Origin of the sequence: Streptomyces sp. R-07 (assembly GCF_049913175.1) — a bacterium.
Classification (GTDB): domain Bacteria; phylum Actinomycetota; class Actinomycetes; order Streptomycetales; family Streptomycetaceae; genus Streptomyces.
In genome coordinates this window covers 4,972,840-5,082,321 of sequence record NZ_CP183978.1, presented here as the reverse complement: position 1 = coordinate 5,082,321, position 109,482 = coordinate 4,972,840, and the positions used below count along the sequence as shown (strand labels likewise).

General features: G+C 73.0%; 107 protein-coding genes (2 of these 107 cut by a window edge). 62 read left to right on the top strand and 45 right to left on the bottom strand.

From position 1 onward, the window contains the following. The 3 genes in view from ACN9M0_RS23410 to ACN9M0_RS23400 are tightly spaced (at most 17 nt apart) and all read left to right on the top strand, a layout consistent with a single transcriptional unit that may run on beyond the window. On the top strand, positions 1-183 hold the final stretch of the coding sequence (locus ACN9M0_RS23410) for a substrate-binding and vWA domain-containing protein (RefSeq protein ID WP_366036220.1). 1,422 nt of this gene lie to the left of the window's left edge; 183 of the gene's 1,605 nt are visible here — the last part of the coding sequence; its start codon lies beyond the left edge, outside the window; it ends in the stop codon at positions 181-183. Next, positions 170-760, top strand: coding sequence for a hypothetical protein (locus ACN9M0_RS23405; protein WP_366036219.1), 591 nt, complete (start codon positions 170-172; stop codon positions 758-760). Before ACN9M0_RS23410 ends, ACN9M0_RS23405 begins: the two co-directional genes overlap by 14 nt. A gap of 17 nt (positions 761-777) precedes the next feature. Continuing rightward, positions 778-1,716 (top strand): poly-gamma-glutamate hydrolase family protein, encoded by a 939-nt coding sequence (locus tag ACN9M0_RS23400; protein ID WP_366036218.1) that lies wholly within the window; start codon positions 778-780, stop codon positions 1,714-1,716. A gap of 123 nt (positions 1,717-1,839) precedes the next feature. Here the strand turns inward: ACN9M0_RS23400 and ACN9M0_RS23395 are convergent, their stop codons facing one another. Beyond that, positions 1,840-3,681 carry a phosphoenolpyruvate carboxykinase (GTP) gene (locus ACN9M0_RS23395; protein ID WP_426404135.1) on the bottom strand — a complete coding sequence of 614 codons (1,842 nt, stop codon included), beginning with the start codon at positions 3,679-3,681 and terminating at the stop codon, positions 1,840-1,842. 197 nt (positions 3,682-3,878) lie between these two features. On the opposite strand from ACN9M0_RS23395, the gene trhA reads away from it, so the two are divergent. Beyond that, positions 3,879-4,565: a PAQR family membrane homeostasis protein TrhA gene (gene trhA / locus ACN9M0_RS23390; protein WP_366036216.1), complete on the top strand. Its 687-nt coding sequence runs from the start codon at positions 3,879-3,881 to the stop codon at positions 4,563-4,565. Between the two features lie 50 nt (positions 4,566-4,615). On the opposite strand, the gene ACN9M0_RS23385 is transcribed toward trhA, so the two are convergent. The 3 genes from ACN9M0_RS23385 to ACN9M0_RS23375 are packed head-to-tail and all read right to left on the bottom strand — an operon-like array spanning position 4,616 to position 6,808. Beyond that, on the bottom strand, positions 4,616-5,638 hold the full coding sequence (locus ACN9M0_RS23385; RefSeq protein ID WP_366036215.1) for a glycoside hydrolase family 26 protein: 1,023 nt from the start codon (positions 5,636-5,638) through the stop codon (positions 4,616-4,618). A 1-nt stretch (position 5,639) separates the two neighbouring features. Continuing rightward, on the bottom strand, positions 5,640-6,287 hold the full coding sequence (locus ACN9M0_RS23380; protein ID WP_426404134.1) for a vitamin K epoxide reductase family protein: 648 nt from the start codon (positions 6,285-6,287) through the stop codon (positions 5,640-5,642). A gap of 17 nt (positions 6,288-6,304) precedes the next feature. Then, positions 6,305-6,808 (bottom strand): DUF5949 family protein, encoded by a 504-nt coding sequence (locus ACN9M0_RS23375; RefSeq protein ID WP_366036213.1) that lies wholly within the window; start codon positions 6,806-6,808, stop codon positions 6,305-6,307. Positions 6,809-6,958: 150 nt separating this feature from the next. On the opposite strand from ACN9M0_RS23375, the gene ACN9M0_RS23370 reads away from it, so the two are divergent. Both ACN9M0_RS23370 and ACN9M0_RS23365 read left to right on the top strand, forming a co-directional pair. Continuing rightward, entirely contained in the window at positions 6,959-7,360 is a 402-nt protein-coding gene (locus ACN9M0_RS23370) for a tyrosinase family oxidase copper chaperone (protein WP_366036212.1), read from the top strand. Continuing rightward, positions 7,344-8,210, top strand: coding sequence for a tyrosinase family protein (locus ACN9M0_RS23365; protein ID WP_399695944.1), 867 nt, complete (start codon positions 7,344-7,346; stop codon positions 8,208-8,210). Before ACN9M0_RS23370 ends, ACN9M0_RS23365 begins: the two co-directional genes overlap by 17 nt. A gap of 66 nt (positions 8,211-8,276) precedes the next feature. Here the strand turns inward: ACN9M0_RS23365 and ACN9M0_RS23360 are convergent, their stop codons facing one another. From ACN9M0_RS23360 to ACN9M0_RS23335, 6 genes are all read right to left on the bottom strand, one after another. Further along, positions 8,277-8,558, bottom strand: a complete 282-nt coding sequence (locus tag ACN9M0_RS23360) for a chaplin (protein ID WP_366036210.1) — start codon at positions 8,556-8,558, stop codon at positions 8,277-8,279. Positions 8,559-8,871: 313 nt separating this feature from the next. Then, positions 8,872-9,384: a hypothetical protein gene (locus ACN9M0_RS23355; protein ID WP_366036209.1), complete on the bottom strand. Its 513-nt coding sequence runs from the start codon at positions 9,382-9,384 to the stop codon at positions 8,872-8,874. Between the two features lie 117 nt (positions 9,385-9,501). Further along, a complete protein-coding gene (locus tag ACN9M0_RS23350) occupies positions 9,502-10,470 on the bottom strand; it encodes a hypothetical protein (protein ID WP_426404133.1) in 969 nt (322 codons plus the stop codon). A gap of 234 nt (positions 10,471-10,704) precedes the next feature. After that, on the bottom strand, positions 10,705-10,986 hold the full coding sequence (locus ACN9M0_RS23345; protein WP_366036207.1) for a hypothetical protein: 282 nt from the start codon (positions 10,984-10,986) through the stop codon (positions 10,705-10,707). A gap of 224 nt (positions 10,987-11,210) precedes the next feature. Beyond that, complete coding sequence (locus ACN9M0_RS23340; protein WP_366036206.1) at positions 11,211-12,110, bottom strand: hypothetical protein; 900 nt, start codon at positions 12,108-12,110, stop codon at positions 11,211-11,213. Between the two features lie 275 nt (positions 12,111-12,385). After that, positions 12,386-12,625 (bottom strand): chaplin, encoded by a 240-nt coding sequence (locus ACN9M0_RS23335; RefSeq protein ID WP_366036205.1) that lies wholly within the window; start codon positions 12,623-12,625, stop codon positions 12,386-12,388. A gap of 382 nt (positions 12,626-13,007) precedes the next feature. On the opposite strand from ACN9M0_RS23335, the gene ACN9M0_RS23330 reads away from it, so the two are divergent. The 9 genes from ACN9M0_RS23330 to ACN9M0_RS23290 are packed head-to-tail and all read left to right on the top strand — an operon-like array spanning position 13,008 to position 23,807. Then, positions 13,008-14,066, top strand: a complete 1,059-nt coding sequence (locus ACN9M0_RS23330) for a DUF3344 domain-containing protein (RefSeq protein ID WP_426404132.1) — start codon at positions 13,008-13,010, stop codon at positions 14,064-14,066. Position 14,067: 1 nt separating this feature from the next. Further along, positions 14,068-15,204, top strand: coding sequence for a glycosyltransferase family 4 protein (locus ACN9M0_RS23325; protein WP_399695942.1), 1,137 nt, complete (start codon positions 14,068-14,070; stop codon positions 15,202-15,204). Next, the gene (locus ACN9M0_RS23320; protein ID WP_366036202.1) at positions 15,201-16,652 is read left to right on the top strand and encodes an exopolysaccharide biosynthesis polyprenyl glycosylphosphotransferase; all 1,452 of its coding nucleotides are present in this window, start codon (positions 15,201-15,203) and stop codon (positions 16,650-16,652) included. The genes ACN9M0_RS23325 and ACN9M0_RS23320 overlap by 4 nt, the downstream gene beginning before the upstream one ends. Before the next feature lie 2 nt (positions 16,653-16,654). Beyond that, positions 16,655-17,974: an O-antigen ligase family protein gene (locus ACN9M0_RS23315; protein WP_366036201.1), complete on the top strand. Its 1,320-nt coding sequence runs from the start codon at positions 16,655-16,657 to the stop codon at positions 17,972-17,974. Then, positions 17,967-20,150: a murein biosynthesis integral membrane protein MurJ gene (gene murJ, locus ACN9M0_RS23310; protein ID WP_426404131.1), complete on the top strand. Its 2,184-nt coding sequence runs from the start codon at positions 17,967-17,969 to the stop codon at positions 20,148-20,150. The genes ACN9M0_RS23315 and murJ overlap by 8 nt, the downstream gene beginning before the upstream one ends. Beyond that, positions 20,050-20,850 carry a polysaccharide deacetylase family protein gene (locus tag ACN9M0_RS23305; RefSeq protein ID WP_366036199.1) on the top strand — a complete coding sequence of 267 codons (801 nt, stop codon included), beginning with the start codon at positions 20,050-20,052 and terminating at the stop codon, positions 20,848-20,850. Before murJ ends, ACN9M0_RS23305 begins: the two co-directional genes overlap by 101 nt. Further along, complete coding sequence (locus ACN9M0_RS23300; protein ID WP_399695939.1) at positions 20,847-21,980, top strand: glycosyltransferase; 1,134 nt, start codon at positions 20,847-20,849, stop codon at positions 21,978-21,980. Before ACN9M0_RS23305 ends, ACN9M0_RS23300 begins: the two co-directional genes overlap by 4 nt. 13 nt (positions 21,981-21,993) lie before the next feature. After that, positions 21,994-22,671, top strand: coding sequence for a lipopolysaccharide biosynthesis protein (locus ACN9M0_RS23295; RefSeq protein ID WP_366036197.1), 678 nt, complete (start codon positions 21,994-21,996; stop codon positions 22,669-22,671). Then, positions 22,668-23,807 (top strand): GNAT family N-acetyltransferase, encoded by a 1,140-nt coding sequence (locus ACN9M0_RS23290; RefSeq protein ID WP_399695938.1) that lies wholly within the window; start codon positions 22,668-22,670, stop codon positions 23,805-23,807. The genes ACN9M0_RS23295 and ACN9M0_RS23290 overlap by 4 nt, the downstream gene beginning before the upstream one ends. Positions 23,808-23,834: 27 nt before the next feature. Here ACN9M0_RS23290 and ACN9M0_RS23285 read toward each other — a convergent pair whose 3' ends face one another. Then, positions 23,835-25,430, bottom strand: a complete 1,596-nt coding sequence (locus tag ACN9M0_RS23285; protein ID WP_426404130.1) for a glycosyl hydrolase — start codon at positions 25,428-25,430, stop codon at positions 23,835-23,837. 157 nt (positions 25,431-25,587) lie between these two features. Here ACN9M0_RS23285 and ACN9M0_RS23280 point away from each other — a divergent pair, with 157 nt between their 5' ends. Together ACN9M0_RS23280 and ACN9M0_RS23275 are read left to right on the top strand one after the other, a co-directional pair. Then, positions 25,588-26,898: an ATP-grasp domain-containing protein gene (locus ACN9M0_RS23280; RefSeq protein WP_426404129.1), complete on the top strand. Its 1,311-nt coding sequence runs from the start codon at positions 25,588-25,590 to the stop codon at positions 26,896-26,898. Positions 26,899-26,924: 26 nt separating this feature from the next. Continuing rightward, the gene (locus tag ACN9M0_RS23275) at positions 26,925-28,172 is read left to right on the top strand and encodes an FAD-dependent oxidoreductase (protein ID WP_366036374.1); all 1,248 of its coding nucleotides are present in this window, start codon (positions 26,925-26,927) and stop codon (positions 28,170-28,172) included. A 67-nt stretch (positions 28,173-28,239) separates the two neighbouring features. Here ACN9M0_RS23275 and ACN9M0_RS23270 read toward each other — a convergent pair whose 3' ends face one another. Next, positions 28,240-28,473 carry a chaplin gene (locus ACN9M0_RS23270; RefSeq protein ID WP_366036194.1) on the bottom strand — a complete coding sequence of 78 codons (234 nt, stop codon included), beginning with the start codon at positions 28,471-28,473 and terminating at the stop codon, positions 28,240-28,242. A gap of 173 nt (positions 28,474-28,646) precedes the next feature. Continuing rightward, entirely contained in the window at positions 28,647-29,057 is a 411-nt protein-coding gene (locus ACN9M0_RS23265; protein WP_366036193.1) for a rodlin, read from the bottom strand. 219 nt (positions 29,058-29,276) lie between these two features. Here ACN9M0_RS23265 and ACN9M0_RS23260 point away from each other — a divergent pair, with 219 nt between their 5' ends. Then, positions 29,277-29,687 carry a rodlin gene (locus ACN9M0_RS23260; RefSeq protein WP_366036192.1) on the top strand — a complete coding sequence of 137 codons (411 nt, stop codon included), beginning with the start codon at positions 29,277-29,279 and terminating at the stop codon, positions 29,685-29,687. Positions 29,688-29,768: 81 nt separating this feature from the next. Here the strand turns inward: ACN9M0_RS23260 and ACN9M0_RS23255 are convergent, their stop codons facing one another. Continuing rightward, positions 29,769-29,978 carry a hypothetical protein gene (locus tag ACN9M0_RS23255; RefSeq protein WP_366036191.1) on the bottom strand — a complete coding sequence of 70 codons (210 nt, stop codon included), beginning with the start codon at positions 29,976-29,978 and terminating at the stop codon, positions 29,769-29,771. 117 nt (positions 29,979-30,095) lie between these two features. Here ACN9M0_RS23255 and ACN9M0_RS23250 point away from each other — a divergent pair, with 117 nt between their 5' ends. Both ACN9M0_RS23250 and ACN9M0_RS23245 read left to right on the top strand, forming a co-directional pair. Continuing rightward, entirely contained in the window at positions 30,096-31,136 is a 1,041-nt protein-coding gene (locus ACN9M0_RS23250) for an LCP family protein (protein WP_366036190.1), read from the top strand. A gap of 94 nt (positions 31,137-31,230) precedes the next feature. Next, positions 31,231-31,638: a rodlin gene (locus ACN9M0_RS23245; RefSeq protein ID WP_366036189.1), complete on the top strand. Its 408-nt coding sequence runs from the start codon at positions 31,231-31,233 to the stop codon at positions 31,636-31,638. Positions 31,639-31,717: 79 nt separating this feature from the next. Here ACN9M0_RS23245 and ACN9M0_RS23240 read toward each other — a convergent pair whose 3' ends face one another. Next, positions 31,718-33,739, bottom strand: coding sequence for a thioredoxin domain-containing protein (locus ACN9M0_RS23240; protein ID WP_399695936.1), 2,022 nt, complete (start codon positions 33,737-33,739; stop codon positions 31,718-31,720). Positions 33,740-33,850: 111 nt separating this feature from the next. Here ACN9M0_RS23240 and ACN9M0_RS23235 point away from each other — a divergent pair, with 111 nt between their 5' ends. Beyond that, positions 33,851-37,357, top strand: a complete 3,507-nt coding sequence (locus tag ACN9M0_RS23235) for a tetratricopeptide repeat protein (RefSeq protein ID WP_426404128.1) — start codon at positions 33,851-33,853, stop codon at positions 37,355-37,357. A gap of 462 nt (positions 37,358-37,819) precedes the next feature. Here the strand turns inward: ACN9M0_RS23235 and ACN9M0_RS23230 are convergent, their stop codons facing one another. Together ACN9M0_RS23230 and mca are read right to left on the bottom strand one after the other, a co-directional pair. Then, the gene (locus ACN9M0_RS23230; RefSeq protein WP_366036186.1) at positions 37,820-38,056 is read right to left on the bottom strand and encodes a hypothetical protein; all 237 of its coding nucleotides are present in this window, start codon (positions 38,054-38,056) and stop codon (positions 37,820-37,822) included. Further along, the gene (gene mca, locus ACN9M0_RS23225; RefSeq protein WP_366036185.1) at positions 38,049-38,930 is read right to left on the bottom strand and encodes a mycothiol conjugate amidase Mca; all 882 of its coding nucleotides are present in this window, start codon (positions 38,928-38,930) and stop codon (positions 38,049-38,051) included. Before mca ends, ACN9M0_RS23230 begins: the two co-directional genes overlap by 8 nt. A gap of 98 nt (positions 38,931-39,028) precedes the next feature. On the opposite strand from mca, the gene ACN9M0_RS23220 reads away from it, so the two are divergent. The 4 genes from ACN9M0_RS23220 to ACN9M0_RS23205 all read left to right on the top strand — a co-directional run bounded on the left by ACN9M0_RS23220 (position 39,029) and on the right by ACN9M0_RS23205 (position 45,196). Next, positions 39,029-39,430 carry a DUF4307 domain-containing protein gene (locus ACN9M0_RS23220; RefSeq protein ID WP_366036184.1) on the top strand — a complete coding sequence of 134 codons (402 nt, stop codon included), beginning with the start codon at positions 39,029-39,031 and terminating at the stop codon, positions 39,428-39,430. A gap of 190 nt (positions 39,431-39,620) precedes the next feature. After that, positions 39,621-40,118 (top strand): transcription elongation factor GreA, encoded by a 498-nt coding sequence (gene greA / locus ACN9M0_RS23215; RefSeq protein WP_366036183.1) that lies wholly within the window; start codon positions 39,621-39,623, stop codon positions 40,116-40,118. Between the two features lie 271 nt (positions 40,119-40,389). Continuing rightward, complete coding sequence (locus ACN9M0_RS23210) at positions 40,390-42,906, top strand: protein kinase domain-containing protein (RefSeq protein ID WP_426404127.1); 2,517 nt, start codon at positions 40,390-40,392, stop codon at positions 42,904-42,906. A gap of 4 nt (positions 42,907-42,910) precedes the next feature. Then, positions 42,911-45,196: a protein kinase domain-containing protein gene (locus tag ACN9M0_RS23205; RefSeq protein ID WP_426404126.1), complete on the top strand. Its 2,286-nt coding sequence runs from the start codon at positions 42,911-42,913 to the stop codon at positions 45,194-45,196. A 13-nt stretch (positions 45,197-45,209) separates the two neighbouring features. On the opposite strand, the gene ACN9M0_RS23200 is transcribed toward ACN9M0_RS23205, so the two are convergent. Together ACN9M0_RS23200 and ACN9M0_RS23195 are read right to left on the bottom strand one after the other, a co-directional pair. Continuing rightward, positions 45,210-46,064: an ABC transporter permease gene (locus tag ACN9M0_RS23200; RefSeq protein WP_366036180.1), complete on the bottom strand. Its 855-nt coding sequence runs from the start codon at positions 46,062-46,064 to the stop codon at positions 45,210-45,212. Continuing rightward, positions 46,061-47,080, bottom strand: a complete 1,020-nt coding sequence (locus tag ACN9M0_RS23195) for an ATP-binding cassette domain-containing protein (protein WP_366036179.1) — start codon at positions 47,078-47,080, stop codon at positions 46,061-46,063. Before ACN9M0_RS23195 ends, ACN9M0_RS23200 begins: the two co-directional genes overlap by 4 nt. A 453-nt stretch (positions 47,081-47,533) precedes the next feature. Between ACN9M0_RS23195 and ACN9M0_RS23190 the strand changes: the two genes are divergently transcribed. Beyond that, on the top strand, positions 47,534-47,944 hold the full coding sequence (locus tag ACN9M0_RS23190; RefSeq protein ID WP_399695930.1) for a helix-turn-helix domain-containing protein: 411 nt from the start codon (positions 47,534-47,536) through the stop codon (positions 47,942-47,944). Positions 47,945-48,201: 257 nt separating this feature from the next. Here the strand turns inward: ACN9M0_RS23190 and ilvA are convergent, their stop codons facing one another. Continuing rightward, entirely contained in the window at positions 48,202-49,431 is a 1,230-nt protein-coding gene (ilvA, locus tag ACN9M0_RS23185) for a threonine ammonia-lyase (protein ID WP_366036177.1), read from the bottom strand. A 149-nt stretch (positions 49,432-49,580) separates the two neighbouring features. On the opposite strand from ilvA, the gene ACN9M0_RS23180 reads away from it, so the two are divergent. The 3 genes from ACN9M0_RS23180 to ACN9M0_RS23170 are packed head-to-tail and all read left to right on the top strand — an operon-like array spanning position 49,581 to position 50,849. After that, positions 49,581-50,099 carry a MarR family winged helix-turn-helix transcriptional regulator gene (locus ACN9M0_RS23180; RefSeq protein WP_366036176.1) on the top strand — a complete coding sequence of 173 codons (519 nt, stop codon included), beginning with the start codon at positions 49,581-49,583 and terminating at the stop codon, positions 50,097-50,099. Between the two features lie 31 nt (positions 50,100-50,130). Then, the gene (locus ACN9M0_RS23175; protein ID WP_426404125.1) at positions 50,131-50,601 is read left to right on the top strand and encodes a sigma factor-like helix-turn-helix DNA-binding protein; all 471 of its coding nucleotides are present in this window, start codon (positions 50,131-50,133) and stop codon (positions 50,599-50,601) included. Continuing rightward, positions 50,598-50,849, top strand: a complete 252-nt coding sequence (locus tag ACN9M0_RS23170) for a hypothetical protein (protein WP_366036174.1) — start codon at positions 50,598-50,600, stop codon at positions 50,847-50,849. The genes ACN9M0_RS23175 and ACN9M0_RS23170 overlap by 4 nt, the downstream gene beginning before the upstream one ends. Positions 50,850-51,132: 283 nt before the next feature. Here ACN9M0_RS23170 and ACN9M0_RS23165 read toward each other — a convergent pair whose 3' ends face one another. Continuing rightward, positions 51,133-52,287 carry a cystathionine gamma-synthase gene (locus ACN9M0_RS23165; RefSeq protein ID WP_366036173.1) on the bottom strand — a complete coding sequence of 385 codons (1,155 nt, stop codon included), beginning with the start codon at positions 52,285-52,287 and terminating at the stop codon, positions 51,133-51,135. 72 nt (positions 52,288-52,359) lie between these two features. On the opposite strand from ACN9M0_RS23165, the gene ACN9M0_RS23160 reads away from it, so the two are divergent. From ACN9M0_RS23160 to msrA, 4 genes are all read left to right on the top strand, one after another. Next, the gene (locus tag ACN9M0_RS23160) at positions 52,360-53,469 is read left to right on the top strand and encodes a hypothetical protein (RefSeq protein WP_366036172.1); all 1,110 of its coding nucleotides are present in this window, start codon (positions 52,360-52,362) and stop codon (positions 53,467-53,469) included. 176 nt (positions 53,470-53,645) lie between these two features. After that, positions 53,646-55,244 carry a M48 family metallopeptidase gene (locus tag ACN9M0_RS23155; protein WP_426404124.1) on the top strand — a complete coding sequence of 533 codons (1,599 nt, stop codon included), beginning with the start codon at positions 53,646-53,648 and terminating at the stop codon, positions 55,242-55,244. Positions 55,245-55,296: 52 nt separating this feature from the next. Then, positions 55,297-56,505, top strand: coding sequence for a hypothetical protein (locus ACN9M0_RS23150; protein ID WP_426404123.1), 1,209 nt, complete (start codon positions 55,297-55,299; stop codon positions 56,503-56,505). Positions 56,506-56,601: 96 nt separating this feature from the next. Beyond that, positions 56,602-57,264: a peptide-methionine (S)-S-oxide reductase MsrA gene (gene msrA / locus ACN9M0_RS23145; protein WP_426404122.1), complete on the top strand. Its 663-nt coding sequence runs from the start codon at positions 56,602-56,604 to the stop codon at positions 57,262-57,264. A 16-nt stretch (positions 57,265-57,280) separates the two neighbouring features. Here msrA and ACN9M0_RS23140 read toward each other — a convergent pair whose 3' ends face one another. After that, complete coding sequence (locus tag ACN9M0_RS23140; protein ID WP_426404121.1) at positions 57,281-58,615, bottom strand: BTAD domain-containing putative transcriptional regulator; 1,335 nt, start codon at positions 58,613-58,615, stop codon at positions 57,281-57,283. A gap of 108 nt (positions 58,616-58,723) precedes the next feature. On the opposite strand from ACN9M0_RS23140, the gene ACN9M0_RS23135 reads away from it, so the two are divergent. After that, complete coding sequence (locus ACN9M0_RS23135) at positions 58,724-59,368, top strand: hypothetical protein (protein WP_426404120.1); 645 nt, start codon at positions 58,724-58,726, stop codon at positions 59,366-59,368. Here the strand turns inward: ACN9M0_RS23135 and ACN9M0_RS23130 are convergent. Both ACN9M0_RS23130 and ACN9M0_RS23125 read right to left on the bottom strand, forming a co-directional pair. Next, complete coding sequence (locus tag ACN9M0_RS23130) at positions 59,361-59,708, bottom strand: DUF1330 domain-containing protein (RefSeq protein WP_366036166.1); 348 nt, start codon at positions 59,706-59,708, stop codon at positions 59,361-59,363. The two genes, ACN9M0_RS23135 and ACN9M0_RS23130, sit on opposite strands and share 8 nt — an antisense overlap. A 133-nt stretch (positions 59,709-59,841) precedes the next feature. Continuing rightward, complete coding sequence (locus tag ACN9M0_RS23125; RefSeq protein WP_366036165.1) at positions 59,842-60,894, bottom strand: NAD(P)-dependent alcohol dehydrogenase; 1,053 nt, start codon at positions 60,892-60,894, stop codon at positions 59,842-59,844. 127 nt (positions 60,895-61,021) lie between these two features. Between ACN9M0_RS23125 and ACN9M0_RS23120 the strand changes: the two genes are divergently transcribed. Further along, positions 61,022-61,888 carry a helix-turn-helix domain-containing protein gene (locus ACN9M0_RS23120; protein WP_366036164.1) on the top strand — a complete coding sequence of 289 codons (867 nt, stop codon included), beginning with the start codon at positions 61,022-61,024 and terminating at the stop codon, positions 61,886-61,888. 96 nt (positions 61,889-61,984) lie between these two features. On the opposite strand, the gene ACN9M0_RS23115 is transcribed toward ACN9M0_RS23120, so the two are convergent. Both ACN9M0_RS23115 and ACN9M0_RS23110 read right to left on the bottom strand, forming a co-directional pair. Beyond that, positions 61,985-63,253: a L,D-transpeptidase gene (locus ACN9M0_RS23115; RefSeq protein WP_366036163.1), complete on the bottom strand. Its 1,269-nt coding sequence runs from the start codon at positions 63,251-63,253 to the stop codon at positions 61,985-61,987. Positions 63,254-63,434: 181 nt separating this feature from the next. Beyond that, positions 63,435-63,773 (bottom strand): hypothetical protein, encoded by a 339-nt coding sequence (locus ACN9M0_RS23110; protein ID WP_366036162.1) that lies wholly within the window; start codon positions 63,771-63,773, stop codon positions 63,435-63,437. Positions 63,774-63,884: 111 nt separating this feature from the next. Between ACN9M0_RS23110 and ACN9M0_RS23105 the strand changes: the two genes are divergently transcribed. Continuing rightward, positions 63,885-64,154 carry a hypothetical protein gene (locus ACN9M0_RS23105; protein ID WP_366036161.1) on the top strand — a complete coding sequence of 90 codons (270 nt, stop codon included), beginning with the start codon at positions 63,885-63,887 and terminating at the stop codon, positions 64,152-64,154. Positions 64,155-64,221: 67 nt separating this feature from the next. Here the strand turns inward: ACN9M0_RS23105 and hutH are convergent, their stop codons facing one another. Then, positions 64,222-65,763, bottom strand: a complete 1,542-nt coding sequence (hutH, locus tag ACN9M0_RS23100) for a histidine ammonia-lyase (RefSeq protein ID WP_366036373.1) — start codon at positions 65,761-65,763, stop codon at positions 64,222-64,224. 336 nt (positions 65,764-66,099) lie between these two features. Then, entirely contained in the window at positions 66,100-66,543 is a 444-nt protein-coding gene (locus ACN9M0_RS23095) for a PaaI family thioesterase (RefSeq protein WP_399695923.1), read from the bottom strand. A 145-nt stretch (positions 66,544-66,688) separates the two neighbouring features. On the opposite strand from ACN9M0_RS23095, the gene ACN9M0_RS23090 reads away from it, so the two are divergent. Next, positions 66,689-67,600: an ADP-ribosylglycohydrolase family protein gene (locus tag ACN9M0_RS23090; RefSeq protein WP_366036159.1), complete on the top strand. Its 912-nt coding sequence runs from the start codon at positions 66,689-66,691 to the stop codon at positions 67,598-67,600. Positions 67,601-67,640: 40 nt separating this feature from the next. On the opposite strand, the gene ACN9M0_RS23085 is transcribed toward ACN9M0_RS23090, so the two are convergent. From ACN9M0_RS23085 to ACN9M0_RS23070, 4 genes are all read right to left on the bottom strand, one after another. Next, positions 67,641-68,807, bottom strand: a complete 1,167-nt coding sequence (locus tag ACN9M0_RS23085; RefSeq protein ID WP_366036158.1) for a GGDEF domain-containing protein — start codon at positions 68,805-68,807, stop codon at positions 67,641-67,643. Positions 68,808-68,903: 96 nt separating this feature from the next. After that, positions 68,904-69,692 (bottom strand): enoyl-CoA hydratase/isomerase family protein, encoded by a 789-nt coding sequence (locus ACN9M0_RS23080; protein ID WP_426404119.1) that lies wholly within the window; start codon positions 69,690-69,692, stop codon positions 68,904-68,906. A gap of 60 nt (positions 69,693-69,752) precedes the next feature. Next, on the bottom strand, positions 69,753-70,901 hold the full coding sequence (locus ACN9M0_RS23075; RefSeq protein WP_366036156.1) for an adenylate/guanylate cyclase domain-containing protein: 1,149 nt from the start codon (positions 70,899-70,901) through the stop codon (positions 69,753-69,755). A gap of 289 nt (positions 70,902-71,190) precedes the next feature. After that, positions 71,191-72,036, bottom strand: a complete 846-nt coding sequence (locus ACN9M0_RS23070) for a biotin--[acetyl-CoA-carboxylase] ligase (protein WP_366036155.1) — start codon at positions 72,034-72,036, stop codon at positions 71,191-71,193. 134 nt (positions 72,037-72,170) lie between these two features. On the opposite strand from ACN9M0_RS23070, the gene ACN9M0_RS23065 reads away from it, so the two are divergent. After that, a complete protein-coding gene (locus ACN9M0_RS23065) occupies positions 72,171-73,763 on the top strand; it encodes an acyl-CoA carboxylase subunit beta (protein WP_366036154.1) in 1,593 nt (530 codons plus the stop codon). Positions 73,764-73,789: 26 nt separating this feature from the next. Beyond that, the gene (locus ACN9M0_RS23060) at positions 73,790-74,002 is read left to right on the top strand and encodes an acyl-CoA carboxylase epsilon subunit (protein ID WP_030687388.1); all 213 of its coding nucleotides are present in this window, start codon (positions 73,790-73,792) and stop codon (positions 74,000-74,002) included. A gap of 69 nt (positions 74,003-74,071) precedes the next feature. On the opposite strand, the gene ACN9M0_RS23055 is transcribed toward ACN9M0_RS23060, so the two are convergent. Then, on the bottom strand, positions 74,072-75,466 hold the full coding sequence (locus ACN9M0_RS23055; RefSeq protein WP_426404118.1) for an MFS transporter: 1,395 nt from the start codon (positions 75,464-75,466) through the stop codon (positions 74,072-74,074). Between the two features lie 37 nt (positions 75,467-75,503). Between ACN9M0_RS23055 and ACN9M0_RS23050 the strand changes: the two genes are divergently transcribed. The 3 genes from ACN9M0_RS23050 to ACN9M0_RS23040 all read left to right on the top strand — a co-directional run bounded on the left by ACN9M0_RS23050 (position 75,504) and on the right by ACN9M0_RS23040 (position 77,090). Then, positions 75,504-76,172 carry a TetR/AcrR family transcriptional regulator gene (locus ACN9M0_RS23050; protein ID WP_399695921.1) on the top strand — a complete coding sequence of 223 codons (669 nt, stop codon included), beginning with the start codon at positions 75,504-75,506 and terminating at the stop codon, positions 76,170-76,172. A 70-nt stretch (positions 76,173-76,242) separates the two neighbouring features. Further along, on the top strand, positions 76,243-76,371 hold the full coding sequence (mmpB, locus tag ACN9M0_RS23045) for a morphogenic membrane protein MmpB (protein WP_366036152.1): 129 nt from the start codon (positions 76,243-76,245) through the stop codon (positions 76,369-76,371). Between the two features lie 113 nt (positions 76,372-76,484). Next, positions 76,485-77,090 carry a nucleoside triphosphate pyrophosphatase gene (locus ACN9M0_RS23040; protein ID WP_366036151.1) on the top strand — a complete coding sequence of 202 codons (606 nt, stop codon included), beginning with the start codon at positions 76,485-76,487 and terminating at the stop codon, positions 77,088-77,090. Between the two features lie 56 nt (positions 77,091-77,146). Here ACN9M0_RS23040 and ACN9M0_RS23035 read toward each other — a convergent pair whose 3' ends face one another. Continuing rightward, complete coding sequence (locus ACN9M0_RS23035) at positions 77,147-77,584, bottom strand: hypothetical protein (RefSeq protein ID WP_366036150.1); 438 nt, start codon at positions 77,582-77,584, stop codon at positions 77,147-77,149. Positions 77,585-77,958: 374 nt separating this feature from the next. Between ACN9M0_RS23035 and ACN9M0_RS23030 the strand changes: the two genes are divergently transcribed. Beyond that, positions 77,959-79,713: an acetyl/propionyl/methylcrotonyl-CoA carboxylase subunit alpha gene (locus tag ACN9M0_RS23030; RefSeq protein WP_366036149.1), complete on the top strand. Its 1,755-nt coding sequence runs from the start codon at positions 77,959-77,961 to the stop codon at positions 79,711-79,713. 76 nt (positions 79,714-79,789) lie between these two features. Further along, entirely contained in the window at positions 79,790-80,335 is a 546-nt protein-coding gene (locus tag ACN9M0_RS23025; protein ID WP_399695920.1) for a TetR/AcrR family transcriptional regulator, read from the top strand. Positions 80,336-80,386: 51 nt separating this feature from the next. Here the strand turns inward: ACN9M0_RS23025 and ACN9M0_RS23020 are convergent, their stop codons facing one another. After that, entirely contained in the window at positions 80,387-81,313 is a 927-nt protein-coding gene (locus ACN9M0_RS23020) for a DeoR/GlpR family DNA-binding transcription regulator (protein WP_399695919.1), read from the bottom strand. Positions 81,314-81,550: 237 nt separating this feature from the next. After that, complete coding sequence (locus ACN9M0_RS23015; protein ID WP_366036146.1) at positions 81,551-82,990, bottom strand: NAD(P)H-quinone dehydrogenase; 1,440 nt, start codon at positions 82,988-82,990, stop codon at positions 81,551-81,553. Positions 82,991-83,250: 260 nt separating this feature from the next. On the opposite strand from ACN9M0_RS23015, the gene ACN9M0_RS23010 reads away from it, so the two are divergent. The 4 genes from ACN9M0_RS23010 (at position 83,251) to ACN9M0_RS22995 (ending at position 87,918) form a co-directional block, all read left to right on the top strand. Further along, positions 83,251-83,688 carry a gamma-glutamylcyclotransferase gene (locus tag ACN9M0_RS23010; protein WP_366036145.1) on the top strand — a complete coding sequence of 146 codons (438 nt, stop codon included), beginning with the start codon at positions 83,251-83,253 and terminating at the stop codon, positions 83,686-83,688. A 168-nt stretch (positions 83,689-83,856) separates the two neighbouring features. Beyond that, complete coding sequence (locus tag ACN9M0_RS23005; RefSeq protein ID WP_366036144.1) at positions 83,857-84,660, top strand: purine-nucleoside phosphorylase; 804 nt, start codon at positions 83,857-83,859, stop codon at positions 84,658-84,660. 304 nt (positions 84,661-84,964) lie between these two features. After that, positions 84,965-86,617, top strand: a complete 1,653-nt coding sequence (locus ACN9M0_RS23000; protein ID WP_366036143.1) for a phospho-sugar mutase — start codon at positions 84,965-84,967, stop codon at positions 86,615-86,617. A 140-nt stretch (positions 86,618-86,757) separates the two neighbouring features. After that, a complete protein-coding gene (locus tag ACN9M0_RS22995) occupies positions 86,758-87,918 on the top strand; it encodes a mannosyltransferase family protein (protein ID WP_426404117.1) in 1,161 nt (386 codons plus the stop codon). 29 nt (positions 87,919-87,947) lie between these two features. On the opposite strand, the gene ACN9M0_RS22990 is transcribed toward ACN9M0_RS22995, so the two are convergent. The 3 genes from ACN9M0_RS22990 to ACN9M0_RS22980 all read right to left on the bottom strand — a co-directional run bounded on the left by ACN9M0_RS22990 (position 87,948) and on the right by ACN9M0_RS22980 (position 90,833). Continuing rightward, positions 87,948-88,724, bottom strand: a complete 777-nt coding sequence (locus tag ACN9M0_RS22990) for a PH domain-containing protein (RefSeq protein ID WP_426404116.1) — start codon at positions 88,722-88,724, stop codon at positions 87,948-87,950. Positions 88,725-88,759: 35 nt separating this feature from the next. Continuing rightward, positions 88,760-89,410 carry a class F sortase gene (locus ACN9M0_RS22985; protein ID WP_366036141.1) on the bottom strand — a complete coding sequence of 217 codons (651 nt, stop codon included), beginning with the start codon at positions 89,408-89,410 and terminating at the stop codon, positions 88,760-88,762. A 193-nt stretch (positions 89,411-89,603) separates the two neighbouring features. Continuing rightward, positions 89,604-90,833: a hypothetical protein gene (locus ACN9M0_RS22980; RefSeq protein WP_426404115.1), complete on the bottom strand. Its 1,230-nt coding sequence runs from the start codon at positions 90,831-90,833 to the stop codon at positions 89,604-89,606. A 251-nt stretch (positions 90,834-91,084) separates the two neighbouring features. Between ACN9M0_RS22980 and deoC the strand changes: the two genes are divergently transcribed. The 3 genes from deoC to ACN9M0_RS22965 are packed head-to-tail and all read left to right on the top strand — an operon-like array spanning position 91,085 to position 94,372. Beyond that, positions 91,085-92,044, top strand: a complete 960-nt coding sequence (gene deoC, locus ACN9M0_RS22975) for a deoxyribose-phosphate aldolase (protein ID WP_366040904.1) — start codon at positions 91,085-91,087, stop codon at positions 92,042-92,044. A 5-nt stretch (positions 92,045-92,049) separates the two neighbouring features. Continuing rightward, complete coding sequence (locus ACN9M0_RS22970; protein WP_366040902.1) at positions 92,050-93,486, top strand: aldehyde dehydrogenase family protein; 1,437 nt, start codon at positions 92,050-92,052, stop codon at positions 93,484-93,486. Beyond that, the gene (locus ACN9M0_RS22965) at positions 93,479-94,372 is read left to right on the top strand and encodes an aldehyde dehydrogenase family protein (RefSeq protein ID WP_366040901.1); all 894 of its coding nucleotides are present in this window, start codon (positions 93,479-93,481) and stop codon (positions 94,370-94,372) included. Before ACN9M0_RS22970 ends, ACN9M0_RS22965 begins: the two co-directional genes overlap by 8 nt. Before the next feature lie 100 nt (positions 94,373-94,472). Here ACN9M0_RS22965 and ACN9M0_RS22960 read toward each other — a convergent pair whose 3' ends face one another. Beyond that, entirely contained in the window at positions 94,473-95,210 is a 738-nt protein-coding gene (locus ACN9M0_RS22960) for a TetR/AcrR family transcriptional regulator (RefSeq protein ID WP_366040900.1), read from the bottom strand. A gap of 120 nt (positions 95,211-95,330) precedes the next feature. Here ACN9M0_RS22960 and ACN9M0_RS22955 point away from each other — a divergent pair, with 120 nt between their 5' ends. After that, entirely contained in the window at positions 95,331-95,921 is a 591-nt protein-coding gene (locus ACN9M0_RS22955) for an NADPH-dependent FMN reductase (RefSeq protein WP_366040899.1), read from the top strand. A gap of 13 nt (positions 95,922-95,934) precedes the next feature. Continuing rightward, entirely contained in the window at positions 95,935-97,458 is a 1,524-nt protein-coding gene (locus ACN9M0_RS22950; RefSeq protein ID WP_426404114.1) for an MDR family MFS transporter, read from the top strand. On the opposite strand, the gene ACN9M0_RS22945 is transcribed toward ACN9M0_RS22950, so the two are convergent. Continuing rightward, positions 97,391-97,789 (bottom strand): hypothetical protein, encoded by a 399-nt coding sequence (locus tag ACN9M0_RS22945; protein WP_366040897.1) that lies wholly within the window; start codon positions 97,787-97,789, stop codon positions 97,391-97,393. The two genes, ACN9M0_RS22950 and ACN9M0_RS22945, sit on opposite strands and share 68 nt — an antisense overlap. 52 nt (positions 97,790-97,841) lie before the next feature. Between ACN9M0_RS22945 and ACN9M0_RS22940 the strand changes: the two genes are divergently transcribed. After that, positions 97,842-98,537, top strand: a complete 696-nt coding sequence (locus ACN9M0_RS22940) for a uridine kinase family protein (protein WP_366040896.1) — start codon at positions 97,842-97,844, stop codon at positions 98,535-98,537. Between the two features lie 436 nt (positions 98,538-98,973). Here ACN9M0_RS22940 and ACN9M0_RS22935 read toward each other — a convergent pair whose 3' ends face one another. Then, complete coding sequence (locus ACN9M0_RS22935) at positions 98,974-99,696, bottom strand: SigE family RNA polymerase sigma factor (RefSeq protein WP_189800237.1); 723 nt, start codon at positions 99,694-99,696, stop codon at positions 98,974-98,976. A 169-nt stretch (positions 99,697-99,865) separates the two neighbouring features. Between ACN9M0_RS22935 and afsQ1 the strand changes: the two genes are divergently transcribed. From afsQ1 to ACN9M0_RS22910, 5 genes are all read left to right on the top strand, one after another. Beyond that, positions 99,866-100,543 (top strand): two-component system response regulator AfsQ1, encoded by a 678-nt coding sequence (gene afsQ1, locus ACN9M0_RS22930; protein WP_017239746.1) that lies wholly within the window; start codon positions 99,866-99,868, stop codon positions 100,541-100,543. After that, complete coding sequence (locus ACN9M0_RS22925) at positions 100,540-102,069, top strand: HAMP domain-containing sensor histidine kinase (protein WP_366040895.1); 1,530 nt, start codon at positions 100,540-100,542, stop codon at positions 102,067-102,069. The genes afsQ1 and ACN9M0_RS22925 overlap by 4 nt, the downstream gene beginning before the upstream one ends. Positions 102,070-102,086: 17 nt before the next feature. Continuing rightward, the gene (locus ACN9M0_RS22920; RefSeq protein ID WP_399695961.1) at positions 102,087-102,671 is read left to right on the top strand and encodes a hypothetical protein; all 585 of its coding nucleotides are present in this window, start codon (positions 102,087-102,089) and stop codon (positions 102,669-102,671) included. Between the two features lie 337 nt (positions 102,672-103,008). After that, positions 103,009-103,590, top strand: a complete 582-nt coding sequence (locus ACN9M0_RS22915) for a VanZ family protein (protein WP_366040893.1) — start codon at positions 103,009-103,011, stop codon at positions 103,588-103,590. Positions 103,591-103,681: 91 nt separating this feature from the next. After that, positions 103,682-103,882, top strand: a complete 201-nt coding sequence (locus tag ACN9M0_RS22910) for a PspC domain-containing protein (RefSeq protein WP_093874403.1) — start codon at positions 103,682-103,684, stop codon at positions 103,880-103,882. Positions 103,883-103,965: 83 nt separating this feature from the next. Here the strand turns inward: ACN9M0_RS22910 and ACN9M0_RS22905 are convergent, their stop codons facing one another. Further along, the gene (locus ACN9M0_RS22905; protein WP_366040892.1) at positions 103,966-104,343 is read right to left on the bottom strand and encodes a hypothetical protein; all 378 of its coding nucleotides are present in this window, start codon (positions 104,341-104,343) and stop codon (positions 103,966-103,968) included. A gap of 173 nt (positions 104,344-104,516) precedes the next feature. After that, the gene (locus ACN9M0_RS22900; protein ID WP_366040891.1) at positions 104,517-105,671 is read right to left on the bottom strand and encodes an adenosine deaminase; all 1,155 of its coding nucleotides are present in this window, start codon (positions 105,669-105,671) and stop codon (positions 104,517-104,519) included. 92 nt (positions 105,672-105,763) lie between these two features. On the opposite strand from ACN9M0_RS22900, the gene ACN9M0_RS22895 reads away from it, so the two are divergent. Both ACN9M0_RS22895 and ACN9M0_RS22890 read left to right on the top strand, forming a co-directional pair. After that, positions 105,764-106,540 carry a GNAT family N-acetyltransferase gene (locus ACN9M0_RS22895; RefSeq protein WP_366040890.1) on the top strand — a complete coding sequence of 259 codons (777 nt, stop codon included), beginning with the start codon at positions 105,764-105,766 and terminating at the stop codon, positions 106,538-106,540. Between the two features lie 89 nt (positions 106,541-106,629). Next, positions 106,630-107,415, top strand: a complete 786-nt coding sequence (locus ACN9M0_RS22890; RefSeq protein WP_366040889.1) for an alpha/beta hydrolase — start codon at positions 106,630-106,632, stop codon at positions 107,413-107,415. 33 nt (positions 107,416-107,448) lie between these two features. Here ACN9M0_RS22890 and ACN9M0_RS22885 read toward each other — a convergent pair whose 3' ends face one another. After that, positions 107,449-108,420: a LysR family transcriptional regulator gene (locus ACN9M0_RS22885; protein ID WP_366040888.1), complete on the bottom strand. Its 972-nt coding sequence runs from the start codon at positions 108,418-108,420 to the stop codon at positions 107,449-107,451. Between the two features lie 62 nt (positions 108,421-108,482). Here ACN9M0_RS22885 and ACN9M0_RS22880 point away from each other — a divergent pair, with 62 nt between their 5' ends. Continuing rightward, positions 108,483-109,482 carry the 5' portion of an MFS transporter gene (locus tag ACN9M0_RS22880; protein ID WP_426404113.1) on the top strand. 257 nt of this gene lie beyond the right edge of the window, so only the first 1,000 of its 1,257 coding nucleotides appear in the window; its start codon is at positions 108,483-108,485; its stop codon lies off the right edge, out of view.

Genomic DNA, 109,482 nt, shown 5'->3' with positions numbered 1-109,482 from the left:
TTCGACACCTTCTACCGCTCCCTCCCGGCCGAGCAGCAGCGCACACCGGTCTTCCCGATCCTCTTCGGGGACTCCGACCGGGGCGAGCTCGACCACATCGCGAGCCTGACCGGCGGAAAGCTCTTCGACGCCAACCAGGGTTCGCTCGACGGAGCCTTCGAGGAGATCCGTGGGTACCAGTAGCCGCCTGCTCGGGTACGCCGAGTCCCGCAAGAACATCACCGGCAGCGTCTGCGGCCTGGCCGGCGTCGGGATCACCCTCACCGGCGCGGCGGGCGGGCTCTGGCCGCTGGTGATCGCGGGGCTGTACGCGGCGGGGGCGCTGATCGCCCCGCCCGAGCGGCCCGACACCCCGCACTTCCCGGACGCGGACGAGCAACTCGACGCCCTGCGGGCCGACTTCGCGACCCTGCGCACCTACCTGTCCGAGGTGGAGCTGCCGGCCTCCGCGCGGGACCGGATCGCCGAACTGGACACCCTGGTCGGGGCCTTGCTCGAACCGGGCTGGGTGAGCGACCCGGAGCACCTGCACGTCCTCGCCCGCGCGGTGCGGCAGGACGTCCCGGAGGCCGTCGACACCTTCGTACGGACGCGGTGGTGGTCGCGGGTCGCCCCGGGCGCGGAACCACCGGAGCGCCATCTCGAACGCCAACTGTCGGTGCTGCGCGAGGAGATGGCCGCCATCGCCACCGCCCTCCAGCAGGCGGAGGCGATCCGTCAGGAGATCCATACGCGTTATCTGGAGGAGCGCGGCCACTGATCAGTTATGTTCCGCGCATGACATACGCCGACTCCACCGCGTCCCGCCGTACGGTCCTGACGGCCCTGGCCGCCGCCGCGGCGGGCGCCCCGCTCCTCTCGACGCTCGCCACCGCCGCGCCCGCGTACGCCACCGGCGAGAACGACACCTACAAGTCCAACACGGACCTCTACAAGGGCATCCCGTACCCCACCAAGGAGGGCGAGGACTACGGCCGCCGCTACCGGCGCCACGAGCAGTTCGACGGCTACCTCTCCAAGGTGGCCGTCTACGAGAAGAAGACGGCGATCCTGGCCATCCACGGCGGCCAGATCGAGCGGGGCACCTCCGAGCTCTGTCTGGCGATCGCGGGATACGACCCGACGGACGCGACGGATCCGACCAGGGCGCCGCTGCTTCCCACGACCCACGACTACTGGATGTTCGAGGGGACGCGCTCGTCGAACAACAGCCAGCTGCACGTCACCTCGGTGAACTGCGACGACCACGTCGCGAGCGTGCTCGCCGCGAGCCACCTGAACGTGCTGAGCCTGCACGGCTGCCAGTACAGCCAGCTCGGCATCCCCGAGACCATGATCTGGCCGTCCCAGTCGGACCCGAAGCTGGTCGTCGTGGGCGGCTTGAACAAGGCCCTTCGGGAAGCACTGGTGCACGAACTGGAGACGGCCGGATTCCCGGCGCTCGACGCCCTCTCCGACGAGTGGCGGGACCGCTACAACCTGGCGGACTTCGCCGGCGCGGACCCGAGGAACATCTGCAACCGGACGATGACCGGTGCCGGCGCCCAGCTGGAGATCACCGAGGACATGCGCCGGTCCCTCTTCGGGGACCTGGCGACGAACTTCGACTCCAGGACCGGCCGCATCAACGCCTGGAACAACCCCCGCTTCCTCGCCTTCCGCGACGCCTGCCGCCGGGCCGTCGCGACCGTCGAGGCCGGCCAGACCATCCTCTAGCGGACATGCGCCGGCCCCCGGAGCCTGAGGGGGCTCCGGGGGCCGGTTGCGTCGTGATGGGCCGTCGTGACCCCACTGGTCAGGGCGGTGTTTCGGGGCAACCCACCACGAGTTCAGGGGGGACTAGCCGAGGCGCTCCACGAGCGCGTGGTACTGGTCCCACAGCTCCTTCGGCGTGTGGTCGCCGAAGGTGTTCAGGTGGTCGGGGACGAGGGCGGCCTCTTCGCGCCACACGTCACGGTCGACCTTGAGGAGGAACTCCAGGTCCTCGGCCGGCAGGTCCAGGCCCTCGGTGTCGAGGGACTCCGCGGTCGGCAGGATGCCGATCGGGGTCTCGACGCCCTCGGCCTTGCCGTCGAGGCGCTCGACGATCCACTTCAGGACGCGGCTGTTCTCGCCGAAGCCGGGCCAGACGAACTTGCCGGCGTCGTTCTTGCGGAACCAGTTCACGTAGTAGATCTTCGGCAGCTTCGCGGCGTCCGCGTTCGCACCCACCTTGACCCAGTGGGCCATGTAGTCGCCCATGTTGTAGCCGCAGAACGGCAGCATGGCGAAGGGGTCGCGGCGCAGCTCGCCGACCTTGCCCTCGGCGGCGGCGGTCTTCTCGGAGGCGACGTTCGCGCCGAGGAAGACGCCGTGGTTCCAGTCGAAGGACTCGGTGACCAGCGGGACGGCGGAGGCGCGGCGGCCGCCGAAGAGGATCGCCGAGATCGGCACGCCCTTCGGGTCCTCCCACTCCGGCGCGATGATCGGGCACTGCCCGGCCGGCACGGTGAAGCGGGCGTTGGGGTGGGCGGCCGGGCTGTATCCATTTTCTGTCTGGGCGGACTCCGGCGTCCAGTCGTTGCCCTTCCAGTCGATGAGGTGCTTGGGCGCCTCCTCGGTCATGCCCTCCCACCACACGTCGCCGTCGTCGGTGAGCGCGACGTTCGTGAAGACGGAGTTGCCCCACATGGTCTTCATGGCGTTGGCGTTGGTGTGCTCGCCGGTGCCGGGCGCGACGCCGAAGAAGCCGGCCTCGGGGTTGATCGCGTAGAGGCGACCGTCCTCGCCGAAGCGCATCCAGGCGATGTCGTCGCCGATGGTCTCGACGGTCCAGCCGGAGATCGTGGGCTCCAGCATGGCCAGGTTGGTCTTGCCGCAGGCGGACGGGAACGCGGCGGCGACGTACTTCGCCTCGCCCTGCGGCGGGGTCAGCTTCAGGATGAGCATGTGCTCGGCGAGCCAGCCCTCGTCACGCGCCATGACGGAGGCGATACGGAGCGCGTAGCACTTCTTGCCGAGCAGGGCGTTGCCGCCGTAGCCCGAGCCGTAGGACCAGATCTCGCGGGTCTCGGGGAAGTGCGAGATGTACTTGGTGGTGTTGCAGGGCCACGGCACGTCCTCCTGGCCCTCCTCCAGGGGGGCGCCGAGGGTGTGGACGGCCTTGACGAAGAAGCCGTCGGTGCCGAGCTCGTCGAGGACGGCCTGTCCCATGCGGGTCATGGTGCGCATGGAGACGGCGACGTACGCGGAGTCGGTGATCTCGACGCCGATGGCGGAGAGCGGGGAGCCGACCGGGCCCATGCAGAAGGGCACGACGTACATGGTGCGGCCGCGCATGGAGCCGCGGAAGATGCCCTCGGAGCCCGCGAAGAGCTCCTTCATCTCGGCCGGGGCCTTCCAGTGGTTGGTCGGGCCCGCGTCCTCCTCCTTCTCGGAGCAGATGAAGGTCCGGTCCTCGACGCGCGCGACGTCGGACGGGTCGGAGGCGGCGTAGTACGAGTTCGGGCGCTTGACCGGGTCGAGCTTCTTGAAGGTCCCCTTGGAGACGAGCTCCTCGCACAGGCGCTCGTACTCGGCCTCAGATCCGTCGCACCAGACGATGTTGTCGGGCTGGGTGATCTCGGCGATCTCGTTCACCCAGGAGACGAGCTCCTGGTGCTGGGTGGGGACGTCGGTGGGAGCCGCGTTGTCGCGCGCCACGATTGCTCCTTGTTGAGGGGTTTTTTAGATGTCTGCCCCGTGGGGGCCGCGACCCGGATGCTTCGTAGCTGCTCATCCGGTGCCGACCGCACTCATTTGATCATCCGATGGATCCGCCCATATGTCCAGGGGGGTGCACACGTGAGCATCGCCACTCATATCCGGTACCTACGGAGCCGTAGCTAGGATTCCGTCTCATGACTGCAGCCACGCCGGAAGTGACCCCGACCGAGCGCACCCTGCCGCTCCCGACGAAGCCCCGGCTCAGAGGATGGCTGCACGCGGGCATGTTCCCCGCCGTGGTCGTCGCGGGCATCGTCCTCGTCGCCCTCGCCGACTCGCCCCGCGCCCGCATCGCCTGCGGGATCTACGTCCTCACCGCCTGCCTGCTCTTCGGCATCAGCGCGCTCTACCACCGCGGCAACTGGGGCCCGCGCGGCGAGGCCGTGCTCCGGCGCCTCGACCACGCCAACATCTTCCTGATCATCGCGGGCACCTACACCCCGCTCACCCTGCTGCTGCTCCCCGACTCCACCGGCCGGCCGCTCATGTGGGCGGTCTGGGCCGCGGCCGCCGCCGGCATCGCCTTCCGCGTCTTCTGGGTCGGCGCCCCTCGCTGGCTGTACACGCCCTGCTACATCGCGATGGGCTGGGCCGCCGTCTTCTTCCTGCCCGACTTCATGCGCGCGGGCGGCATCGCCGTCCTCGTCCTGGTCATCGTCGGCGGACTGCTCTACAGCGCGGGCGGCGTCATCTACGGCATCAAGCGCCCGAACCCCTCCCCGCGCTGGTTCGGCTTCCACGAGGTCTTCCACTCGCTGACCCTCGCGGCCTTCATCGTCCACTACGTCGGCATCTCGCTGGTGGCCTACCAGCACTCCTGACCAGGAGGTACGGATCCCCACGGCGACGGCCCCGGGACCCGTCCGGCGACTCAGGGCCGGGCCGGCCCCAGCGCACCCCTGACGATCCGCGCCGACTCCGGATTGTCGGCGCACTCCCACACGCCGTGCGGGCAGTAGTCGGTGACGGTCTGGTAGACGGGCCGGTGCGCCGCGAACCAGTCCAGCATCCCCCGCACGTACTCCGTGTTGTCGCCGTTCCTGAAGAGCCCCCACTCCGGGTACGAGACGGGCTTGCCGTGAGCCGCCGCGAACCGCACGTGGTGCGCGAGCCCGTACTCCTCGTCCACCTGCTCCTCGAAGGAGAGCCCGGCCGGCTGGTCGTAGGCGTCCATCCCGATGATGTCGACGACGTCGTCGCCGGGGTAGCAGTGCGGCCAGGGGATCGCGTCGAGCCCCCGGCTCGGGGTGAAGTCGAAGCGGAACCGCTGCCCCGGCACCGCCCGCAGCACCCCCACGACCCGTCGCCAGTACGCCTTCCAGGCCGTCGGGTCCGGGCCGCAGCGATGGCTGTACGTGGTGCCGTTCATCTCCCAGCCGAGCACCAGGACCGCCTCGCCGAGCCCGTGCGCCACGAGCCGCTCCCCCAGGGTCCGGAAGTGCCCGTCGTAGGCGCCGTCCGCGCCCTGCCGCAGCCCCGCCCGGACCTCCGTGTCCGGCAGCCCCGCCTCGTTGCGGTCGAGCAGCGGCACGTTCAGCACGAAGAGGCGCCCCGGCCGCTCGGCCTTCCAGCGCGCCCAGGGGCCGAAGAGCGCCGGATGCCCCTCGATGTTGGACCAGCGGTCGCCCGGCAGATACGTGTGCCCGACGGTCAGGGAGTCCCCGCCGAGCCAGGCCTGCACCTGCGCGATCCGGCGCACCCCGGCCTCGTCGGAGCCGGTGAAGAACCCCGAGGGGACGTCCGGCAGCGACTGTCGCTCGGGCGCGGTCCCCGTCCCGGTGTGCCGGCCGCCCGGCACGAACCGGTCGGGCAGCAGGAGGAGTACGACAACGGCCGCGAGCAGCACGGTCAGTGCGGCCCGCGGCCAGGTGAACCAGGCGGGGAGTCGGCTCACGTCAGCTCGTCCAGAAGTCCCACCAGCGGGTCAGGACCAGCATCCCGATGATCCCGGTGTGCAGGACGGGCAGGGCGAAGGTGAACTCGCCGAGGAAGGTCCGCAGCCCCGCCGGGGCGGGCAGGACGCGCTCCCGGACGTTGTGCGCGGTGACGTACCAGAACATGACGATGGTCGCGACCCAGGCCAGGCAGCACCACAGACACAGCGAGTTGATCTCGTACAGCGACTGGTACATCAGCCAGGTGCAGAAGCCGACCCCGAAGAGCATCCCGGCGTTGAGCCCGAGCCAGAACCAGCCGCGGTAGAGGGCCCCGGCGAGCAGCCCGGCACCGACGGCGGCGACGACGGCGTACGTGACGAGCCCGAGCATCGGGTTCGGGAAGCCGAACACCGCCGCCTGTTCGCTCTTCATGATGTTGCCGCAGGACACGACCGGGTTCAGGCTGCACCCGGGCTGGAAGCCGGGGTCCTCCAGGAGGAGGAACTTGTCGATCGTGATCACCCAGCCGGCGAGCACGCCCGCCGCCCCGGTGACGAGCAGCAGCCAGGCGAGGGCCCGGCTCGCGCCGATCGCCCCGCCGTTCTCCCGCGCGGTCTCCTCCTGCCGCTGCCCCGGCACCCCGCCCCGTACGTTCGCCGTCGCCATGACGCGGCCCCTTCCGCTCAGCCCTGGATGCGGCGGACCGGCAACAGGACGTGGGCGCTGTCGGCGAGCATCTCCTCGTCCGAGACGAAGGCCCGCAGCAGCGCCTCGTCGACGGGCTGTCCGGGCACGCCCTCGGACCAGGGCCGCACCGAGCAGATGAAGTAGACCTTGCCCTGTTCGCGGGCGGCCGCCTGCCACTCGTCCGGCACCGGGCACTGCACCTTCAGGAAGGGCAGCGTGAGCACGGCGGAGCCGCCCTCGACGAGCAGCGAGGCGTTGATCCCCGCGTCCTTGTCCAGATCGAAGAGCCGGTCGCCGACCGAGAGGCCCATCGACTCCAGGGCCGCGCGCATCGCCTGCTCACCGGCCTCCGGGCCGTCCCGGCCGTCACCGAGCGAATACGCCATCAGGAACGGCGTGCCCGCCGAGTCGGCGGAGGGCTCGCTGGACCACGGAATCACCGTGAGAGTTCCCAGCGGAGAGGCGCTTCGCGCCGAGGAAACGACGTTGGAAGTGGTCATGAATCCGGATGCTAGTCCTCCAACCACCCTTTCCCCGCGCCGTTTTCACCCGAACGGCCGACATTCACGCCGCTGGCATTTCCGCCGCAACGAACCCGGGTTTTCATCGTTGTGCCCTGAGGGCATTAGCCGACCACCAGGAGATCACTGATGATCGTCCCGCGCCGCGTCGCACTGCGGTCCCTGTTCGCCCTGGCCGTCACCGCCTTCACGGGTGGTGCGCTCGGCCGTATCGCGGCCCGCCCGGAACCGGGGGCCACGCGCGATCCGCACGCCTTCGACGAGATGTACCGGGGCCGCCGCATCCTGGGCTTCTCCGGCCCCGGGGGCGAGCCGACGGCCCTCGTCGACGGCCGGCCGCTGCATCTGATGCGCTGCGCCGACGGCGGCTACGTCACCCCGATCGACCACTACGAGTCCTGCCCGACGCCCCTGGCGGCCACCCGCGCGGCCGTGGACGAACTGGGCACGTCCCGGCTCTCCGCACTCGCGGGCGCCCACGGCGTCCCCACCGACCCGACGGGAGGTAGCCCGCGTGGTGTACACGCGTAAGAACCAGCGCGATCTGACCGGTGCCGAGCGCCGCAAGTTCGTCGCCGCCGTCCTGGAGCTCAAGCGGACCGGTGCGTACGACCGCTTCGTCCGCACCCACATCGACCACTACACGGCCGACGGGGAGGGCCGGCTCCGGATCGCCCACATGACGCCGAGCTTCCTGCCCTGGCACCGCAAGTTCCTGCTGGAGTTCGAGACGGCGCTGCGCCGGATCGACCCGACGGTCTCCGTCCCGTACTGGGACTGGACCCGGGACAACTCCCCGGCCTCCTCGATCTGGCGCGAGGACTTCATGGGCGGCAACGGGCGCCGGGGCGACCTCCAGGTGATGACCGGCCCCTTCGCACACGCGACCGGGCGGTGGGCGATCACCCAGTCGATGACCGACGACCGCTACCTGACCAGGGACTTCGGCCGCCCCCGCGACCCGATCACGCTCCCCACCGCGGCCCAGCTCGACGAGGTGATGCGCCAGCGGGTGTACGACGCGGCGCCCTGGAACTCGACGAGCGCGACCGGCTTCCGCAACGCCCTGGAGGGCTGGGCGCCGGGCCGGGGCAACGAACGGTTCCGGATCCACAACCGGGTGCACCGCTGGGTCGGCGGTCTGATGCTCGGCGGCGGCTCGGTGAACGACCCGGTCTTCTGGCTGCACCACTCCTTCGTCGACCTGGTCTGGTCGCGCTGGCAGCGGCGGAACCCCGGGGCCGCCTACCTGCCGGCGGAACCGCCGCCCCTCGGGGACGCGCAGTACCGCAAGGTCGCCGCCCGGCACGAGCCGATGGCGCCCTGGGGCGTCACCCCGGCGGCGATGTTCGACCACAGCCGGATCTACCGGTACGCGTGACCCCACACGCAGGTGTCCCCCCGACCCAGCGGGCCGGGGGGACACCTGTGTGGAGCGGGGGGGGGATCAGCCGCCGTAGCCGCCGTCACCGTGGCCACCGTGGCCACCGTCGGCGTTGATGCAGGTGTTGCCGAACGCCGGGTTCAGCAGACCGATGACGCTGACCGTGTTGCCGCAGAGGTTGACCGGGACGTGGACCGGGACCTGGACGACGTTGCCGGAGGCGACACCGGGCGAGTGGGCGGCGACGGCCTCGGCGCCCGAGTCGGCGACGGCCAGGCCGGCTCCGCTGAGGGCAACGGCACCCGTGCCGGCGAGAACAGCGGCAGCCTTCGCGATGCGAGACATCAAGAACTCCTTGGACGTGGAAAGCGACCGCAGGAATCACGGCCGTCGTTCTCGTTCAACGCCGACGGCCGGGGCCGGGTCACGGCCATTGGTCCGAACGAGAAGAGGGAAAACCGAAAAAATGGCCCGCGGGCCCGAATTCCGCCCGCCGTCGGATACGACGGGACGGCTCCGGTCCGCGGGCCGCGGCCATGCGACAAGCCTTCTCTTGCAACGACCGACATCCCTTGGGGTGGCGGGGAAGAATCGTGTCTTCACCCGCTCTTCACCCGCCGGGTCGCAGGTCGTGCGGACGGACGGGGACGCGGGTGTGTCAGCCCGCGTCCTGCGCCAGACCGAGCTGCGGGTCGAGGGCTCCGCTGAGCACCGGGGTGAGGAGGCCGACCTGGGGCTTCGCCAGGTCCGGAAGCCCGGCGAGCCCGTTGCCGCGCGGGGCCTCCACCGGGTTGCCGAGGACGGCGCCGGGGGTGGCCGCCTTCATCTCCGAGTGCGGGCTGCTGAGCAGGGCGCGGCCGGGCTCGCTGCCCTTGAGGAGCTCGGGCAGCGGCGCGTCGACGACGGTCTCCGGCAGGGTGCCGGTGAGCGGGACGCTGGGCAGGGCGACGTCCGGGAGCGCGCCGAGGCCCTTCTGGAAGCCGGTGGGCGCGCCGGGCATCGGGACGGGAACGCCGGTCGCCACGGTGGGCGCGTCCATCGGCAGGACCGGCTCCAGGCCCTGGAGCGGGATGATCACCGGAGCCTCGACGGCGGCGGCGGGAGAGGCCAGGGCGGCGGAGGCGAGTGCGGTCATGAGGAGTCCCATGCCCGCGTGAGAACGCAGATTCATGTGAGGTGAACGAGCCCCTTGGCCGAAACGTCGCGGGACTAACCCATGTGCAGCAACGCGCAGGGCCCTCACCGGTGAAGGCGGGGGCCCTGGTTGACGCGTTGTCAGCACTCGGGGTCAGTGCCGGCGGGCGATCCGTCCACCACGGAGGTAGACGACGGTACCGCCGATGATCAGCGCGGCGCTGATCGCGGCCGCCCCCATGAGCGCGGTCTCGCTGCCGGTGTCGGGCAGCTCCCCACAACCGTGCGGCCCCTCACCGGGCGCGGGCTGCTCACAGGTCGGGTGATCGGTGGGGTGATCGGTGGGGTGATCGGTGGGGGTGCCGGTGGGGTGATCGGTCGGGGTACCTGTCGGGTGATCGGTCGGAGTACCCGTGGGGTGATCCGTCGGGGTGCCCGTGGGGTGATCGGTCGGAGTGCCGGTGGGGTGATCCGTCGGAGTGCCCGTGGGGTGATCCGTCGGAGTGCCCGTGGGGTGATCCGTCGGGGTGCCCGTGGGGTGATCGGTCGGAGTACCTGTCGGGTGATCGGTCGGAGTGCCCGTGGGGTGATCGGTCGGGGTACCTGTCGGGTGATCGGTCGGAGTGCCCGTGGGGTGATCCGTCGGAGTGCCCGTGGGGTGATCCGTCGGATGGTCCGTCGGGTGATCCGTCGGGTGATCCGTCGGGTGATCCGTCGGGTGATCCGTGGGGTGATCCGTCGGATGGTCCGTGGGGTGATCCGTCGGATGGTCCGTGGGGTGGTCCGTGGGGTGATCCGTCGGATGGTCCGTGGGGTGATCCGTCGGGTGATCCGTCGGGTGGCCCGTGGGCGTGGGGTGGCTCGGCTCGTTGTCGCCGTAGCCGCCGGGGGGTTCCTCCTCCGCCTGGGCGCAGAGGTCCCCGACGGCCGCGGCGACGTAGCCGTCGAGCTTGCCGCAGACGTCCGCCGGCAGGGGGGCCTGGACGTGGCCCGCCGATCCGGAGCCCGGCCCGTCCCCCGTACCGGGGTGGGCGCTCGCGGCCAGGGCGAATCCGCCGGTCAGCGACAGGACGCCGGTCGCTGCCACTGCGGTGAGTACTTTCCTGCTGATGATGGACCGCATACCGCTCTTCCTCTGGAGAAAGGGAGAGACCGGCGAGGATCCCCCCTCGCTCCGACCGGCCTGATCCGCACCGACGTTCAAGGGGGATCGGCCAAAAGGTATGGGTCGGCGCCCGGTGTGAAGCCGGGGCCACACGGCAGCTGATCAGAAAATCATTCGATCAGCCGACCGTGAGGAACAGCGGCGCGATGCGCCGCCGTAAGAGCCCGTGGGGCCGGTGTCACTGATGTGGTGTCAGCCGCCGAGCGGGAGACCACCGGGGACCGGGAGGCCACCGAGGAGCGGGGCGCCCTTGGCGGCTTCGTTCACCTGGTCGGCCGCCTTGGTGACGGTCTGGACCGGGGAACCGTCCGTGGTGCTGCTCAGCATGTCGCTCTTCAGCCCATTGGCGGCGATCGCTTCGAGGCCACCGTTCAGGCTGGTGGGGGTCAGCGCATCCGTGGCCATGGCGGGCGCGGCGGCACCCAGGGCCATCAGCGAACCGGCGACAACCGCGGCGACCTTGGTGGGCTTCATGGGAGAAATCCTTCCTCTGTACTTTCAAGTCACGTACTGCACAGGGTTCTTGGCCGAATCCTGTACATCGTTCTGCTTCTGTAACGAGGAGTGAGCGCCCCGGAAACTCCGGGAGGGAGGATTTCTCGGTACTGCACCCGATCGATGCGGGCCGGTGCTATTTGCCGATCGCACACACCTGTACCGGCCCGACGGACGCCGGGCCGGTACGGGTGTGCGGGGTGCTACCGGAGGGGCAGCGGGGGCTTGACCGGCAGGTCGGGCGCGGCGACCGGCGGATCGACGGGCAGCTCGGGCGTGGTGACCGGGAGCGCCGGGAGCGTGGGCAGTCCGGCCAGGTCCGGCGCGGGCAGCCCGCTGCCGAGCACGGTGGCGACGGCCAGGTTGACCAGCGAGGTCAGCGTCGAGGTGACCTGGGGTACGACTCCCCCGGCGTCGCCGGAGGTGACGGCGGCGAGCAGGGCGGCGACCGCCTTCTCGACGCTCGCGAGGGCGTCGGCCACGATGTCCGCCGGGGCGGCCGCGCCGGGCGCCGCCTTCGCACCGGCCGCGACGGGCAGGGTCACCGGCGGCTTCACCGGCAGGTCGGCGGCGGGCGGAGTGACCGGCAGGTCGGCCGCCGGAGGTGTCACCGGGAGATCGGCCGCGGGCGGAGTCACCGGGAGGTCGGCCGCGGGCGGAGTCACCGGCTGGTCCGCCGCCGGAGGTGTCACCGGGAGATCGGCCGCGGGCGGAGTGACCGGGAGGTCGGCCGCGGGCGGGGTCACCGGGACCTCGGGGGCGGGGGTGTCCGGGAGCGGGGCCGAGGTGGTGGCCTTCGCCTGTTCGACCGCTGCCGCGATCTTGGTCTTGAGGGTCTCGGCGTCGGCCGCTGGCAGCTGGCCGGAGTCGGCCTTGAGCGCGGCCGTGACGAGTTCGGTCACGGGGGTCGTCACCGAGCCGAGGTCGCCGAGTGCTTCGGTCTGCTTCAGCAGGGCGGCGGCGTTCGGGAGGGGCGCGTGGGCGGCCCGGTCGGCCGCGGGGGACGGGTGGTGTTCGCCGGCGGCGGCGGGTCCCGCCGTGCCGAGGGTGATGGCGGCGGATATCGCCAGGGCGGTGAGACGGCGTATAGCCAGGGGACGCATATGTGTTCCTTTTCCTTATGCGTCGGACAACTGCTCTCTCACCGTGCCTGCGGGTATAGCCCTCCGCAACCGCGGAACTACGGAGCGCCACGCCTCCGTTCGAGTGAATCCACCCCTGCGGACTGCCCCTCGGAGGGGCGTACGCCGTTGCACCGAAAGGCGCACGGGTGTGCGTCCGAACGAGTACCGATCCAGTGGCGGCAAGGAAAAGCCGGTGCGCCCACCCCGGCGGGGTGGGCGCACCGGCTTCGGAAGGACCGATCAGGCGTGCGAGATCAGGCGTTGACGCAGGTGTTGCCGAAGGCCGGGTTCAGCGCGCCGATGACGCTGACGGTGTTGCCGCAGAGGTTGACCGGGATGTGGACCGGGACCTGGACGACGTTGCCGGAGAGGACACCGGGGGACTTCACGGCCGCGGCCTCGGCGCCGGCGTCGGCGGAGGCGGCACCGGCGGTTCCGGCGACGGCGGCGGCGGCACCCACGGTCAGGACTACGGCCTTGGCGATACGGGACATGGGGAAGTGCTCCTCGATCGAATTCATCCAACTCGGACTGCGCGGACTGTTCGGCCCGGCTCCCTCAACAACGCCCCGGCTATTCATCGGTTGCTCTCCCGAACGGGTGACGTTCAACCGATCTTTGGGCCATAGGAGGGCCATTGGAGGGACAGGGCGTGGAATGGCGCAACACGCTCAACGAGGAACCGGCCTCACAGATACGGGAGTTAGCGTTTCCGGGCATCTAATGCTTACTATCGCCCCGCGCCGGGGTTATAACGTTCTCGAACGTTGCTTCCGGGCCCGCCGCGCGTTCACCCATTTCGTGCGGACGACACCTTCCTCTCCCCCGGCCTACTCGGGTCTTCCCTCCCTTCTCTCATCAAAGCGGAGAACCTGTATGCGGAATTCAGCGGTTCTTGCTGTGCGTCGCGGCGTGTTGTGCGCCTTGTCGTGTGCGGCGCTGTCCGCCGCGCCGCCCGGCGCCTCCGCCGCCGCACCCCAGCCGCGTGAGGCGAGCCGCGTCCCCTTCGCCGCGCGCCACCAGGCCGTGCAGCACGGGGGGATCGTGCGTGCCGCGAACGTCTCGGCGAAGGGCGCGAAGGGCACCGAGTCGGTCAACGACGGCGCCACGATCGCCTACGTCGACGTGGACCGCGACCCCAACACGTACAACTCCAGCCGTGCCGGGCTCGCGGTGCCGGCGGGCGCCCGGGTCACCTGGGCCCGTCTCTACTGGGGCGGGAACCTGCGGGTGGGCGAGCAGAAGCCGCCGAAGGACAACGGCCGCGTGCTCATCGCCGAGCCCGGCGGCCGGTACAAGGCGCTGCTCGCCGACTCGCTGATCGGGCACCGCACGGCCGACGGCGCCGACGCCTTCCAGGCCTCCGCGGACGTCACCGAGCTGATCCGCCGCTCGCATCCGGGACAGTGGACCGTCGCCCAGGTCAATGTGGCCATGGGCCGTTCCGCGGTGGGCGGGTGGGGCGGCTGGACGCTGGTCGCCGCGTACGAGAAGGCCTCGGAACCGCTGCGCAGGATCAGCGTCTGGGACGGTTTCGAAACGGTCGGTCCGCGCGCCGGGGAGCTACGCGTCCCGCTCGACGGAAACCGTTTTCCCAAGGGCGTCGCCGGGCGGCTCGGGTTGATCGCCTATGACGGCGACCGCGGTACTTCCGGGGATTACCTGGCGGTGGAAACCAGTCGCTCGAAGAGCACCCGTCTCTCCGATTCCGCCAATTCCGCGGACGACGTGCTGAACTCCACCATCACCGAATTCGGTGCCGGTGGAACCGTACGACGACCCGATGGTACGAAGACCCTCGGATACGACTCCGACGTGTTCGACCTGCGGGGAGCGCTCCGCGCGGGCGGCGACAAGGTCCACGTCCGGGTCGGCAGCCGGAAGGACACCGTCTGGCTCGGCGCGGTGTTCCTCCAGGCCGACGTCCGGCGCTGACGTGCTGTCACCACTCGATACGGACCCCGGGTCCGTCACCGTCCTGCACGTGGTCCAGCCCGGCGACGGCGGGGTCGCCCGTGTCGTCGTCGACCTGGTCCGCGCCCAGCGCGCCGCCGGCCTGCGGGTCGCGGTCGCCTGCCCGCCCGGCACCGGGCTGTCCTCCGCCGTCCGCGCCGAGGGCGCCGAGACCCATGACTGGCGGGCCGGCCGTGACCCCGGTCCGGCCGTCGTCCGTGAGACGCGGGAACTCGCCCGGCTGGTCCGTGCGGTCCGGCCCGGGATCGTCCACGCGCACAGCGCCAAGGCCGGCCTGTGCGCCCGACTCGCCGTGCGGGGACGGATTCCGACGGTGTATCAGCCGCACGCCTGGTCCTTCGCCGCCGTCGAGGGGACGACCGCCGCGGTCGCCCGGCGCTGGGAGCGGTTCGGCGCCCGGTGGGCGGACCGGATCGTCTGCGTGAGCGAGGCCGAGCGCCGTACCGGCGAGGCGGCCGGCGTCGCGGCGGACTGGTCGGTCATCCACAACGGCGTGGACACGGCCCGGTTCGCGAGCGAGGGACCGCCCGGCGATCCCGCGCCCACCGTCGTCTGCGTGGGCCGGCTCTGCCGCCAGAAGGGGCAGGACGTCCTGCTCGCCGCCTGGCCCTCCGTGCTCGCCGAGGTGCCCACGGCCCGGCTCGTCCTGGTCGGCGACGGCCCGGACGGCGAAGCCCTGCGGGCCGCCGCCGGTCCCTCGGTGCGGTTCACCGGGGCCGTCGAGGACACCGTGCCCTGGTACCGGGCCGCCGACGTGGTCGTCCTGCCGTCCCGCTGGGAGGGCATGGCCCTCGCGCCCCTGGAGGCCATGGCCGCAGGACGGCCCGTCGTCGTCAGCGACGTGGACGGGGCGCGCGAGAGCCTGCCGTCCGCCCATGAACCCCTGTGCCTGGTCCCGCCCGAGGACCCGGCCGCGCTCGCCACCGCTCTGGGCCGCCTCCTCGGCAGGCCGGAGCTGCGGCACCGCCTGGGCCGCGAGGCCCACGAGCACGTCCTCAGCAGATTCGATGTCCGGCGCACCGGCGCGGCCGTCGCGGACGTCTACCGCGAACTGGCCGGAGCGCGGGGGGCCGAGCACAGAGAGCCGATTGCGCAGTGACCACGGAAAGTACCAGCGTTCCCTCCTCGCCGGGCCCCTGGCCCACGGCGGGCCAGGCCTACGGTCTCGCCTCCCTCGCGCCGCGCCGCGGCACGCCCGGGCGGCTCGCGGTGCCGCGCCACCGCCGCGTGCGGCCGCGGTCCGGCGTGGCGGTCCTCGTGGCGGTCGACGCCCTGGCCGTCCTCGCCGCCGCTTCGGTGCTGAGCGCGGCGCACCACGACGTCCGGCTCGTGCTGCCGGTCGTGGCGCTCGTCCTCGTCCTCGACGGACACGCGGGCCTCTACCGGCCGGCCGCGCACACCCGGGCGCTCGACGAGCTGCCCGCGCTCGGTTCCCGCGCCGGTTTCGCCTGGTGCCTGGCGGCGGCCGCGGTCGCCGCGTACTCCCCCGCCCTGGCGATCGGGCCACTGCGGCTCTGCGCCGCCTACGGCACGCATGTCGCGCTGGTCTGCCTGGTCCGCGCCGCGCTCCTCGGGCGGCGGCGCCGGATCGCGCGGGAGCGGCCCCGGTCGGCGCTCGTCATCGGCGGGACGGGGGCCGCGCGCCGGTTCGCCGCGGCGGCCGCCCAGCACCCCGAGTACGGGGTGCGGCCGGTCGGCATCGTGGGCGTCCCGGAGCAGGGCGGCGCTCCCCGGGCTGCCGGGGAGGCCGGGCTTCCGGTGCTGACGACGACCGAGGAGATCCAGCGGGCCGTCATCCAGAACACCGTGCGCGACGCGGTGTTCCTCGACGACGACCCCGGTCTGGTGGCCCTCTTCCAGCAGTACGGCTGCGCCACCTGGCGGGTCGGCGGCCGGCAGCAAAACGGGCCGATGGGCGCGCACATGTGGGGGTTCGCCTGGCAGCGGGTCGTCCCGCTGGGCGAGCGGCGCGGGCGGGCCGCGAAGCGGGCCCTCGACATCGCGCTCGCCGCCCCCGCGCTCGCGGTCGCGCTGCCGGTGCTGCTGCTGTGCGCGCTGGCCGTGCGGCTCTCGGACGGTCCCGGGGTGCTCTTCCGGCAGGAGCGGGTGGGCCAGCACGGGCGCCACTTCACGCTGCTCAAGTTCCGGACGCTGCGCCCCTCCGACGACACCGAGTCGGCGACCCGCTGGAACGTGGCGGGCGACCGGCGGATGAGCGCGGCCGGGAACTTCCTGCGGAAGAGCTCGCTGGACGAGCTGCCGCAGCTGTGGAACGTGCTGCGCGGGGACATGAGCCTGGTCGGGCCCCGGCCCGAACGCCCCTACTTCGTCACCCAGTTCAGCAAGATCCACGCGGGGTACGCGGCCCGGCACCGGATGCCGGTGGGTCTCACGGGTCTGGCGCAGGTGCACGGGCTGCGCGGCGACACCTCGATCGAGGACCGCTGCCGCTTCGACAACCACTACATCGACCACTGGTCGCTCTGGCAGGACGTCTGCATCCTGCTGCGCACGGCGGCCGGGCTCGTCCGACCCACGGGGAGCTGAGGATGGCCACGGCCGTGACGACGGTGACGGCTCCGGACTCCGGTGCCGAGGTACGGGACTGGGCCCGCCGGGCCGGGGCGCTGTCCCCGGTCCTCGCCGTGATCGCGCTGCTGCTCGTCCCGGGCGGCGGCGGTGCGCAGGGCGGCACCGGCGGCACGGGGACGGTCGCGGACGCGGCCTCCGGGCTGCTGGTCCTGATCTGTCTGGTGCGGGTGCTGCGCGGCGGGACCCGGCCGCTGACCCGGGCGGCGGCCTTCGTCCTCGGTCTGCCGGTGTTCGGGATCTGTCTGGCCGCGATCACCTCGCACGACCCGGCGGCGAGCCTGCCGGGCGTCGCCCGTTACGTGCAGGTCTTCGTCCTCGTCCCGGCGGCCGTGCTCCTGATGATCCGCGACCGGCGGGACTTCGCCGTGGTCGCCTGGGGCCTGGTCGCGTTCGCGCTGCTCCAGGGCGCGGTCGGCGTCGCCCAGTACCTGACGGGCACGGGCGCCTCGTACCAGGGCGAGGACATCCGGGCCGTCGGCACCTTCGGGGCCACCGACGTGATGGGCATGGCGACGGTGGTGGCGTACGGACTGATCGTCGTCACGGGGATCGCGCTCGGCAGCGGGCCCGGGCGCGTCCGCACGGTCGCGCTGGTCTGCGCGGGGCTGCTCTTCCTGCCGCTCGTGCTGTCGTTCAGCCGGGGCGCGTGGATCGCGACCGTGCTCGCCTGCGGGATCCAGCTGCTGCTCGCGGGGGTCCGGCGGGCGGCGCGGGTGGTGCTCGCGGCGGCCGCGCTCGGGGTGGTCCTCGTCGGCGGCCTCGGGATCGGTTCGGCGATGGTGAAGGAGCGGGTCACCAGCATCACGCAGGTGGCGGCCGCGCCGGACCAGTCGGTGACGGACCGGTACACGATGTGGGCTGCGGCCGGGCGGATGTGGCGCACGGAGCCGGTCACGGGCGTCGGCCTCAAGGGCTTCCCCCAGTACCGCGACTCGAACGCCTCGCTCGCCCTGTCCTCCGGCAGCGACACCGCCGGTGCGGGCGCCGCCTTCGCCCGCCAGCCGCTGCTCTCCCCGCACAACATGTACCTCCTCGTGCTCGGCGAGCAGGGTCTGGTGGGGTTGCTCGCCCTGGCCGGCAGCTGGGTGGCGCTGCTGGTCGGCGCGCTGCGGCGGCAGCGGCTCGGCGCGGACTGCGCGCTCGTCTCGACGGGCCTGCTCGCCTGGCAGCTCATCGACTTCTTCTACGCGGACATCGGCGGCCCCTCGACGGTCCTGATGTCGGTGGTGTTCGGTCTCGCGGCCTGGTGGTCGCTGGCGGAGGTGAGGCGTGCGTGACCCGTGGGCCGGGGAACCGGAGCCCACGGACGCGTCGTGGGCCGACGGGCCGCGCCCCTCGCCCCGGCCGCCCTGCGGCACCCCGCTGACCGACCCCTGGCCGGCCTCGCCTCCGGGCCCCACGGACTCCCCGTGGGCCCCGGGGGCCGTCGTGCTGCCGGGGGCGGGGGCGGCGGCGTCCGGTACGGACGCGGGAGCGCGAGGCGGCGCGGCCGCCGCCGTGGCGGGCGCCCGGGCCGCCCGGACCATCACGCCCGATCGGCCGGGCCCCGGCCCCGGCTCGGCAGAGGCCGGCCGGGCCGGTACGGGATCCGGCCGGGCAGCCGGTGCCGGGACTTCCCGGGACACCCGGCTGGTCGCCGGGGCCCGGTGGGTGCCGCGTCGGCCCGGTGGGGCTCCGGCCGCCGGGCCCCGGGCTCCGGCCGCCGGGCCCCGGGCTCCGGCCGCCGGGCCCCGGGCTCCGGTCACCCCGCCCTCCGGGCGGCGGGCGCACGCCCGCGTGCGGGCGACCCGCGAAGGGGCGCCCGGGGGCGGCGGGTTCCTGGCCAGGGCGGCGGCCGTGACCGCGGGTCTCACCGCGGCCGGGGCGGTCCTCGGGCTCGCGCGGGACCAGATCATGGCCGGGTACTTCGGGGCCGGGGCCGGGACCGACGCGTTCCTGGTGGCGTGGACGGTGCCCGAGTTCGCCTCGACGCTGCTCATCGAGGACGCGATGGCGCTGATCCTGGTGCCCGCCTTCTCCCGCGCGCTGGCCCGCCGTTCGGCCGTCCTGTCCGGTGACCCGGTGCGCGCCCTGGTGCGCGGCACGCTCCCCCGGATCGTCCTCGCGCTCGGTGTCGCGGCCGTCCTCCTGATCGTCGCCGCGCCGCTGCTCGTGGCCGCGCTCGCGCCGGGGCTGCCCGACCCGGGGCTCGCCGTCGACTGCACGCGGCTCACCGGGACCTGCGTGCTGTCGTTCGCCCTGGTGGGGTACTGCTCGGCGGCGCTGCGCGCGCACGGCCGTTTCCTGCCGCCGGCGGCGATCTACGTCGCGTACAACGTGGGGATCATCGGCACGATCCTGGTGCTGCGCGAGCCGTGGGGGGTGCGGTCCGCCGCCGCCGGGGTCGCCGTCGGCGGGGTCCTGATGGTCCTCGTACAGGCCCCCTCGCTCCTTCGTGAGCTGCGGACACCACGGCGTGCCCTCCAGCCGAAGGAGCCGCCCGCCTCCACGGGCGAGGGACGCATCCTGGCCCTCGGTCTGATCGCGCCCGTCGTCGCGTTCTCGCTGTGCCGCCAGTCCCAGACCCTGATCGAGCGGTTCCTCGCCTCGCCGCTGCCCGCCGGCGCCATCTCGCATCTGAACTACGCGCAGAAGGTCGCGCAGATGCCGATGATCCTCTCGCTGATGCTGTGCACGGTCAGCTTCCCGGTGGTCGCCCGCGCGCTCGCGGCCGGCGATCCCGAGGCGGCGCGCCGCCGGGTCGAGCGGGATCTGCTGCTCGCCGCCGTCGTCGTGCTCGTCGGCTCCTCGACGGTGATCGCCGCCGCCCCCCGGATCGTCGAACTGCTCTTCGAGAGGGGCGAGTTCACGAGCGCCGACACCACCGCCACCGCCGCCGTCATGCGGGTGTACGCGCTCGGACTGCTCGGCCAGACGATGGTCGGCGCCCTCGTCCGCTGCTACTTCTCCGCCGCCCGCCCCCTCTGGTACCCGGCCGCCGCCATGGCCGCCGGCCTCGTCACGACCGCCGCCGCCGGCCTCCCCGGCGCCCACTACTGGGGCGCGGTGGGCATCGCCGCCGCCAACGCCCTGGGCATCACCCTCAGCGCCGTCCTGCTGCTGCGGGGCGCGCACCGCCAGGCCGTCCCGGTCCGGGTCGACCGGCTCGGCGAGGGACTGCTCCGGCTCGCCACCGCGGGCGCCTGGGCCACCGGCGCCGGCTGGCTCTGCCAGCTGGCGATCGGCTCCGCCGTCCTCGCCGTCGCCGTCGCCGGCCTGGTCGTCGGCGGCGTCTTCCTGCTCTTCATCGCCTGTGCCGCCAAGGCGCCCGAGATCCCGCCCCTGCCCCGCTCCGCCTTCCGGAGGACCACCCATGCCCGCCGCCACCGCGCTGCGCCGTCTGCTGCCGAAGCCGCCCCTGTGGAAGCCGCCCCTGTGGGTGGCGATGTACCACTCGATCACGGACACCGCTGACGATCCGTACCGGGTGACCGTCTCCCCCGTGCGCTTCGCCCGGCAGCTGCACTGGCTCGGTGACCGGGGGCTGCGCGGGGTCTCGGTGCGGGAGCTGCTCGCCGCCACCGCCGAGGGGCGCGCCAAGGGGCTCGTGGGCCTGACCTTCGACGACGGGTACGCGGACTTCCTCGACTCGGCGCTGCCGCTGCTGCGGCGGCACGGCTTCACGGCGACGGTGTACGTCCTGCCGGGCCGCCTCGGCGACGAGAACGGCTGGGACACGGCGGGACCGCGCAAGCCGCTGCTCGACGAGCACGGCATCCGGCGGATCTCCGAGGCCGGCATGGAGATCGGCTCGCACGGCCTGCGGCACGTCCCGCTGACCGAGGCCGACGACGCGACGCTCGCCGCCGAGACCCTGCGGAGCCGTGAGCTCCTGGAGGAGATGACCGGCCGGCCGGTGGACGGCTTCTGCTATCCGTACGGGCAGGTCGACCCGCGCGCGATCCGTGCCGTACGCAAGGCCGGTTACCGCTACGCCTGCGCGATCGACCCGGGCCCGCACACGGGTCCGTACGCCCTGCCGCGCGTCCACATCGGCGAGAACGACACCCCGTGGCGGCTCACCGCGAAGCGGGTCCTGCACCCGCTGCGCCGCCGCCACCCCGGCGACCTGCTCACCACCCCGTACGGCCCGGCCGCGGTCGGTGCGCCGTGAAGGTCCTGCACGTCATCACCGGGCTCGGCATCGGCGGCGCCGAGCAGCAGCTGCGGCTCCTGCTCCGCCACCTCCCGGTGAGCGGCGGGGTGGTCACGCTCACCAACCCGGGTGCGGTCGCCGCGGGCATCGAGGCCGACGGCACGCCCGTCACCCACCTCGGCATGACCGGGAACCGCGACCTCGGCGCACTGCCCCGGCTCGCCCGGATCGTCCGGCAGGGCCGCTACGACCTCGTCCACACGCACCTCTACCGGGCCTGCGTGTACGGCAGGGCGGCGGCGCGGCTCGCCGGGGTCCGCCGGGTCATCGCCACCGAGCACTCGCTCGGCGAGACCCAGATCGAGGGCCGTCCGCTGTCCGCGGGCACCCGCGCCCTCTATCTGGCGTCCGAGCGGCTCGGCACGTCCACGGTCGCCGTCTCGCCCAGCGTCGCCCGCCGGCTCGCGGACTGGGGCGTGGCCCCGGAGCGCATCCGGGTGGTGCCGAACGGCATCGAGACCGGGCGGTTCGCCTTCGACGCGCGCGCCCGGCGCCTCACCCGGGGCGTGCTCGGCATCCCCGAGGACGCGTACGTCGTCGGCGGCGTCGGGCGGCTCACCCCCGGGAAGCGGTTCGACCGGCTGGTCCGGGCCGTCGCCTCCGTGCCGGAGGCCCGGCTGCTCCTCGTCGGCGAGGGCGAGCACCGCGAGGAGCTGCTGCGGGTGGCCCGGGAGTGCGGGGCCGCCGGCCGGATCCTCCTCGCCGGCGCCTGCGAGGACCCGCCGACCGTCGCCACGCTCGGCCCTTCGCTGCCCGAACTCCTCTCCGCCATGGACGTCTTCGTGTCCACCTCCCCCGACGAGACCTTCGGGCTCGCGGTCGTCGAGGCGCTCGCCGCGGGCCTTCCCGTGCTGTACGTGGCCTGCCCCGCGATCGACGACCTGGCGCCGGACGCGGCGCCGGGCGCGCGCCGGATCGGCGAGTCCGTGCCCGAGCTGATCTCCGCGCTGCGCGGCATCCGGGACGCCCGGCTCGCCCGGCTCCCGCTGCCGGCCGCGGCCCGCCGCTACGACATCGCACACAGCGCACGGCAGTTGATGTCCCTCTACGACCAGGCCGTCCACGGCACCCCCGACCCCGCGAAGTGAGAGAGCCCGCACCATGAACACCACCCCACCCCGCTCCTTCCTCCCCGCCGGCCTGCGCTCCCCGGGCCGCTGGGCGGTGCTGCCCGCGGCCGTCCTCGCCGGGGCGGTCCTCGGCGGCGGCTACGGAGTCCTGAAGACCCCGGAGTACGCGGCGACCAGCTACGTCATCGTCGTGCCGGCGGAGAAGTCCGACCCGGCGGCGGCGCTCGGCTTCGCCCAGGCGTACGGGCGGGTCGCCACCGACATCGCGGTGACCGGCGACGCCCAGGTGTGGGCCGGGGTCACCGCCGACACCCTGCGGAAGAACGTGCAGGCCGCGACCTCCCCGGACGCGCCGATGATCTCGATCACCGCACGGGCTGCGAAGCCCGCCCAGGCGGTCTCGATGGCCGACGGGGTGGCCCGCGCGCTCGTCCTCGACAGCAGCCACGTCGCGGGCAACACCGGGGTGAAGGTCGTCCAGTTCTCCCGCGCCACCAAGCCCGTCACCCCGGTCTCCCCCTCCGCGCCGCTCTCCGCGCTCGTCGGCGGCTGCGCGGGCGGCCTCCTCGGCGGCCTCGCCCTCCTGGTCCGCCCGAAGCGCGCCGCCGCGCGCGACGGAGCACGGCACTCCCGGCAGGCGACCGCCCCGGCCGCGTCCGCCGCCGTGCCCGCCCCGGCGCCCGCCACGCACCAGCCGGAGGCGGTGTGAGCCCGAGAACCGCGCACGCCCGGAGAGCCCTGCGGAGCGAGATCTGCCGTGACGAGGAGGAGTTCGGGCGGCTTTCGGCCGAGTGGACGGCGCTGTACGGGCGCTGCTCCTCCGCCACCCCCTTCCAGTCCCACTCCTGGCTGCACTCCTGGTGGCTCTCGTACGGCCGGCCAGGTGCGCTGCGGGTCGTGCTCGTACGACGGGAGGACGGCGAGCTCGTCGCCGCCGCGCCCCTGATGCGGGCCGGCGGACCGCTGCCCGTGCTCACCCAGCTCGGCGGCACCATCACCGACTTCACGGACGTCCTCCTCGACGACGACTGCCCCGAGGCGGCGCCCGCCCTGGCCGGGGCCCTCGCGCGGGCCGCCCGGGGCGCGGTCGTCGACCTGCGGGAGGTCAGGCCCGGAGCGGCCAGCGAACGCGTCTTCACCCACTGGCGCGGCCCGCGCCGCCGGCTTCCCGACTCGCTCTGCCTGGAGCTGCCCGCCGTACCGATGGAGGGCCTCCTCGAACGGATCCCGTCCGGGAAGGCGCAGCGGGTCCGCGCCAAGCTGCGGAAGCTGGACGCGCTCGGCATCGACACCCACGTCGTGACCGGCGAGGAGGTCCCGGCCGCCCTCGACCGGCTCCTGAAGCTCCACCAGCTCCAGTGGCAGGGCCGGGGCGTGACCGCCGAGCACACCAGCGAACGCTTCGCCCAGCACCTCACCCGGGCCGTGCGGCCCATGGTCGAGCGCGGCGACGCGATGGTCACCGAGTTCCGGCTCGCCGGGGACGTGGTCGCCGCCGACCTGACCCTGATGTCCCCGCGGCTCGCCGGCGGCTACCTGTACGGCGCCGACCCGGCGCTGCGGGCCCGCAAGGTCGACGTGGCGACGATGCTGCTCCGGCACGGGGCGCGCGAGACCAGCGCGGGCGGGCGGGCCACGCTGAGCATGCTGCGGGGCAGCGAGTCGTACAAGCAGCACTGGCGGCCCGAACCCGTCCGCAATCGCCGCCTGCTCCTCACCGGCCGCGGTACGGCCCCGCTCCTCTGGCTGCGCGCGGGCGCGGCCGACGCCCGGCGCTGGGCGGCCCGGCAGGCGCGGGAACGGGCCTGGGTGGGACGGCTGCTCGGGCGCGGCGGTGGCGGATGAGCTCCGCCACCGCCGGGGTGAGGGACGTCAGAAGGGCCAGACCCCCTTCAGGGCGTCCTTCCAGTCGAGGTCGACCTCGTCCTTCCAGTTGTCCTTCGGGACGCAGACGGGCCCACCGATCCAGCTCTCCACCCACGAACCGAGGTCCACGGTCCAGCAGTCGGGCTTGGGCTCGGGCTTGGGTTCCGGCTTCGGCTCGGGCTTCGGCTCGGGCTTCGGTTCCGGCTTGGGTTCCGGCTTGGGTTCCGGCTTCGGTTCCGGCTTGGGCTCAGGCTTCGGTTCCGGCTTCGGTTCCGGCTTCGGCTCGGGCTTCGGTTCCGGCTTGGGTTCCGGCTTCGGCTCGGGCTTCGGTTCCGGCTTCGGCTCCGGCTTCGGCTCGGGCTTCGGTTCCGGCTTCGGCTCCGGCTTCGGCTCCGGCTCCGGCTCCGGCTCCGGCTTCGGCTCCGGCTTCGGCTCCGGCTTCGGTTCCGGCTTCGGCACAGGGACCGTCGGGTCCGTGGGATCGACCGGGCCCGTCGGGTCGGTCGGGTCGGTCGGGTCGACCGGGCCCGTCGGGTCGGTCGGGTCGGTCGGGTCGACCGGGTCCGTCGGGTTCGTCGGCTCCGTCGGGACTTCCGGTTCCGTGCCGTACAGCATCTGCCGGAACACCAGCGACGACTGCGGGTTGTCGTCGCACTGCCAGACGCCGTGCGGGCAGTAGTCGGTGATCGTGTGGTAGAGCGGCTTGTGCTGCTTCATCCAGTCCAGCATGCGCCGCATGTATTCCGGGTTGTCGCCGTTCCGGAAGAGCCCCCATTCGGGATAGGAGATCTGCTTTCCGTGCTCGGCGGCGAAATCGACCTGCTTCTGGAGCCCGTACGGTTCGCTGACGTGCCGGTCGAAATCGACCCCCGTCGGCTGGTCGTAGGAATCCATGCCGATGACGTCGACGACGTCGTCGCCCGGATAGCACTCGGTCCACGGAATCGCGTCGAGGCCGCGGCTGGGGCTGAAGTCGAAGCGGAACTTCTGGCCGGGTACGGAACGCATCGCGGTGACGATCCGGTTCCAGTACTTCTTCCACGCGGTGGGGTCGGGGGCGCAGCGGTGGGTGTAGGTGGTGCCGTTCATCTCCCAGCCGAGGACGATGACGGTGTCCCTGGCGCCCTGCTCGACCAGGCGTTCGGCGAGGGTCGTGAAGTGGTGGTCGTAGTAGCCGGCGGCGCCGAGCTGGAGCTGGCGGCGGACCTCGCGGTCGGGGACGCGGGCCTCGTTGCGCTCCAGCATGGGCACGTTGAGGACGAACATGCGGTCGGTCCGCGAGTTGCGCCAGTCGGCCCAGGCGTCGAGGAAGCCGGGGGGTCCCTCGATGTTCTTCCAGAGGTCGCCGGGCAGGTAGGTGTGGCCGACGCGGAGTTCGTGGCCGCCGAGCCACCGTTCGAGCTGGCCGATGCGGGTGACCCCGAGCGTGCCCGAGTCGAGAAAGGCCCCCATGGCTCCGGCGAGAGTCGGTCCGGGGTCGGTCGCCGTCACGGGTTCGGTGGCGTGGGCGGGGGACGAGAGCACGACTGAGCCCGAGGCGAGGAGTCCGGCGGTGAACACCCCCAGCCACACTCTCGATCTTCTCCGGTATGCAGATGCCATGGCTGCTCCTTCGCCTCGTTCGCCATTTGATGATCCGTCAATCCGATGCTCAGAAAGTATTCCTAATGAGCCGACCGTGAACTCGGCTTCCCTCTGCTCCGTAGTCCATTAGAGGATTTGATCGCCCAGTTGGGGCACCCGAGATGAAGGGCATGCCGTGCTGCGCCGTCAGCGTTTCGACACCAGCGTCCCCACCGTCCTTGTGCGGCTCGACCGGAATCCCTTCCATCACGGCACGCTCGGCGCGGCCCGGTCCCTGGGACGGGCGGGAATTCCGGTCCACGCCGTCATCGAATCGAGCACCAGTCCCGTGACCCGCTCCCGCCATCTCCGCTCGGTCCGGGTGCGCCCAGGGACGAACTCCTCCGCCGAGCTCGCCGTCCTGCTGAGACGGGTCGCCGACGAGATCACCGACGACCCGTCACATCCCGTGCTCGTCGTGCCGCTGGACGACGTCAGCGCCCTCGCGCTGGCCCGCCGCCGCTCCGGACTCGTCCCGCGCTTCCTGCTGCCCGAGCAGACCGAGGAGCAGCTGCTGCGGGTAGCGGACAAGGCCGCGCTCGCCGAGACCTGCGCCGGCCTGGGCCTGCCCCATCCCCGTACCGAACTCCCCGACGGCGCCGACGAGGCCGCCGCCATGGCGTGGTCGCTCGGCCTGCCGGTGGTCGCCAAGTGGAGCCGCCCCTGGCTCCTTCCGGCCGGCGGCGGGCTGCGCAGCACCTCGATCGTGCGCTCACCGGCGGAGGTGCGGGAGCTGTACGCCCGCACGCCGGAGGCCGGCAGCCGGCTGCTGCTCCAGGAACTGCTCCCGGCGGGCCGGGACCTCGACTGGTTCTTCCACGGGTACGTGGACTCCGCGGGCCGCTGCTCGACCGGGGCCACCGGGCGCAAGGAGCGCTCCTGGCCGGACGGGGCCGGGCTCACCGCCTCCGGCCGCTGGACGGTCAACCCGACCGTCGACCGGACGGCCCGCGAGCTGCTCGACGCGCTGGGCTACCGGGGCGTGTGCGACCTGGACTTCCGGCTGAACAGCGCGACCGGCGCCTACCACCTGCTCGACTTCAACCCCCGGCCCGGCGCCCAGTTCCGGCTCTTCACCGACCCGGAGGGCCTGGACGTGGTCCGGGCCCTGCACCTGGACCTCACCGGCCGTCCCGTGCCGCCGCACTCCCCCGCGTACGGCCGCCGGTTCCTGGTCGAGAACTACGCGGCGCTCTCACTGCTGGCCTCCCCGCGCCGCCGGTACGCGCCCGAGCCCGGCGGCACGCGGGGGCGGACGGAGTGCGCCTGGTTCGCGGCCGACGACCCGGCGCCCGCGCTCGCCATGGGCTGCGCCTGGCTCGCGCACCTGCTGCGCAAGGCCCTGGCCGCGCTGCGCCGGGCGCTCGGGTCCCGCCGGACGGACCCGCCCGGGACCCCCTCGGCGCCCGCGGCCCGCACCTCCCCCGACCAGCTCACCCCGCGATGAACACGGAAGGCACGATGTCGAAGCCGATGGACGACCTGGCGGTCGTCGGGGCCGGACCCTACGGCCTGTCCGTGGCCGCCCACGCCGCGGCCCACGGGCTGAACGTCCGGGTCTTCGGCCGCTCGATGGAGTCCTGGCACGCCATGCCCTCCGGCATGTTCCTGAAGTCGGAGCCCTGGGCCTCCCACCTCTCGGACCCGGCGGGGGCGTACGGCCTCGACGCCTACGCGCGGACCAGGGGCGTCCGCGCCGAGCACGGCGTGCCGCTCCCGGTGGACTTCTTCGCCGCGTACGGCGACTGGTTCGCCCGGCAGACCGTGCCCGCGCTCGACGAGCGGCTCATCGGCTCGGTCGCGCCCGTCGCCGGGGGCTTCGAGCTGCGCACCGAGGACGGCGAGGCGCTGCGCGCCCGGACGGTGGCGCTGGCCGTCGGCGTCCTGCCCTTCATCGAGATCCCCGGGCCTCTGAGGGGACTGCCCCGGCGGTACGCCACCCACTCCAGCCACCACGGCGAGCTCGACGGCTTCGCCCGCCGGGACGTCACCGTCGTCGGGGCCGGTCAGGCGGCCCTGGAGACCGCCGCGCTCCTCACCGAGCGGGGGGCCGCCGCCGTGCGGATCGTCGCCCGCGCCGGCCGGCTGAACTGGAACACCGTGCCCCCGGCCCTCGACCGCGGCCTGTGGCCCTCGCTGCGCGCCCCGCACACGGGTCTCGGCTGCGGCTGGCACAACCGGCTGTACGCGGACACCCCCGGGCTCTTCCGGCGGCTGCCGGCCCCCACCCGCGAGCGGATCTTCCACTCGGCGCTCGGCCCGGCGGGCGCGTGGTGGCTCCGTGAGCGGTTCGCGGCGGTCGGCGACGTCCGGCTCGGACAGCGGATCACCTCGGCGGCGGTGACCGGGGACGAGCGGCTCCGTCTCGACGTGGCGGGCCCGGACGGGACGACGGTCCTGGAGACGGACCACGTGATCGCGGCCACCGGCTTCACCCCGAGCCTGGACCGGGCCGGCGTGCTCTCCCACGCGCTGCGCGGCGCCCTGCGCAGGGTCGGCGCGGGAGGCGCCCCGGAGGTCGGCGGCCTCTTCGAGTCCTCCTGGCCGGGCCTCTTCCTCGCGGGCCTGCTCACGGCCCCTTCGTACGGGCCGTCGATGCGGTTCGTGTTCGGCGCCGAGTACACGGCTGGGCGTCTGGTGAAGGGGGTCCGGCGGCGGCTGCGGGCCGGCGGCACGGTGGGCCGGCCGCGTACGGGCGGGAAGGCGCCGGTCCCGGCATGACGAAGGGCCGGGCCCGGGGAGCGGGTGCTCCCCGGGGCCGGCCCCCTGTCTGCGGGTCGCCAGGGACTCAGGCGTTGATGCAGGTGTTGCCGACGGTCGGGTTCAGCACGCCGATGACGTTGATGCTGTTGCCGCAGGCGTTGATCGGGATGTGGATCGGCACCTGGACGACGTTGCCCGAGAGGACACCCGGCGAACCGACCGCCAGGCCCTCGGCGCCCGCGTCGGCGAACGCGGGGGTGGCCGCACCCATGGCCATGATGATTCCGGCGACGACGGCAGCAGCCTTCTTACAGTTCATTTTCGTCTGCATCCTTTCGGTGGCGGAACACTTTTCACGGAACACAACGAACATGCCGCACAAAGGAAACCGGATTATCGACGACGTCCGATCTTTCACTCCATTGACGGCACGGAACAGGGCCGGACGGGAACGTGGACGTTCCCTTCCGGCCCTGTCGTACGCGAGACGGGTCAGCCGTTGTAGGCGCCGTTCCCGGAGAGGATCGGGATGTCATCGACGAGGTGCGAGAGCGGCTCGTCACCCTTGGCCTGGGTGGAGTTCTCGGTGCACTGCTGGTTCTGCGGGGAGGACAGGACGTTGACGTCCTGGACCGCGATCGGGACGGCGCCGCCGATCGAACCGAGGTTGGCCTTGACCGGAGCACCGAGGCAGAGCTTGTTCAGCGAGCCCTGGACGGCCGAGAACTGGGGGCTCATGTCGCCGTGGGTCTTCGAGTTGCCGAACGACTGGTGCGCGTGGTTGCCGGAGAGCGAGGTGGTGCCGCCGTCGTCGGCGATGGCCAGCGCCGGGGAGGCCGCCGCAGCAGAAGCGCCGACAACAGAGGCCGTCACAGCCGCAGCCGCCATAATCTTCTTGATCACGGTGATTCCGTTCCTGTTCCCACCAATCGACCTGATTGATGCGACGGGATCAACTGCGGTCGCGGACTTTGGTTCCGTGGCTTCACCCGTTCGACTGGGTCCGCGTTTCGCGCTGCCGCGTGCGCTCCGCCAACGGGGTGACACAGCGGAACCCCGGCATCCGAAGGCCTGTTGATCAGGTCGCTCCCTGCACGGAGCCGGTTCTAGAAGGGAACTCCCGTGATCAAGAAGGTTATGGCCACCGCGGCCGCAGCCGCCGCCATCGTCGGCGCCTCCGCCGCCGTGGCCACCCCCGCGCTCGCCATCGCCAACGACGGCGGCACCACCTCGCTCTCCGGCAACGGCGCGCACCAGGAGTACGGCAACTCCGCCACGTACGGCAACATGAGCCCGCAGTTCGCGCTCGTCCAGGGCTCCCTGAACAAGCCGTGCATCGGCCTGCCGGCCAAGCTCAACGCCGGTTCGATCGTCGGCGCCGTCCCGATCGCGGTCCAGGACATCAACGTCCTGTCCTCCCCGCAGAACCAGCAGTGCACCGAGAACTCCACCCAGGCCAAGGGTGACGAGGCCCTGTCGCACATCCTGGACGACATCCCGGTCCTGTCGGGCAACGGCGTCGGCAACCACTGACGTTCCGCCTGAGCACGACGACGTTCACACGTCAGGGGCCGCCCTCCGGGGCGGCCCCTTTCGTCTTCCTCCGTCCCGCCGCTACCAGTTCGGCCAGACCGGCGTCGCCATCAGGCGCTCCCATTCCCGGTCGGGCATCCCCGGCACCGCCCGGCCCGCCTGCACCCACTGGGTGACCAGCGCCGAATAGACGGGGAACGGCGTACGGTCGGCAGGGGGCGGCGGGTCACTCACATATCGGCTCTTCGGAATGAAGGCCATCCGTTCCCATTTTCCGGGATCCGGCGCCATTTTCGCTCCTTCCGCTGCGATTCCCGCATCATTACACAGGCACCGCAGGAGAGTGATTCGTCCTGTTCAAGTCGCGTCGTGTACCTGTGTACGAGCGGTTCGAAATACGGTGCGGACATGAAATTCCCGCGTTCACGGCCGGCCCGGCGACCGCTGCTCGCCGCTGCGGCTCTCGCCGCCCTCTCCGCCCTCGCCCCCGGCGCCCTCGCCGCCGTCCCCAGCGATCTCCCCGCCCCGGAGCAGGGTCTGAACCTCCTCGTGGTCGGCATCGACAGCCGCAAGGGAGTCACCGAGGAGGAGAAGGAACGTTTCCACCTCGGCGGGAAGGAGTGCGACTGCACGGACGTGATGATGCTCGTGCACGTCTCCGCGGCCAACGACCGGGTCGATTTCGTGAGTCTGCCGCGGGACTCCCTCACCTCCTTCCCCGAGGGACACCGCGACCGGCGCACCGGGAAGACGCACGCCGCCCATCCGGCGAAGATCAACAACGCCTGGGCGGAAGGCGGTCCGCCGTTCGCCGTCGAGACCGTCGAGTCGATGACCGGCGTGCACGTCCACCGCTACCTGGAGATCGACTTCCGGCGCTTCATGGACACCGTGGACCGCGTCGACGGTGGAGTCCCCATCTGTACGGCGCAGCCGCTCAAGGACCCGTCCACCGGCATCGACCTGCAGCCCGGGACCAAGCGGGTCGCGGGCGGGGAGGCGCTCCAGTACGTGCGGTCGCGGAAGGCCGACGGGCAGATGGACTTCGGGCGGATCCGCAAGCAGCAGCAGTTCGTCGTGAACACCCTGGAGCGGCTCCGCGACGGCGTCCTCGACGACCCGGCGGCGCTCAAGGCGTTCGCCGCGACCCTGCGCGGGACGGGCGCGGCCGAGCGGGGGATCTCGACGGCCGAGCTGCTGACGCTCGCCGGGCGCCTGAAGGACCTGCCCCCGGACCGCATGGAGTTCTCGACCGTGCCCGTACACGGTTTCAACCCGGACATCGAAGGCGTCGGGTCCACGATCGGGTGGGACGCGGAGGGAGCCGCCGAGGTCTTCGGGCGGCTGCGCCGGGACGAGCCGCTGCCGGCCGCCGAGGCCGTCGCGCCGAGCAAGATCGCCGCGGCCACCTACCGGCCCGCGCCCGGCGGTTCGCTCATCTGCCCGTAGTCCGTCCGGTGGACTTCGCGGAACCTCCGGGCCGCTGACCAGTTGATCAGCGCGGCTCGGCAATCAGCTAGCCAGTACCGGAAAGGCCAGAACCATGAAGAAGCTCCTCGCGACGGCTGCCGTGGCCGCGTCCATCCTCGGCGCGACGGCGGCGGGTGCCGGGCAGGCGCTCGCGATCGCCGACGACGGTGGCACCACCTCGCTCTCCGGCAACGGCGCGCACCAGGAGTTCGGCAACTCCACCACGCACGGCGACATGAGCCCGCAGTTCGCGCTCGTCCAGGGCTCCCTGAACAAGCCCTGTGTCGGTCTGCCGGCCAAGGTCAACGCCGGTTCGATCCTCGGCGCCGTCCCGATCGCGGTCCAGGACATCAACGTCCTGTCCTCCCCGCAGAACCAGCAGTGCACCGAGAACTCCACCCAGGCCAAGGGCGACGAGGCCCTGTCGCACATCCTGGACGACATCCCGGTCCTGTCCGGCAACGGCGCCGGCAACAGCTGAGCAGCGACGCCCGGCCACGGTGCGGCCCCGCCGCCCCTCCTCGGAGGGGTTGCGGGGCCGTCCCCGTTCCGCTCCCGGCTCAGAGCTTCCGGCGCAGCTCGGCCGGGTCGGTGACCGGCGCGTCGCAGGTGAAGTGACGGCACACGTACGCGGCGGGCGCCCCGGCCACGAGCGGCCGGTCCTTCAGGAGCGGGAACTCCTCGCCGCCGGGGGCTCCGGTGGCGAGGACCGCTCCGGGGGTGGTCGCCGCCAGGGCCGTACGGCGCAGCTCCCGGAAGGCCGGGTCGGCGGCGTCGCCGACGACGGCGATCTCGCGGGGCCCGTCGAGGAGGGCCTCGGCGACGGCCAGGCCCCAGCCGATGAAGCGGGGCGCGCGCGGGCCGAGGGCCTTGACCACGCCGAGGGCGCCCTCGGCGGCGGCGCGGTGGGCCTCGGAGCCGGTGTGCGCCGCGTACGACAGGAGCGCCCCGGCGGCGGCGGTCCAGCCTGAAGGGGCGGCGTTGTCCGTGGGGTCCTGGGGGCGCCGGATGAGGGTCTCGGCGTCGTGGGCCGTGTCGTACAGCGCGCCGCCCTCGGCCGTGAAGCGGTCGAGGACGATGTCCAGGAGGAAGCCGGCGAACTCCAGCCAGGCGCCCTCGCCGGTGACGGCGGCGAGGGCGAGGAAGCCCTCGGCGACGTCGGCGTAGTCCTCCAGGACGCCCGCGTTGGTGCCCGCCCGGCCGTCCTTGGAGGTACGGGTGAGCCGGGCGGTCTCGTCCATGTGGACGCGGACGAGGAGCTCGGCGGCCTCGGTGGCGCGCTCGACCAGGTCGCGGCGTTCGAAGAGGGCGCCGGTCTCGGCGAGGGCGGCGATCGCGAGGCCGTTCCAGGCGGCGACGACCTTGTCGTCGCGGCCGGGGCGCTCGCGCTCCTCGCGGGCGGCGAGGAGCCGGGCCGCGATCGAGGCGATCCGGTCGGCGTCGGCGGGGCCCTCCTCCTGCGGGAGCTGGAGGACGGAGCTGCCGTGCTCGAAGGTGCCGTCCTCGGTGACGCCGTAGTGGGCGGCGGCGAAGGCGGCGTCCTCCGCGCCGAGGACCTCCGTCAGCTGCGACGGGGTCCACACGTAGTAGGCGCCCTCGACGTGCCTGCCGGTGCCGTCGTCGCTGTCCGCGTCGAGCGCGGAGGCGAAACCGCCCTCGGGGGTGCGGAGTTCCCGGACCAGGAAGTCGGCGGTCTCCAGGGCGACCCGGCGGGCCAGGTCACTGCCGGTGGCCTTCCACAGGTGCGCGTACACCCGGCACAGCAGGGCGTTGTCGTACAGCATCTTCTCGAAGTGCGGGACGACCCAGGCGCGGTCGACGGCGTAGCGGGCGAAGCCGCCGCCGAGCTGGTCGTAGATGCCGCCGCGGGCCATCGCCTCGCAGGTGTCGGCGGCCATCTGGAGGGCGCCCTCGGAGCCCGTACGGGCGTGGTGGCGGAGCAGGAACTCCAGGACCATCGACGGCGGGAACTTGGGGGCGCCGCCGAAGCCGCCGCGGGTGGCGTCGTACTCGCGGGTGAGGGCGAGAAGGGCCCCCGCCAGCTCCTCCTCGCCGGGGACGCCGTCGCCGCCGTAGGCGAGCGAGCGGCCCGCGAGGTCCTTCACGATGCGGTCCGCGACTTCGGCGACCTCCTCGCGCCGGCCGGCCCAGGCGTCCTTGACGCCCTCCAGGACCTCCGGGAAGGACGGCATGCCGTGGCGGGGCTCGGGCGGGAAGTACGTACCGAAGTAGAAGGGGGCGGCGTCCGGGGTGAGGAACACGGTCATCGGCCAGCCGCCCTGACCGGTCGCGGCCTGGACGGCCTCCATGTACACGGCGTCGACGTCGGGGCGCTCCTCGCGGTCGACCTTGACGGCGACGAAGTTGTCGTTGACCAGGGCGGCGGTGGCGTCGTCCTCGAAGGACTCGTGCGCCATCACGTGGCACCAGTGGCAGGAGCTGTATCCGACGCTGAGGAGCACGGGGACGTCGCGGCGCCGGGCCTCCTCGAAGGCCTCGGCCGACCACGGCCACCAGTCGACCGGGTTGTCGGCATGCTGCAGGAGGTACGGGGAGGTCTCATGGGCCAGTCGGTTCGGCATGGGGCCCATCCTGCCGCAGGGCCCTCCTCCTTTCTCCGCTCCCTCGCGCCGACGCGCGCGAGGCAGGACACTGGGCCGGATTCGTCGGGCACGTGCGGAGGGGGAACGCAGATGCGGGAGAGTCACCGGACCGAGGCCGAGCGGCTGTTGGAGCGGGCCGTCGCGGAGGAGGTACGGGCCTCCGGCGGCCGGGCCGACGCGGAGGCGCTGCTCGCGCGGGGCCGGGCGGAGCTGGACGCGATGGCGACGGACGCGTACGCGGTCTATCTGCGGGCGGTGGAGGAGGCGGAGGCCGGGGCTGCGGCCGGGGCCGAGGCGGAGGCGGAGGCCGGGGCCCGGGTCGGGCGGGCGCGTTCGGCGGGCCGTGCCGTCGCCGTGCCCGACACGCCCCGGCCCGGCGGGGCGCCGCCGAAGAACTTCACCGGGCCTGCGATCGGTGGTCCCGCCCTGGTCACGGGCGTGGCCGCGGTCGCCGCCTTCGGTGCGGACCTGGCGTTCGGCACGGGGGCGGGGACGGCGCTCGGCGCGGGTGCGGCGGTCGCCGTGGCCGGGGCGGCGGCGACCGTCCTCCGGGCGACGGCGGGCCGCCACGGAGGCGGTGAACCGGGACGGCCGGGCGGGGTCGAGCAGCTGCGCCTCGACTGGCTGACGGCCCTTGAGGTGGAGGGGGTGCGGCCGTTCCTGGAGCGGGAGCGGAAGGCGACGGCGGGGGCAGACGCGGGGGCGGGGGCGGAGAAGGCCGGGCTTGTGGGGGTGGGCTCGGGCTCGGGCGGGGTTGTGGAGGCGGGCTCGGGCTCGGGCGGGGTTGTGGAGGTGGGCTCGGGCTCGGGCGGGGGTTCCCCGGGCGGGGGGCTGTCGGCCGGTGCGGGTGGGACCAACGGGTGGGACGAGGCCGGTGGTGGGGCTTCGGCCACCCGGGAGGGGGGCTTCGACGGGAGGCCGTCGGTGCGCGAGCCCGTGCGGGTGTTACGTGGGGGCGACCGGAGTGCGGCGGCTCGGAGCCGTACCGTCCTGGAGCGGTCCTTCGGGCATCTGCCCGACCCCGGCGGGGTGTTCGCCGGGCGGCGGGAGGAGCTCGCCCGGATCACCCGCTGGGTGCAGGCCGGGCGGGCCGCGCCCGCGACCCGGCCGACCGTGGTGCTGCTGCACGGCGCACCCGGCTCCGGGCGCACCGCGCTGGCCGTGCGGGCCGCCCACGCGCTGCGCGACCAGTTCCGCGGGGCCTGTGTCGTGGACCTGCGGGGCGGGGCGACCGGCGAGCGGCCCGTGACGACACGGGAGGCGCTGCTGCACCTCCTGAACCGGCTCGGCGCCCCACGCGACCGGCTCCTCTTCCGTGAGGGCGCCTCCGCGGAGCAACAGGTGCGGCGGTTCTCCGAGTTGTACCAGCGGCAGCTGAGCGGGGTGCCCGTGGCGCTCATCCTCGACGACGCCGCCGACGCCGCCCAGGTGCGGGCCCTGCTGCCGGAGCGGTCCGACAGCCTGATCCTCGTGACCTGCAGGGAGCCGCTGGACCTCGGCGCGGACGTACCGGCCGAGGTGCACGCCCTGCCGGTCGCCGCGCTCGACGCGGCCGGCGCCGAGGAACTGCTGCGCGCGACGGCCGGCACGCCCGACCCCGGCCCGTACGACGCCGAGGCCTTCGAGCGGATACGGGAACTGTGCGGCGGCCTGCCGCTGGCGCTGCGGGTCGCCGGCTCCCTGCTCGGGAGCCGCTCCATGGACGACCTCGCGCACGTCCTCGCCCGGCCCGGCTGGGGCGACGACCCCGTCGAACGCGCGCTGTCCGTCCGGTACTTCCTCGAATTCGACGACGACGCCCGGCAGCTGCTGCGGCGGCTCGCGCTGGCCGGGCGGGCCTCCCTCGGCGCCGCGGCCGCCGCCGCCCTGCTCGGCGGGAAGGGGCCCGAGGCGGCCCGGCGGCTGCGCGAGCTGTCCGCGGCCGGGCTGCTCGACCACGTGCGCGGCGAGCGGTACCGGCTGCACGACGTGGTGCGCGGCTTCGCCGCCGTCCGTCTCCTCGACGAGGAGGACGCGACCGAGATCGCGGCGGCGCAGGAGCGGCTCGTCCGGAACCACGCGGAGCTCGCCGACGCGGTGATCCGGATGGTCGACGGCAAGATGTCGACGCGCGCCGACCGGTTCGACGGGCACGGCTTCGGCTCCCTGGAGGCGGCCCTCGGCTGGCTCGACGAGGAGTCCAGCTTCATCACGGCGGCCCTGCGGCACGCGGAGGGCGTCGACCAGGAGACCGTCCTCGGTCTGCTCAGCGCGCTCTGCGACTACTGCCTGCTGCGCGGCGACCTCTACCGGCTCGGCGAGATCAACGAGCTGGCCGAGTCCGTCGGGCAGGGGCTGCTCACGCGCTCGGTGCGGTGGCGGACCGGTATCGCGGCCCGGCAGCTCGGCGAGCTCGACAAGGCCCACAAGACGCTGACCTCGGTCGTGTCCCTCTACCAGGAGGCTCACCAGGACGCGGGCGCGGCGCTCGCGCTCTGCTCGCTCGGGATCACCCTGCACCACCAGGGGCGGCTCACGGAGGCCGGGGCGCGGCTGCGGGAGGCGCTCGCGCTCCAGGAGCCGGAGTCCCTGGCCGCCGACCGGGCCTGGACGCTGCACGCGCTCGCCGCCGTCTCACGCGACCGGGGTGACCTGGCCGAGGCGACGGCCCTCCTCGACCGCTCGCTGGCCCTGCACCGGGAGCACGAGTCGCTGCACGGCGAGGCGTGGGCGCACTTCCAGCGCGGGCAGGTGCTGCTGCTCCGGGGCGACGTGCCGGGCGCGGACGGCGAGCTGCGGCGCGCCCTGGAGGCGTACGGGCGCGTCCATGACGGTCGCGGCGAGGCCTGGGCGCTGACCCAGCTGGCCCGGGCGCGGCTCGCGGCCGGGGAGGCGGAGCCGGCGGTGGAGGAGCTGCGCGGGGCACTGGCCCGGCACCGGGAGCAGGAGGACGCGCGCGGCGAGGCCTGGACGCTGTACTACCTGGGGCAGGCGCTGGAGGAGCGGGGCGACCGGGACGAGGCGGTGCGGGAGCTGGGGCGGGCGCGGTCGATGTTCTCGCGGATGCGGGACCTGTACGGCCTCGCGTGCGCCCGGCACCAGCTGGGCCGGGTCACCCGGGACCAGCAGGCTGCGCGGGCGGGCAACCTGCGCAATTCGGGCTTCGCCCGGCAGTTGCTCGTGGACGCGCGGGCGGACTTCCGCCGGATCGGGGTCGCGCACGGGGAGGCCTGGGCGGGGCTGGAGCTCGCGATCGTGGACGCCGGCAACGGGCGGGTTCCGCAGGCGCTGGCGCTGTGCGAGGAGGCACGGTCGCTGTTCGACGCGTACGGCGACCGGCGGGGCTCGGACTGGGCCCGTCTCCTGCGCTGCGGGCTGCTCCCGCACGCGGCCCCGGGCACGCCGGAGCCGGGGACGGCGTCGGCGCGCGAAGGGCTCGCGGCGCTGGCCGCGGACCGGCATCCGGCCCGCGACCCGAGGCTCGACGACTGCGCCGAGGCCTACGGCCTGATCCTGGACCGGGGCATCGCCCCCGCGACCCCCTGGCAGGCCTGGGACCTGGGCCTGGTCCCGTCCCGTCACGCCCGGGAGGTCCTGGGGGTGCCGACGACCGGCTGAGGGGGCTCGGGCACGGGACGTCCCGTGCCGGTGGGCCGGGGCGGCCGTGGGCGGGCATCCCTGCCACGGGCCCGGCACGGCGCCGGGGATCCGGCACGGCGCCGGGGATCCGGCACGGCGCCGGGGATCCGGCACGGCGCCGGGGATCCGGCACGGCCCTGGCCCCTGGGGGCCGGGCCTGGCCGTCCGTCCGTCCGTCCGTCCGTCCGGAACGACCATGGGCAGGCACCCCGCCACAGGACCTGCCCGGTGCCAGGGAAGCAGGGACAACCCGGCCCTGAGGGCCCGGGGCGCCGTCTGCCAGGCGTCCCCGCCACGGGCCTGACCCAGTGCGGGGAAGCCGGGACGCCCCGGCGCCGAGGACCCGGGGCGGCCGTCCGGCAGGCGTCCCCGCCACGGGCCCGGGACGGTGCCGGGAATGCCGGGACGGCCCGGCCCCGAGGGGGCCGGGCCGTCCGGTGGCTACTTCGTGGGGGTGGCCGCCGGGGTGTCCGGGGTCGCCTTCGGGTCCGGGGCCTCCTCGAAGGAGACCTTGCCCATGTGGCGGTTCATCGACTTCATCAGCAGCCAGACCGCCACGGCCAGGGCCGCGAAGACGACGAAGCCGAGGACGCCGGGGGTCACCTTGTTCTTGTCCAGCTCTTCGGCGGCGAAGGGGACAAGCTGGGTCAGTGCCAGGTGTGCGCTCATGTCAGGCATTGTCGCGGATGCCCGCGAAGAGATCTTCCTCGGGGAGGGAGGTCGGGACCAGCGCCTTGCTGAGCTCGTACTCCTCCGTCGGCCAGACCTCCTTCTGGATCTCCATCGGGACCCGGAACCAGCCGCCGTCCGGGTCGATCTGGGTGCGGTGGGCGATCAGGGCCTTGTCGCGGGTCTCGAAGAACTCCGCGCAGGGGACGTGGGTCGTGAGGTTGCGCGGCTTGCCGCCGAACTCGTCCCAGCGCTTCAGCCAGTCCCCGTACGGCGACTCCAGGCCGCGCGCCAGGAGGGCCTCGTGCAGGGCCTCGGTGCGGGGGCGGTTGAAGCCCTGGTTGTAGTAGAGCTTCAGGGGCTGCCAGACCGGGCCGAACTCGGCCTCCGGGTACTTCTCGGCGTCGCTCGCGCCGTCGAAGGCCACCATCGTGATCTTGTGGGTCATGATGTGGTCGGGGTGCGGGTACCCGCCGTTCTCGTCGTAGGTCGTGACGACCTGCGGACGGAACGTGCGGATCTCACGGACCAGCGCCCCGGCCGCCGTGTCGACGTCCTCCAGGGCGAAGCAGCCCTCGGGGAGCGGGGGCAGCGGGTCGCCCTCGGGCAGGCCCGAGTCGACGAATCCCAGCCAGTGCTGGGAGACGCCGAGGATCTCGCGGGCCTCGTCCATCTCCTTGCGGCGCACCTCGTGGATGTTCGCCTCGATGTAGGGGTCGCCCTGAAGCTGGGGGTTCAGGACCGAGCCGCGCTCGCCGCCCGTGCACGTCACGACCATGACGTCCACCCCCTCGGACACGTACTTGGCCATCGTGGCCGCACCCTTGCTCGACTCGTCGTCGGGGTGGGCGTGAACGGCCATCAGTCGAAGCTGCTCAGTCAAGACTCGATCCTCAGTGATTCGACGCGGAGGGTGGTCTCTATAGTGACGGAATCGGGGGAGTGAAAATTCCGCCACCCCCGGCTTCGAGAGGATCGACCATGAGCGCGGTGCGAGAGCAGCTGCCCGAGGGGCGCTACGGGCGCTCCGCGGATGAGCGGGCCGACCGCAAGCTCAAGATCACCGGAGCGGTGCTCGGGGTCCTCTTCCTCGGCATGATGGGCTGGTTCGGCTGGCACTACGTCGTCGACAACAAGATCAGCGCCGAGATGATCAAGTTCGACGTGGTGAGCGCCGAAGAGGTCCAGGTCCACCTGGAGATCCGCAAGGACGAGGGCGTCAAGGGCGTCTGCACGCTGCGCTCGCGCTCCGAGGACGGCGCCGAGGTGGCCCGCAAGGACGTGCGGGTCGACGACCCCGGGACCCGGGTCGACCGCGTCTTCTCGCTCCGCACGACCGCCCGCGCGACGAGCGCCGAGCTCATCGGGTGTACGGCGCGGTAGCGGTGGGTAGGGACGGGGTGTCGAGTCCCGGCGAGTCACCGCGGTGACCTGGGGTGACGCCATCCTGATGGTTTATGTCCTCCCGCTTTTCGCCACTCATTGTTAGGCTCGTGGTTTCGCCCACCCGGGACAGCGCCGCTTTCCCGCGTAGGGCGATGCTTTGTATTCCCAGTACCTACGAGGAGCACCTGTGACCCAGACCAGCGACAACGTCACCTGGCTCACCCAGGAGGCGTACAACAAGCTCAAGAGCGAGCTTGAGTACCTGTCTGGTCCCGCGCGCACGGAGATCACCATCAAGATCGCCGCCGCGCGTGAAGAGGGGGACCTGCGCGAGAACGGCGGGTACCACGCAGCCAAGGAGGAGCAGGGCAAGCAGGAGCTCCGCATCCGGCAGCTGACCCAGCTCCTCGAGCACGCCAAGGTCGGCGAGGCGCCGGCGGACGAGGGCGTCGTCGCGCCCGGCATGGTCGTCACGATCGCGTTCGACGGCGACGAGAACGACACGATGACCTTCCTGCTCGCCTCCCGCGAGTACGCGAGCGGCGACATCGAGACCTACTCGCCGCAGTCGCCGCTCGGCGTCGGCGTCAACGGCAAGCAGGTCGGTGAGGACGCTCAGTACGAGCTGCCGAACGGCAAGAAGGCCGCGGTGAAGATCCTCAGCGCCAAGCCGTACACCGGCTGATCCGCACTTCCCGAGCGAAGGGCCGGCCCCCGTGGGGGCCGGCCCTTCGTCCTGCATGCACATGCAATGATGCGGAGCTGACGTCGCGTCACTAGGGCCTGTCTGACCATTCGCGTCGGATCAGGCCGGGTCGTTCGGTGCGTGCGATCGGCGTGCGGCCGGGACGCCCTCGTAGCGGAGCTACTTGGGCGTTTCGGCCGTGCGTCGAGCGTGCGTGCCGGGCGGGCCGGACCCGACGGGAATTGTCAGACAGGCCCTAGGGGGGGACAAGGTGCTGGGACCGTTGCGCGAGGGCGCGCCGCGCAGGATCGGACCGTACGAGGTGCTCGCCCGGCTCGGCGCCGGCGGCATGGGCGAGGTCTTCCTCGCGCGGGACACCGGGGACGGCGGGGACGGTGCGGGGGGCGGCTACCTCGCGCGGGACGCCGGGGACGGTGCGGGGCGCGGCGCCGCGGGGCCCGTCGCGAGCGGTGGCTCGGGCGCGAGCCCGGGGCCCGTCGCGAGCGGTGGCTTCGTCGCCGTCAAGACCGTGCGGCGGGACGTCGCCGGTGATCCCGCCTTCCGGGACCGCTTCCGGCGTGAGATCAGGATCGCCGCGCTTGTCGACAGCGCGTACGCCGCCGCGCCCGTCGGCGGTGACGCCGACGCCGAGGTGCCCTGGCTGGCCACCGCGTACGTCCCCGGGCCCAGCCTCTCGCAGGCCGTACGGCGCGGCGGCGCGCTGCCCGTCGCCACCGTGCGGGCGCTCGGCACGGACGTCGCCCGGGCCCTCGCCGACCTGCACGGGGCCGGCGTCCTGCACCGGGACCTCAAGCCCGGCAACGTCATGCTCTCCGTCGACGGCCCCCGGCTCATCGACTTCGGCATCGCCCGCAGCAGCACCGCCACCACCATGACCGCGACCGGTGTGATGGTCGGCACCCCCTCCTTCATGTCCCCCGAGCACGTGGCCGGTGCCCGCCGGGTCACGGCCGCCTCCGACGTCTTCTGCCTCGGCTCGCTCCTCTGTTACGCGGCGACCGGCGAGGACCCCTTCGGCGACGGGCCCCTCGCGGCCGTCCTCTACCGCGTCTCCCAGGCGGAGGCCGACCTGACCCGGGTGCCGGAGGAGCTGCGCGAGGCTGTCGCCGCCTGCCTCTCCGTGGACCCGGCGGCCCGGCCCACGCCCGGGGAGCTCGCCGGGCTGCTCGCCGGCGCGGCGGGGAAGGCCTTCCCGTGGCCGGAGGGCGTACGGGACCACATCGGGGAGTACGGCAGGGAGCTCGCCCAGCTCGTCGCCTCGGGCGGGCCGCTCCTGGAGGCGACGCCCGGGGCGGCCGGTCCCGTGGTCACCCCGGGCCTCCACTCCGTACCGACGCTCGCGCCGGTGAACGCGCCGACCGTGCCCGCCGCCGAGGCGCCCCGGAGGCGGCGGGGGCGGCTGCTCGCCGCCGTCCTCGCGCTCGGGGTCGTGGCCGGTGGCCTCGGCGCGTACGTGCTGTGGCCGGATCCGGGGCCGCCGGAGGCGCCCGCGAAGGGAAGCCCGCCGGTGGCGGCCCTCGTCGCGGGCGTGGACGACCGGGGCACCGCCGACGCCTCGGGCGTGGTCCCGCAGAACGCCACCCAGCGCCCGGTCGGCTGGAAGCCCTGGCACACGAAGCTGACCGCCCCCGCCTTCGGCTGCTCGGCCGGCGAGAAGGTGCTCGTCTGCCGGACGACGGACGGACGGTACGAGGCGCTGGACCCGGCGAGCGGGAAGAAGCTGTGGGACGTGGCGCGCCCCGAGGACACGCCGGGCGAGACGTACACCAGCGGCCACGGCTATCCCCTGGTGGCCGGGAGCGCCACGCGCCCCACGGTCCACGACGGGAGCGTGGTCCTGGTGGCCGGGCGCACCCTCCAGGTGCGGGACGCGCGCACGGGGGCGGTGCGCTGGCGGAAGCCGGCCCAGGGGCCGCAGGGCTTCTGGGCCACCCGGCCCGTGGTCGCGGACGGGATCGTCTTCGCGGCGACGGAGGTGACGGAGGACAACTCGTGGGTCCGGGCCGCCCTGACCGCGTTCTCCCTGGCCGACGGGCGGCAGCTCTGGTCGAAGGAGCTCACCAACGGGCAGATCTCCCTCGCCGAGCGCAAGGCGTACGAGCCGGTGGCCTACGCCCGGGGGGTCGTCTACGCCCTCAGCCAGGGCGGGCTCGTGGCCTACGACGGCAGGAACGGCACCCAGCTCGGGCAGGTGGACGGGGACGCCACGGCTTGCGAGACCCTCAAGGTGCTCGGCACGTCCGCCTACTGCGCCGGCGACGGGTTCGGCGCGAACACGGACACCACCCTGCACCTGCTCGACGCCCGCACGCTCGCCTCGAAGGCGTCGCTGCCCGGCCCGCTCGGCAGCGCCTCGCCCACGGCAGTCGGCCCGCGCACCGTCGTGGCCTGGGACAAGGGCCTGAAGGTCCTCGACCGGCGCAGCGGCGAGACGCTCGCCTCCTTCCCGCTCACGGCGGCCCCGGCGGGCCTGGCCCAGAGCTGGTCCGAGCCGCTGCTCGCGGGCGACCGGGTCGTGTACGCCGACTACTCGTCGCTCTACACCGTGCGGCTCGGCGCCGACGGCAGGCCGGGCGGGATCAAGGTCACGCCAGTGCCGGGGGCACCGGGGCCGCGGGCCGAGGAGGAGGACTACGACCCGAACTACGGCGAGTTCGTCTCCAAGCAGATCAGGCGGCCGGAGGTACTGCCGGTCGGAGGGATCGCGTACGTCGTCTTCGACAAGGGCGCCGTCGCCGCCGTCGAGCTGCCCGCCGAGAAGGAGTAGTCCGATGCTGGAAGCCCTGCCCGCCGGGCAGCCCCCGCGCCTCGTCGGCCCCTACCGGCTGCTCGCCCGGATCGGCGCGGGCGGCATGGGCGAGGTGCACCTCGCCTGCCGGGCGGACGCGCCGACGGCCGATCCGTACCGGATGGTCGCGGTGAAGACCGTACGGGAGGATCTGGAGGTCGACGCGGACTTCCGGACCCGGTTCCGGCGGGAGATCGCGGCGGCGCGGACGGTGAACGGGCCGGGGGTCGCGCACCTTGTGGACGCGGACGCCGACGCGCCCACGCCGTGGCTGGCGACGGAGTACGTGCCGGGGCCGTCGCTCGCGGAGGCCGTCGTACGGTCGGGGGCGCTGCCCGTGGCCGCCGTGCGGGCGCTCGGGGTCGCGCTCGCCGGGGCGCTGGAGGGCGTACACGGAGTCGAGGTGCTGCACCGGGACCTCAAGCCGGCGAACGTGCTGCTGGGCGCGGCCGGGCCGAAGCTGATCGACTTCGGGATCGCGCAGGCCTTCGAGGCGACGGCCCTGACCTCGACCGGTCTGGTGGTCGGCTCCCCCGGGTTCATGTCGCCTGAGCACCTGGTGGGGAGCCGGGCGGTGGTGCCCGCCTCCGACGTGTTCTGCCTGGGTGCGGTGCTCGCGTTCGCGTCGAGCGGTCAAGGACCGTTCCACGACGACGAGATGGCCGCCGTGATCTACCGGATCAGCCGGGCGGACGCCGAACTGTCCGGCGTGCCGGACGAGTTGCGGACGGTGGTGGAACGCTGCATGCGGCTCGACCCGGACGAGCGTCCGTCGGCGGCCGAGTTGGTGTCGCTGCTCGGCGGCGGGGGCGCGCCCGAGGTCTTCCCGTGGCCGAGTGGGGTGTTGTCGCTGCTCGCCGCGTACGGGGAGGCCGCACGGGACGTCGGGGAGGCGGCGGCGTCCGGCGCGGGCGTGGCCGATCTGCCGACGCTCGGCCCGGTGGTTCCGTACTCCCCCACAGCCATGACCGACCGCCCGCCGGCCCCGCCCGCCCCTGTCCGGCGCCGCCCGTGGGGCGCGGTCGTGGCGGGCGCGACAGCGGTGGCCGTGGTGGCGACGGCGGGGGTGGTGCTGCTGAACCGGACCGGCGGGGACGGTGGTACGTCCACGGGCGGGGCCGCGGGGCCGTCGGGCACCGGCTCCGCCACCTCGGCCCCCGTCGCGCTGAGCCAGGTCGTCCTGCCGTACGGCTCCGCGGGTCACACCAACGACTTCGGCAAGGCCGGTACGGACCGCGCCTACCGCCCGGCCGGCTGGTCGCCTTGGACCGTCGAGGTGGAGCAGGGCGTCGGCGCCTGCGCGCTCTCCCCGAAGGTGCTGGTCTGCCCCGGGAACCGCGGCACGGCGATCGGGCTGGGCACGGCGGACGGCAAGGAGGTGTGGAAGGTGCCCGCCCAGGCTGGGAGCGACCTGAGCGGACCCGGGTACCCGGCGATCGTCGGCGACGCGGTGTACGTGACGGACATGAACGGGGTCGCCGTCTACGGGCTCGCCGACGGCCGCGCGCGGGGCCGGATCCCCGGACCGGAGGGCGAGTGGGGCATCAAGCACACCGATCTGGTCGACGGCGTCCTGTACTCGACGTACTTCGGCGTCCGGAAGGAGGGGACGGGCCTCGTGACGGCCGTCCGGCTCAAGGATCGGCGACGGCTGTGGAGCGCGCCGATCGACGGGGTTCCGGAGGAACTCGTCGTGGGCGCGGGGAAGGTGCTCGTCGCGTTCGGCTCGGGCGAGTCGGTGGCGATCGACGCGGACACGGGCCGGGATCCGATCCGGATGCGGGAGGGCTGCGGCACCTTCGCCGTGCACGAGAAGAGCGGGAGCGTGCTCTGCGCGGGCCGCGCGGACGGATCGGTCGAGGTCCTCGACGCCCGCACGCTGAGGCCGCTGCGCACCCTGGGCGGCGGCGGGGGCCCGCTGACGGCCGGTCCCGCCGTGCGCGCGGACGGGCTCGTCGCGCTGATCGACGGCACCGGCGCGCTGGTCACGTACGACCTGGGCAGCGGGCGGGAGCGGTGGCGGGAGAACGCCGGCGAGCCGATGGACCGGGTGTACTTCGCCGGGGACCGGGTCGTGACCGTGTCGGAGAGCATCGTGCTCTCCTATCCGGCGTCCGGGCTCGCCGATGACGACGACGTCCGGGAGTACCGCCCCAACCCCCCCGACAGCCTCCCGAACCCGCAGGCAGGAGGGGACGCGCTGGCCGCCGGAGGGGCCGTCTTCCTCTCCCTCCCCGACGGCCTCGTCGTGTCGGCCTATCTCCCCTGACCCGCCCGGGCCCTCACGCCGTCGCCGAGCGGTACTTGCGGACCGAGAGCGTCCGGAAGACCGCGATGATCAGGATCGACCAGAGGAGCGAGGCCCACACCGGGTGCTGCATCGGCCACGCGTCGGAGGTCGAGACGCCGGGGTTGCCGAAGAGTACGCGGCAGGCCTGGACGGTCGCGCTGAACGGGTTCCACTCGGCGATGGGCTGCAGCCAGGAGGCCAGATTGCTGGAGTCCACGAACGCGATCGAGATGAACGTGACCGGGAAGAGCCAGATCAGCCCGCCCGAGGTCGCCGCCTCGGGGGTGCGGACCGAGAGGCCGATCAGCGCCCCGATCCAGGAGAAGGCGTAGCCGAGGAGGAGCAGGAGGGCGAAGGCGCCCAGCGCCTTGGGGACGCCCTCGTGGATGCGCCAGCCGACGAGGAGGGCGACGATCGCGAGGACGACGAGGGTGAGCGTCGTCTGGACCAGGTCGGCGAGCGTACGACCCGTGAGGACCGCGCCGCGGGCCATCGGCAGGGAGCGGAAGCGGTCGATCAGGCCCTTGTGCATGTCGTCGGCGATGCCCGCGCCCGCTCCGGCCGTGGCGAAGGTGACGGTCTGGGCGAAGATGCCGGCCATCAGGAACTCGCGGTAGACGGCCGGGGACGTCGAGTCGCCGATCTGCATCGAGCCGCCGAAGACGTAGCTGAACAGCACCACGAACATGATCGGCTGGATGAGCCCGAAGATGATCATCTCGGGGATCCGGGACATCCTGATCAGGTTGCGGCGCGCGATCACGAGCGAGTCGTTGACGGACTGGACGATCCCCCCGCTCGGGCGCGGGGCGGTCAGCTTGTCCGCCGACCCCAGGACGGTGGTCACTTCACGGCCTCCTTCCGGCCCTTCCGGCCCTCGGCCGCCGGCTGCTCCTCCGCCTCGCCCCGGTCGGCCACGTGGCCGGTGAGGGAGATGAAGACGTCGTCGAGGGTCGGGCGTCGCAGCCCGATGTCGTCGATCTCGACGCCGACGGCGTCCAGCTCGCGGATGACCTCGGCGAGCAGCTTGGCGCCGCCGGTGACGGGGACGGTGAGCTTGCGGGTGTGCGTCTCGACGGAGACCTCGCCGTGGCCGATCCCCGCGACGCCGTAGCGGGCCAGGACGTCCCGGGCGCCGGTGATCATCTCCGGCTCGTGGACGACGACCTCGACGCGCTCGCCGCCCGTCTGGGCCTTGAGCTGGTCGGAGGTGCCGCGGGCGATGACCTTGCCGTGGTCGATGACGCAGATGTCGTGGGCGAGGTGGTCGGCCTCCTCCAGGTACTGGGTGGTGAGGAGGAGGGTCGTACCGCCGGCGACGAGCTCCTTGATGACGTCCCAGAGCTCCTGCCGGTTGCGCGGGTCGAGGCCGGTGGTCGGCTCGTCCATGAACATGACCGGCGGGGAGACGACGAGGGCCGCCGCGAGGTCCAGGCGGCGGCGCATACCGCCGGAGTACGTCTTGGCGGTCCGGTCGGCGGCGTCGCCGAGGTGGAACCGTTCGAGCAGCTCGACGGCCCGCCGCTTCGCCGCCTTCGCCTTCATCTGGTAGAGCTGTCCGACCATCTGCAGGTTCTCGCGGCCGGTGAGGTACTCGTCGACGGCCGCGAACTGGCCGGAGAGGCCGATCGAGCGGCGGACCTCGTTGGGGTGTTTGAGGACGTCGATCCCGGCGACGACAGCTCTCCCGCTGTCGGGCTTGATGAGTGTCGTCAGGACACGAACGGCGGTCGTCTTTCCCGCGCCGTTCGGGCCGAGCAGACCCAGGACGGTGCCTTCGGGCACGTCCAGGTCGACCCCGTCCAGAGCTCGTACGTCGCCGAAGGTCTTCACCAGACCTTCGGCGTATATCGCGCCTGGCATGTGGATTCTCCCAGGGAGATTCGGGCGTTTCCTACCGATCCTAGGATTTCGGAGCGGCTCGTGCCCGGCGAATCTGTGATCCGAGACACATGATCACGGGCTTCGGACGGTGGGCGCGGGGGCGTGCCCCGGGCCGTCCCGGGTGTCCCGGGCGGGACGGCCGGGACAGCCGTTGGCGTGCTGTTGGCGGGCCGTTGGTACCGGGGGTGAAGCTGGGGTCCTGGCAGGGAGCACGACGACGACGGGGAGCACGAGATGGCGGTCGGCGCACACGGCACGGGCAGAACTGGCGGGACGACGCGGGGGACGGGCAGGACCGGCGGGACGACGCGGGGGACGGGCAGGACCGGCGGGACGGGTGCGTCGGGCACTGCCGACGCGAGGGACGACCGGGGGTGCTCCGGTTGTGCCGGGTGCGACGCGACGACGCCCTGGGCCGAGCTGGCCGCCGAGATGCGCCGCATCAAGTGCGCCACCGAGCTGAGCTACGGCAAGCTCGCGCAGCGCACCCACTACAGCCGCTCCTCGTGGGAACGGTTCCTGAACCAGAAGCAGTTGCCCTCCCGGGTCGCGGTCGAGGAGTTCGCCGCGGCCGCCGGGACGGATCCGGGCCCCCTCCTGCTCCGCCTGGAGCGCTCCCTCGCGTTCGAGACGGCCGCCCGCGCGGCCGCCGCCCAGGACGGCGTGCGGGGAGGCGTACGGGACGGGGAGCCGGCGCTCGCCTCCGCGAACCCGGCCCCCGGGCGGGACTCCGGCCTGCCGCGCCTGGGCCGGCCGCTCGGCCTGCTCGCGGCGGGCGCCCTGGTCGGCGGCGGCCTGGTGACCGTCCTCAACCGCGCGTCCCGGCTCCGCAGGGGCCTCTGAGACGGGGCCTTGGGGGGCGGGGCCTGGGGCAGGGCCTTTGAGGGGCGGGGGCCTCTGGGGGGGGCGGGGCCCCTGAGACGGGGCCTTGAGGCGGAGGAGGCGTACGTACGCGTGGGCGCCGTCCGACTCGTACGTCGCGGGACTCGGCGACTCGTACACGCGGCGGCAGCCGACTCGTACGCGCGGCGGCAGCCGACTCGTACGCGCAGTGTCAGCCGACTCGTACGCGCAGTGTCAGCCGACTCGTACGCGCAGTGTCAGCCGAGCACCGTGTAGCCGGCGTCCCGCAGCGCCTCCTCCACCTCCCGGCAGTGCTCCGGGCCCTTCGTCTCCAGGTGCAGCTCGACCTCCGCCTCCGTCAGGCCGAGGCGCGGATCGGTCCGTACGTGGCTCACGTCCAGGACGTTCGCGTCGACCACCGTCAGCACCGCGAGCAGCGTCGCGAGTGCCCCCGGCCGGTCCGTGACGCGCAGCCGCAGGCTCAGGTAGCGGCCCCCGGCGGCCATGCCGTGCCGCAGGATCCGCTGGAGCAGCAGCGGGTCGACGTTCCCGCCGGAGAGCACCGCCACGACCGGCCCCCGGAAGGACTCCGGGTCGCTGAGGAGGGCCGCCACCGGGCTCGCGCCCGCCGGTTCGACCACCAGCTTCGCCCGCTCCAGGCAGAGCAGCAGCGCCGAGGAGAGCGCGTCCTCGGAGACCGTACGGACCTCGTCGACGTACTCCTGGATCAGGGCGAACGGCACGTCGCCCGGGCGCCCGACCTTGATCCCGTCCGCCATCGTCACCGGCGAGTCGATCACCACCGGGTGCCCCGCGGCCAGCGAGGGCGGGTAGGCGGCCGCGCCCTCCGCCTGGACGCCGATCACCTTCACGTCCGGGCGCACCGACTTCACCGCGAGCCCGATGCCGGCCGCGAGACCGCCGCCGCCGATGCCCACGACGATCGTCCGGACCTCCGGGCACTGCTCCAGGATCTCCAGGCCGACCGTGCCCTGCCCCACGATGATGTCGGGGTGGTCGAAGGGGTGGATGAAGACAGCGCCGGTCTCGCGGGCGTACTCCTCCGCCGCCGCGAGCGTCTCGTCGACGACGTGGCCGTGCATCCGGACGTCGGCGCCGTACTCCCGGGTCGCGGCGACCTTCGGCAGCGGGGCGCCGACCGGCATGAAGACGGTGGCGTGCACCCCGAGCAGCTTCGAGGCGAGCGCGACGCCCTGCGCGTGGTTGCCGGCGGAGGCCGCGACCACCCCGGCCGCCCGCTCCTCGGGCCGCAGCCCGGCGATCCGTACGTACGCCCCGCGCAGTTTGAAGGAACCGGTCCGCTGGAGGTTCTCGCACTTGAGGTGGACCGGGGCTCCCACCAGCGAGGACAGGTGGCGGCTGCCCTCCATCGCCGTCACCCTGGCCACCCCGCCCAGCATCTTCTGCGCCCCCCGCACGTCGTCGAGCATCAGCCGGTGCAAGGGGTGTGGTGTACGGAAGCTCATGACAGCAAGTCTCGCAGCTCACGGCCCCCGTGGCCGCCCGGCGGACGGGCCGCCGGACGGGTTTGCGCAGCGCCGGTACGGACCCCGGCGGGGCCGCGTACTCTGTCCCCCACCGACCGACCACCCCCGCACGAGAGAGACCCACAGCCATGCCCAATTCTCAGGACATGACGGCGCTCGACCCCGGTCTCCTCGATGCCCTCCAGCACCAGGTGGCCGTCTTCGCCCGCCGGGCCGAGCAGACCCGCCTCGGCGGCACGGGCCAGCTCCGCAACTCCATGGACCGGGCGGCCTACCTGCTCCTCAACCGCCTCGACCAGGAAGGCCCGATGGGCGTGAAGGCGCTCGCCGCGGGCATGGGGATCGACTCGTCCACCGTGACCCGCCAGGTGGCCCCGCTCGTCGACACCGGCCTGGTGAAGCGGACCTCGCACCCGGAGGACGGGCGCGCGGTCGTCCTCCAGCTCTCGCCGCGCGGTCTCGCGCGCCTGGAGGAGGTCCGCTCCTCACGCCGCCAGCTGATGGTCGAGGTCACGGAGGGCTGGACGCCCGACGAGCGGGAGTCCTTCTGCACCCTGCTCACCCGCTTCAACACCGCCCTGTCCGCACGGCAGTCGGCGCACACGGGCCACGCACCGTCCGGGACCGAGTCCGCGCAGACCTCTTGACCCCGCACCCGCGCTGTCCTCAGATGAGGAGGTGCGAGAGCATCAGCGCGGGCGGAGCGCCGAACACGCCCACCGCACCCGGGAGTTCGACGCGTTCGTGGCCGGGGCGGCGGGCCGGCTGCTGCACGCCGCGACGCTGCTCACCGCCGAGACCCGCGCCCACAACCCGTACGCCCAGGCCCTGCTGACCGCGTCCCTCGCGTACACGTACGCGGTGTGGGACCGGCTGCGCGACGAGGACCCCTACGACCTCGCACGACGCGACCTCGCCGGCCGCTTCGCGCGCACCGCCTGGCGCCACCACGGCGGCCAGGGCGGGGTGCTCTCCGTGCTCTCCCCGCAGGAGCGGCTCGTCGTCGTCCTGCGGCTGTACGAGGGGGTCGCCGAGGAGCAGGTCGCGGCGCTGCTCGGACTGTCCGAGGCCCGGGTCCGCGTCGTGTGCGCCCGCTCGGTCGCCGCGCTCAGGGCCTCCGCCCGGGGCGCCGGCGGGGCCGCCGCGTGAGCCGGCACGAGGACAAGGAGGCGGCGGTCCGGCGGCTGCTCGACACGCCGCACCCGCCGGTCCCCCGCGACCTCGCGCTGCGGGCCGCCACGCGCGGGGCCCGGCGGCGCCTCCACGCGCGGCGGGTGCGGCGCGTGCTGTGGGCGCTGGGCGCGGTCGCCGTGCTCGCCTTCGTGGTGTGGGCGTCGGTGACCCGGCCGTGGGAGATCCCGCCGGCGGAGACGACACCGCCACTGGAAGGCTGGTGACGGCGGAGACGACGGCGCGGCTCGAAGGCCGGTGACGGCGAAGACGACGGCGCCGCGCGAAAGCCGGTGACGCGAAGACGACGGCGCCGCGCGAAAGCCGGTGACGCGAAGACGACGCCGTCTTTTTCGGAGCCTGGTGACGGCGGAGGCGACACCGCCTCTTCTGAGGCTGGTGACGGCGGAGGCGATGTCGCTGCTCGAAAGCCGGTGACGGCCCGAGGCGGCACCGGCTTTTCGGAGGCTGGTGACGGCCGGGATCCCCCGGCCGTCACCGCCGGGCCGACTAGCCCAGTGCCTGGCGCAGGTCGGCCAGCAGGTCCTCGACGTTCTCGATGCCCACCGAGAGGCGGACCAGGTCGGCCGGGACCTCCAGGGCGGAGCCCGCGACGGAGGCGTGGGTCATCCGGCCCGGGTGCTCGATGAGGGACTCGACGCCACCCAGCGACTCACCGAGGGTGAAGAGCTGCGCGCGGTTGCAGACCTCGACGGCCGCGTCCTCGCCGCCCTCCACGCGGAAGGAGATCATGCCGCCGAAGGAACGCATCTGCTTGGCCGCGACCTCGTGCCCCGGGTGCTCCGGGAGGCCCGGGTAGAGCACCTGGGTGACCTTCGGGTGCTGGGTGAGCATCTCGACGATCTTCGCCGCGTTCTCACTGTGCCGGTCCATGCGCACGGCGAGGGTCTTGATGCCGCGGAGCACGATCCACGAGTCGAAGGGACCGGCGACCGCGCCCATCGCGTTCTGGTGGTAGGCGAGTTCCTCGCCGAGCGCCTCGTCGGCGGTGACCAGGGCGCCGCCGACGACGTCGGAGTGGCCGCCCATGTACTTGGTGAGCGAGTGCACGACGACGTCCGCGCCGAGCGCCAGCGGCTGCTGGAGGTAGGGCGAGGCGAAGGTGTTGTCGACGACGAGCTTCACGCCGGCCTGGCGGGCGACGCCGGCGACGGCCTCGATGTCGGTGATGCCGAGGAGCGGGTTCGACGGGGTCTCGACCCAGATCAGCTTCGTACGGTCGTTGACCGCACCGCGCACCGACTCGATGTCGGAGGTGTTCGCGACGGAGAAGTCGACGCCCCAGCGCTCCACGACCTTGGCGAAGAGCCGGAAGGTGCCGCCGTAGGCGTCGTTCGGGATGACGACGTGGTCGCCGGGCGCGAGGAGCGTGCGCAGCAGGCAGTCCTCGGCGGCCAGGCCCGAGGCGAAGGCGAGGCCGCGGCGGCCGCCCTCCAGGGCCGCGAGGTTCTCTTCCAGGGCCGTACGGGTCGGGTTGGCGCTGCGGCTGTACTCGTAACCGCCGCGCAGCCCGCCCACGCCGTCCTGCTTGTAGGTGGACACCTGGTAGATGGGCGGGACGACCGCGCCGGTCAGCGGGTCGGCGGTGTTGCCCGCGTGGATCGCGCGGGTCTCGAAACTCTGGTGGGAGTGCTGGTCGCTCATGGGTCAGGAGCGTAGTCCCGAGAGCCGCCCGCCGCTTCGTTCGTCTCACCGGGTGTCCTGGACAATGGACACATGGACATTCTGTGGTTCCTGATCGCGCTCGGCCTCCTGTTCGGCGTCCTCGGTCCCTACCTGCTGCGCCGCCGGGGCGGCGGCGGGATCCGGCAGGTCGCGCCGGGGGCGCCGGACGCGGCGGACCCGGAGGCGTACGGATTCGTGCGGCAGGAGGAGCAGGACGTGCGGCTGCCCGGCGCCGACGACGAACTCCTCCATGTGCTCGACGTCGTCCAGGCCACCCAGGACTGGCGGCCGGCCTCACGGCTGCTCGCCGCCACCGGCGCGGCGGGCGAGGTCCGCTGGCAGCGCGTCCAGGCCTTCGCGGGCGCGGCCTCCCTCGAACTGCAGGAGCGGCCGGGCGTCGGCGGGGCGTGGCTGCGGACCTGGCGGGCGGAGGCGCCGGAGGACGCGGGCGGCGCGGCCGTGCACGCCGAGTTCCTGGTGCAGCAGGCGTGGCGCTCCTCGTCGGCCGGGACGGACGACTTCCGGATCATCCTGGAGGAGGCGCTCAAGGTCACCGAGGAGGCGGCGCTGCTCGCCCCCGGCGACCCGGTGCCGTACATCACGCGGCTGGCCGTGGCACGCGGACTCGGGTACGGGCACGAGCAGTTCGACCAGGTGTGGGCGATGGTGATCGACCGCGCGCCGGAGCACATGGGGGCGCATCTGGCGGCCCTGCACTACTGGTGCGAGAAGTGGCACGGTTCGCGCGAGGAGGCCGACCACTTCGCGACGACGGCCGCGGCGCGCGCCCCGCGGGGTTCGCTGCTCGCCGCGCTGCCGCTGTTCGCGGTGTTCGAGCACGTGCCGGACGTCGTGCTGGTGCAGGACTTCTGGCGTACGGCGGTGGTGGCCAAGGCGATGGACGGCGCGCTGTACGCGGTCCACTCGGCCCGCGCCGACGACCCGATGCTGGCGCACGTCCGCCATCTCCTCGTCTGGTTCCTCGTCCGCTCGGAGCGCTGGGCCGAGGCGATGCACCAGCTGGTGCGGGTCGACGGGCACGTGGGCGCGGTCCCCTGGACGCTGAGCGGCGACCCTGCGGCGGAGTTCACCGTCTTCCGGAACCTTGCGGTCGCGGGCTACGAGGCGAACGGCGGCACCCCGGCGACGCTGCCGCGCTGACCTCTCGTACCGGCGGACGGGCGTACGTACGGGCGACCTGACGGACATGGGTGTGGCAACCGGAATCGAGTGGACGCCCTCCTCGCCCGTACGCGATACTCCGCACTCCCCCCACGCGTTTCGAACAGTTGTTTTCGGCATCTCGCCGACCCTTTCCCGTGGGGGGACTCTGCCCGATGGGCGCGACCCTGCGTGCCGTGCGCGCGCTCGTACTGCTCTCCGGTTTCTACCTGCTCGGCCTCGGCCTGCTCGCCCTGCTCGGCGCCGCCGACTGGGCCGCCGTCCTGTGGGCGCCGGCCGCGATCCGGATCAAGATCCTCATCGTCTCCGTACTCCTCGCGATCCCCGTCGTACGGGGCATGGCGATGCTGCGCACCCCGCGCGACGAGGAGCCCGGCGGCGTCCTCGTCACCGAGGCCGACGAGCCGCGGCTGTGGGCGACCGTCCGCGAGCTGGCCCGCGAGGTCGGCACCCGCGCCCCGGACGAGATCCGGCTGACCTCCGACGTGAACGCCGCCGTCACCGAGGACGCCCGCCTCCTCGGCCTCCTCGGCGGGGTCCGCAGGCTGTACCTGGGCCTGCCCCTGATGGCCGGGCTCGACGAGGCGGGGATGCGCGCCGTCCTCGCCCACGAACTGGGCCACTACGTCAACTCCGACACCCGGCTCGCCGGCCTCAGCGTGCGCGGGCGGGTCCAGGTCGGCCGCATGATCGAGCTGTTCCACGCCAAGGCCGACGCGAAGGTCGACAAGGAGCGGGCCCGCCAGGAGCGCAAGTCCGAGAAGCGGATCGCCCGCGGCAAGAAGGCCAAGGAGGTCGACACCGTGGGCGCCGGCGTCACCTACCGCACGATGGCGAAGATATACGGCGCGTACGGCCGGCTCTACCTGCGCTCCACCACCTCCGGCGCCCGCCGCCAGGAGCTCGCCGCCGACCTCGCCGCGGCCCGGATCGCGGGCCGCGACGCCACCGCGCGGGCCCTGCGCACCATCCCCGCGATCGACGCCGCCAACGACCACTACCTGTCGTCGTACGCCGCCCTCGGCACCGAGTTCGGGCTCCTGCCGGCGCGCGGCGAGGTCTTCGGCGGCCTGCGGCACCTCCTCGCGGCCCGCGCCGACGAACTCGCCGGGCTGTGCGAGGAGCTCCCCGACGAGCCGGCCTCCCCGTACGACTCGCACCCGCCGACCGCCGAGCGCGTCGCCCGCATCGAGGCGCTCCCCGACGACGGCCGCGCGGCGGAGGGCTCCGGACCCGCGCTCGGCCTGCTCACCTCGCCCGAGGCCGCCCTCGGCGCGATCGAGGACGTGTCCCTCACCCCGGAGGCCCAGCGGATGCGCCGTCTGGACTGGCCCGACCTGGTCCACGAGGCGATGAGCGCCCGGGTGGCCCAGGGCACGGAGGAACTGCGGGCGGCGGCGGGCGCGGCGGCGGACTCGCTTCCGGCGCTGCTCGACGCGTTCGACGCGGGCTCGGCCTGGGAGATCGCCGGCCGGCTCCCGAAGTCCGAGGAGGCCGCGGCGGCGACCGGCCGTGCGGCGCGCGAGTTCGGCCGGCCCGTGCTCCGGCGGGGCCTGTCGGCCCTGGTGACGGACGAGCTGCTGCGCTCGGGCCGGGCCCGCTGGGAGCTGTCCTGGTCCGGCCCCGCCACCCTGCGACTGCCCGAGGGGACGGCGGACGAGCTGCCGGCCGCCCTGGACGCGGCCACGGCGGACCTGCCGGACACGGGGCCGCTGCGCGCGCTGCTGACCCGGCTCGCCCCGCTGCCGCTCTGACCGGCACCCGTTCACCCCGTCCACGAAGGACCGAGAAGGAATCGACCGACTGATGGCCCGTCTCATCCCGCTGACCGTGATCGCGGTCTGCGTCTACTTCTGGCTCAAGTCCCGCCGCGCCGCGAAGAGCGGCGGGTCCGCGGCCACCGTCTCCGGGGCCTCGGCTTCCGGGTCGTCCGGTTCCGGGTCGTCCGGTTCCGGGTCGTCCGGTTCCGGGTCGTCCGGTTCCGGGTCGTCCGCGTCCGGGGCCTCCCGGAAGGCGAACGCCGAGGCCGCCGCGCGCCTCGGGCTGCTGCCCGCCGACCGCCTCGACACCGAGGAGATCAACCCGCCGTCGCCGGAGGACGCCGCCGTCACCGAGGCGCTGCGCGCGGGTGACTGGGCGGCCGGCGCCGCATACGTGGAGGAGGCGGGCCGCGACTGGTACGAACGCGACCGGCGGATCAGCCTCGTCGCGGAAGCCGCCGTCGAGGACGACGCCTGGCTGCTCGCCTGGCGCCGCGAGCGTCCGGAGGACCCGGCGGCGGCCGCGGTGCACGCCTCCTCGCTGGTCTACCTGGCGTGGGAGATCCGCGGCTCCAAGCAGGCCCGGCACACCACCCAGGAGCAGTTCGCCTCCTTCCACCGGGTCCTCGAGGAGGCCCGCGAGGCCTTCGCGCGGGCGCAGGAACTGGCGGGCGACGACCCGACCCCGTTCATCGACGAGCTGCCGCTCGCCATGGGGCTCGGCTATCCGCACGAGGCGTTCGAGGCGATCTGGACCGAGATCGAGAAGCGCGATCCGCACCACTACTCGGCGTACGTCAGCGGCGTGCAGTACTGGTGCCGCAAGTGGTGCGGCTCGCACGAGCAGGCGCTCGCGTTCGCCCGGCGCGGGGCGGACGGGGCCCGGCCGGGGGACATGCTGACCATGTTCCCGCTGGAGGCGTACTTCGAGCAGGAGTCGTACGAGAGCGGCATCGAGCCCCAGGAGTTCTACAACCGGCCCGAGGTGGTCGCCGCCACCGACGCCGCCCTCGCCGACCTGGCGGCGGCGGAGCAGCTGCTCGACGCGCGGGACCCGCGGATCGTGCGGACCCGGCACCTGGTGGCCTGGATGCTGTACTGGCAGGACCGCTACGAGGAGGCGCTGGCCCAGTTCCTGCTGGTGGACGGGTACATCGGTACCCGGCCCTGGAACTACGCGGGCGACCCGAAGGCCCGGTACACCAAGGTGCGGGACTACACGGCGGCGCAGGTCCTGAAGGCACGCGGGGCCTGACGGCCGCGGACAGTCGGTGGGCACGCGGCGGGGCCGGGAATCCCTCCCGGCCCCGCCGCGTTGTGCCTGTCGCCGACCGTCGAGGAGAGATGCAGCATGTTCCTGTCCCGCACCCCCGTCCTCCCCACTCCCGACCAGGCCCTGCGCGGCCGTCCCGATCCGGAGTTCTCCGTGCCCGAACGCCACACCGTCCTCGGCAACCCGCTGCTCGGCCCGTACCCGGAGGGCCTGGAGGTCGCCGACTTCGCGCTGGGCTGTTTCTGGGGCGCGGAGCGCAAGTTCTGGCAGACCGAGGGCGTCTGGACGACGCTCGTCGGCTACCAGGGCGGCTACACGCCGAACCCGGCGTACGAAGAGGTCTGCTCCGGCCTGACCGGGCACACCGAGGTCGTCCGCGTCGTCTTCGACCCGTCGAAGGTCTCGTACGAGTCGCTCCTGAAGCTCTTCTGGGAGTCCCACGACCCCACCCAGGGCTTCCGCCAGGGCAACGACGTCGGCACCCAGTACCGCTCGGCGATCTACACCCACTCCCCCGAGCAGGCCACGACGGCCGAGGCGTCCCGCGAGGCCTACCAGAAGGTCCTGACGGGCTCCGGCTACGGCGAGATCACCACCCACGTCCTCCCGGCCGACGAGACCCGCCCCTTCTATCCTGCTGAGGCCTATCACCAGCAGTACCTGGACAAGAACCCGGCGGGCTACTGCGGCATCGGTGGCACGGGCGTGTCCTGCCCGATCGGTGTCGCGAAGGCCGAGTAGGGCCCCGGGGTCGGGCTCAGGACCGGGCGCCGCCGCAGGTTGCCGTCGAGCACCAGCGGCGGCGGCCGGTCGTGTCCAGGAAGAGCCAGCCGCAGTCGTCGCTCGGGCAGGCGCGGAGGGTGAGGCGGCGGGGGTCGGCGAGGAGGTCGGCGGCGGCGCGGGCGGTGGCGAGGAGCGGGAGCCGCAGGCCCGTGGCGGGCGGGAGGCGCCAGTGGGCGAGGCCGTCCTCGTCGAGGTTCAGGACCGCTGCGCGGGCGGCGTCCTCGGCGACGGCCGCGACCGTGCGGAAGGCGCGGAGGTCGGCCGGGGTGGTGAGGCAGGCGTAGAGGGCGGTACGGAAGGCCTTCGCCTCCACGAGGGCGTCGGCGGCCTCCGTGGGGCGAGCGCGGGCGGTGGCGAGGAGCCGGTCGACGAGGGGGTCGTCGGCGAGGGCCTGGTGGCCGGCCCAGACGGCCAGGGTGCGGTAGGTGCGGAGCCAGTCGGAGCCCGGTAGGGCTGGCGCGCGGTGCCAGCCCGCGTACGTGTTGCAGAACTCCAGGGCCGGGTGGCCGCCGGTGGACCAGGGCAGCCACTCCTCGCGGACCCGGACCGCGTAGAGCGGGGCCGGCGGGCGGTCGAGGCGGGGGTCCGCGTTCAGGATGCGTTCGTGCAGCGTCGTGAGGGCCGGGCCGGGTTCGATGCCGAGTTCGGTGACGAGGTGGTCGCGGGTGGCCCTGTGGAGTTCCAGGGCCTCGGCCTGCCGGCCCGCGCGGTAGAGGGCGGTCATACGGGCGGCCACCAGCCGCTCCCTGCCCGGGTGTTCGTCCGCGAGCGGGGTGAGGCCGGCGAGGACCCGTTCGTGGAGGCCCATGGTGAGCTGGGCCTCGGCGCGCTGTTCGAGTGCGGTCAGGCGCAGTTCGGCGAGCCGTCCGCCGAGCCGGTCCCGCTGGGTGTCGTCGAGGGTGTCGGCGAGGAGCGGGCCGCGCCAGAGCGCGAGGGCGGCGTCGTGGCAGCGGACCTGTTCACCGGGGTCGGCGGCGAGGGCGGCCCGGCCGGCGAGGTCGAGGAACTCCCGGACGTCCACGGTGTGTCCGGCCACGTCGGCCGCGTAGCCGTCGTGGCGGGTCTCCACGGTCACGCCGTACGGCTTGAGCGCGGAGCGCAGGCGGCCGACGTAGGTGTGGAGGGTGGTGCGGGCACCGGCGGGCGGGGTGCCGTTCCACAGGAGGTCGGCGAGCCGGTCGATGGGGACGGGGCGGCCCGCCTCCAGGAGGAGGACCGCGAGCAGGCACCGCTCCTGGCGTCGGCTCCCGAGCCGCACGCGGCGCCCTTCGTGGCGGGCCTCGAAGGGGCCGAGAAGGGTGAAGTCCATGGTGCCGGTCACCCTAAGGGGTGAGTCGGAGGGTGGTCAGGATGTGGTCAGGCGGCGGGAGGAGGGTGACGTCCGGTCACGCACTTCCCGTCTCACCGAGGAGTTCTCATGAAGCGACGCGTTCTCGTCGCCCTGGCGGCCGCCGGCGCCCTGCTGACGGTCACCGCCCCCGCCGGGGCCACCGGGACCACCGGGACCACCGGGTCCGCCGGGTCCGCCGGGGCCACCGGGACCACCGGGTCCGCCGGGGCCACCGGTACCACCGGGTCCGCCGGGTCCGCCGGGTCCGCCGGGGCCACCGGTACCACCGGGGCCACCGGGACCACCGGCGGCTGGGAGCCGGCCCCCTCGCCCTCCTGGTCCTATCCGGCCGGCGCCCGCTGCGACTTCGCCGTCCAGGGTTCGCCCGTGGTCGACGAGGTCGTGCGACGCACTCTCGCCACGTACGAGGACGGTACGAAGCTCGTGGAGTACAAGGGCGACCTGGTGGTCCGGGTCGTCAACTCGGCGACCGGTGCCTCGTACGACGCGGACGCGAGCGGCCGGGCGGTGGTCGAGATCCGTCCGGACCGCTCCCAGTCCTGGTACGTGGTCGGGCCGATCCTCGCGGGCTTCGGCGAGGGCGGCGGGAACGTGCCGCGCGGTCTCTACACGGTCGACGGCGCCTACACCCTGGAGGTCTCCCCCACCGGGTACAAGACCCTGAACCTGCTGCACGGGTCGACCGACTCCCTGTGCGCGAGGGTCAGTTGACGGCGGCTCGGAGGCGGCCCGCCGTCGCGGCCGTCTCGTAGCCCTCCGGGACCCCGTCGATCAGGAGGAGGTCGCCGGGCATGTGGCGGGTGCGGAGGGGGAGCAGGGCCTGGTAGGCCTCGGAGTCGTACCACGCGCGGGCGTCCTCGTACGCCGGGAAGCCGACGATGACGAGGCCGCCGGGCCAGCTGCCCTCGCGGACCTCGCGGGCGGGCGTGCCGTGCACGAGGAAGCGGCCTCCGAAGGGGTCCAGCGTGGACTGGATCCGCTCCATGTACGTGAGGACCTCGTCGTGGAGGTCGGCCGACGGGTGCAGGTTCGCTATCGCGTATGCGGTCATGGGAACAGCGTGCCGGGGCACGGCGTCCGGGTCGATTACCCCGGACGTCATGCCCCGGACGTCATGCCCCGGACGTCATGGCCCGGACGTCATGGCCCGGCCATCATCGCCTGGGCCCCCGGCCGCCGCGGGATCAGATCGTGGCCGTGTCGATCACGAAGCGGTAGCGGACGTCGCTCTTCACGACCCGCTCGTACGCCTCGTTGATCTGGTCCGCGCGGATCAGTTCGATCTCGGCGCCCAGGCCGTGCGCCGCGCAGAAGTCGAGCATCTCCTGGGTCTCGGCGATGCCGCCGATCATCGAGCCGGCGAGGGTCTTGCGGCCGCCGATGAGGGAGAAGAGGCCGATCTTGACGGGCTCCTCGGGGGCGCCGACGTTCACCAGGGCGCCGTCCGTCTTGACCAGGCTCAGGTAGGCGTCGAAGTCGAGCGGCGCCGAGACCGTGGAGATCACCAGGTCGAAGGTGCCGGCGAGCTTCTTGAAGGTCTCCGGGTCGCCGGTCGCGTGGAAGTGGTCGGCGCCCAGCTTGAGGCCGTCCTCCTGCTTGCGCAGCGACTGGCTGAGGACGGTCACCTCGGCGCCGAGGGCGTGGGCGATCTTGACGCCCATGTGGCCGAGGCCGCCGAGGCCGACGATCGCGACCTTCTTGCCGGGGCCGGCCTGCCAGTGGGCGAGCGGCGAGTAGAGGGTGATGCCGGCGCAGAGCAGCGGGGCGGCCTCGTCGAGCCCGATGCCCTCGGGGATGCGCAGGGTGTAGTTCTCGTCGACGACGATGTGGGTGGAGTAGCCGCCGTAGGTCGGCTCGCCGTTCTTGTCGAGCGCGTTGTACGTGCCGGTCATGCCGCCGGTGCAGTACTGCTCCAGGCCGCGCAGGCAGTACTCGCACGCGCGGCAGGAGTCGACGAAGCAGCCGACGCCGACGCGGTCGCCGACCTTGAACTTCGTGACGCCGGGGCCGGCCTCGGCGACGATGCCGGCGATCTCGTGTCCGGGGACCATCGGGAAGATGCCCTCGCCCCAGCCGTTGGTGGCCTGGTGGATGTCGGAGTGGCAGATTCCGGCGTACTTGATCTCGATGAGGACGTCGTGCTCTCCGACGGGCCGGCGCGGCACGGTGGTGCGCTCCAGCGGGGCGTCGGCGGCGGGTGCGGCGTACGCGGGGACGGTGGTCACGTTCGTGGTCATGCGCCAAGCCTGCAGGAGGGCGGCGGCTTCACCCAGCCACCTGTTCTGCCTACGACCGGCGTGCCTACCACTGGCAGGGTCAGGAACGTACGTCCGTCGGCGCGGCCCGGCGGCGATAATGGGACGGATGGACCTCAGTGCCGAACTCAGTGAATTCCTGCGCTCCCGGCGGGCCCGGCTGAAGCCGCAGGACGTGGGCCTGCCCGAGTTCGGGCGGCACCGGCGCGTGCCGGGGCTCCGCCGTGAGGAGCTGGCGCAGCTGGCCGGGGTGTCCGTGGCGTACTACACCCGGCTCGAGCAGGGCAACGGGCGGAACGTGTCCATGGAGGTGCTCGACTCCATCGCGCGGGCCCTGCGGCTGAGCGACACCGAGCGGGCGCATCTGACGCATCTGGCGAAGCCGACGGTGAAGAAGCGGCAGCGTGCGGCGATCGCGCGTCCGCAGCGGGTGCGGCCGGGGCTCCAGCACCTCCTGGACGCGCTGGACGGGGTGCCTGCGTTCCTGCTGGGCCGCCGGGGCGACATCCTGGGCTGGAACCGGATGGCGCGGGCACTGATGGGCGACTTCGCCGCCTGGGAGCCGGGCGACCGGAACATGGCCCGGATGATCTTCCTCGATCCGAACGCGCGCGATCTCTACGTCGACTGGGAGTGCAAGGCGACCGAGGTCGTGAGCGTGCTGCGGCTGTACGCGGGCTGCTACCCGGACGATCAGCAGCTGCTCGCGCTCGTGGGCGAGCTGTCGGTGCGGAGCGAGGAGTTCCGCTCGCTGTGGGCGGCGCACACGGTGACCGACAAGGGGCACGGGACGAAGCGGCTGCGGCATCCGCTGGTGGGCGAGATGACGCTGGCGTACGAGTCGCTGAAGGTGGCCGGAGACGATCCGGACCTGGTCCTCGTGACGTACCACGCGGAGCCGGGGACGCCCTCGGCGGACGCGCTGCGGCTGCTCGCGCAGTGGGGCGTGGACGAGCCCGTGGACGTACGGGACTGACGGACGGACGGCCCCTCCCGCGCGGGAAGACCCCTCTCCTGCGCAGGAAGGCCCCCTCCCGGTGCGGGAGGGGGCCTTCCTGTGTGCCTGCGGGGGTCAGACGGCCGAGCCGGCCTTCCACTCCGACCAGCTCAGGTTCCAGCCGTTGAGGCCGTTGTCGGGCTTGATCGTCTTGTCGTTGGAGTTCTTGACGATCACGACGTCACCGACCATCGAGTTGTCGAAGAGCCAGGCGGCCGTCTGGTTCGGGTCGCCCGCGCCCTTGACGTCGGCGAGGCCGACGCAGCCGTGGCTGGTGTTCACGCTGCCGAAGATCGACCGCGCGCCCCAGTAGTTGCCGTGGATGAAGGTGCCGGAGGTGGACAGGCGCATGGCGTGCGGCACGTCCTTGATGTCGTACTCGCCCTTGCCGTCGTCGTCGGTGAAGCCGACGGTGGCGCCGTTCATCCGGGTCTCCTTGAACTTCTCGGAGATCACCATCTGACCGTTGTAGGTGGTGTTGTCCGGGGAGCCGGCGGAGATCGGGATGGTCTTGATCGTCTTGCCGTCCTGCTTGACCGTCATGGTCTTGGTGGCGACGTCGACGGTCGAGACCTGGTTGCGGCCGATCTTGAAGGTGACGGTCTTCTGCTGGACGCCGAAGACGCCGTCCGCGCCCTCGACGCCGTCGAGGTCGAGCTTCAGGGTGACGGTCGAGCCCTCGGTCCAGTACGCGTCGGGGCGGAAGTCGAGACGCGTCGAGTTGAACCAGTGCCCGACGACCTCCTGGCCGGAGCTGGAGGAGACCGTGATGCCGCCCTGGACGGCCTTCTTGTCGCTGATCGCCTTGTTGAAGTTGATCGAGACCGGCATGCCGACGCCGACGGTCGAGCCGTCCTCGGGCGTGAAGTTGCCGATGAAGCTGTTCGCCTGCGAGACGGTGGTGAACGAGGAGTTCTCGTGGGCCTCCAGGCCCTCCGCGTCGGTGGCGGTGGCGGCGATCTTGTAGACCGTGGCCCGCTTGAGCGCCCCGCTCGGCTTCCAGCTGAGCCCGTCGGCCGCTATGTCGCCCTTGACCTCGACGCCCTCGGCGGAGGTCATGGTGACCTGGGTGAGCTTGCCCTCGGTCACGGTGACCTTGGCGTCGTTGTTGATGGAGGCGTTCTGCGCGCCGTTCTTCGGCGAGATGGTGATCTGCGCCTTGGAGGTCTTCTGCGCGGCCGCCTCGTCGACCTGGGCCTGTGACTGCGGCGTCGCGGAACCGGAGGCGCTGCCGCCCTTGTCCCCGTCGTTGCACGCCGAGAGCACGAGTACGCCACCGAGCACCGCGGCCGCGGCCGCCAGGCTCCTGCGGCGCTTGCCGACCGTCATCACACGCTTCTCCATCGTCGCCGGTTCCCTGCCAACTTCTTCTATGAACGCCCATGACACCCCGTCCGGTTCCATGACCGGAGGGTTTGTGGGGAACACCACTGATCCACACGCACGGGCCCGCCGTCCGGTTCCCGGGGCGCGGAAAGACCCCGGGACGCCGTCCCGGGGCCTGTGAACAGGGCGGATTCCGGCCCTACGGCCGGTCGTCGTCTTCCTCGTCCCCATCTTCCTCGCCGAGGTCCCACTCCAGCGCATCGGGGTCGTATTCGATCTCCTCGCTGCTCCAGGAGGCCTGGACCATCTCGATCCCGGGGACGTCGCGGATCAGGTCGAAGGGCTCGACGAGGTAGGCGAGGGCCTCGGCGCTGTCCTCGCGCGCCGCCTCGCGCGCGTGCACCCGCTCCTCCTCGGGCATGAACTCGTCGCCGTCGATCCGGGCCTCGGCGGCCTCGGTCAGTTCGGCGGGTCCGTCGATCTCCAGGACGACATCGACGCGAAGGCGGACATAGCGTGCGGTCTCAGATGTACTCATGGGTCGGAGCGTAGGCGGCCGGAGGCCCTCGGCTTTCCCGCGACCCGCTGTGTTCCGTAGCATCGGCGCACCGACCAATTCGCGGTTTCCGCAAGGGGGATCGAAATTTCCGTGTCCGCCGCCCGACGCCCACTGCTGACCGCCACCGCCGCGGGGACGCTGCTGTGCGCCCTGTGGTTCGTGCCGTCCGCGAACGCCACCGACCAGCACGGCGGGGTGCGGATCGGGGTGACCCAGGAAGGTCCCGTCCTGGACGACGGGCGCCTGGCCGAGACCGGGGACGGGGACACCACGCCGTACCTGCTCGGCGGGACGGGTTTCCTCGGCGTCGGGGCGGGTTTCGTGGCGCTCGCGATGCGGCGCCGGGGCCGCGCCTCCTGACGGTGCTCCCGCACGCGTGAAGGGCCGCCCCCGGTGATCGGGGGCGGCCCTTCGGTGTCGTTCGTGCCTACGCCAGCGGGCCGGTGACCGGCTCCACCGCCGCGACCAGCTTTCCTTCGCGTACGAAGGTGTCGGCGGCGGCCAGGTCGGGGGCGAGGAACCGGTCCGGGCCGGGCCCCTCGACGCCGGCCGCGCGAAGGGCGTCGATGGCGGCCTGCGAGGCGGGCGCCGGGGTGAGGCCCTCGCGGAGCTCGACACCGCGGGTGGCGGCGTACAGCTCGACCGCGATGATCCGGTTGAGGTTGCCGATCGCGGTGCGCAGCTTGCGGGCGGCGGACCAGCCCATCGAGACGTGGTCCTCCTGCATGGCGGAGGACGGGATGGAGTCGGCGGAGGCCGGGACGGCGAGCCGCTTCATCTCGCTGACCAGGGCGGCCTGCGTGTACTGGGCGATCATCAGGCCCGAGTCGACGCCGGCGTCGTCCGCGAGGAACGGCGGGAGGCCGTGCGAGCGGTTCTTGTCGAGGAGCCGGTCGGTGCGGCGCTCGGCGATGGAGCCGAGGTCGGCGGCGGCGATCGCGAGGAAGTCGAGGACGTACGCGACGGGGGCGCCGTGGAAGTTGCCGTTGGAGCGGACCTGGCCGTCCGACAGGACCACCGGGTTGTCGACGGCGGCGGCGAGCTCGCGCTCGGCGACGAGCCGGGCGTGGGCCATGGTGTCGCGGCCCGCGCCGGCGACCTGCGGGGCGCAGCGCACCGAGTAGGCGTCCTGGACGCGGGGGGCCTCGCCCGCCTGGGCGTGGCCGGTGAGGCCGGAGCCCTTGAGCACGGCCAGCATGTTGGCGGCGGAGGCGGCCTGGCCGGGGTGCGGGCGGATGGCGTGCAGCTCGGGTTCGAGGACCTTCTCGGTGCCGAGGAGGGCTTCGAGGGAGAGCGCGGCGGTGATGTCGGCCGACTTGTAGAGCGTGTCGAGGTCGGCGAGGGCCATGATCAGCATGCCGAGCATGCCGTCGGTGCCGTTGAGGAGGGCGAGGCCCTCCTTCTCCTTGAGCTCGACGGGTGCGATGCCGGCGGCGGCGAGGAGCTCGCCGGCGGGCTTGACCACGCCGTCGGGGCCTTCGGCGTCGCCCTCGCCCATGAGCGCGAGGGCGCAGTGGGAGAGCGGGGCGAGGTCGCCGGAGCAGCCGAGGGAGCCGTACTCGTGGACGACCGGGGTGATGCCGGCGTTGAGGACGTCGGCCATGGTCTGGGCGACCTCGGGGCGGACGCCGGTGTGCCCGGAGGCGACGGTCTTCAGCCGGAGGAACATCAGGGCGCGGACGACCTCGCGCTCGACGCGCGGGCCCATGCCGGCGGCGTGCGAGCGGACGATGTTGCGCTGGAGCTGCGCGCGGAGCTCGTGGCTGATGTGCCGGGTGGCGAGCGCGCCGAAGCCGGTGGAGACCCCGTAGACGGGCTCGGGCTTGGCGGCGAGCGCGTCGACGATGGCCCGGGCGGCGGCCAGGGCGCTCACTGCCTCGGTCGACAGCTCGACGCGGGCGCCGTGGCGGGCGACGTCGATGACGTCCTGCGGGGTCGTGCCGGACGTGCCGAGGACGACTGTCTGCATATCCATATTCAGCACCCTACGGATTGAAGACCGACATGTCACTAGTCGATTTCGTCACCGGCCCTCCACGGGACGGCCCCTTACCGGACGGATCCTCACCCCTGCGCTCCCAGTCTGCGCCTCAGCGGCCGGCGAGGCGGCGCCGGACCCCGCCGTAAGCCGGCCCGTCCACACCACCGACCCCGCCGTAAGCCGGCCCGTCCACACCACCGACCCCGCCGTAAGCCGGGTGGAGCTGCAACGGCACCAACGCCCAGGTGAAGCTCGACACCTGCGACAACAGGAGCTACGGCTCCTACTTCGACCTGTGGAACATCGTCCACTCGGACGTGTGAGCTAGGCAGCCGGCTCCGGCGGGGCCGTGTCGGCGACGGAGATCGTGCCCTGGGCGATCGCGCAGAGCGTCTCGTTGCCGTCGGAGTCCAGCATGAACAGCTCGCAACGGCAGACGACCCGGCTCCGGCCGGGTCGTACGACCTGGGCGCGGGCCCGGAGCGTCTCGCCGCGGGCGGGGCGCAGGTAGTCGATGGTGAACCCGGCGGTGAGCAGCCCGGTGCCGGCGACCGTGCCGGCGGCGAAGGTGAGCGTGTTGTCCGCGGCGTAGCTGAGGACACCGCCGTGGACGAAGCCGTTCTGCTGTCGGAGCTCGTCGCGGACGTCGAGCTCCAGTACCGCGACCCCGTCCCCGAAGGCCGTCAGCCGGGCGCCCAGGTAGGTGCTGAAGGGCTGCGCGGCCAGCACCTTCCGCGCGCGTTCCAGATCAGGCGTGTAGGCGTTCATCCGACCTCACTTCACTAGTCGACCGAGCATCACGGCGCGCCGAACGCCCTGTCAAGATCACCCTTGTCGTCACGCGACACCGCACCCTGCGCGTCCTGGCCAAAAGCCCAGGACAAGAGTGGATCCGCGCCGGAATACTGCGCCCATGCTCAACACCCCGGCAGCTGTACTGGACTCATTGCACGGACTCGCCTTCGGTGACGCCTTCGGAGACCGTTGGTTCGGCATCCTGCGCCGGGAAGGCACGGAGGTCCTGGAGGCGCGGACCCTGCCTCCCGAGCCGCTGTGGCGGTGGAGCGACGACACCGCCCAGGCGCTCGTTCTCGTACGGGAACTCGCCGAGGGTGACGGCACCGTCGACCAGGACCGCCTCGCCGTGCGCTTCGCGGCCGCCTACGCCGATGACACGCACCGTGGTTACGGGGCCTCGATGCACGACGTGCTCCGCCGCATCGGCGCGGGCGAGCCCTGGCGGGACGTGGTCTCCGGACAGTTCGGCGGCCAGGGCTCCTGGGGCAACGGCGCGGCCATGCGCGCCGCTCCGCTCGGCGCCTGGCACGCCGCCGACCTCGACGCGGTCGCCGAGCAGGCGGCCCGTCAGAGCGCGGTCTCGCACCACCACCCGGAGGCGGTCGCCGCGGCGGTGGCGGTCTCCCTCGCCGCGGCGCTGGCGACCCGCAGCCGGGGCGGACAGGCACCCGCCCGGCCGGACTTCCTCAGGGCGGTCGCCGAACGGCTCCCCGACAGTGACGTCCGGTCGGGGCTGCGGATCGCCGCCCGGATGCCGGAACGCACCTCGGTCCGGCACGCGGCGGAGGTCCTGGGCTCCGGCTACCGGATGTCCGGGCCCGACACCGTCCCGTACGCGCTGTGGTGCGCGGCGAGCCACCTCGACGACCTGCACGAGGGCCTGTGGTTCACCGTCGCCGGGCGCGGCGACATCGACACCACCTGCGCGATCGCGGGCGGGGTGATCGCCGCCCGCACGGGCGTCGCCGGACTCCCCCCGGCCTGGCACGCGGCCCGTGAACCGCTGCCTGTGGTCGTGCCGGGGTAGGGACACCCGCCGGCCCCGGTTCGTACGGGACCACTCGTCCCTAGAGGTCCTTCGGGGGCTCCGCCGCCGGGGTGTCGAGATCCTTCGGCAGCTCCGCCGTAGGGGCGTCCCGGAAGCGGCGGCGGTCGCGGGCGCCGGGGGGCGCGTCGGCGAGGCGGATGACCGTGCCGTCGCGGCCGGCGACGACGGGCTTCGACGAGCGGTCGGCCTTGGCCTGGTACTGGGCCGCGTCGGCGAGCCGGAAGAGGCGCCGGGCCGACCTGAGGGGGCCGATGGGGTCGCCGGTGGACGCGACCCCGCAGGCCACGCCCTCGCCGAGCTCCAGCTCCGCCGCCCGTACGCACAGCTCCTCGGCGACCGCGACGACCTCGTCCGCCGTCGGGCCGACGGTGAGCAGGCAGAACTCGTCGCCGCCCAGGCGGGCCGCGAGGGCGCCGGGGAGCCTGGCGCCGCAGCGGGAGAGGACCGAGCCGAAGCGTTCGAGGAGGCGGTCGCCGACGGCGTGGCCGTGGGTGTCGTTGACGCGCTTGAGGCCGTTCAGGTCGCAGACCACGAGGCTCACGACGGAGCCGTCCGCCCGGTAGCGCTCGATGGCCTCGTCCAGGCGGGTGTCGACGGCCCGCCGGTTCGCGAGGCCCGTCAGGGGGTCGGTGAAGGCCAGCTTGCGGACCTCCTCCAGGCGTTCGGCCTGGGCGATGCCGGCCGCGACGACCGCCGCCAGGACGGTCGCGAAGTCGGCGTCCTCCCGGGTGAAAGGTTTCTGCTGCGGTGGGCGGGCCACATACAGCTCGCCCCACGCGCGCCCGTGCAGCACGATCGGGGCCACCACACAGCAGCCGCGCCCCCGCCGCCGCAGGCCCACCACCCGGCCGGTCGGCAGGGAGTCGGCGGCCGTCTCCACCCACGCGTCCGGCTCGCCGCCGCCCGCCCACTGCTCGTGCAGGAACTCGGTGATCTCGGGGAACTGGTGCACCGGATACGTCTCCGAGTCCGGGAACTCCTCCTCGCCGACGGCGCGGTCCCCGGCGTTCACCAGGACCTTGAGGCGGCCGTGGTCCCGCTGCCAGACGGACAGGGCGGCGAAGCTCCCGTCGAGTCCGTCGCAGGCCCCGAGCGCCGCCGCCCGCCAGAACTCGCGCGGGGTGTGCGCCGCCGCCATCCCCTGCGCCAGCGCCACTACGGCCCGCAGCCGCACGTCCTCACCCATTCCTCCAGCTTAGGGAGGTTTGATCCGTTTTCCCCTCCGAGACGTCACCGTAAGTCACATTTGGTACAAAACGGTAGAAGTGCCTCGACCGGACGCCTACTCGCCCGGCCAGTTCGGCTTCCGCTTCTCGTTGAAGGCCGCCACGCCCTCCGCCCGGTCGCCCGAGAAGGCCACCGAACGCCAGGCCGCGTCCTCGACCTCCAGGCCCGCCCGCAGGTCCAGGCCCTGACCGAGCCGCATCGCCTTCTTCGCGGCGCGCAGGCCGACCGGCGAGTTCGCCGCGATCCGCCCGGCGAGCTCCAGGGCCGCCGTCCGCGCGTCCTCCTCCAGCACGTCGACGAGGCCCAGCTCGCGGGCCTCGGCCGCCTCCACCCGGCGGGCCGTGAAGACCAGCTCGGCCGCGCGCGCCGCACCGACCCGGCGCGGGAGCAGCTGTGTACCGCCGCCGCCGGGGATCACGCCCACGGAGACCTCGGGGAGGCCGACGACGGCGGTCGCGTCGGCGACGATGACGTCGCAGGCGAGCGCCAGCTCGAAGCCGCCACCGAGGGCGAAGCCGTGCACGGCGGCGACGGTCGGCATCGGCAGCTCCAGGACGCCGGTGTAGGCGGCGCGGGCGGTCGGGCGCTGGCGGACGAGCTCGGCGTCGGTGAAGGAGTTGCGCTCCTTCAGGTCGGCGCCGACGCAGAAGGCGCGGTCGTTCGAGGAGGTCAGGACGGTGACGCGGACGTCCGGGTCGGCGGCGAGGGCGTCGCAGGCGACGCCGATGGAGCGGGCCATCTCGGAGGAGACGGCGTTCATGGCCTTGGGCCGGTCGAGGACCAGCTCCGCGACGTGACCGTCCTTCCGGACCACCACGAACTCACCAAAGCGCTGCTCGGACATGACCGCACCCTCCCGGTTCGGGCCTGTTAACGGCTGTTAACAGGCGTTCACCGGGAGATCCTAAGTCGGGCGGCGGCTCAGGAGCCAGGGTTCGACGACGCCGAGGCCTCGGACCGGGCGCTGCCACATGGGCTGGAGCGCGAAGCGGTACGTGGCGGCCTGGCGGCCCTCCTTCTCGGCGCGGGCCGCCTCCTCGGCCGCCTCCGCCTCCGAGGCGGGCGCCTCACCGGTCCTCGTCAGCTCCTCCGCGAGCGCGCCGTCGACGAGTACGGCGTCCTTGGGGGCTATCGAAGTGAGGCGGCTGGCCAGGTTCACGGTGGTGCCGAAGACGTCGCCCATCCGGGTCGTCACGGTGCCGAAGGCGATGCCGACGCGCAGCGCGGGCATCGTCTCGTCGTGACCGAGGGTCTCGATGAGCCGGAGCGCGATCTCGGCGGCCGTGCCCGGGTCGTCGGCGCAGTACAGCACCTCGTCGCCGAGGGTCTTGATCAGCCGGCCGCCGTGCGCGGCCACGAGGTCCGCGCAGGTGGTCTCGAAGGCCTCGACGAGCTCGCCGAGCTCCTCCTCCTCCAGGCGGCGGGTCAGCCGGGTGAAGCCGACGAGGTCCGCGAAGCCGACGGCCAGCCGGCGGTCGACCATCTCCTCGTCGTCGGCGGCCTGGACGACCCGGCCGGTGGCGGCGGCGAGCTGCCGGCGCCACACGTAGATCAGGAACTCCTCCAGCTCGGGCAGGAGCAGCTCGACCAGCGGGTACGTGACCTCGGTGCGGGTCATCCCGGGCTCGGGCGGCTCGGTCAGGCCCTCCAGGAAGGAGTCGATCTGCCATTCGGCGAGGCGCGCGGTGGTCTGCCCGGTGGAACGGGCGACCTGCACGGCCATCGGCTCGCTGAGCAGTCCGGCCTCGACGAGGCCGGCGAGCCGCCGCAGGGCGAGGACGTCGGCCTCGGTGAGCGCCTTGGCCTGGCCGATGTCGGCGAAGCCCATGGCGCGCCAGAAGCGGGAGGCGAGCTCCATGGAGACGCCGGCGGTGCGGGCGGCCTGGAACGGGGTGTAGCGGCGGTCCGCGCCGAGGATGAGCTGTTCGAGGCGGATGGCGAGGGGGTCGTGGCTCGGCTCGGCCGTGTGGTCGACCTCGTGGTGGGGGGTGGGATACGTCGGCGGCTCAGCCGGCTCGGCGCCGCCACCCGCGTTCGCGTCGTCGACGGTCACCGGCCGCCTCCTGCCCGTTCCCTGCCCACTTGTCCTGCCGATCTGTCGCCTGGATCGCGGTCCACGATACGGCAGCTGTGGAATGGCTCACGCCTGAACGGCGAGCCATTCCGTCCCATGGCCGGGGTACGAGCCCCAGGCCGTGCGGGTGCTCCCGGGTGCGCGGGCCCTCCGGGTGAACGGCCCGGAGGGCGCAGCGCGCGGCGGGTTCCGGTGTGCCCACCCGTTCCGCCCCCGAGGACTTCGTCCAGGGGGGACCCCCAGGCGGAACGTATGCCCCCACCTACCGTCACGTCCGCAGGTGGACGATGTCGCCCGCTCCCACCGCTTCCGTGCCGCCGCCCTCGGTCGCGACGACCAGGCGGCCGTCGCCGTCCAGGGCCATCGCCTCTCCTTCCAGCATGCGCTCGCCGGGGAGCTCGGCGCGGACGCGGCGGCCGAGGGTGGCGCACTGGGCCGCGTAGGCCGCCTGGAGGCCGGAGGCGGCCGGGTCGCCGTCTGCCCGTACCCAGTCGCCGTACGACTGGGCGAGGGAGCGCAGGACGGCCCGCAGGAGGGTGTCGCGGTCGGTGGAGACCGCTCCGGCGAGGAGGAGGGAGCCGGCCGCCGGGACGGGCAGCTCGTCCTCACGGAGGGTGACGTTGATGCCGAGGCCGACGACGATGGCATCGGCGCCGGCCCGCTCGGCGAGGATGCCGCCGGTCTTGCGCTCCTCGCCCGCGACAGAAACCAGAAGGTCGTTGGGCCACTTGAGGGACGTGTCGACGCCGGCGGCCTTCGCGAGGCCGGTGGCGGCGGCCACGCCGGTGAGGAGCGGCAGCCAGCCCCAGCGGTGGACGGGCACGGCGGGCTTGAGGAGGACGGACAGGAAGAGCCCCGAGCGGGCGGGCGCCGTCCAGGTGCGGTCGAGCCGGCCGCGGCCCGAGGTCTGCTCCTCGGCGACGAGCACCGCGCCCTCGGGCAGCTCGTCGGCCCGGGCGGCGAGGTCGCTGTTGGTGGAGCCGGTGGTGGTGACCACGTCGAGCGAGGTCCACAGTCCGTCGGGGAGGACGAGGGCGCGGCGCAGCGCGGGGGCGTTCAGCGGGGGCCGTTCGAGGTCGGACCAGGGTCCGCCGGAGCCTTGAGAGGACGTCATGCAAGCCAGACTAGGTGTGGCAAAGACCGCAGTGCCGAACCGTATCGGCGTCGATACGCTACGGGTCAGTAGGCCAGCAGTAGCCCATTCGTAGTCAACGAACCCCCCGTGACCAGGCAGGGAGCCGCATCCCGATGTCCGAGCCGGCAGAGCAGTACGAGATCGACATTCACACGACCGCGGGCAAGATCGCGGACCTCAAGCGCCGTATCGACGAGGCCACGCACGCCGGCTCGGAGCGCGCGGTGGAGAAGCAGCATGCCAAGGGCAAGCTGACCGCGCGCGAGCGGATCGCCCTCCTCCTGGACGAGGGCTCGTTCGTGGAGCTGGACGAGCTGGCCAGGCACCGCTCGACGAACTTCGGCCTGGAGAAGAACCGGCCGTACGGAGACGGTGTCGTCACCGGCTACGGCACGGTGGACGGCCGCCCGGTCGCCGTGTTCTCGCAGGACTTCACGGTCTTCGGCGGGGCGCTGGGCGAGACCTTCGGCCAGAAGATCATCAAGGTGATGGACTTCGCGCTGAAGACGGGCTGCCCGGTCATCGGCATCAACGACTCCGGCGGCGCCCGCATCCAGGAGGGTGTGAGCGCGCTCGGCATGTACGGCGAGATCTTCCGCCGCAACACCCACGCCTCCGGGGTGATCCCGCAGATCTCCCTGATCGTGGGCCCCGCCGCGGGCGGCGCGGTGTACTCCCCCGCGATCACCGACTTCACGGTGATGGTGGACCAGACCTCGCACATGTTCATCACGGGTCCGGACGTCATCAAGACGGTGACCGGCGAGGACGTGGGCTTCGAGGAGCTGGGCGGCGCCCGGACGCACAACTCGACCTCGGGCGTGGCGCACCACCTGGCGGCTGACGAGAAGGACGCGATCGAGTACGTCAAGTCCCTGCTCTCGTACCTCCCGTCGAACAACCTCTCCGAGGCGCCGGCGTTCCCCGAGGTCGCGGAGACCGAGGTGACGGACGAGGACCGCGAGCTCGACACGCTGATCCCGGACTCGGCGAACCAGCCGTACGACATGCACAAGGTCATCGAGCACGTCCTCGACGACGGCGAGTTCCTGGAGACGCAGGCGCTGTTCGCGCCGAACATCCTGACCGGCTTCGGCCGGGTCGAGGGCTTCCCGGTCGGTGTGGTCGCGAACCAGCCGATGCAGTTCGCGGGCTGCCTGGACATCGACGCGTCCGAGAAGGCCGCGCGGTTCGTCCGGACCTGCGACGCCTTCAACATCCCGGTCCTGACCTTCGTGGACGTGCCGGGCTTCCTGCCGGGCGTGGACCAGGAGTACGGCGGCATCATCCGGCGCGGCGCGAAGCTGATCTACGCGTACGCGGAGGCGACGGTCCCGCTGATCACGGTCATCACGCGGAAGGCCTTCGGCGGCGCGTACGACGTCATGGGCTCCAAGCACCTGGGCGCCGACCTGAACCTGGCGTGGCCGACGGCGCAGATCGCGGTCATGGGCGCGCAGGGCGCGGTGAACATCCTGCACCGGCGGACGATCGCCGCGGCCGAGGACCAGGAGGCCGAGCGGGCGCGGCTGATGCGGGAGTACGAGGACGCGCTGCTCAACCCGTACACGGCGGCCGAGCGCGGCTACATCGACGGGGTGATCCTGCCGTCGGACACGCGCCCGCAGATCGTGAAGGGCCTGCGTCAGCTCCGTACGAAGCGGGAATCCCTGCCTCCGAAGAAGCACGGCAACATCCCGCTCTAGCCCTTCCGGACCCTCAAGGAGCCGACATGATCAAGGTCGTACGAGGCAACCCCACTCCGGAGGAGTTGGCCGCCGCACTGGCGGTGGTCCAAGCCCGGGCCGCGGCCACGGCGGCGGCGTCCGCCGAGGCGGGCGGCCCGGCGGTGCCGGAGGGGTGGTCGGATCCCTCCCGTATCGCACGTGCGGTACGTCAGCGGCCGGGCCCGCGGGCCTGGGCGCGGTCGTACTGGCCCGTGTAGTCGTCGCAGTACGAGAAAGGCCGGACCCCGTGTGCGGGAGGTCCGGCCTTTCGCATGCCCGGGCGCCGGTCACGTACGGCGGAGGAAGAGGCCGGAGAGTACGGCTCCGGCGGCGACGATCGCGGCGTTGACGAGGACCGCGAGGCCGATGCCGTCGAGGAGCACGGGCGCGGTGACGACGACGGCGCTCATGATCGGGGTGCCCATGGTGATGCCGATCTGCTGGGTCATGGTCGCGAGCCCGGTCGCCATGCCCTGCTCGCCGTCGGGGATGCCCGAGGTGGCGGTGACCATGAAGCCGACGATCGCGAGCATGTTGCCGACGCCGCCGGCGAAGGTCGCGGCGAGCAGCAGGGCGAGGCTGCCGCGGTCGTCGCCGAGTCCGTACAGGGCGAGGGTCGCGAGGGCCTGGAGGAGTCCGCCGGCGACGAGGGCGGCGCGGGAGCCGAAGCGGCCGATGAAGCGGGAGGCGGTCACCCCGCCGAGGATCGTGCCGGCGCCGAGGACGCCGAAGGAGAGTCCGGCGGCGAGCGGGGAGAAGCCCAGGACGTCCTGGAGGTACAGGGTCATCAGGAAGACCAGCGAGGTCTCGGTGACGAAGGCGACGAGTCCGGCGAGGTTGCCCCAGACGACCGTGCGGCGCTTCAGGACGTGGATCGGGACGAGGGGCGAGGCGGCCCGCCGCTCGACGAGGACGAAGGCGGCGAGGAGCGCGGCGCCGGCGGCGAGGGCGGTGAGCGCGGTGGGGTCGGTCCAGCCGTGCTCGCCGGTGACGGTCAGGCCGTAGACGAGGGCGAGGAGTCCGCCGGTGACGGTGATCGCGCCGGGCACGTCGAGGCGGGGCCGGACGGCGGGGCGGCTCTCCTGGATGACGGCGGGGGCGACGAGGAGGACGGCGAGGGCCACCGGCACGTTGACGAGGAAGGCCCAGCGCCAGGAGAGCAGGTCGGTGAGGACGCCGCCGAGGATCGCGCCGGTGGTGAAGCCCGCGGACATGAGGGCGCCGTTCAGGCCGAGCGCCTTGGCCCGCAGCGGGCCCTCGGGGAAGGAGGAGGTGAGCAGGGAGAGCCCGGCGGGGGTGACGGCGGCGGTGGCGAGGCCCTGGGCGACGCGGGCGGCCATGAGCATCTCGGGCCCGGTGGCGAGGCCGCCGACGAGGGAGGAGGCGCCGAGGAGGGCCATGCCGCCGAGGAAGAGGCGGCGGCGTCCGATCAGGTCGGCGACGCGCCCGAAGAGGAGGGTGAATCCGGCGGCGGCGAGGGCGAAGGCGGTGGCGATCCACTGGAGTCCGCCGAGGGTGAAGCCGAGTCCCTGACCGATGACGGGCAGGGCGACGTTCAGGATCGAGAAGTCGACGGCAAGCATGAACTGGGCGAGGAGGAGGACGACGAGGACGAGCCGCATCCGGCCGGTCATCCGGGCTTCGGCGCGGTCCGTGGGGGTGGGGCGATCGAGGGTGACCATGCGGAGGACCCCTTAATGGGAGACTAGTTCCGTTAAGATGTCCCGTACCGTAGCAGAGTCGATGGCGCTAATGGAACTGGAGACCCGTTTGACTGAGAGCCGGCCGGCCACGCCCGGCACCACGCGCCCCGGCGGCCGCACCGCGAAGGTCCGCAGGGCGGTCCTCGACGCCACCCGGGACACCCTCGCCGACACCGGCTTCCACGCCCTGAACATGGACCGGATCGCCGCGAGCGCCGGAGTCGGCAAGACCACCGTGTACCGCCGCTGGGGCTCCCCCGTCGGCCTGGTCACCGACCTCCTGCACGACATGGCCGAGCAGTCGCTCCCCGCCTCCGACACCGGCAGCCTCGCGGGCGACCTGCGGGCCAACGCCGAACTCGTCCGGGCCACGCTCGTGGACCCCCGGATGGGCGCCGTCTTCCGCGCGGTCATCGCCGCGGCCGCCTGCGACGAGGAGTGCGCCCGCGCCCTCGCGGACTTCTACCGGACCCGGCTCGCCGAATGGGCCCCGGTCGTCACCAAGGGCGCGGCGCGCGACGAGATCCCGGCGGGGACGGACCCCGTCGAGCTCCTCCGCGCCGTCTCCGCGCCGCTCTACTACCGCTTCACGGTCACCCGTGAGGAGCTCGACGCGGCCGTCGCGGAACGGGCGGTGGCGGCGGCGCTGTCGGCCGCGCGGGACGGGGTGTTCGTCCGCGAATAGTCCTTCGGTACGGGGGCGCCTGAGTATCCGTACTCAGGCGCCCCGCGGGCCGCGCCCGGAGGATCGAGGCATGCTGTGGTCCGACCCGAAGAACCAGCCGCCGAAGTTCCTGCGCGACATGCAGGCGATGCTCCGCCGCACCGGCGTGCTGCTGGCGCTGGCGATGGTGGTGGCGATGTTCGTGGCGAGCGTGCGCTGACCACGCGCGTACGCACGGCCGACCACGCGCGCGTGCGCATGACCGAACACGCGTGTACGTACGGCCGACCACGCGCGCGGGTGCGTACGCCCGTCACTGGCTACGCTGCCCCCATGACTGCTGATCCGCGCCGTGTCGTGCTCGCCTCCGCCTCCCCCGCCCGGCTCGGTCTGCTCCGGCAGGCCGGACTCGCCCCCGAGGTGATCGTGAGCGGCGTCGACGAGGACAAGGTCCACGCCCCGACCCCGGCCGAACTCGCGCTCGCCCTCGCGGAGGCGAAGGCCGCCCATGTCGCCGCCCGGCCCGAGGTGTTCGGCGCGCTCGTCATCGGCTGCGACTCCGTCCTGGAGCTCGACAAGCAGGCCCTCGGCAAGCCGGCCGACGCCGAGGAGGCCACCGCCCGCTGGAAGTCGATGCGCGGCAGGGTCGGCATCCTGCAGACCGGCCACTGCGTGTACGACACGGCCGCCAAGCGCTACGAGTCGGCGACGGCCTCCACCGTGGTCCGCTTCGGCGAGCCGACGGACCAGGAGATCGCCGCGTACGTGGCGAGCGGCGAACCGCTGCACGTGGCGGGCGCGTTCACCCTGGACGGCCGCTCGGCCCCGTTCATCGACGGCATCGACGGCGACCCGGGCAATGTGATCGGTCTGTCCCTGCCGCTCCTGCGCAGGCTCCTGCGCAAGCTGGACGTCGAGATCACCGACCTCTGGGCCTGACGGACCGGAGGGCCGGAAGGCGCGAGGGCCTGCCCGGCCCTTCCGCCCGACAGGCGCTACACGGGCGCCGTTGCCTCCTCGCGGGCGTCGGCGCCCTTGCCCTGCTCCTTCCCGTACGCCACCAGGGTGAGGACGAGCAGTCCGAGCACGGTCACCAGGAAGGCGAAGGCGGTCCAGCCGAGCAGGGCGACGGCGACCGCGCCGAGGACGCCGTGGACGACCGCGCAGCCGATGAGGAGCCCCCGGCCGAAGCGGCCCGGGCGGCGGTCGCGGAGGCCCGCGACGAGGGCGACGAGGCCGCAGACGGCGAGGGCGACGCCGGAGGCGATGCCGAGCCCCCAGGTGCCGGCGACCATCGCGTCGGGGTCCATGCCGTCGAGGGACATCGACTGGGCCTGCGTGAAGCGCGCCATCACGGCGTTGATCGCGACGATGCCGGGTGCCTCGAGGAAGAGCACCGCGGCCGTCACGAGAGCTATCGGTCTGCGGGCCACCTCGGCCACCCCCTGGATTCGCCTGTTACCGACAGTACGATCGACAGCGCGAAGGCTACTGGCCGGTAAACCCCCGGACAAGAGTTCGCGCACGGCGGGCGACGGGGGACGGCGCGGCAAAGAATCGTTGAGCCATTCGTAGGGACTCCACAAAGAAACCCGAATGGGCCCTGGTCCCACGAACAGAGACCTGCGCCACACCTCGGAGCTACTGTGCCGTAAAGGAACCCTGCGTACCGTGGTGCGACAAGGGAATTCACGACCCGAGCGGGCCCGGGGTCACGCTCCGTGTGGGCAAGCTCACCACTGGGGACGGGTCGAAAGGCCGTGTCGGCAGTCCCTAAACTCAGCTTGTTTTCAAGGAGGGAGCCATCGTGCGCAAGGTGCTCATCGCCAACCGTGGCGAAATCGCTGTCCGTGTGGCCCGGGCGTGCCGGGACGCGGGTATCGGCAGCGTGGCCGTGTACGCCGAGCCGGACCGGGACGCTCTGCACGTCCGGGCGGCGGACGAGGCGTTCGCTCTGGGCGGTGACACTCCGGCGACCAGTTACCTGGACATGGCGAAGGTCCTGCAGGCCGCGAAGGACTCGGGCGCGGACGCGGTCCACCCGGGTTACGGCTTCCTTTCGGAGAACGCCGAGTTCGCGCAGGCGGTCCTCGACGCGGGTCTGACGTGGATCGGTCCGCCGCCGCAGGCGATCCGGGACCTGGGTGACAAGGTCGCCGCGCGTCACATCGCGCAGCGCGCCGGCGCCCCGCTGGTCGCGGGCACGCCGGACCCGGTGTCGGGTGCCGAGGAGGTCGTGGCCTTCGCCCAGGAGCACGGTCTGCCGATCGCGATCAAGGCCGCCTTCGGTGGCGGCGGGCGTGGCCTGAAGGTCGCCCGCACCCTGGAGGAGGTCCCGGAGCTCTACGACTCCGCCGTCCGTGAGGCCGTCGCGGCCTTCGGCCGGGGCGAGTGCTTCGTCGAGCGTTACCTCGACAAGCCCCGTCACGTGGAGACGCAGTGCCTGGCCGACTCCCACGGCAACGTGGTCGTCGTCTCCACCCGTGACTGCTCGCTCCAGCGCCGCCACCAGAAGCTCGTCGAGGAGGCCCCCGCGCCGTTCCTGAGCGAGGCTCAGAACGCGCAGCTGTACGCGGCGTCGAAGGCGATCCTGAAGGAGGCCGGCTACGTCGGCGCCGGCACGGTCGAGTTCCTCGTCGGTGTCGACGGCACGATCTCCTTCCTGGAGGTCAACACCCGTCTGCAGGTCGAGCACCCGGTCACCGAAGAGGTCACCGGCATCGACCTGGTCCGGGAGATGTTCCGGATCGCCGACGGCGAGGAGCTCGGTTACGGCGACCCGGAGATCCGCGGTCACTCCTTCGAGTTCCGTATCAACGGCGAGGACCCGGGTCGTGGCTTCCTCCCGGCCCCCGGCACGGTCACGGTGTTCACGCCGCCGACCGGCCCGGGTGTCCGTCTGGACGCGGGTGTGGAGTCCGGCAGCGTGATCGGCCCGGCCTGGGACTCGCTCCTGGCCAAGCTGATCGTGACCGGCGCGACCCGCGAGCAGGCGCTGCAGCGCGCCGCCCGCGCGCTGGGCGAGTTCAAGGTCGAGGGCATGGCGACGGCGATCCCGTTCCACCAGGCCGTCGTGGTCGACCCCGCCTTCACCGCCGACCCGTTCCGGGTGCACACGCGCTGGATCGAGACGGAGTTCGTCAACGAGATCAAGCCGTTCGCCCCGGCCGGTTCGGACGCGGACGAGGACGAGGCGGGCCGCGAGACGATCGTCGTCGAGGTCGGCGGCAAGCGCCTCGAGGTCTCCCTGCCGTCCTCGCTCGGCATGACCCTGGCCCGCACCGGTCTCGCGGCCGGCGCGAAGCCGAAGCGGCGTGCGGCGAAGAAGTCCGGCCCGACCGCCTCGGGTGACACCCTCGCGTCCCCGATGCAGGGCACGATCGTGAAGGTCGCGGTCGAGGAGGGCCAGGAGGTCAAGGAAGGCGATCTGATCGTCGTCCTGGAGGCCATGAAGATGGAGCAGCCCCTCAACGCGCACCGCTCCGGCACCGTCAAGGGCCTGAGCGCCGAGGTCGGCGCCTCCGTCACCTCCGGCGCCACCATCTGCGACATCAAGGACTGACCTCGCAGCAAGTACGGTACGAAGGGCCCGCAGGCAGCCGCCTGCGGGCCCTTCGTCGACGGGAGCCCTCTCGCCCATGCGCGCCGACGCACGCCGCAACCACGAGCGACTGCTCATCGAGGCCCGCGCCGCCTTCGCGGCACAGGGCGCGGACGCGCCCCTGGAGGAGGTCGCGCGCCGCGCGGGCGTCGGGATCGGCACGCTCTACCGGCACTTCCCCACCCGGGCCGACCTGTTGAACGCGGTCTTCCAGGAGGCACTGGCCGAACTGCTCGACCGTTCACGGGTGCTGGCCGAGGCGGACGCGCCGTGCCGGGCGCTCGTGGAGTGGCTGCGGGCCCTGATCGCGCACGCGGGCGAGTACCGGGGGCTCGCGCATGCGCTGATGTCCGCCTCGTACGACCGGAGTTCGGCCCTGGCGCGGTGCAGTGATCCGCTGCGCGCGGCGGGCGAGCGGCTGCTCGAACGGGCCCAGAAGGCGGGGCAGGTGCGCGCCGACGTGTCGATCGGCGACCTGATGCAGCTGACCAACGCGATCGCGTTGGCGGCGGAACAGTGCCCGGAGGACGCGGAGCTGGCGGACCGTCTGCTCGCGCTGACGCTGCGGGGACTGAAGGACTGAGGGTTTCGGGGGACGGCGTGGGACCCCTGGGGGAGGGTCCCTCGGGTGACGTCAGCGGCGGCGCATGTCCGCGACCCGGGCCGTGCGCTCCAGCGTCTCGGCGGCCATCCCGCCGCCCGGTCCCCGGAACTGACCGGCCGCCATCCGTCCGCGCTGGACGGGGAGCGGCATGTCACGGCGGGGCCGGGCGCCCGGGGGGACCTGGTCACCGCCGGAGGGGCCGGCGGCCGCGCCCGTGCCGGCGACGGCGATCTGCACGCCCTGGTCGGCGAGGGCCTGGAGCTCGGTGGCGGCCCGTTCGTCGTGGGCCGGGGGTTCGTCGGTCACCAGGCGGGTGATGACGTCCGTCGGCACCGTCTGGAACATGGTGTCGGAGCCGAGCTTGGTGTGGTCGGCCAGGACCACGACCTCGGCAGCCGCCTGGACGAGCGCCCGGTCCACGCTCGCGGAGAGCATGTTGGACGTGGAGAGCCCGCGCTCGGCGGTGAGGCCGCTTCCGGAGAGGAAGGCCCGGGAGACCCGGAGGCCCTGGAGCGACTGCTCGGCCCCGCTGCCCACGAGGGCGTAGTTGGAGCCGCGGAGGGTGCCGCCGGTCATGACGACCTCGACCCGGTTGGCGTGGGCGAGGGCCTGGGCGACGAGCAGGGAGTTGGTGACCACGGTCAGTCCGGGCACGCGGGCGAGCCGGCGGGCCAGCTCCTGCGTGGTCGTCCCGGCGCCGACGACGATGGCCTCGCCTTCTTCGACGAGGCTCGCGGCGACGTCGGCGATGGCCGTCTTCTCCGCTGTGGCGAGATGGGATTTCTGCGGGAAGCCGGATTCTCGCGTGAATCCGCCCGGCAACACCGCACCGCCGTGGCGGCGGTCGAGGAGTCCTTCTGCCTCAAGTGCCCGTACGTCTCTCCGTACGGTCACTTCAGAGGTCTGGACGACGCGGGCGAGCTCGCGGAGCGACACGGCCCCATTGGCTCGCACCATTTCGAGGATCAACTGGCGACGTTCTGCAGCGAACACGAAACTGACAGTAACGTGACCGGCCGATAGTTTTCAGCACTATGCGCCGAATTGCAGAAGATGCGCATGGACGGGGCCTCCAAGTGGTATGGGAGGCCCCGTCGTTGATCCGCTCCGGGTCAGGGCTATGCCCCGCCTTGCCGGGGGTTGTCCGAGTCGGCGAACCGTTCCCGCAGGCGGGAGCCGTGCCGGCGCGTGGCCTCAGGCCTCGCCCGTCACCTTTCGGGTGTGCAACTGCCGTGCCACTTCCGCGATCGAGCCCGACAGAGAGGGGTACACGGTGAAAGCATTTGCGATCTGTTCGACCGTCAGATTGTTGTCGACCGCGATCGAGATCGGATGGATCAGTTCGCTCGCCTTCGGCGCGACGACACAGCCGCCGACCACGATGCCGGTGCCCGGACGGCAGAAGATCTTCACGAAGCCGTCCCGGATGCCCTGCATCTTCGCGCGGGGGTTGCGCAGCAGCGGCAGCTTGACGACCTTGGCGTCGATCTTGCCCGCGTCCACGTCGGCCTGGGTGTAGCCGACGGTGGCGATCTCGGGGTCGGTGAAGACGTTCGAGGAGACCGTCTTCAGGTTGAGCGGGGCCACCGCGTCGCCGAGGAAGTGGTACATCGCGATCCGGCCCTGCATGGCGGCGACCGAGGCGAGCGCGAAGACGCCCGTGACGTCGCCGGCCGCGTAGACGCCGGGGGCGCTCGTACGGGAGACCTTGTCGGTCCAGATGTGACCGGAGTCCTTCAGCTTGACCCCCGCCTCCTCCAGACCCATTCCGGCCGAGTTCGGGATCGCGCCGACCGCCATCAGGCAGTGGGTGCCGGAGATGACCCGGCCGTCCGCGAGGGTGACCTCGACCCGGTCGCCGACCCGCTTCGCGGACTCGGCGCGGGAGCGGGCCATGACGTTCATGCCGCGGCGCCGGAAGACGTCCTCCAGGACGGCGGCGGCGTCCGGGTCCTCACCCGGAAGGACGCGGTCGCGCGAGGAGACCAGCGTGACCCGGGAGCCGAGCGCCTGGTAGGCGCCGGCGAACTCGGCACCGGTGACGCCGGAGCCGACCACGATGAGCTCCTCGGGGAGCTCCTTCAGGTCGTAGACCTGGGTCCAGTTCAGGATGCGCTCGCCGTCCGGCTTGGCGTCGGGCACCTCGCGCGGGTGGGCGCCGGTCGCGATGAGCACCGCGTCGGCGGTCAGCGTCTCCTCGGTGCCGTCGGCGGCGGTGACGATCACCTGGCGGGAGCCGTCCACGGCCTGTCGGCCGGAGAGCCGGCCGCGGCCGCGCAGCACCCGGGCGCCGGCCCGGGTCACGGAGGCGGTGATGTCGTGGGACTGGGCGAGCGCGAGGCGCTTCACCCGTCGGTTCACCTTGCCGAGGTCGACGCCGACGACACGGGCGGCCTGCTCGATGTGCGGGGTGTCGTCCGCGACGATGATGCCCAGCTCCTCGTAGGAGGAGTCGAAGGTGGTCATCACCTCGGCGGTGGCGATCAGGGTCTTCGAGGGGACGCAGTCGGTCAGGACGGACGCGCCGCCGAGGCCGTCGCAGTCCACGACGGTCACCTCCGCGCCGAGTTGGGCGCCCACCAGGGCCGCCTCGTATCCGCCGGGTCCGCCGCCGATGATCACGATCCGGGTCACTGGGATCTACGCCTCGCGCTCTCGTTCTGCCGGGGAGTCCCCCCGCTGGGATGCAGTGCGTACGCCATTGTCCCGCACGCTTCAAGTGCGTAGCCCATTCTCCCGCACTCCCGGCGCGGCCTCGCGCCGGGGCCTCCGAAGGGGTGCGGACCCGGCGCGCGGAGTCCCCGCACGGCTCCGGGACCGGCCCCCGGGGCCCCCGTACGGTCGCCACCTCGGACTTCTCCGGACACCCCGCCCCCTCCCGTACCCTCGGTCCCATGTCGCTCTACGCCGCTTTCGCCGGCAACCTCGACGCGCGGCTGATGAGCCGCCGCGCACCGCACTCCCCGCTGCGCGGCACCGGCTGGCTGAACGGCTGGCGGCTGACCTTCGGCGGAGAGCAGATGGGCTGGGAGGGAGCGCTGGCCACCATCGTGGAGGCCCCCCGGTCCCAGGTCTTCGTGGCGCTGTACGACGTCGCACCCATGGACGAGGACTCCATGGACCGCTGGGAGGGCGTGGGGCTCGACATCTACCGGCGGATGCGGGTCCGGGTGCACACCCTGGACGGCGAGGAGCCGGCCTGGGTGTACGTCCTCAACGCGTACGAGGGCGGGCTGCCGTCCGCGCGGTACCTGGGCGAGGTGGCCGACGCGGCCGAGTCGGCGGGCGCGCCGCACGACTACGTGATGGAGTTGCGCAAGCGCCCCTGTTGATCCGTCCGGGTCGCCCGGCGGCCCGGTTCGTCGGAAACGACAAGACAACGATCGCATGTCCGTCAGCATCGTCATCTACGCGCGTAGGAATTCTCCGGCTACGCTGCTTCGCGTACCAAATCCGTCCGGGGCTCCCCTCGGACACCCCTCCCCGAGGCGAGAGAGTCAGTGAACGCAACTGCCACCCCGTACGAGGCCGCCGAGGCCGCTGCCGCACGTCTTCGCGAGCTGACCGGAGTCGAGAACCACGACGTCGCCCTGGTCATGGGCTCGGGCTGGGCCCCCGCCGTCGACGCCCTCGGCGCCCCCGAGGCCGAGTTCCCGGTGACCGAGCTCCCCGGCTTCCCGCCGCCGGCCGTCGAGGGCCACGGCGGCAAGGTCCGCTCGTACAAGATCGGTGAGAAGCGCGCGCTGGTCTTCCTCGGCCGCACCCACTTCTACGAGGGCAGGGGCGTCGCCTCCGTCGCCCACGGCGTCCGCACCGCCGTCGCCGCCGGCTGCAAGACCGTCGTCCTGACCAACGGCTGCGGCGGCCTCCGCGAGGGCATGCGCCCCGGCCAGCCGGTCCTGATCAGCGACCACCTCAACCTGACGGCGGCCTCCCCGATCGTCGGCGCGAACTTCGTGGACCTCACGGACCTGTACTCGCCGCGCCTGCGCGCGCTGTGCAAGGAGGTCGACGAGACGCTGGAGGAGGGCGTCTACGTCCAGTTCCCCGGCCCGCACTACGAGACCCCGGCCGAGATCAACATGGTCCGCGTCCTGGGCGGCGACCTGGTCGGCATGTCCACCGTCCTGGAGGCCATCGCGGCCCGCGAGGCCGGCGCCGAGGTCCTCGGCATCTCGCTAGTCACCAACCTCGCGGCGGGGCTCTCGGGCGAGCCGCTGAACCACGAGGAGGTGCTCCAGGCGGGGCGCGACTCGGCGGCGCGGATGGGTGAGCTGCTGACGCGGGTGCTGGACCGCATCTGATCCGGGCGGTTCGCCGCTGCGCGGGGCTTCTTCCCCACCCCTCCCCCTACGCCCGGCGGCGTGCGGGGCCCCCACTTCCCGAACTGGGGCTCCGCCCCGGACCCCGGTCCTCGAACACCGGACGGGCCGAACTTCCAGCCGCGCCGGCGTTCGAGGCGCGGGGGTCCGGGGGCGGAGCCCCGGGTTACGGGAAGGGGCGGTGTGGGGAAAGGCTCCGCGCAGCGGCTCACGACCCGCACCGCCCCACCGGCCCGCACCCACCCGCCGCCCCCTGACACGCCCGCCCCACCCCGAAAGGCACACCGTGACGCAGGACGACCTCCTCTCCCGGGCCCAGGCATGGCTCGCCGAGGACCCCGACAGCGAGACCCGCGAGGAGCTCGCGAAGCTCATCGAGGGCGGCGCGAGCGACGAGCTCGCCGCCCGTTTCAGCGGCACCCTGCAGTTCGGCACCGCCGGCCTCCGCGGTGAGCTCGGCGCCGGGCCCATGCGGATGAACCGCTCGGTCGTCATCCGGGCCGCCGCCGGCCTCGCCGCGTACCTGAAGGCGAAGGGCCGGACCGGCGGCCTCGTCGTCGTCGGCTACGACGCCCGCCACAAGTCGGCCGACTTCGCCCGGGACACCGCCGCCGTGATGACCGGCGCAGGGCTGCGCGCCGCGCTGCTGCCCCGCCCGCTGCCGACGCCCGTCCTCGCGTACGCCATAAGGCATCTGGGCGCCGTCGCCGGTGTCGAGGTGACCGCGAGCCACAACCCGCCGCGCGACAACGGCTACAAGGTCTACCTGGGCGACGGCTCGCAGATCGTGCCGCCGGCCGACGCGGAGATCGCCGCCGAGATCGACGCGATCCGCTCGCTGCACGACGTGCCCCGGGCCTCGGAGGGCTGGGAGGTGCTCGGTGACGAGGTCCTGAACGCCTATCTGGAGCGTACGGACGCCGTCCTGACCCCCGGCTCCCCCCGAACCGCGCGGACCGTCTACACGGCCATGCACGGCGTCGGCAAGGAGGTCCTGACGGCGGCGTTCGGCCGGGCCGGCTTCCCGCCGCCCGCGCTCGTCGCCGAGCAGGCCGAGCCGGACCCGGACTTCCCGACGGTCGCCTTCCCGAACCCGGAGGAGCCGGGCGCCATGGACCTGGCCTTCGAGGCCGCCCGAGCCGTGGACCCCGACCTGATCATCGCGAACGACCCGGACGCCGACCGCTGCGCCGTCGCCGTGCCGGACGCGGAAACCGAGGGCGGCTGGCGGATGCTCCGCGGCGACGAGGTGGGCGCGCTGCTCGCCGCGCACCTGGTGCACAAGGGCGCCACCGGTGTGTTCGCCGAGTCGATCGTGTCGTCCTCGCTGCTCGGCCGCATCGCCGAGGCGGCGGGCGTCGGCTACGAGGAGACGCTGACCGGCTTCAAGTGGATCGCCCGCGTCGAGGGGCTGCGGTACGGCTACGAGGAGGCGCTCGGCTACTGCGTCGACCCGGAGGGCGTCCGCGACAAGGACGGCATCACGGCGGCGCTGCTCGTCACCGAGCTGGCCTCGGTGCTCAAGGAGCAGGGCCGGACGCTCACCGACCTGCTCGACGACCTGGCGGTGGCGCACGGGCTGCACGCGACGGACCAGCTGTCGGTGCGGGTCGAGGACCTGGGGATCATCGCGAACGCGATGGCCGCGCTGCGCGAGCGGCCGCCGGTCTCCCTCGCCGGTCTGACGGTCGTCTCGGCCGAGGACCTGACGAAGGGCACGGAGTCGCTGCCGCCGACGGACGGGCTGCGCTACCACCTGGAGGGCGCCTACAAGGCCCGGGTGATCGTCCGCCCGTCCGGCACCGAGCCCAAGCTCAAGTGCTACCTGGAGGTCGTGGTCCCGGTGGGCGACGGCAGCGAGCTGGCGACGGCCCGCGCGACGGGCGCGGACGTGCTCGCCGCGATCAAGCGGGACCTGTCCGAGGCCGCCGGCCTGTGACGCGCTGACGAGGGCCCGTACGGAATCGCTTCCGTACGGGCCCTCGCGCGTTCCCCCACGTCGTCCGTCCGGGTGAACCCCGTACGACACGTGACGTAAAGCGGGGACCGTGCGCCGGGGGCGCGCGCCAGGGTGACCCGGTGTCCGTCACCCCCGTGCCGTACGTCCCCACCCCCCGTACCACCGCCCGCGGCCCCGTCTCCCCCGCCGTCCGTCGCGGCGCGCTGCGGCACGCGGCGCCGGCGCTGCTCGGCTTCCTGGCGGTACGGCTCCTGGGGCTCGCGGTCCTCGCCCGCTGGGCGCATCGGGAGGGGCACGGCCTGTGGCCGCTGCTCGCCCGTACGTGGGACTCGCTCTGGTACCTGGACATCGCGGGGCACGGATACACGGCGGAGCCGTCCTACCCCCGGAACCTGGCCTTCTTCCCGCTCTTCCCCGGGCTCGTCCGGGTGCTCTCGGCGCTCGTCCCGGGCTCGCGGGCCTCGGTCGCGCTCGGGCTCGCGGTGGTGTGCTCGCTGCTCGCCGCCTGGGGGGTGTTCGCGGTCGGCGACCGGCTGCACGGGCGCCGGACCGGCACGGTCCTCGCGGTCCTGTGGGGGGCCTCGCCGGTGGCCGCGGTGCAGTGGATGGGGTACACGGAGTCGCTGTTCACGGCCCTCGCCGCCTGGGCGCTGTACGCGGTGCTCGGCGGGCGGTGGGCGTGGGCGGCCGGGCTCGCGGTGGCCGCCGGGCTGACCCGGCCGACCGGGCTCGCGGTCGCGGCGGCGGTCTGCGCGGCGGGGATGCTCGCAGCCCGGCGCGAGCGGCGGGCGGCGGCCGCCGCCCTGACGGCGCCGCTGGGCTGGCTCGGGTACGTGGGCTGGGTGGCGCTCGTCCGGGGGCGCTGGGACGGCTACTTCGAGGTGCAGCTGCGGTGGGGGAACGCGTGGGACGGGGGCGCGGTGACGCTAAGGGCGCTGCGGCGGTACCTGGTCCACAGCCCGTCCCCGTCGTTCTTCCTGTCCGTCGTGTCGGTGGTGCTCGTGCTGTCCGCCGGGCTCTACCTGTGCTGTCTCGCGGACCGGCAGCCGCTGCCGCTGCTGGTGTTCACGGGGGTGCTGCTGCTGGTGGTCCTGGGCAGCGGCGGCGTCTGGTTCCCGCGCGCCCGCTTCCTGCTGCCGGGCTTCCCGCTGCTGCTGCCGCTCGCCGTGGGGATCGCCCGCGCCCGGTGGCACGTCGCCGCCCTCGTCCTCACGGGGGCGGCGCTCTCCTCGGCGTGGCTGGGCGGCCACATGCTCCTGGTGTGGGACGGGGCGCCGTAGCCCCTGGGGGTGTCCGAGGACCGGACGGATCAGCCCGTCGCGAGCAGGATCACGAGCAGCATCAGCCCGGCCACGGCGGGGCCGACGATCTCGTACGCCCAGCGCACCTTCGGCTCGCCCTGCGCGCCCGGGGTCTTCGCGCGCAGCTCGGCGAGCTCGCGCAGGTCGGCGACGGTCTTGTCACTGGGCGCGGTCCGCGAGGCGCTGTCCCGCACGTCGGCGGTGACGGAGGTACGGCCGTGCGGATCGTCCTGGGAGTCGCGGGCGGCGCTGCGGGCCGCCCGCTTCCGCTGGCGCAGCGAGACGGGGATCGCCCACAGCTGGTACTTGGCGCCCTCCTGTGTGAAGACCTCGCTGGAGTAGCCGGCGCGGACGTCGGCGACCGTGGCCCAGGGCAGGACGATCGACCGGAACGGGTTGCGGATCCGGAGCCGGTCGTCGTTGGCGTACACGGCGGGCCGGATGGTGAAGGCGACGATCAGCGGGACGGCGAGGACGAGGCCCGCGAGCGCGAGCCAGGGGGTGCGGCCCTCGCCGCGGATCATCGCGTCCCCGGCGAACAGGGCCGCGAGGACCAGTAGGAAGACCCCGCCCGCGACCCCGAGGGGCGAGCGGAAGACCTTGTCGGCGGAGGCCGGCGCCGCGGACGGCTGCCCGCCGGACGGCTGCCCGCCGGAGGGCTGTCCGCCGGGGGTCTGCCCTGTGGGGGTCTGCCCGGCGGGGGCCTGTCCTGCGGACGGCTGCTCGGGGGTCGACTCGCGGCTCGGCTCGTGGCTGGGCTCGGGGGTCGGCTCGGGGGTCGTCATGCCGCCGATTGTGCCTCAGGGGGCGGGCGGGGGCCTCAGGCGGCCCGCGCGGCCACGAGATCCGCGTACACGATGATGTTGTCCGGGCGGTGGCCGTCGACCAGCTCCCCGCCGCAGGTGACAAGGCGCAGCTCGGGGCGGGTCGTGTTCCCGTACACCTTGGACGTCGGGAAGGCGTCCTTGTCGACCTGCTGCAGCTCCCGGACGCGGAAGACGGCGGTCGTGCCGTCGGCCCGGGTCACGGTGATCTCGTCGCCGACCCGGACCCGGGAGACGTTCTTGAGGACGGCCGGTCCGCGGGCGGTGTCGAAGTGCCCGATGAGGACGGCGGGGCCGGTCTCCCCGGGCGTGACGCCCTTGTCGTACCAGCCGATGCGGTCGGCGTCGGCGACCGAGGGCACCTCGACGGTGCCGTCCTTGTTCAGGCCGAGGGAGAGCACGGAGCCGGCGTCGACCCCGGCGGCGGGCACCCGCACCCGGACGGGCAGGGAGCGCGCCAGCGGCCGGACGGGCGTGGCGTCCGCCTTCGGAGCGGGCGCGGGCGCGGTGGCCTCGGAGATCCGCGCGGGCGGGGTGACGGGCGCGGCGTCGCCTCCGGAGGAGCAGCCGGTGAGCGCGGCGAGCACACCCACGAGGAGGACGGCGGAGACGGTACGAGTACGGGTACGGGCGAGACGGCGGTTCACGGACGGCTCCGGGCGGACGGGGTGCGACGGGACGCGACGGGATGCCCGCAGGACGCGGGCGCGGGGCGAGGCAGGGCGGGGCGGGGCGGACGAGCCTCCGGCCGGTCGTCACGCGCGCGCGTGGCGACCGGCCGGAGGTGGGGTGTGCTCCCGCTCGGGTCAAAAGGGGAGTGCGTGGAGTGCGTGGTGCGTGTCAGACGCGGGAGGCGGACCGACGGCGCAGGACGACGAAGCCGAGGCCCGCGGCGGCGAGCGAGGCGGCGCCCCCGCCGGCCGCCATCAGGGCGGTGGAGTCGCCCTCGGTGCCGAGCTCGGCGCCGGCCGCGACCCCGCCCTTCGGGACGACGGAGGTCTGCCCGTTGTTCGTGGTGGTGCCGGTGTTGCCGGCCGGGGGCTGCGTGGTGGCGGACGGCGCCGGGGTGGGGGTCGCGTCCTTCTCGCAGCCCTCGGGCAGCTTCGGGAACGCGGTCCAGGCGTACGGCGTGTCGCCGCCCTGGGTGCGCTGGCCGAGCTGCGGGGTGGTGGTGTCCGCGCCCCTGATCGTGAGGCCCTGGCCCAGGTCGGCCGAGTGGGCGCGGTCGAGGGTGACGAGGGGCTTCCCGTCCTCGTCGTTGAGGACGGCCTTCGGGCCCTTCTCCAGGTCGTTGGTGAGCGTGACGGTCAGCTGCGCGAAGACCGAGGGGATGACCTGCTGGACGGTGCACTCGCCGAGGGTGACGACGGGACCCGGGGTGGGCGCGGGGGCGGGCGTCTCGACGAGCTTCGGGGCGGCCTGCCGCATGCTGCCGTTGACGTAGGCGGCGAACCCGCCGTCGGGCTCGACGACGAGGACGGCCTTGCCGAGGACGGCGACCTGACGGGTGCCGTGCAGCCGGACGAGGACGCGGCCCTCGCCGCTCTTCTCGACGGTCCGGAGGGTGTACGCGCCGAGCCTCAGGACCAGCTCCACGCGGGTGCCGTCGACGAGCTCGTAGACGCCGGGACGGGCGCCGGGGAAGTAGTTGCCCTGCCAGGTGGAGGTGAGGCCCGTCTCGAAGAGGACGAGGAAGGTGCCGTCGTCGTTGCCGGCGACCGGGTGGCCGTCGGCCTCCAGGGTGCCGACGCGCTGGCCCTCCTTCATGAGCTCGGCGCGGTAGTGGGTGTCGCCGAGCTTGACGATGCGGGCGATGCCGCCGTTCGGGAGGATCTGGTTCCGGACGAAGACGCCGTCCTCCTCGCCGGTCTGGCCGGTCTGGCCGTTCGTGCCCTTCGCATCCGCCGTGGCGGTGGCCGAGGGGGCCGCGTCCGCGGTGCCGGCGCTCTTCGTGGCGGCGGCCGCCGGGCCGTCGGCGGCGAAGGCGGCGGCCGCCGTGAGGGCGGGGGCGGTGATCGCGACGCCCGCGACGAGGGCGGTGGCGATGGCGGTGCGGAGGGCGGTGCGCATAACGACTCCTGTGTTTTCAGGTGGTGGTCGAGGTGAGTCGCATGCCGCTTTTTCTCGGTCCGACTGTTTCCGGTGAGGTCTGGCTGGCTGCTGATAAGAATCTATTGATCTTGTATTCGGGATCCGTCCACTCCATGTCACGGCCGTGTGACAGGGGTCACCACGCCGTCGGACCCGCTGTGACCTCGGGCTCCATGACGGGGCTCCCCTGTACAGGTCGCTACGCGCGTAGATATGCTCGACTGGTGACCATGCCCACCACTGCATCCGCAGCATCCGCATTCGCCGACGTGACCGCGTCCGACAGTGCGCTGCGCCGCTTCCTCCACGGGCTGCCCGGCGTCGACGCCGTCGGCCTGGAGGCGCGCGCCGCGTCCCTCGGCACCCGCTCGATCAAGACCACGGCCAAGGCGTACGCCATCGACCTGGCCATTTCCATGATCGACCTGACGACACTCGAAGGCGCGGACACCCCGGGCAAGGTCCGGGCGCTCGCCGCCAAGGCCGTCAACCCCGATCCGACCGACCGCACGACCCCGAAGACCGCCGCCGTCTGCGTCTACCCCGACATGGTGGCCACCGCCAAGGCGGCCGTCGCGGGCTCGGGCGTCAAGGTCGCCTCGGTCGCCACCGCCTTCCCGGCCGGGCGCGCCGCGCTCCCCGTGAAGCTCGCCGACACGGCCGACGCGATCGCCGCCGGCGCCGACGAGATCGACATGGTCATCGACCGTGGCGCCTTCCTCGCGGGCCACTACCTCCAGGTCTTCGAGCAGATCGCCGCGATCAAGGCGGAGTGCGGCGACCGCGCCCGCCTGAAGGTGATCTTCGAGACCGGCGAGCTCTCCACGTACGACAACATCCGCCGCGCCTCCTGGCTCGGCATGATGGCCGGCGCGGACTTCATCAAGACCTCGACCGGCAAGGTCGCGGTCAACGCCACCCCGGCGAACACGCTCCTCATGCTGGAGGCCGTGCGCGACTTCCGCGCCCAGACCGGCGTGCAGATCGGCGTGAAGCCGGCCGGCGGCATCCGCAACACCAAGGAAGCGATCAAGTTCCTGGTTCTCGTCAACGAGACCGTGGGTGAGGACTGGCTGGACAACCACTGGTTCCGCTTCGGCGCTTCCAGCCTGCTCAACGACCTGCTGATGCAGCGCCAGAAGCTGGCGACCGGCCGTTACTCCGGCCCCGATTACGTGACGGTGGACTGATCAACATGGCATCTGCATTCGAGTACGCACCGGCACCGGAGTCGCGCTCGGTCGTCGACATCGCGCCGAGCTACGGCCTGTTCATCGACGGCGAGTTCACCGACGCCGCCGACGGCAAGGTCTTCAAGACCGTCTCCCCCTCCTCCGAGGAGGTCCTCGCCGAGGTCGCCCAGGCGGGCACCGAGGACGTCGACCGCGCGGTGAAGGCGGCGCGGAAGGCCTTCGAGAAGTGGTCGGCGCTGCCCGGCTCCGAGCGCGCCAAGTACCTCTTCCGCATCGCCCGGATCATCCAGGAGCGCAGCCGTGAGCTGGCCGTCCTGGAGACCCTGGACAACGGCAAGCCGATCAAGGAGACCCGCGACGCGGACCTCCCGCTGGTCGCCGCGCACTTCTTCTACTACGCGGGCTGGGCCGACAAGCTCGACCACGCGGGCTTCGGCGCGAACCCGCGCCCGCTGGGCGTGGCCGGCCAGGTCATCCCGTGGAACTTCCCGCTGCTCATGCTGGCGTGGAAGATCGCCCCGGCGCTCGCGACCGGCAACACGGTCGTCCTGAAGCCGGCCGAGACGACCCCGCTCTCCGCCCTGTTCTTCGCGGACATCTGCCGCCAGGCCGGGCTGCCGAAGGGCGTCGTCAACATCCTTCCCGGGTACGGGGAGACGGGCGCCGCGCTGGTCGCGCACCCCGACGTGAACAAGGTCGCCTTCACCGGTTCGACCGCCGTCGGCAAGGCCATCGCGCGCTCGATCGCCGGCACGGACAAGAAGGTCACCCTGGAGCTGGGCGGCAAGGGCGCCAACATCGTCTTCGACGACGCGCCCATCGACCAGGCCGTCGAGGGCATCGTCAACGGCATCTTCTTCAACCAGGGCCAGGTCTGCTGCGCGGGCTCGCGCCTCCTCGTCCAGGAGTCGATCCAGGACGAGCTGCTCGACAGCCTGAAGCGCCGCCTGTCGACGCTCCGCCTGGGCGACCCGCTCGACAAGAACACGGACATCGGCGCGATCAACTCGTCCGAGCAGCTGGCCCGGATCACCTCGCTGGTGGATCAGGGCGAGGCGGAGGGCGCCGAGCGCTGGACCGCCGCGTGCGAGATCCCGTCGGCCGGTTACTGGTTCGCCCCGACGCTCTTCACGAACGTCACGCAGGCGCACCGGATCGCCCGCGACGAGATCTTCGGCCCGGTCCTGTCGGTGCTGTCCTTCCGTACGCCCGACGAGGCCGTCGCGAAGGCCAACAACAGCCAGTACGGCCTGTCGGCCGGCATCTGGACGGAGAAGGGCTCCCGCATCCTCGCGGTCGCGTCCAAGCTCCGCGCGGGTGTCGTCTGGGCCAACACGTTCAACAAGTTCGACCCGACCTCGCCCTTCGGCGGCTACAAGGAGTCGGGCTTCGGCCGCGAGGGCGGCCGCCACGGCCTGGAGGGCTACCTCGATGTCTGAGTCGACCCGTCTGAACGTCTTCAAGACCTACAAGCTGTACGTCGGGGGCAAGTTCCCCCGCTCCGAGAGCGGCCGGGTGTACGAGGTGACGGACTCGAAGGGCAAGTGGCTGGCGAACGCCCCGCTCTCCTCCCGCAAGGACGCGCGTGACGCGGTCGTCGCCGCGCGCAAGGCCTTCGGCGGCTGGGCGGGCGCGACCGCGTACAACCGCGGCCAGATCCTCTACCGCGTCGCCGAGATGCTGGAGGGCCGCCGGGACCAGTTCGTCCGCGAGGTCGGCGAGGCCGAGGGCCTGTCGAAGTCGAAGGCGGCCGTGGTCGTCGACGCGGCGATCGACCGCTGGGTCTGGTACGCGGGCTGGACCGACAAGATCGCCCAGATCGTGGGCGGCGCGAACCCGGTCGCGGGCCCGTACTTCAACCTGTCGACCCCGGAGCCGACGGGCGTCGTGACGGTCGTGGCCCCGCAGGACTCGTCCTTCCTGGGCCTGGTCTCGGTGATCGCCCCGGTGATCGCGACGGGCAACACGGCCGTCGTCATCGCGAGCGAGAAGTCCCCGCTGCCCGCCCTGTCCCTGGGCGAGGTGCTCGCCACCTCGGACCTGCCGGGCGGCGTCGTGAACATCCTCTCCGGCAAGGCGTCCGAGATGGGCCCGCACCTCGCGGCCCACCAGGACGTCAACGCGATCGACCTGACGGGCGCGACGGAGGGCGACCTCGCCCGCGACCTGGAGATCGCGGCGGCGGACAACCTGAAGCGCGTCCTGCGTCCCCGTACCGAGGACTTCGCCGAGTCGCCGGGCACGGACCGCATGACCGCCTTCCTGGAGACGAAGACCGTCTGGCACCCCACGGGTTCGCTGGGCGCGAGCGGCTCCTCGTACTAGCGGGCACCTCCCCGTACCTGCGAGCGGCTCCTCCTCCTCCTGGAAGCGGCCGCCGCGCCGAACGGCCCCCGGACAGCAGCACTGCCCGGGGGCCGTTCCGTCATGCCCCGGTACGCCCGATCAGCCCGGCCACCCCGTCGAGCACGCACTCGAGCCCCGTCTCGAACTGCCAGCCCGCGTCGTCCTTGCGCGCCGCCCCCTGCACGTACCGCAGATACGTGGGGTAGCGCCCGGTCCCGAGCAGGTAGGTCATCTGGGGCGCGAGGGCCCGCCGGGTGTCGTCGCCGCTCTCCCAGCCCTGCTCCTTCATGTACTGGGCGAGGGCGACCTCCGACTGCACGGCTCCCTGCACGTACGAGGCCACCGCGCGGAACGCGGCCATCATCGTGTCGGCGTCGAGGCCGAGACCGTCGAGCGAGGCCAGCTGGCGTTCGACCGCCGCCATCCGGGCGGGGGTGAGGGCGAGGAGCGGGACCGGCAACTGGGTGAGCCAGGGGTGGCGCAGCATCCCGTCGCGGGTGCGGTGGGCGTACGTCCGCAGGGTCTCGCGCCAGCCGTCCACCGGGGCCGGGGGCTCCAGTTCGGCCGAGACCTCGTCGACCATGAGCGCCCACAGTTCGTCCTTGCCGGCGACGTGCCGGTACGCGGCCATGGGCGCGACGCCGAGCTCGGTGGCGATCCGGCGCATGGTGACGGCGCCGAAGCCCTCCCGGTCGGCGATCTCGATCGCGACGGCGGCGATCCGGCGCGCGCTGAGGGACGTGCGGGGTGCGCTCGCGGGCCGATCGAGCCGCTCCCACAGCGAGACCCCGTCCGCCGTCTCGTTCTTCTTCGCCACTTCTCGGCCTCCCTTGGGTTGCGTACATCGTATGCGCTGTAGACGCCGTACACATGGACGTGTACGTTGTACACCAGTCGGCGTACAACGTACACACGTCACCGTTTCCCAGGGGGATCCATGTCCACTCCGCTCCGCGTCGCCGTGATCCAGGGCTCCACCCGGGAGGGCCGCCTCGGCCCGACCGTCGCGCACTGGGTACTCGCCCACGTCACCGAACGCCCCGACATGACCGTCGACCTGATCGACCTCGCCGAGACCCCGCTGCCCACGACCTTCCCCCACCTCGGCCAGGCCCCCACCGACGAGGCCGACCGGACCCTCCTGCGCGCCGTGTCCCCGCGCCTCGCCGAAGCCGACGCCTTCGTCGTCATCGCCCCCGAGTACAACCACAGCTACCCGGCCTCCCTGAAGAACGCCATCGACTGGCACAACAGGGAATGGCACGCCAAGCCCGTCGCCTTCGTCTCCTACGGCGGCTTCTCCGGCGGCCTGCGCGCCGTCGAGCACCTGCGCGGCGTCTTCGCCGAACTGCACGCCGTCACCCTCCGCGACTCCGTCGGACTCGCCGGCGTCTGGGGCCAGTTCGACGCCGAGGGCAAGGCCGTCGACCCCGCCGCCGACACCGCCGCGAAGGCCATGCTCGACCGGCTCGCCTGGTGGGGCGAAGCCCTCCGCACCGCCCGCACCGCGACGCCGTACACGGCCTGAGCGGGCCCCGGCCATGACGACCACCACCACACCGCCCGCCACGGCGCGGCTGCCCTACCCGGGCATCGCCGGCCTCATGCTCGGCATCGTCCTCGGCACCCTGGACGGCACCGTCGTCGGCACCGCGCTCCCCACCATCGTGGGCGAGCTCGGCGGCCTCGACCGGCTGTCCTGGGTGGTCACCGCCTACCTCCTCACCGCGGCCGTCGCCACCCCGCTCTGGGGCAAGTTCGGCGACCTGTACGGCCGCAAGGGCGCCTACCTCGCCGCCATCACCGTCTTCCTCGCCGGATCGGTCCTCTCCGGCCTCGCGCAGACCATGGACCAGCTCATCGCCTACCGCGCCCTCCAGGGCGTCGGCGCCGGCGGCCTGATGGTCGGTGCCTTCGCCCTCATCGGCACCCTGGTCTCCCCCGAGGACAGCCCCAAGGTCCAGGCGGTCACCGGGGCCATGCTGCCGGTGGCCTTCGCCGGCGGCCCGCTCCTCGGCGGCCTGCTCACCGACCACGCCGACTGGCGCTGGGCCTTCTACGTCAACGTGCCCGTCGGCCTCGCCGCCCTGCTGCTCGCCTCCCTCGGCCTGACGGTGCGCACGCCGCGCGTCCGCGCCCGGATCGACTGGGCGGGCGCCTTCCTGCTCACCACCGGGATCCTCGCCCTCACCCTGCTCGCCACCTGGGCCGGGCGGACGTACGCCTGGACGTCACCGGCCGTCCTCGCCCTCGGCGCGGCCGGCGCGGCCTCCCTCGCCGCCTTCGTCATGGTGGAGCGGCGCGCGGAGGAGCCCGTCATCCCACCCCGGCTCTTCCGCAGCCGCAACTTCGCGCTCGCCCAGCTCCTCAGCTTCCTGGTCGGCGCGGGCATGCTCACCGCCATGAACTACCTGCCGCAGTACCTGCAGTTCGTCCGCGGCCGGTCGTCCACGGCCAGCGGCCTGCTGCTGCTCCCGCTGATGCTGGGCATGGTCGCCGTCCAACTGGTCACCGGCCGGCTCATCGCCCGCACCGGTCGCTACCGGCACTACCCGATCCTCGGCGGCGCGCTGATGACCGCGGGCGCGCTCCTCCTGCTGCTGCTCGACGTGGACACGCCCACGGCCCTCGCCTCGGCGCTCACCGTCGTCCTGGGCGCCGGCATGGGCTTCCTGATGCAGTCGACGATGCTGATCACGATGTACAGCGCGGAGCGGCGCGACATGGGGGCGGCGAGCGGCACGGTCACGCTCGTGCGCACCATCGGCGGCTCGCTCGGCGTGGCCGCGCTCGGCGCGGTGTTCAGCTCGCGGCTGACCGGAACGGACCCCGGCCTGACGCCGGCGCAGGCGGACGCCCTTCCCGCGCCGGTACGGGAGGCCTTCCGGGCGGCGGTGACGAGCGGCGTCCACGGGGTCCTGCTCGGCACGGCCGTGCTCGCCGCGCTCGCCTTCGCCGCCGCCTGGTTCGTACGGGAGATCCCGCTGCGGGCCTCCGCTACGGAAGCAGCCCCTGCGTCAGCGGACCGGCCACCGGCAGATCGGACACCGCTCCGCCCTTCGTGACGTGGTCGGTCACGAGGTTCGTACCGACCGGCTTGAAGTCGGCGACCTGGGTGCCGAGGCCGTTGTCGAGGGGGTCGACGCCGGTGTTGGCCAGCGGGTCGAGCTGGAGCCGGGTCAGCGGGCCCACCCCTTGGGTGACGCCGGCCAGCGCACCCGCCCCGGCCGCGCCGGCGTCCGTCCTGCTCAGCGAGTCCACGGGCAGCGGCACAGGGGCCACGGCCTGGGCGGCGGCACCCGCGCCGAGCACGGCGGCGCCGGCCGCCGTGACGCCGAGACCGGCCCTCAGCAGGGCGCTGCGGCGAGAGGTCCGGGGTTCTGCGTGACGCGCCATGAAGATCCTTCCAGCGGGTGAGCGAGCGGGCACCGACAGTAGTCGAGGTGTGATGCTCGATACCAACGGCCTTCCTCGGTGGTCCCCTGGACGGGGGAATGCCTCACACTGGTGTTCCGTGAGTTCCCAACCGATCCCGACCCGGGTCGTCCTGCTCGCGGGCCCCTCCGGCTCCGGCAAGTCGTCCCTCGCCGCCGTCACCGGCCTTCCGGTCCTGCGCCTCGACGATTTCTACAAGGAGGGCGACGACCCGTCGCTCCCACTCGTCGACGGCAGCACGGACATCGACTGGGACTCCCCACGGTCCTGGGACGCGGACGCCGCCGTCTCCGCGATCGTCGAGCTGTGCCGTACGGGGCGGACCGACGTCCCGGTGTACGACATCGGCACCAGCTCCCGCACGGGCCGCGACCGCCTCGACATCGAGCGGACGCCGCTGTTCGTCGCGGAGGGCATCTTCGCGGCGGAGATCGTGACCCGCTGCCGCGACCTCGACGTCCTCGCGGACGCGCTGTGCCTGCGCGGCCGCCCGTCGACGACGTTCCGGCGCCGGCTCGCGCGGGACCTCCGCGAAGGGCGCAAGTCCGTGCCGTTCCTGTTGCGCCGCGGCTGGCGCCTGATGCGCGCCGAGCGCGCGATCGTCGCCCGGCAGGCCGCCCTGGGCGCCCACCCCTGCGCCAAACCGGAGGCCCTGGGCCGCCTGGCCGCCGCAGCAGCCGGCCGCCACCGCACCCCAGCCCCGAACTGACCCCACCACCGTGTGGGCAATCGTCCCGCTGGGCGGGACGGGTGGGCACACGGGACGGCGCTCTTGGCGGCGCCTCCGCCTTCCGTCCCCTGACCCGCACCACGTCGAGCGCCGTGCCTGCGGTGCGGGTCCAGGCGCGGAAGCCTGGGCCCGGCACGGGGCGCCGTCCGTTGTGCCCACCCGTTCCGCCCTTGCGGAACGTATGCCCACAACGAGGTGGGTCGGGGGCGCCGACCCACGCGGCGGGGTACCCGCCCGGCGGGCGGGCGCGCCCACGGCGGGGTCGGCTGCCCGTGGCGCACGCGCACGCAAAGACGACGCGGGTCGTGCAAGCCCCCCGGCTTGTACGACCCGCGTCGTGTTTCCCCCGTACCCCCGTACGGCCCGCAGCAGCCCCGTTCCCCCGTAAGCCCCCGCAGGTCCCGCCCCCCGACCTTCAGGCCACCAGCTCGCCGAAGGACTCCTCCTCGTCACGGCCGAAGCTCAGCACCTCGTCCTCGCGCAGTCGCCGCAGCGAGCGCCAGATGCTCGACTTCACCGTGCCGACACTGATGTCCAGGATCTCCGCGATCTCCGGATCGGTCCGGCCCTCGTAGTAGCGCAGCACCAGCATGGTCCGCTGGAGCTCGGGCAGGCGGGCCAGGGCCTGCCACAGGACCGCGCGCAGCTCCGTACCCCGCATCGCGTCCGTCTCGCCGACCGTCTCCGGCAGCTCCTCGGTCGGGTACTCGTTGAGCTTGCGCCGGCGCCAGGCGCTGATGTGCAGGTTGGTCATGGTGCGGCGGAGGTATCCGCCGACCGCGGCCTTGTCGCTGATCCGGTCCCAGGCGCGGTACGTGGAGAACAGCGCGCTCTGCAGCAGGTCCTCGGCCTCGAAACGGTCACCGGTGAGGTGGTAGGCGGTGGCGTACAGGGAGGCACGACGCTCCTGGACGTAAGCCGTGAACTCGGCTTCCGAACAGCCCGTGCGCTCCCCCGTGACCTCCCCGTACGCCGCTCCCCCGTCAGCAACGGCCACCATGTACGGCGCCTTGCGCTGACGCCCGACGCTGCGAACGCACCCCCGCCCGTTCACACCGCCGGACTTCTCCGTGCTCCGCACGACGTCGTGGAGACGCGTGACAACTGCGCTTGAGGTGGTGCTGTGCAGTGCGTTCATCTCGCGCCCCCCGTCGGTTGGAGTGTGTTTCGGTCCGTATGCCAAGAAGCTTGCCCGCCGGACTTCATGGCGTTGTCCGCCGACTGTCACAGCCGTGTCACAGGGGACGGAACAGATGCGAGTCCGCGAGCGGTCGATCTCGGACGGCCCCATGAGACAGAATGTCGGCGTGCCTTTTCTGCTGCTGATCGAGGACGACGACGCCATCCGCACGGCCCTCGAACTCTCCCTGTCCCGGCAGGGTCACCGGGTGGCCACCGCCGCGACGGGCGAGGACGGCCTCCAGCTGCTGCGTGAGCAGCGGCCGGACCTGGTCGTGCTCGACGTCATGCTGCCCGGCATCGACGGTTTCGAGGTCTGCCGGCGCATCCGCCGGACCGACCAGTTGCCGATCATTCTGCTGACCGCGCGCAGCGACGACATCGACGTGGTCGTCGGGCTCGAGTCCGGTGCCGACGACTACGTGGTCAAGCCGGTGCAGGGCCGGGTCCTGGACGCCCGCATCCGGGCCGTGCTGCGGCGCGGGGAGCGCGAGTCGACGGACTCGGCGACGTACGGCTCCCTGGTGATCGACCGGTCGGCGATGACGGTCACCAAGAACGGCGAGGACCTCCAGCTCACCCCGACCGAGCTGCGGCTGCTCCTGGAGCTGAGCCGGCGGCCCGGACAGGCGCTGTCCCGCCAGCAGTTGCTGCGGCTCGTGTGGGAGCACGACTACCTCGGCGACTCGCGGCTCGTCGACGCCTGTGTGCAGCGGCTGCGCGCCAAGGTGGAGGACGTGCCGTCCTCGCCGACGCTCATCCGTACCGTGCGCGGGGTCGGTTACCGGCTGGACGTCCCTGCGTGAGCAAGGGGATCTACACACGGCTGCGTCTCTCCAGCCTGCGGCTGCGGCTCGTCATCGTCTTCGCCCTGGTCGCGCTCACCGCGGCCGTCGCCGCCTCCGGCATCGCGTACTGGCTCAACCGGGAGGCGGTGCTGACCCGTACCCAGGACGGGGCGCTCAACGACTTCCGGCAGGAGATGCAGAACCGGGCGGCGACGCTGCCGCTGCGGCCCACCCAGGACGACCTGCGGCGGACCGCCGAGGCGATGGCGAGCGGCAGCGCCAACTACCAGGTGCTGCTGCTCGGCGAGCGGGCCGCGGGCAAGCCGATCGTGGGCGCCTCGGACCCGGACGACTTCACCCTGGCCGACGTGCCGCGCTCGCTGCGGGAGGCCGTGGACACGAAGCGGCCGGTGACGGACGCCAACGCGTATCCGTACCACCTGTTCTGGCAGCGCACGGAGCGGAACGGGACGCCGTACCTGGTCGGCGGGACGCGGATCGACGGCGGCGGGCCCGCCGGCTACATGTTCAAGTCGCTGGCCGCCGAGAAGGCCGATCTGAACTCGCTCGCCTGGTCGTTGGGGATCGCCACCGCGCTCGCGGTGGCCGGTTCCGTACTGCTCGCGCAGGTCGCGGCGACGACCGTGCTGCGCCCGGTGCACCGGCTCGGCGAGGCCGCCCGGCAGCTCGGCGAGGGCAAGCTCGACACCCGGCTGCGGGTCACCGGGGCGGACGAACTGGCCGATCTCTCCCGTACGTTCAACAGCGCGGCCGAGTCGCTGCAGAAGAAGGTCGCGGACATGAGCGCGCGGGAGGAGTCCTCGCGGCGTTTCGTGGCCGACATGTCGCACGAGCTGCGGACCCCGCTGACCGCGCTGACGGCCGTCACCGAGGTCCTGGAGGACGAGCAGGACTCCCTGGACCCGATGATCGCCCCGGCGGTGGCCCTCGTGGTGAGCGAGACCCGGCGCCTCAACGACCTGGTGGAGAACCTGATGGAGGTGACCCGCTTCGACGCGGGCACGGCGCGGCTCGTCCTCGACGAGGTGGACATCGCGGACCAGATCACCGCGTGCATCGACGCGCGGGCCTGGCTGGACGCGGTGGACCTCGACGCGGAGCGCGGGATCGTGGCGCCGCTCGACCCGCGCCGCCTCGACGTGATCCTGGCGAACCTGATCGGGAACGCGCTGAAGCACGGCGGTTCGCCGGTGCGTGTCTCGGTCCGCACGGAGGACGAGGAGCTCGTCATCGCGGTGCGCGACCACGGGCCCGGCATCCCCGAGGAGGTGCTGCCGCACGTCTTCGACCGCTTCTACAAGGCGAGCGCGTCCCGGCCGCGGTCCGAGGGCAGCGGGCTCGGCCTGTCGATCGCCATGGAGAACGCGCTGATCCACGGCGGCTCGATCACGGCCTCGAACTCGGTCGGCGAGGACGGGAAGGTCGACGGCGCGGTGTTCGTGCTGCGGCTGCCCCTGGACGCCTCGGGGATCACGCGCGAGGTGCAGACGCGCAGCAGCCAGGGCGAGGTGGAGGAAGCGTGAGGCGTCGCGTCTATGTCATGGCGGCGGCGCTCACCGCGCTGGTCACCGGCTGCGGGATCCGGACCACGTCGGTCCCGGTCGACGCGGGCGCGGCCCCGTCCCGGGTCCCGTGCAGCGTGACCGAGGACGGTACGACGGGGCCGGCAGCGCAGGGCGTGCCGGTCCGGGTGTTCCTGGTCTGCGGCTCGGAGCTGGAGGCGGTGGACCGCCGGTCGCCGCTGCCGGAGGAGAAGGCGGGCGGCGATCCCGTGCGGACGGCCGGGGGGCTGCTCGCGCAGCTGCTCGCCGAGCCCTCGGAGAGCGAGCGGCAGGCCGGTTTCACGACCGAGGTGCGCGGCCCGCTGACGGTGGGCGCCGCGCACCGGGGCGACCCGGCGGGCTCGCTGCGGCTGAGCCGGCAGCCGGAGGACCTGGCGCCGACGGCGCTGTCGCAGATCGTCTGCACGTTCGCGGAGAGCTCGGCGGGCGCGGGCGGCCACACGGTCCTGCTCGGCGGCCCGGGGCCGTACGCCCCGAAGCGCTACCGCTGCACGCCGGAACTCCGCGAACGCCCGGAGTCCTCCCCACCGACGGCCCCGGCCCCGAGCCCTTCAGCGAGCTGACCCCACCCCCGTGTGGGCAATCGTCCCGCAGGGCGGGACGGGTGGGCACACGGGACGGCGCCCGCTGCGGGCGCCTCCGCCCCCTGCACCTACCCGCACCCTCGGGAGCCGCACGACGTGGTGCGGGTCAAAGCGCGGAAGCCTGGGCCCGGCAAAGGGCGCCGTCCGTTGTGCCCCCTCCCCCAAGCTCTCGGCTTCGCTCGAGCAGGGGGACCCCCATCGCCCCAGCGGAACGACTGCCCACAACGGGCGGGGCGCGGGCCCAGCGGAACGACTGCCCACAACGGGGGCGACGGGGCGCGGAACCGATTCCGCTGTTCCGGGCGTCTTGGGGGGCGTGCAGCGTCAAGGTTCGGGCGGCAGTGCCGCCGTGGTCGTCCGCGTGGCGGGGTTCGTCCTCCTCCTCGCGCATCTGCTGCTCGTCGCCTGGGTCAGCCTGCGCCCACGGGACGTGGCCTGGGTGACCCCGCCGAACACGATCCCGCTGCACGGCCTGCGCGCCGACCTCGCGCTCCCCGCCGCCGAGGCCGCCCGGCTGATCGGCGAGGGCCTGCTGCTCCTGGCCCCGCTCGGGGTGCTGCTCCCGATGGCCGACGGCCGGCTCCATGTCTCCGGCTGGGCCTCCCTGACCCGTACGACCGCCGCGGGCGCGCTGGTGTCGCTGGCCGTGGAGCTCCTGCAGACCGCGGTGCCGGGTCAGGTGGTGGACGTGGACTCGGTGCTCCTGAACACGGCGGGCGTCGCGCTCGCGCATCTCCTGGTGGTCCCGGCCGGCCGGACCCGGATGCGCCGCAGGTGGGAGGCGGGGCGGGCGTCCTCCTCCGCGGGGAGCACGCCGGACCGGGACTCCGCCCTGCTGCGGAACGAGGGTTCTCAGGGTGCGACCCCGACGATTACCAGGGTCCCGATCGCCCCGTAGACCGACGCTTCGTCCCCCCTCGCGGCGGCAGTATGGAGTCATCGGGAGGTCGCAAGGAGCGGCTCCCGGACCGATTCCGAAGGAGCCCACCATGGCCGCACTGACCCGCCCCCGTGACGGACGCGTGCTCGGCGGAGTGTGCGCGGCGCTGGCCCGGCGCTTCGGCACCTCCGCGACGACGATGCGTCTGATCTTCCTGGCCTCGTGCCTGCTGCCCGGCCCCCAGTTCCTGATCTACCTGGGTCTGTGGATCTTCCTGCCGGCGGAGAAGACCGCGAGCACGGCCTGGTAGCCGCTCGACCGTACCGACCTCACGCCGAAGGGGCGCGTACCCGGATGACGGGTGCGCGCCCCTTCGGCGTCGTACGGAGCGGGTCAGCCGATCGGCAGGCCGCCGGCGAGGCCACCGATCGGCAGGCCGCCGAGGAGGCCGCCGAGCGGGGTGGCGCCGAGGCCGCCGGCGGCGGCGTCGAGCGGGAGGTTCTGGGTGGCCTGGCCGGCGGCGGCCGGGAGGGTCTTCACGCCCTGGTCGACACCCTGGCCGAGGGCGCCCTGGCCGGCGCCGAGGGACTCGGATGCGCCGTCGGGGAGCGTGGTGAGGCCGTCACCGAGCGGGACGGCCTGGGTCACCGTGCCGAGCGCGTCGGCGTCGAGCGGCAGGGACGGCGCTGCGGAGGCCGTGCCGGCGGCGGCAGCGGCGAAAGCGGCACCGAGAGCGGCGACACCGAGCTTCTTGGCGGTGGACTGCTTCATCAGAAAATCTTCCTTGGGGAATCCGGGGGCTTCGGGGAAAAGCCGGGAGGGGAAATCCTGGGAATCGAGAGCGGCTCTGCAACCTAACCAGGGAACGTCGCCTCCGCAAACACCGGAAAGCGGCCGGGTGTCGCAACGACCCGGCCGCTCCCTTCCCCTTCGCGGGGCGTCTTTCAGTCCGTCGCGCGGGAAGACTCGCTGGTCGTGGCGGTCTGCTGGAACAGCCATTCGGACTTGAGCTCGGCGTATCCGGGCTTGATGACCTCGTTGATCATGGCGAGTCGTTCATCGAAAGGAATGAACGCTGATTTCATCGCATTGACAGTGAACCACTGCATGTCGTCGAGCGTGTAATCGAATGCCTCGGTCAGCAGCTCGAATTCCCGGCTCATGCTCGTCCCGCTCATGAGCCGGTTGTCGGTGTTGACCGTGGCCCGGAAGTGGAGCGTGCGGAGCAGGCCGATGGGGTGCTCGGCGAAGGAGGCGGCGGCGCCGGTCTGGAGGTTGGAGGAGGGGCACATCTCCAGCGGGATGCGCTTGTCGCGGACGTAGGCCGCGAGGCGGCCCAGGCGGACCGAGCCGTCGTCGGCGACCTCGATGTCGTCGATGATCCGCACGCCGTGGCCGAGCCGGTCGGCGCCGCACCACTGGAGCGCCTGCCAGATCGAGGGCAGCCCGAAGGCCTCGCCCGCGTGGATCGTGAAGTGGTTGTTCTCCCGCTTGAGGTACTCGAAGGCGTCGAGGTGGCGGGTGGGCGGGTAGCCGGCCTCGGCGCCCGCGATGTCGAAGCCGACGACGCCGGAGTCGCGGTAGCGGTTGGCGAGTTCGGCGATCTCCAGCGCGCGGGCGGCGTGCCGCATGGCGGTCAGGAGGGCGCCGACGCGGATGCGGTGGCCGTTGGCCCTGGCCTGTCGCTCGCCCTCGCGGAAGCCCTCGTTGACGGCCTCCACGACCTCTTCGAGGGTGAGACCGCCTTCCAGGTGCTGCTCGGGGGCGTAGCGCACCTCCGCGTACACGACGCCGTCCTCGGCGAGGTCGACGGCGCACTCGGCGGCGACCCGGAAGAGGGCGTCCCGGGTCTGCATGACGGCGCAGGTGTGCGCGAAGGTCTCCAGGTACCGCTCCAGGGAGCCGGAGTCGGCGGCTTCGCGGAACCAGATGCCGAGCTTGTCGGGCTCCGTCTCGGGGAGCTGCTCGTAGCCCTGCTCCTGGGCGAGTTCGATGATCGTGCCGGGGCGCAGTCCGCCGTCGAGGTGGTCGTGGAGCAGCACCTTCGGGGCACGGCGGATCTGGTCCGCGGTGGGGACGTTGGGGGTCTGGCTCGTCATTTCCGCACTCTAGCCCCTACGCGCGTAGAACGCCGCTCGTGGCGCCGTTTTTCTCCTGGCGGCGCGAGGACCGGCCGTCCTAGCCTGCCCGTATGACTTCCACGAGCAACGCGTCCGAACTGCCGCGCATCCACCGCTTCCTGTCCGACTTCCACCGCCGGCAGGCCGCCCGTACCGTCGAGTTCCCCGGCGCCGTCGCGGTGCTCGACGACGCCTACCGGCACTCCCGGGGGAACAACCACGTGCTCGCGTACGGCGCCGTGGACCCGGAGGCGCTGCCCGGGTACGCGGACGAGGCGCAGAGCCATCTCCCGTACCGCTTCGCCTACGTCCTCGACGAGTCCGTCGCCGCCGCCTGCTTGGCGCCCATGGAGCGGGCCGGGTTCCGGCACGCCACCACGCTGATCATGGCGCACACCGCCCCGGTGCCGGAGCACGGCGGGGCGCGGGAGGTGGACTTCGACGAGCTGCGGGGACCGGTGACGGCGTCCTGGCCGCGGTTCGCCCCGGAGGCGCCGCAGGAGCACATCCGCGACCTGGTGGAGCGACGGGTGGCGCGGCGGCGCGGCGCCGACGTCGTGCGCTTCTTCGCCGCGTACACCCCGGAGGGCGAGGTGGCCGCGTGGGTCGACCTGTACATGAACCCGGAGACGGGGATCGCGCAGATCGAGGACCTGGTCACCGTGGAGGCCCACCTGAAGCAGGGGTACGCCGGGAAGGTCCTGGACACGGCGCTGCACGAGGCCGCCGCCGCGGGCTGCGCCACCCGCTTCCTCACCGCGTTCGCGGGCGACTGGCCGCACACCTGGTACGGCCGGAAGGGCTTCACGGTCATCGGCTCGGTGGCCCGCTTCGAACGGACTGCCTGAGCACGGCCGTTCGAGCCGCGCGGCAGTGATGCGTAACAGTGACCGCGCGTACGGCTGGCGTACACCTCCGCTTCTGAGACTGTTCTGTCATGGCGCACTTCGCACTCGTGGGGCCGCCCGAGGCACGGAGACCCCGGCTCGGACGGCCTGTTGGAGGTTCCCGCACGTCGGCGGCGGTGGGCGGCGTGGTGCTGCTCCTGCCGGACGGCGAGCCGGTGTCGGCACGCCGGGCCTCCGCGCGGGCGCACACGGCGATGCTCCCGCTGGGCCGCGGCCTGGTCCGGGCGGGCCGGTCCGAGGGGCTCGCCGCGCACGTGGTGCGCTACCGGGCGCGCGGCTGGAACGGCGCGGACGCGGACCTCGTGGCGGACGCCACCTGGGCGGTCGCGGAGGCGGTACGCCGCTACGGCGACGTCCCGGTCTGCCTCGTCGGGCACGGGATGGGGGCGCGTGCTGCGCTGCGGGCGGCCGGGCATCCGGCGGTCGGCGCGGTCCTCGCGCTCGCGCCGTGGCTGCCGGAGGACGATGTGGCGGCGGAGCCGGAGCCGGTGCGGCAGCTGGTGGGGCGCAGGGTGCTGCTCGTGCACGGCACGAACGACGCGCGGACGGACCCGGAGCTGTCGTTCCGGTTCGCCGAGCGGGCGAAGAAGGCGAACCGGGACACCTGCCGCTTCGAGGTCCACTCGGACGGGCACGCGCTGCGCCAGTACGCGGCCGAGGTCCGGGCCCTCGCCTCGGACTTCGTGCTCGGCGCCCTGTTCTCCCGGCCGGTCGCCCGCCCGCTGACCGACGCGATGGCCGCTCCCCCGCCGCTCGGCCTGCGGATGCCCCTGGCGGCGGGCTTCGGGGGTGGCCTCGGCTCCCGCCGACGGTGACGGCCACCCCGGGCGGGGCTTACAGAGCGGCCCTCACGCCGGCGGTGACGGCTCCTTCGGGAGCAGGTGGCCGCGCCGGCTGAGCAGGAACTTCTTGAAGGCGGCCACCGGGGCCGTGTCCGGGTGGCCGTCGAGCCAGGCGACGCCGATCTCGCGGACCGCGCGCGGCGCGGTGACGGTGAGTTCGACGACGCCGGGGCGGGGGACGGCGGGCGGTGGCAGCAGGGCGACACCGAGCCCGGCGGCGACCAGGCCGCGCAGGGTCTCGGCCTCCTCGCCCTCGAAGGCGACCCGGGGCTTGAAGCCGGCCTCCGCGCACAGGTCGTCGGTGATGCGGCGGAGCCCGTACCCCGGTTCCAGGGTCACGAAGGTCTCGTCCGCGGCCTCGGCGAGGCGCACCCGCTTGCGGCCCGCGAGCCGGTGGTCGTCGGGGACGACGAGCCGCAGCCGCTGTTCGTCGAGGCGCCGGGCGACCAGGTCGGGGGCGTCCGGCACGGGGGAGGTCAGGCAGAGGTCGAGGTCCCCGGCCCGCAGCCGCTCGATCATGGCCTCGCCGTAGTTCTGGACGAGGGTGAAGCGGATCCGGGGGTGGTCGACGCGGAAGGCGCGGATGAGGCCGGGGACGGTCTCGGAGCCCATGGTGTGCAGGAAGCCGAAGGCGACGCGTCCTGCGGTCGGGTCGGCGTCGGCGCGTACGGTGTCGGCGGCCCGTTCCACCTCGGCGAGGGCCCGCTCGGCGGCGGTCAGGAAGCGGCGCCCGGCGGGGGTGAGGGAGACCGTCCGGCCGCGGCGGGCGAAGAGACTGACGCCGAGGTCCTGTTCGAGCCGGACCATCGCCCGCGAGAGCGTCGACTGCGGCACGCCCATCTCGGCCGCGGCGCGGGTCACGTGCTCGTGCCGGGCGACGGCGGCGAAGTACGCGAGCCGCGGCGCGAGCAGCAGTCCCATGTCTTCTTCGTTACTGTTCGGTGACAGGCGAGGCTGTGACCTGTACTCATGCACCATGGGAACGATTACAGCAGTTCCGTGCATTGGACGCATGAACCGGGCCGTCCTAGGTTCGTGACATGCCTTCCGCCAGTACCAAGGCGGCCGCCACCACCGCGTCCGCCGACACCCGCCTCTCCCCCGGTGCCCCCGGCTACCGCCGGATGAGCCTCGCGCTCTTCGCCGCCGGACTGGCCACCTTCGCCCTCCTCTACTCCACGCAGGCCCTCCTCCCGGCCATCTCGGCCGAGTTCGGCGCCACCGCCTCCGCCGCCTCCTGGACGGTCTCCGCCGCGACCGGCGCCCTCGCCCTCTGCGTCCTGCCGCTCAGCGCCCTCTCGGAGCGCTTCGGGCGGCGCGCGATGATGACCGCCTCGCTCTCGACCGCCGTCGCCGTGGCCCTCCTGGTGCCGCTCGCCCCGAACCTGGAGTCCCTGATCGCGCTGCGCGCGGTGCAGGGCGCGGCGCTCGCCGGTCTCCCGGCCTCCGCGATGGCGTTCCTCGCCGAGGAGGTACGGCCGAAGGCGCTGATCGCCGCGATCGGCCTGTTCGTGGCGGGCAACTCGATCGGCGGCATGAGCGGCCGGCTCGTGACCGGCTGGGTCGCCCAGATGTGGGGCTGGCGCGCGGGTCTGGCCGCCGTCGGCCTGACCTCCCTGCTGTGCGCGCTCGCCTTCCGGGCGCTGCTCCCGAAGGCCCGGCACTTCACCCCCGGCACGCTCAACCCGAAGGCACTCGCCCGGACCGTCCGGGGGCACCTCGCCGACCCGCTCCTGATGCGCCTGTACGTGATCGGCGCGCTGTTCATGACGGTCTTCGGCGCCGTGTACACGGTGATCGGCTACCGCCTGGTGGAGGCGCCGTTCTCGCTCCCGCAGGGCGTGATCGGCTCGATCTTCCTGATCTACCTGGTCGGCACGGTCTCCTCGGCGGCCGCCGGCAAGCTGGTCGGGCGGCTCGGCCGGCGCGGGGCGCTGTACCTGGCGGTCTCGACGACGACGGCGGGCCTGCTGTTCTCGCTGTCCGACGCGCTCGTCCTCGTGCTCGCGGGCCTGGTCCTGATCACGGCCGGCTTCTTCG

What these genes read in the sequence shown, in the direction of transcription:
- ACN9M0_RS23400 (WP_366036218.1), top strand. Translation starts at nt 778, where the DNA reads ATGACATACGCCGACTCCACCGCGTCCCGCCGTACGGTCCTGACGGCC.
- trhA (WP_366036216.1), top strand. Translation starts at nt 3,879, where the DNA reads ATGACTGCAGCCACGCCGGAAGTGACCCCGACCGAGCGCACCCTGCCG.
- ACN9M0_RS23380 (WP_426404134.1), bottom strand. Translation starts at nt 6,287, where the DNA reads ATGGCGACGGCGAACGTACGGGGCGGGGTGCCGGGGCAGCGGCAGGAG.
- ACN9M0_RS23375 (WP_366036213.1), bottom strand. Translation starts at nt 6,808, where the DNA reads ATGACCACTTCCAACGTCGTTTCCTCGGCGCGAAGCGCCTCTCCGCTG.
- ACN9M0_RS23370 (WP_366036212.1), top strand. Translation starts at nt 6,959, where the DNA reads ATGATCGTCCCGCGCCGCGTCGCACTGCGGTCCCTGTTCGCCCTGGCC.
- ACN9M0_RS23360 (WP_366036210.1), bottom strand. Translation starts at nt 8,558, where the DNA reads ATGTCTCGCATCGCGAAGGCTGCCGCTGTTCTCGCCGGCACGGGTGCC.
- ACN9M0_RS23355 (WP_366036209.1), bottom strand. Translation starts at nt 9,384, where the DNA reads ATGAATCTGCGTTCTCACGCGGGCATGGGACTCCTCATGACCGCACTC.
- ACN9M0_RS23350 (WP_426404133.1), bottom strand. Translation starts at nt 10,470, where the DNA reads ATGCGGTCCATCATCAGCAGGAAAGTACTCACCGCAGTGGCAGCGACC.
- ACN9M0_RS23345 (WP_366036207.1), bottom strand. Translation starts at nt 10,986, where the DNA reads ATGAAGCCCACCAAGGTCGCCGCGGTTGTCGCCGGTTCGCTGATGGCC.
- ACN9M0_RS23340 (WP_366036206.1), bottom strand. Translation starts at nt 12,110, where the DNA reads ATGCGTCCCCTGGCTATACGCCGTCTCACCGCCCTGGCGATATCCGCC.
- ACN9M0_RS23335 (WP_366036205.1), bottom strand. Translation starts at nt 12,625, where the DNA reads ATGTCCCGTATCGCCAAGGCCGTAGTCCTGACCGTGGGTGCCGCCGCC.
- ACN9M0_RS23330 (WP_426404132.1), top strand. Translation starts at nt 13,008, where the DNA reads ATGCGGAATTCAGCGGTTCTTGCTGTGCGTCGCGGCGTGTTGTGCGCC.
- ACN9M0_RS23315 (WP_366036201.1), top strand. Translation starts at nt 16,655, where the DNA reads ATGGCCACGGCCGTGACGACGGTGACGGCTCCGGACTCCGGTGCCGAG.
- ACN9M0_RS23305 (WP_366036199.1), top strand. Translation starts at nt 20,050, where the DNA reads ATGCCCGCCGCCACCGCGCTGCGCCGTCTGCTGCCGAAGCCGCCCCTG.
- ACN9M0_RS23295 (WP_366036197.1), top strand. Translation starts at nt 21,994, where the DNA reads ATGAACACCACCCCACCCCGCTCCTTCCTCCCCGCCGGCCTGCGCTCC.
- ACN9M0_RS23285 (WP_426404130.1), bottom strand. Translation starts at nt 25,430, where the DNA reads ATGGCATCTGCATACCGGAGAAGATCGAGAGTGTGGCTGGGGGTGTTC.
- ACN9M0_RS23275 (WP_366036374.1), top strand. Translation starts at nt 26,925, where the DNA reads ATGGACGACCTGGCGGTCGTCGGGGCCGGACCCTACGGCCTGTCCGTG.
- ACN9M0_RS23270 (WP_366036194.1), bottom strand. Translation starts at nt 28,473, where the DNA reads ATGAACTGTAAGAAGGCTGCTGCCGTCGTCGCCGGAATCATCATGGCC.
- ACN9M0_RS23255 (WP_366036191.1), bottom strand. Translation starts at nt 29,978, where the DNA reads ATGGCGCCGGATCCCGGAAAATGGGAACGGATGGCCTTCATTCCGAAG.
- ACN9M0_RS23250 (WP_366036190.1), top strand. Translation starts at nt 30,096, where the DNA reads ATGAAATTCCCGCGTTCACGGCCGGCCCGGCGACCGCTGCTCGCCGCT.
- ACN9M0_RS23245 (WP_366036189.1), top strand. Translation starts at nt 31,231, where the DNA reads ATGAAGAAGCTCCTCGCGACGGCTGCCGTGGCCGCGTCCATCCTCGGC.
- ACN9M0_RS23240 (WP_399695936.1), bottom strand. Translation starts at nt 33,739, where the DNA reads ATGCCGAACCGACTGGCCCATGAGACCTCCCCGTACCTCCTGCAGCAT.
- ACN9M0_RS23235 (WP_426404128.1), top strand. Translation starts at nt 33,851, where the DNA reads ATGCGGGAGAGTCACCGGACCGAGGCCGAGCGGCTGTTGGAGCGGGCC.
- ACN9M0_RS23230 (WP_366036186.1), bottom strand. Translation starts at nt 38,056, where the DNA reads ATGCCTGACATGAGCGCACACCTGGCACTGACCCAGCTTGTCCCCTTC.
- ACN9M0_RS23220 (WP_366036184.1), top strand. Translation starts at nt 39,029, where the DNA reads ATGAGCGCGGTGCGAGAGCAGCTGCCCGAGGGGCGCTACGGGCGCTCC.
- ACN9M0_RS23205 (WP_426404126.1), top strand. Translation starts at nt 42,911, where the DNA reads ATGCTGGAAGCCCTGCCCGCCGGGCAGCCCCCGCGCCTCGTCGGCCCC.
- ACN9M0_RS23195 (WP_366036179.1), bottom strand. Translation starts at nt 47,080, where the DNA reads ATGCCAGGCGCGATATACGCCGAAGGTCTGGTGAAGACCTTCGGCGAC.
- ACN9M0_RS23190 (WP_399695930.1), top strand. Translation starts at nt 47,534, where the DNA reads ATGCGCCGCATCAAGTGCGCCACCGAGCTGAGCTACGGCAAGCTCGCG.
- ilvA (WP_366036177.1), bottom strand. Translation starts at nt 49,431, where the DNA reads ATGAGCTTCCGTACACCACACCCCTTGCACCGGCTGATGCTCGACGAC.
- ACN9M0_RS23180 (WP_366036176.1), top strand. Translation starts at nt 49,581, where the DNA reads ATGCCCAATTCTCAGGACATGACGGCGCTCGACCCCGGTCTCCTCGAT.
- ACN9M0_RS23165 (WP_366036173.1), bottom strand. Translation starts at nt 52,287, where the DNA reads ATGAGCGACCAGCACTCCCACCAGAGTTTCGAGACCCGCGCGATCCAC.
- ACN9M0_RS23160 (WP_366036172.1), top strand. Translation starts at nt 52,360, where the DNA reads ATGGACATTCTGTGGTTCCTGATCGCGCTCGGCCTCCTGTTCGGCGTC.
- ACN9M0_RS23155 (WP_426404124.1), top strand. Translation starts at nt 53,646, where the DNA reads ATGGGCGCGACCCTGCGTGCCGTGCGCGCGCTCGTACTGCTCTCCGGT.
- ACN9M0_RS23150 (WP_426404123.1), top strand. Translation starts at nt 55,297, where the DNA reads ATGGCCCGTCTCATCCCGCTGACCGTGATCGCGGTCTGCGTCTACTTC.
- msrA (WP_426404122.1), top strand. Translation starts at nt 56,602, where the DNA reads ATGTTCCTGTCCCGCACCCCCGTCCTCCCCACTCCCGACCAGGCCCTG.
- ACN9M0_RS23140 (WP_426404121.1), bottom strand. Translation starts at nt 58,615, where the DNA reads ATGGACTTCACCCTTCTCGGCCCCTTCGAGGCCCGCCACGAAGGGCGC.
- ACN9M0_RS23135 (WP_426404120.1), top strand. Translation starts at nt 58,724, where the DNA reads ATGAAGCGACGCGTTCTCGTCGCCCTGGCGGCCGCCGGCGCCCTGCTG.
- ACN9M0_RS23130 (WP_366036166.1), bottom strand. Translation starts at nt 59,708, where the DNA reads ATGACCGCATACGCGATAGCGAACCTGCACCCGTCGGCCGACCTCCAC.
- ACN9M0_RS23125 (WP_366036165.1), bottom strand. Translation starts at nt 60,894, where the DNA reads ATGACCACGAACGTGACCACCGTCCCCGCGTACGCCGCACCCGCCGCC.
- ACN9M0_RS23120 (WP_366036164.1), top strand. Translation starts at nt 61,022, where the DNA reads ATGGACCTCAGTGCCGAACTCAGTGAATTCCTGCGCTCCCGGCGGGCC.
- ACN9M0_RS23115 (WP_366036163.1), bottom strand. Translation starts at nt 63,253, where the DNA reads ATGGAGAAGCGTGTGATGACGGTCGGCAAGCGCCGCAGGAGCCTGGCG.
- ACN9M0_RS23110 (WP_366036162.1), bottom strand. Translation starts at nt 63,773, where the DNA reads ATGAGTACATCTGAGACCGCACGCTATGTCCGCCTTCGCGTCGATGTC.
- hutH (WP_366036373.1), bottom strand. Translation starts at nt 65,763, where the DNA reads ATGCAGACAGTCGTCCTCGGCACGTCCGGCACGACCCCGCAGGACGTC.
- ACN9M0_RS23095 (WP_399695923.1), bottom strand. Translation starts at nt 66,543, where the DNA reads ATGAACGCCTACACGCCTGATCTGGAACGCGCGCGGAAGGTGCTGGCC.
- ACN9M0_RS23090 (WP_366036159.1), top strand. Translation starts at nt 66,689, where the DNA reads ATGCTCAACACCCCGGCAGCTGTACTGGACTCATTGCACGGACTCGCC.
- ACN9M0_RS23085 (WP_366036158.1), bottom strand. Translation starts at nt 68,807, where the DNA reads ATGGGTGAGGACGTGCGGCTGCGGGCCGTAGTGGCGCTGGCGCAGGGG.
- ACN9M0_RS23080 (WP_426404119.1), bottom strand. Translation starts at nt 69,692, where the DNA reads ATGTCCGAGCAGCGCTTTGGTGAGTTCGTGGTGGTCCGGAAGGACGGT.
- ACN9M0_RS23070 (WP_366036155.1), bottom strand. Translation starts at nt 72,036, where the DNA reads ATGACGTCCTCTCAAGGCTCCGGCGGACCCTGGTCCGACCTCGAACGG.
- ACN9M0_RS23065 (WP_366036154.1), top strand. Translation starts at nt 72,171, where the DNA reads ATGTCCGAGCCGGCAGAGCAGTACGAGATCGACATTCACACGACCGCG.
- ACN9M0_RS23060 (WP_030687388.1), top strand. Translation starts at nt 73,790, where the DNA reads ATGATCAAGGTCGTACGAGGCAACCCCACTCCGGAGGAGTTGGCCGCC.
- ACN9M0_RS23055 (WP_426404118.1), bottom strand. Translation starts at nt 75,466, where the DNA reads ATGGTCACCCTCGATCGCCCCACCCCCACGGACCGCGCCGAAGCCCGG.
- ACN9M0_RS23050 (WP_399695921.1), top strand. Translation starts at nt 75,504, where the DNA reads ATGTCCCGTACCGTAGCAGAGTCGATGGCGCTAATGGAACTGGAGACC.
- mmpB (WP_366036152.1), top strand. Translation starts at nt 76,243, where the DNA reads ATGCTGTGGTCCGACCCGAAGAACCAGCCGCCGAAGTTCCTGCGCGAC.
- ACN9M0_RS23040 (WP_366036151.1), top strand. Translation starts at nt 76,485, where the DNA reads ATGACTGCTGATCCGCGCCGTGTCGTGCTCGCCTCCGCCTCCCCCGCC.
- ACN9M0_RS23025 (WP_399695920.1), top strand. Translation starts at nt 79,790, where the DNA reads ATGCGCGCCGACGCACGCCGCAACCACGAGCGACTGCTCATCGAGGCC.
- ACN9M0_RS23020 (WP_399695919.1), bottom strand. Translation starts at nt 81,313, where the DNA reads ATGGTGCGAGCCAATGGGGCCGTGTCGCTCCGCGAGCTCGCCCGCGTC.
- ACN9M0_RS23010 (WP_366036145.1), top strand. Translation starts at nt 83,251, where the DNA reads ATGTCGCTCTACGCCGCTTTCGCCGGCAACCTCGACGCGCGGCTGATG.
- ACN9M0_RS22990 (WP_426404116.1), bottom strand. Translation starts at nt 88,724, where the DNA reads ATGACGACCCCCGAGCCGACCCCCGAGCCCAGCCACGAGCCGAGCCGC.
- ACN9M0_RS22980 (WP_426404115.1), bottom strand. Translation starts at nt 90,833, where the DNA reads ATGCGCACCGCCCTCCGCACCGCCATCGCCACCGCCCTCGTCGCGGGC.
- deoC (WP_366040904.1), top strand. Translation starts at nt 91,085, where the DNA reads ATGCCCACCACTGCATCCGCAGCATCCGCATTCGCCGACGTGACCGCG.
- ACN9M0_RS22970 (WP_366040902.1), top strand. Translation starts at nt 92,050, where the DNA reads ATGGCATCTGCATTCGAGTACGCACCGGCACCGGAGTCGCGCTCGGTC.
- ACN9M0_RS22965 (WP_366040901.1), top strand. Translation starts at nt 93,479, where the DNA reads ATGTCTGAGTCGACCCGTCTGAACGTCTTCAAGACCTACAAGCTGTAC.
- ACN9M0_RS22955 (WP_366040899.1), top strand. Translation starts at nt 95,331, where the DNA reads ATGTCCACTCCGCTCCGCGTCGCCGTGATCCAGGGCTCCACCCGGGAG.
- ACN9M0_RS22950 (WP_426404114.1), top strand. Translation starts at nt 95,935, where the DNA reads ATGACGACCACCACCACACCGCCCGCCACGGCGCGGCTGCCCTACCCG.
- ACN9M0_RS22945 (WP_366040897.1), bottom strand. Translation starts at nt 97,789, where the DNA reads ATGGCGCGTCACGCAGAACCCCGGACCTCTCGCCGCAGCGCCCTGCTG.
- ACN9M0_RS22940 (WP_366040896.1), top strand. Translation starts at nt 97,842, where the DNA reads ATGCTCGATACCAACGGCCTTCCTCGGTGGTCCCCTGGACGGGGGAAT.
- ACN9M0_RS22935 (WP_189800237.1), bottom strand. Translation starts at nt 99,696, where the DNA reads ATGAACGCACTGCACAGCACCACCTCAAGCGCAGTTGTCACGCGTCTC.
- ACN9M0_RS22920 (WP_399695961.1), top strand. Translation starts at nt 102,087, where the DNA reads ATGGCGGCGGCGCTCACCGCGCTGGTCACCGGCTGCGGGATCCGGACC.
- ACN9M0_RS22910 (WP_093874403.1), top strand. Translation starts at nt 103,682, where the DNA reads ATGGCCGCACTGACCCGCCCCCGTGACGGACGCGTGCTCGGCGGAGTG.
- ACN9M0_RS22905 (WP_366040892.1), bottom strand. Translation starts at nt 104,343, where the DNA reads ATGAAGCAGTCCACCGCCAAGAAGCTCGGTGTCGCCGCTCTCGGTGCC.
- ACN9M0_RS22900 (WP_366040891.1), bottom strand. Translation starts at nt 105,671, where the DNA reads ATGACGAGCCAGACCCCCAACGTCCCCACCGCGGACCAGATCCGCCGT.
- ACN9M0_RS22895 (WP_366040890.1), top strand. Translation starts at nt 105,764, where the DNA reads ATGACTTCCACGAGCAACGCGTCCGAACTGCCGCGCATCCACCGCTTC.
- ACN9M0_RS22890 (WP_366040889.1), top strand. Translation starts at nt 106,630, where the DNA reads ATGGCGCACTTCGCACTCGTGGGGCCGCCCGAGGCACGGAGACCCCGG.
- ACN9M0_RS22885 (WP_366040888.1), bottom strand. Translation starts at nt 108,420, where the DNA reads ATGGTGCATGAGTACAGGTCACAGCCTCGCCTGTCACCGAACAGTAAC.